The following is a 110,751-nucleotide window of genomic DNA, read 5'->3' as shown; positions in this document are numbered from 1 at the left end:
GATTCCAGATGTCGGGGGTTCGAGTCCCCTCAGCCACCCCAGTTTCGCTTTTGTGGTTGCGTGTTCCGCAAGAGCTGCTAAAATTGAAAACACGGGCCGTTAGCTCAGTTGGTAGAGCAGTTGACTCTTAATCAATAGGTCCAAGGTTCGAATCCTTGACGGCCCACCAAATCGAAGCACCCGGCGACCCCGGGTGCTTTTTCTTTGCGGCGGACGTGGTCACGATCGCGAAAGTGGCGGAACTGGTAGACGCACTGGATTTAGGTTCCAGCGCCGCAAGGCGTGCGGGTTCGAGTCCCGCCTTTCGCACCACGCAAGCTAGGCCCACACGCCGCCGCGTTGAAGATCGCGTGGCCAGGCGCTGCGACATCCGCTCGCGGGCTGTTCCATGACCGGTCATTTCGCATCAGACCGTCGTCGCGGGATCAGGCATGGGCCGCGGCGGTCCCGCGCCTGCATGGAGGCTTTTCGGTCACCTCCGTGGCACTAACCCCGCGGCGTCGCCCGATAGCCGCTTGGGCGTTTGCGATCCGGTGCGCCGCCACGGCAGGCCGCGGCCGAGGCGACCCCATGCTCGGCCGGCCGCTCTCGCCCGGGCCTCGGCCTCGGGCGGAGGCCGGCGATGGGGGGCAACTAGCGCCCCACCGGCACATCCGCCAAACTATCGCGTTCCTTAACACGACGCGTGGCCGCTGCGGCCGCCGTCGGAACCGTCAGACATAACGTGCCGTGGCGCCGCTGCGGTCGCAGGAGTGGATATGCAAGTTTCGGTCGAATCCGTCGGCAGCCTTGAGCGCCGCATGACCCTGAGCCTTCCGGCCGACCAGCTCGACTCGGCCGTCTCCGCGCGCCTGCGCGAGATGGCCCGCACCGCGAAGCTCAAGGGCTTCCGTCCGGGCAAGGTGCCGACGAAGGTGATCGAGCAGCGTTTCGGCCAGCAGGTCCGCAGCGAGATCCTCGACCAGATGCTTGGCGACAGCTTCCGCAATGCCGTGCGCGAGAACGAGTTGCAGATCGCGGGCGCGCCGCGCATCGAGCCGACGCCCGCGGACGACGGCAGCATCGCCTTCGTCGCCAACTTCGAGGTGGTGCCGGACTTCGGCGACATCGACGTGTCCAAGCTCAAGGTGGTGCGCCACACCGCCGAGGTGACCGATGCCGACATCGACACGATGATCGAGAACCTGCGCATGCAGCGCCGCACCTGGCAGGACGTCGAGCGCGGTGCGCTGGCCGGCGACCTCGTCGAGTTCGAGACCTGGTCGCAGGCGGGCGAGCAGCGCGTCCCGGCCGAGGGCGTCGAGCGCGGCGCCGACGTGATCGGCTCGGGCATGATGCTCGAGGCCATCGAGCAGAACCTGATCGGCCTGAAGGCCGGCGAGGCCAAGCAGTTCGACGTCGACTTCCCCGCCGAGTGGCGCGTGGCCGAGTTCGCCGGCAAGACGGTACAGGTGAACGTCGCGGTCAACCGCGTCGCCGAGCCGGTGATGCCGGAAGTCGATGCCGAGCTGATCCGTAGCTTCGGCGTGAAGAGCGGCGATCCGGAGCAGTTCCGCGCCGAGATCCGCGCCAACCTCGAGCGCGAGCTCAAGGGCGCACTGATGAACCGCCTGCGTCGCGAGGTCGGCGAGCAGCTGATCGCCGCGTACGAGCACGTCGAGCTGCCGCCGCGCCTGATCGAGAACGAGGTCCGTTCGATGGCCGCGCAGGCGCTGGACAACGCGCGTCGCCAGGGGCACCAGGGCGGTCTGCCGGAAGGCATGGAAGCCGAGTTCCAGGAGCCGGCGCGCAAGCGCGTGCTGGTGGGCCTGCTGGTCGGCGAGATCGCCCGCCGCAATGACCTGCGCCTCGACCCGCGCCGAGTCAACGAGACGATGCGCCTGATCGCCTCCACCTACGAGGAGCCGCAGCAGGTCATCGAGCTCTACCGCAACGACCAGAACCTCATGCAGGGCCTGCAGTCGCGCGTGATGGAGGAGCAGGTGATCGACTGGATCGCCGAGCGCGCCGAGCACACCGAACAGCCGATGAGCTTCGCCGAGGCGATCCGCCAGTAAGGCCTTGTGTCGCGGTCCGGCCGGCCCCACGCTAGGTCGGACCGCACACATCAGAGATCCAGCGACCCATGGACAACCGCCCCCACGCCCTCAACCTCGTGCCGATGGTGGTCGAGCAGACCAGCCGCGGCGAGCGCGCGTACGACATCTACTCGCGCCTTCTCAAGGAGCGGGTGATCTTCCTGGTCGGTCCGATCGACGACCACATGGCGAACGTGATCGTCGCGCAGATGCTCTTCCTCGAGGCGGAGAACCCCGAGAAGGACATCAACCTCTACATCAACTCGCCCGGCGGCGTGGTCACGGCCGGCATGGCGATCTACGACACCATGCAGTACATCAAGCCGGACGTGAGCACGATCTGCGTCGGCCAGGCCGCCTCGATGGGGGCGCTGCTGCTGGCGTCGGGCGCGGCCGGCAAGCGTTTCGCCCTGCCGAATTCGCGCGTCATGATCCACCAGCCGCTCGGCGGCTTCCAGGGCCAGGCCTCGGACATCGACATTCATGCCCGTGAGATCCTGACGCTGCGCCAGAAGCTGAACGAGATCCTCGCCAAGCACACCGGCCAGCCGATCGAGACGATCGCCCGCGATACCGAGCGCGACAACTTCAAGAGCGCCCAGGCATCCAAGGAATACGGTCTGGTCGACCAGGTCCTCGAGCGTCGCCCGGACGACACCGTCCAGCCGACCTGAGGCCATGTCCGCAGCCTCCGCGGACCGCCTTCACAAACTCCGATGACCCCGGCGTCCCGGGCCCGACAGGGCCTCGGGACGCCGTGCTATCCTCGGGCCGCCATTCAGCGGTGTGGCTCCACACTGCGTTTTCAGGTAAAGCCAGGCAGAACATGAGCGACGACCGACAGGGCCGAACGGGCGAAAGCAGCAAGATCCTCTACTGCTCGTTCTGCGGGAAGAGCCAGCACGAGGTGCGCAAGCTCATCGCCGGCCCGAGCGTATTCATCTGCGATGAATGCGTCGAACTCTGCAACGACATCATCCGCGAGGAGCTTCAGGAAAAGGCGCAGTCCACGCGCAGCCACCTTCCGAAGCCGAAGGAAATCCTCGAGGTTCTCGACCAGTATGTGATCGGCCAGCAGCGCGCCAAGCGCACGCTCGCAGTGGCCGTCTACAACCACTACAAGCGCATCGAGAGCCGTCAGCGCAACGACGACGTCGAGCTGGCGAAGTCGAACATCCTGCTGGTCGGCCCGACGGGCTCGGGCAAGACGCTGCTGGCCGAGACGCTCGCGCGCCTGCTCAACGTGCCGTTCACCATGGCCGATGCGACGACGCTCACCGAAGCCGGCTACGTCGGCGAGGACGTCGAGAACATCATCCAGAAGCTGCTGCAGAAGTGCGACTACGACGTCGAGAAGGCGCAGCAGGGCATCGTCTACATCGACGAGATCGACAAGATCTCGCGCAAGTCCGACAACCCCTCGATCACGCGCGACGTGTCGGGCGAGGGCGTGCAGCAGGCGCTGCTCAAGCTCATCGAGGGCACCATCGCCTCGGTGCCGCCGCAGGGCGGGCGCAAGCATCCGCAGCAGGAGTTCCTGCAGGTCGACACGCGCAACATCCTGTTCATCGTCGGCGGTGCATTCGCGGGCCTGGACAAGATCATCCAGCAGCGCAGCACCGACACCAGCGGCATCGGCTTCGGCGCGAAGGTGAAGAGCCAGGAGCGCAAGGCGGAGATCGGCAAGGTGCTGGCGGAGGTCGAGCCGGAGGATCTGATCAAGTTCGGTCTGATCCCCGAGTTCGTCGGTCGCCTGCCGGTGATCGCGACGCTCGAGGAGCTCGACGAGGCCGCGCTGGTGAAGATCCTCACCGAGCCGAAGAACGCCATCACCAAGCAGTTCAAGAAGCTGTTCGAGATGGAGGGCGTGGAACTCGAGTTCCGCCCCGACGCGCTGTCGGCGATCGCCAAGAAGGCGCTCAAGCGCAAGACGGGCGCGCGCGGCCTGCGAACGATCGTCGAGCAGGTGCTGCTGGACACCATGTACGACCTGCCGTCGGCCGAGAACGTCAGCAAGGTGGTGGTGGACGAGACGGTGATCGAGCACAAGGCCGAGCCGTACCTGATCTACGAGAACCCGCCGGCGCCGCAGCCGAAGGCCGCTTCGGGCGAGTGATCGCTCCGCGGCGCGTGAAGGCACGGGCGGCTTCGGCCGCCCGTTGTCGTTTCCGCAGCGGGCGAATGTGCGCACGGCTGCTTCGATTCGCGCGCGACGCCGATGATGACGGCTTGGACCTCGTCACCGAAGATGCGCCGGAATTCCGCGGCCGCTCGACCCGTAGCCTGTCTATTCAACGACTTGCGTCACGCAAATCGGCGGAACGAGGCTTGCAACGATCCTGTTGAACCCCATAGATGGGGCTTGGGCGTGGTTCTCCACGCATCTTTTTCGGCGCCGGCCCCATGCTGGCGGTCGCCATGAGTCCGGGAGCAATTCAATGACCGAATCCACCGCCCGCGAGAACCTGGACCTTGCGGTCCTGCCGCTCCGCGACGTCGTGGTTTTTCCCCACATGGTCATCCCGCTGTTCGTCGGCCGGGAGAAGTCGATCCGCGCCCTCGACCACGCCATGGAATCCGACAAGCGCATCCTGCTGGTCGCACAGAAATCCGCCGACGTGGACGACCCGACCGGAAGCGATCTCTACTCGGTCGGCACACTCGCGAACGTCCTGCAACTGCTGAAGCTGCCGGACGGCACCATCAAGGTGCTGGTGGAAGGCGTGACGCGCGCCCATGTCGACAAGGTCGTCGAGCGCGATGGCGCGCTGGTCGGGCGCGCGCGTGTCATCGATGCCGATGACGACCGCGACGAGCGCGAGCTCGAGGCCGTTACGCGCACCTTGCTGGGTCTGTTCGAGCAGTACGTGAAGTCCAACCGCAAGCTGCCGCCGGAGCTCATGCAGACCCTGCAGGGGATCGACGAGCCGGGCCGCCTGGCGGACACCATCGCCGCGCACCTGTCGGTGCGCATCTCCGAGAAGCAGCGGCTGCTGGAGGCCAGCGGCGTCGGTGCACGGCTGGAGATGCTGGTCGGCTTCGTCGACGGCGAGATCGACGTGCAGCAGCTGGAGAAGCGCATCCGCGGCCGCGTGAAGTCGCAGATGGAGCGCAGCCAGCGCGAGTACTACCTCAACGAGCAGATGAAGGCGATCCAGAAGGAACTGGGCGAGCTCGACGATGCGCCGAACGACATCGACGAGCTGACGCGGAAGATCGCAGAGGCCGGCATGCCGAAGGACGTCGAGGCGAAGGCCAAGGCCGAGCTCAACAAGCTCAAGCAGATGTCGCCGATGTCGGCCGAGAGCGCCGTGGTGCGCAACTATCTGGACTGGCTGCTGGGCGTGCCGTGGAACAAGAAGACCCGCGTGCGCAAGGACCTCAAGGCCGCGCAGGAAGTGCTCGACGCCGACCATTTCGGTCTCGAGAAGGTCAAGGAACGCATCCTCGAATACCTCGCGGTGCAGACGCGCGTGCAGAAGATGCGCGGCCCGATCCTGTGCCTCGTCGGTCCGCCGGGCGTGGGCAAGACCTCGCTCGGCCAGTCGATCGCGAAGGCGACCAACCGCAAGTTCGTGCGCATGTCGCTGGGCGGCGTGCGCGACGAGGCCGAGATCCGCGGCCATCGCCGCACGTACGTCGGCTCGATGCCGGGCCGGATCGTGCAGAACCTCAACAAGGTCGGCAGCAAGAACGCGCTGTTCGTGCTCGACGAGATCGACAAGATGGCGATGGACTTCCGCGGCGATCCGTCGTCGGCGCTGCTGGAAGTGCTCGACCCCGAGCAGAACAGCGCCTTCAACGACCATTACCTCGAAGTCGACCTCGACCTTTCGGAGGTGATGTTCATCGCGACGTCGAACTCGCTGAACATTCCGGGCCCGCTGCTCGACCGCATGGAAGTCATCCGCATTCCGGGCTACACGGAAGAGGAGAAGCTCAACATCGCCGAGCGCTACCTGCTGCCGAAGCAGATCAAGGCAAACGGCCTGCGCGAAGGCGAGCTCAAGGTCACCGATGACGCGCTGCGCGACACCATCCGCTACTACACGCGCGAATCGGGCGTGCGAAACCTCGAGCGCCAGGTCGCGAAGATCTGCCGCAAGGTGGTGAAGGAACTGGCGCTCGCGGGCCCCAAGGCGCGCAAGACGGCGGTCCTCGTCAATGCGAAAAACCTCGAGAAGTACCTCGGCGTGCAGCAGTACGACTTCGGTCGCGCCGAGGAACAGAACGAGATCGGCCTGGTGACCGGGCTTGCGTGGACGCAGGTGGGCGGCGACCTCATGCAGATCGAAGCGGCGCTCGCGCCCGGCAAGGGCTCGATGCTGCTTACCGGCCAGCTCGGCGACGTCATGAAGGAATCGGCGTCGGCCGCCTTGTCGGTGGTGCGCGGCCGTGCCGAGCGCCTCGGCATCGACATCGACTTCCTCAGCAAGCACGACCTGCACGTGCACGTGCCCGAAGGTGCGGTGCCGAAGGACGGCCCGAGCGCGGGCATCGCGATGGTAACGGCGCTCGTGTCGCTGCTCACGCGCAATCCGATCAAGGCCGACGTCGCGATGACGGGCGAGATCACGCTGCGCGGTCGCGTCCTGCCGATCGGCGGCCTGCGCGAGAAGCTGCTTGCCGCGCTGCGCGGCGGCATCAAGACGGTGATCATTCCCGACGAGAACAGGAAGGATCTCGTCGACATGCCGAAGTCGGTGACCAAGGGGCTCGACATCATCCCCGTGAAGTGGATCGAGGAAGTGCTCGACATCGCGCTGGAACAGCCGGTGACGCCGGCCGCGGCGCCGACGCCGGCGGCCGACGAGATGCCGGTGCACGAGGCGCCCGTATCGAACACGCCGGTCGAGATCACGCACTGACGCCAACGCGATCGGCGAATTTGCAAGCCGGAAAGCCGCGTCGTTGCTGGCTTTCCGGCTTGCGTCGTTTGTGAAGCCGCTGGTATAACGAGCGCCGTCCGCGTCACAGGCTCGCGAAGAGCGACGGGGAAGGTCGAACAGGGGATCTGCCGGTCAGGGGGTTTGTCCGGTTCTCAGCACATCTGCGGCCCACTGCCGCCCACGGAGTACAAGCAATGAACAAAGCCGATTTTGTCGCGGCCATCGCCGATGCCGCCGAACTGTCGCGCACGGAAGCCGCCAATGCCGTCGACGCGATGGTCAGCGTGATCACCAAGACCCTGAAGAAGGGCGAGAACGTCACGCTCGTCGGCTTCGGCACCTTCGAGGTCCGCGAGCGCGCCGCGCGCCAGGGCCGCAATCCGAAGACGGGCGAGACGATCGAGATCGCTGCTTCGAAGAATCCGTCGTTCAAGGCTGGCAAGGCCCTGAAGGACGCTGTAAACTAATCAACTCGCCCGCCAGCGCCGCTTGCTTGGGGCTGGTCGAGACGGGTGCTTAGCTCAGCGGTAGAGCGTCTCCTTTACACGGAGAGGGTCGGGGGTTCGAAACCCTCAGCACCCACCAGAGCATCCTGGCAGGCGAAAAGTTAAAGCGCGGAGTGGTAGTTCAGTCGGTTAGAATGCTGGCCTGTCACGCCGGAGGTCGCGGGTTCGAGTCCCGTCCACTCCGCCAGTTGTTCCGAGGGCGCCGAATGGCGCCTTCGTTTTCCGGATCGCACGTCCGGGCGGTTTTCCGCGAAGCGTGCGGGCAGCGTCCGCTGTCGCAACAAATGGAGCGGTAGTTCAGTCGGTTAGAATGCTGGCCTGTCACGCCGGAGGTCGCGGGTTCGAGTCCCGTCCGCTCCGCCATCTTCGAAAAGCGCCGGAAACGGCGCTTTTCTTTTGCCTGTCATCCGGCTGCCGCCGTCACGAGGCGTCCACGGGCCATTCCAGCGGCTACACTGTCCGGCTTCGCCCCGAGCCGTGCCGCAATGCTGCAGAACCTTCGCGAAAAGACTTCCGGCTGGATCGCCACCGTGGTACTCGGCCTGCTGATCGTGCCGTTCGCCTTCGTCGGCGTGTCGGACTACTTCCAGCAGACGCGCGAGCGTCCGGTCGCTTCGATCGGCGCGCCGCCGACCTGGTGGGCCGATGCGCCCACGTTCTGGCCTTTCTCCGCCCTGTGGGAGCACCAGGACGTCACGCAGCGCGACTTCCGCGACCGCTTCGAGCAGGCGCGGCAGACGGCACGGCAGGAGCAGGGCGTCGAGTTCGACGCGCGCGAGTTCGAGTCGGTCGATAACAAGCGCAAGGTGCTCGACGCGCTGATCGACGAGCGCGTGCAGGGCCTCTGGGCGCAGCGCCAGGGAATCGTTGTCAGTGATGCGATGGTGCGCCGCGAGATCGCGCAGATCCCGGCTTTCCAGCGCGACGGCAAGTTCGACCTGCAGCAGTACCGCCTCGCGGTGCGCACGCTGAGCCCGCCGCGTACCGAAGCCCAGTTCGAGCAGCTGGTGCGCGACGGCCTGGCGGATTCGATGCTTCGCACGAGCATCGGCAGCAGTTCCTTCGCCACGGCCAGCGAGACCTCGCGTCTCATCGCGCTGCTCGGCGAGCGCCGCGACGTGTCGGTCATCGCGCTTCCGGCGGCCCAGCCGGACACGGCGGCGGTGACGGCGGCGGAGATCGACGCCTGGTACCGCTCGCACATCGCCGACTACCGCGCGCCGGAGACGGTGACGCTCGAGTACGTCGAGCTCGACGCCTCGACGCTGCCGCTGCCCGTGGTCGACGAGGCCGCACTGCGTGCGCGCTACGAGCAGGAAAAGAAGCGTTTCGTGTCCGACGAGCAGCGCCAGGCCGCGCACATCCTGATCAGCGTGCCGGCCGGGGCGGCCGCGTCGGTCGACGCCGCCGCGCGCGAGAAGGCCACGCGCCTGGTCGCGCAGGCGCGCGCGCCCGGCGCCGACTTCGCCGCGCTCGCGCGTGCCAACAGCGACGACACCGGCTCCAAGGCCGCGGGCGGCGATCTCGGCCTCGTCGGCCGCGGTGCCCTCGCACCCGCCTTCGAGAAGGCACTGTTCGAGATGCAGCCGGGCCAGGTCAGCGACCCCGTCCGCACCGAGTTCGGCTGGCACGTGATCCGCCTCGGACAGGTCCAGCAGGGCAATCAGGAAACCTTCGAGCAGGCGCGCGCCACGCTCGAGAAGGAACTGGTCGAGAGCGGCCGCGAGCGTCGCTTCCAGGAGCTGTCGACCAAGCTGGTCGACGACGTGCTGAAGAACCCGTCGGTGCTGGCGCCGGCCGCGCAGGCCGCGGGCCTGCCGCTGAAGACGGTCGGGCCGATCGCGCGCGGGCAGGGCAGCGGCGTCATCGCGCACCCGCTGGTGCAGCGCACGGCATTTTCGGACACGGCGATCCAGCAACGCATGGTCACCGACCCGATCGACGTCGGTAACGACCACAGCGTGCTGATCCGTGTGAAGGATCACGCGCCTGCGCGCCAGCTCACGCTGGCCGAGGTCCGCGACCGCGTGATCGCGGCGATTCGTGCCGACCGGACGCTGAAGGCCGCGCAGAAGCGGGCCGATGCGGTCGTCGCGCAGGTGAAGGGCGGCCAGTCGCTGGCCGCGGTCGCCACCGCGCAGGGACTGGCCGCGCCGCAGGTGCTGACGGGCGTGCCGCGCGGTGCACCGGCGGTGGCCGAGGGCGTCGCGGAAGGCTTCTTCACCGCGCAGGCGCCGAAGGGCCAGAAACCCGTCGGCTCGAAGGTCCTGCCGGACGGCCGCGCGTTCGTGTTCGTGGTCGACGCGGTCAAGCCCGGCACGGCCGCGGACATGGGCGGCGACCCGGCCGTCCTGTCGCGCCAGATCGGCCAGCTGCACGGCTTCGTCGAGGTCGAGTCGATGGTGCGGACCCTGCGGCGTACCTACAAGGTCGAGGTCAACGAAGCGAACCTTTGACCTCTGCCGGTCGGTAATCGTGGACGGCCCGCTTCGGCGGGCCGTTCGCGTTTTCGGATGTGCGGATCGTGGGCGACGGCGATCGCCTGCGGATCGCGACGGGGGCGATGCATGCGATGCGTGCCCGTCGCACACACATATATATATGTGCCGCCTGCGACGCGCACGTGCGGTAAACGAAAAAGCCCGGCCTGAGCCGGGCTTTCTTCATGGTCGACGCGGCGGCGCGTCAGTCGTCGTCGCCGATGCCGGTCATGCCGAGGATGTTGTAGCCCGAATCGACATAGGTCACCTCGCCGGTGATGCCCAGCGCGAGGTCCGAGCACAGGAACGCGGCGGTATTGCCCACGTCCTCGATGGTGACGCTGCGACGCATCGGCGCGTACGTCTCGAAGTGGTGGAGCATCTTGCGGAAGTTGGCGATGCCGGCGGCAGCGAGCGTCTTGATCGGGCCGGCGGAGATGGCGTTGACGCGCGTGCCTTCCGGGCCGAGGTTCAACGCGAGGTAGCGCACCGTGGCTTCGAGGCTGGCCTTGGCCACGCCCATCACGTTGTAGTTCTGCAGCGCACGCTCGGCGCCGAGGTAGCTCAGCGTCAGGATCGAGCCGTTGCGGCCGGCCATCATCGGACGCGCGGCCTTGGCGAGCGCGGCCAGCGAGTACGCGGAGATGTCGTGGGCGATCGCGAAGTTCTCGCGGGTCAGGCCGTCGAGGAATTCGCCCTCGATCGCCTCGCGCGGCGCGTAGGCGATCGCGTGGACAACGATGTCGAGCCCGTCCCAGCGCTGGCCGAGCTGCTCGAAGCACTGCGCGATCTGCTCATCGGAGGTGACGTCGAGCGGGAGCACGATGTCGCTGCCGTATTCGGCCGCGGCGGCTTCCACTCGCGACTTCAGCTTGTCGTTCTGGTAGGTGAAGGCGAGTTCGGCGCCCTCGCGACGCATGGCCTCGGCGATGCCGGTGGCGATGGAGCGCTGGCTGGCGACCCCGGTGATCAGTGCGCGCTTGCCCTGCAGAAAACCCATGTGCTCTCCGTGACTGACGCCCGCCGGATGCGGACGGGCGCCGTAGTGTGCCCGGCGCGGGCGCGGGAGGCTACTTGGCCGCCAGTGCGTCGACCGCCAGCACCATGCCCGGGGCCAACAGCTTGCCGGCCTTGAGCCCGTTTGCGCTGACCAGCTGCGCGACCGAGACCTTGTAGCGGCGGGCGATCGTCCAGAGGTTCTCGCCGGCGGCGACGGTATGGCGACGCGGGGCGGTGGCATCCGCGGCGGCGACCGGCGACGCGGCGGAGCCGCCAAGTACGGTTGCGACAATGCCGTTGGCGTCGCCGGCGGGCGCGCCCAGCGACGCGGCCGCCGAGCCCGTGGCGACCAGAGCCGGCGCCGCGGCGGACGCGGCCGGTGCGCGTTTCGGGGTCTCCATGGCGATCATGGCCTCGGACGAGGCGACCGGCGCGAGCGTGCGGACCGGTCGGTCCAGCGCGGCGAGGAAGCTCGGCTGGTTGTCGGCCTTGGCGATCACGCAGGAGATCGCATGAAGCTTGTCGTCGTAAGCCTGGGTGATGCCGGACAGGCCGGTCAGCGACTCGGGCTTGGCGGTGCGCGGCGTCTGGCCGGCGCGCTTGAGGGCGCCGAACACGCGGTACTCGCCGGCGTTGTAGGCCATCACCGCGAGGCGCCAGTTGCCGCCGAACATGCCGTGCAGCGTCTTGAGGTAGCGCACGGCGGCCTTGGTCGAATCGACGGGCGACATGCGGCCGTCGTAACCCGGGCGCATCGGCACGTTGTGGTTGCGCGCGGTGGTGCCGATCATCTGCCAGAGGCCGGCCGGGCCCGCGCTACTGCGCGCGGTCGGGCTGTAGCCGCTTTCGACGAACGGGATCAGGGCGTACTCGGTCGGCAGGTGCGCGGCGCGCAGCGACTCGACGACGTGGCTGAACAGCACCAGCGTCTCGTCGCGGCCGGTCAGGCGGTCGGGAGCGTGCGAAAACTGGCGCGACCAGCGCGAGGCCTCGGTGGGACAGCTGGGCTCGGCGAGGCCGGCGCGGAACGCCTCGTAGACCTCGCGTCCGTTGCGCGGTTGGGCGGCATCGGCCGTACCGGCCGTCATCAGGCCGCACGCTGCCACGAGCGCCGCGGCGCCCGTCTTCAGAAGAGAGTTGTTCATGCCGAGAACCCGTCCTTCCACGCACGGAGCGTGGCGAAGGTCTCGGTATGGCCGGCGGGCGCGCGGCCCAGGCGGCGTGCGGCCGCGCCGACGACGGCGGGCTGGTCGCAACGCAGGAAGGGATTGCATTCAAGCTCGCTGCCGATGGTGCTGGGCAGCGTGGGACGACGAGCGTCTCGCATGGTCTTGGCCTCCTTCAGGCGGCGCTGGAGCGCCGCGTTGTCGGGTTCAACCACCGCCGCGAATGCGGCATTGGCCAGCGTGTACTCGTGCCCGCAACAGACCCGGGTCTCGGGTGGCAGTGCTGCGAGCCTCCCCAACGAGTTCTCCATCTGCGCCGCATCGCCTTCGAAAAGGCGCCCGCAGCCCAGGCTGAAGAGGGTGTCGCCGCAGAACAGCACGGGATCGTTCCCGGCGCTCCGGACGAAGAAAGCGATGTGCGTGCGCGTATGACCGGGCACGTGGAGCACCTGGACGGACCAGTCGTCGACGGCGAACGTGGCGCCATCGGCGGGCGCGTTCACCGGAAGGCCGACACGGTCGTCGTCCGGGCCGTAGACCGGCGTGCCGGTCCAGCGGTCGAGCAGCGGCGCGGCACCGGCCACGTGATCCGCATGGTGATGGGTCAGGAGGATCGCCGCAGGCGAGAAGTCCTCGCTGTTGGCGGCCTCGAACACCGGGGCGGCTTCGCTGGGATCGACCACCAGCGCTCGGCCCTGATCGTTGCGAAGCACCCAGATGTAGTTGTCGACGCGCGCAGGCAGGGGCTGCAATCGCATTGGCAATTACCTCCGTCGGTTAGTGCCACCTCAGCGCGTGAAACTGAATACGCTGAACGGCTAGGTGCTGGTCCCGAAGAAGGCGCGACCTTGCCGTCCGAGGTCCGCCCCGTCAACCCTGAGTGACCGTGATCGACGTCCCTCACCGGCCAGAGACCTTGAGCAATAGTTCCTAAATGACTGATTTGTCAGCACCGGGCGGCATTCGGGCGCCCCCCGTGGCAGTCCGACGAGCGGTTCAGCTCCCGGGCCGGGCACAATGGCGGATGCGCGAAATTCCGATGAAGGACCTCAAGGCGGTCGAAATCCATACCGATGGCGCCTGCCTCGGCAACCCCGGCCCGGGCGGCTGGGGCACCCTGCTGCGTTACAAGGGCCGCGAACGCGAGCTTTCCGGCGGCGAGCCCGACACCACCAACAACCGGATGGAGCTGATGGCGGCCATCCAGGGGCTGGAAACCCTCACCGAACCCTGCTCGATCGATCTATATACCGATTCGCAGTACGTGCGGCAGGGCATCACCGAGTGGATGCCGGGCTGGATCCGCCGCGGCTGGCGCACGGCCGGCGGCGATCCCGTCAAGAACCGTGACCTGTGGGAGCGCCTGCACGCGGCCACCTTGCGCCATCGCATCGCCTGGCACTGGGTGAAGGGCCACAACGGCGATCCCGACAACGAGCGCGTCGACGTGCTCGCGCGCAACGCGGCGACCGCGGTCAAGCAGGGCGCGCGCAGCGTCGTATAGATAAGACGCCTGCGCGCTATGGCCGTCGGCTGCCGCACACGACCGTGCGACAGCCTGCCGCTAGGCTAATGCGCAACGACGTACGGATTGCTCGATGCGCCAGGTAATTCTCGATACCGAAACCACCGGCCTCAGCTGGGAGCGCGGCTGCCGCGTGGTGGAGATCGGCTGCGTCGAATTCGTCGAGCGTCGTCCGACCGGGCGCACGTTCCACCGCTACCTCAACCCCGACTGCGATTTCGAGCCGGGCGCGGCGGAAGTCACCGGCCTCACGCTGGATTTCCTGTCGGACAAGCCACGCTTTTCCGAGGTGATCGACGAGTTCCTCGAGTTCATCGAGGGCGCCGAGCTGATCATCCACAATGCCGCCTTCGACATCGGCTTCCTCGACAACGAGCTGCGCCTGTGCGGCGCGCACTACGGCTGCATCTCCAACCGCTGCCGGATCGAGGACACCCTGCTGATGGCGCGCAAGCGCTATACCGGCCAGCGCAACTCGCTGGACGCGCTGTGCCGCCGGCTGGGTATCGACAATTCGCATCGCCAGCTGCACGGCGCGCTGCTCGACGCCCAGCTGCTGGCCGAGGTCTACATCGGCCTGACGTCCGGCCAGACCGATCTCGGCTTCGGCGATGTGGCGGCGGAGCTCGCGTCCGAGGCGCTGCCGTTCGAGATCGACCTCAGCCGCCCGCGCCCGCGCGTGCGGGTCGAGGCGGAAGAACTGCAGGCTCACGAGGCGCGCCTGGCCGTGCTGCGCAAGAAATCGGGTGCGGCCGTGTGGGACCGCTTCGCCGAGAACGCCGGCGGCGACGAGGCGCTCGCGCCGGCCTGAGGCTCAGCTCCGCCGGACCAGCACCACCGTGATGTTGTCCGAGCCGCCGCCGTCCAGCGCCGCGGGCACGAGTGTTTCCGCGCATTCCTGCGCGCTGCAGTCCTGGCGCGCGAGCACCTTGGCGATCGCGCGGTCGTCGACTTCCTCGGTCAGCCCGTCCGAGCACAGCAGCAACTGCATGCCGGTGCGCAGCTCGCCGGTCATGGTCTCCACGTTGAGGCTGCGCGGATCGGTCACGCCCAGCGCCTGGGTGACGACGTTGCGGTGCGGATGGCTGCGGGCCTGTTCCTGCGTGAGCGCTCCGGTGGCGATCAGCTCCTGCACGTAGCTGTGGTCCTGCGAGAGCTGCAGCAACTGGCCCTCGCGCCAGAGATAGACGCGGCTGTCGCCGACCCAGGCCACCTCGAAACGCTCGCCGCGGATGCGCGCGGCAACGACCGTCGTGCCCATCGGCAGGGCGTCGTTGCGGCGGCGCGAGGTGGAGATGATCTCCTCGTCGGCGATGCGGATGGCCTGCGCCAGCGGCGTGCCGTCGCGCACCTCGCGCACGATCGTGTCGCGTGCCAGCGCGCTCGCCACCTCGCCGTACTCGTGCCCGCCCATGCCGTCGGCGACGAGCCAGAGGCCGAGTTCGCCGTCGGCGTAGTAAGTGTCCTCGTTGAGCTCGCGACGCAGGCCCGCGTGGGTCAGGTGTCCGTATTCGATCATGGGCTCGCAGGCAGGCCGGTCGGCCACCGAATCATCGGTGCGCGACGGGGCGAGGGCAAGCGCGCTGCCGCGCGAGCAACTGGCCGGAAAGCACGGGAGGCGACGACTTGCCGGACAAAAAAGAAGGGCCCCCTTCCGGAGGCCCTTCCTTCTGTATATGGCGGAGAGGGAGGGATTCGAACCCTCGGTACGCTATAAACGTACGCCTGATTTCGAGTCAGGTACATTCAACCACTCTGCCACCTCTCCGTGGCTCCCCGCCGACAAGCAGCGGGGCCGCGAATCATACGGCGGAGGACGCGCTGCGACAAGGGCGGCCCGCTGACGGGTAAACTGGCGGGCCCCGATGTTTCGAGGCTGCCCATGTCCGAGATCCTGGTGCCGGTGTCGTTCGGCGAACTGCTGGACAAGATCGCGATCCTGCAGATCAAGTCCGAGCGCATGAAGGACGAGACGAAGCTGGCGAACGTCCGCAAGGAACTGGTCGCGCTCGAGAAGACCTGGATGGCCCATCCCGCCGCCGGCCACGACATCGTGCAGCTCCGCGCCCAGCTCAAGGCCGTCAACGAGCGGCTTTGGGAGATCGAGGACGACATCCGCGTGAAGGAGAAGCAGCAGGCCTTCGACGCCGAGTTCATCCGCCTTGCTCGCGCCGTCTACTTCGAGAACGACGAGCGAGCACGCATCAAGAAGGACATCAACCTCGCGCTGGGCTCGTCCTACGTCGAGGAGAAGTCCTACGAGGACTACCGGCAGCCCGCGGGCTGACCGGACCCACCGACGCTCAGCCGGCGTCGGCCACGAAGCGCTCGAACGCCGCGATGCCGTCCTCGACGGTGACGAGGTCCATGACCCCGTCGAATTCGATCTTCGTGCCCCATTTGAGTTCGGACGCCGGGCGCTTCAGGTAGCGACGCGCCGCGTCGTCGTAGCGGTCCGCGCAGTAGCGGCGGTCGCTGTACGGCCCGCTGCGCGCGGGATTGCTCGCCGCGTGCAGGCCCAGCACCTTCGTGCCCATCGCGTTGGCGATATGCATGGGCCCGGAATCGGGCGTCATCACGAGATCGGCGCGGGCGAGCAGCGCAGGCAGCTGCTTGAGCGTGTCCCTGCCGATCAGGTCGAGCGCCGGGTGCGCCATCGCCGCGAGGATCGCGTCGCCCGTGCTGCGCTCGAGCTCGCTGCGGCCGCCGCAGAGCACGACGCGCCAACCGCGAGACGCCGCGTGGTCGGCCACCGCCGCGTAACGCTCGGCACGCCAGTTGCGGCGCGCGTGGCTGGAGCAGGGCGAGATCATCAGCGTGCGACGGCCGTCCTCGGGCCACTGCGCCGCGGCCCAGTCGAACGACTCCGTCGGTACCGGCATGTTCCACTCGACCGGCAGCGGTGACAGGCCGAGCGGCTCGGCGAAGCTGCCGATCGCATCGAGCACGTGGATGCCGGGGCGGTCGGCGATGCGCTCGTTGATGAAGAGGCCGTGCAGGTCCTTCGAGCGCGAGCGGTCGTAGCCGATGCGCCGGGGCGCCGGCACGAAGGCCGACAGCAGGTTCGCGCGCGCGGCCACCTGCATCTGCAGCAGCGCGTCGAAGGGGCGATCGAAGCCGCGCCGCAGCTCGCGCATGCCCTTGATGCCGCTCTTCTTGTCGTATTCGACGAACTCGACGCCGGGCAGGCCCGCAAGCAGGCGATGCTCGCCGCGCCCGATGATCCAGGTGATGCGCACGTCCGGAATGCCTTCGCGCAGCGTGCGCACCAGCGGCAGCACGTGCGTGACGTCGCCGAGCGCGGACAGGCGCAGCAGCGCGATGCGCGCGCCAGGCGGTAGCGGAAGGGGGCGTGTCATGCGCTGCTAGACTCCGGTCATGGCGCCCGCGCATGCCGACGACGCACGGATCGAATTCGACGGCCCCGACGGCCGTGGCGCGATTGTGTTCGACCCCGAGCGCGCGCCACAAGCAGAGCCGCGCTGGTTCGACCCGATGTTCTGGGGCGATCGCGCGCGGCCGGTCGACACCGGCGGGCGCGGCGCGGCGTGGTTCGTCGATGCGCCGTTCGGCGCCTGCGTGCTGCGCCAGTACCGTCGTGGCGGCCTTGCCGCGCGCGTCAGCAGGTCCGGCTATTTCTGGAACGGCGAGCGTCGAGTGCGCAGCGTCGCCGAGTTCCATCTCGCGCGCGAAGCGCGGCGGCGCGGCATTCCGGTGCCGGCGCCCGTCGCGGCGATGTACGTCCGCGACGGCCTGCGTTATCGCGCCGCGATCCTGATCGAGCGCCTGCGCAACGTCGAGACGCTCGCGTCGCTGGCGATGGAAGGCGCGGCGCCCTGGGACGAGGCCGGCCGCCTGGTCGCACGCATGCATCGGGCGGGGCTCGACCATGCCGACCTCAACGCCGACAACCTGCTGTTCGACCGCGACGGCCGCGGCTGGGTGATCGATCTCGACCGCGGCCTGTTCCGAACGATCGGAGACGGCTGGCGCGAACGGAACCTGCGTCGCCTGCATCGCTCGCTGCTCAAGCGCCGCGGCGCGCGAGCGGTCGACGAGGTCGACGAGGATTTCGGCCGCCTGCGCGCGGCCTACGACGAGGCATGGCGATCGGCATGAGCGACTGGACCCTGCGGCTTCATGGCGTGGGCAATGCATCGGCCGTCGCGCTGGGATCGGCGATGGCGACGATCGAGCAGGGCGGTCGGCCGTGGCTCACCATCGATTGCGGCGCCGAAGGCCTGACCGCCTACCAGGCGGCCTACGGCGAATCGCCGCGTGCGCTTTTCGTCACGCATGCCCACCTCGACCACGTGGGCGGCTTCGAACGCCTGTTCGTCGATACGTATTTCGACGCCGCACGACGCGGCCGCGTGGTGGTGTACGTGCCCGCGCCATTGGTGCCGCTGGTGCACCAGCGCGTGGCGGCGTATCCGAACGTGCTGGCCGAGGGCGGCGCGAATTTCTGGGACGCGTTCCGCCTGGTGCCGGTGGGCGACGCGTTCTGGCACGACGGCGTGCGCCTGGAAGTCTTTCCGGTCCGCCACCACTGGCCGGACACCGCATTCGGCCTGCGCCTCCGCGGCAGCATGGTGTGGACCGGCGACACGCGGCCGATCCCCGAGATGCTGGCGCGCTATGCCGATGCCGACGAGCTGATCGCGCACGACTGCGGCCTGCACGGCAATCCGTCGCACACGGGCGTCGAGGACCTGGAACGCGAGTACCCGCCGGGCATCCTTTCGCGCTGCCTGCTGTACCACTACGCGAGCGTGGCCGACGGCGAAGCGCTCGCCGCGCGCGGGCATCGGGTGGGTCGCCCGGGCGAGGTGGTCGCGCTGGCCGCGCCGACGGCCGCCCGCGCCCAGCCCTGGAACGGCTGAGGCCGTCGCGCCGTGCCGACGACGGCGCGGCTAAGCTGCGCTGCCGATCCCGAGCGCCCGTCACCCATGTCGAAGCGTCGAAACCGAACCCGCGTTTTCCTGACCGAACCCGGCCGCGTCGAGCTGGCCACGCTGCTCACGCCGTGGCTGCGGGTGGGCGCGCCGTTCGGCGCCTATGTCGAATGCCGCAAGGTCGACCTCGAGAGCGCCTACGTCGAGCTGGTGCTCGACCTGCAGCCCGAGGACGACGAAAGCGTGGACGTGCGCCTGAACGTGCCGCATCACTACGTCGCCGCCGTGCTGGAGGCGGGCGACTTCGAGGCATTTTCGGCGCTGTATTCGGGTTGATCGGATCGCCGTTGAGCGTCGCGCCCGGACCCGGGCGTGGCGAGCTGCGAAACGTGCCGCCGCGCCAGGCGGGGGCGGGGCGTTTGCGAGGTCCGAAAAGGCGATGACCCCGCCGGCTGACCTCGGCGCCCGCATCAGTCGATACCGTTGCTGCCTTCCGGCCCTGGCGGGGTTTTCGACCTAGCGTCGCGAGGGGCCGACGGGGCCACCATAGAAACTTGCTGGTAGAGCGCGCCGCGGAACGCGGCGGTGATATGGCGGAGAGAGGGGGATTCGAACCCCCGAAGCGCGGTTTAGACGCTTACACACTTTCCAGGCGTGCTCCTTCAACCACTCGGACACCTCTCCGCACCTGGACCTGAATCCGGCATCCGGCCTCGCTCAGGGCCGCCGATTCTACGCCGTCGCGGCCCGCAGCCACAAGGCGCGCACGGCGTGCGACGGGGGTCTGGCACAATCCTCCGTCCTCGCCGGACGTGCCGGCGGCACCGCGTCGAGCCTGCATGTCCTATCTCGTTCTTGCCCGCAAATGGCGCCCGAAGCGCTTCGCCGAACTCGTCGGGCAGGAGCATGTCGTACGGGCGCTGACCAATGCCCTCGACAGCGGCCGCGTGCACCACGCCTTCCTGTTCACCGGCACGCGCGGCGTGGGCAAGACGACGATCGCCCGCATCTTCGCCAAGAGCCTGAACTGCGAGCGCGGCACCTCGGCCGACCCGTGCGGCGAGTGCAATTCCTGCCGCGATATCGACGCCGGCCGCTTCATCGACCTGCTCGAGATCGACGCCGCCAGCAACACCGGCGTGGACGACGTGCGCGAAGTGATCGACAACGCGCAGTACATGCCCTCGCGCGGCCGGGTGAAGGTCTACCTGATCGACGAAGTGCACATGCTTTCGAAGTCGGCCTTCAACGCGCTGCTCAAGACGCTGGAAGAGCCGCCCGGCCACGTGAAGTTCCTGCTCGCGACCACCGACCCGCAGAAGCTGCCGGTCACCGTGCTGTCGCGCTGCCTGCAGTTCAACCTCAAGCGCCTTGACGAGGAGCAGATCCGCGGCCAGATGCGCAAGATCCTCGGCGCCGAAGGCATTCCGGTGGAGGAGGGCGCGCTGAAGCAGCTCGCGCGCGCGGCCGATGGCTCGCTGCGCGACGGCCTGTCGCTGCTGGACCAGGCCATCGCCTACACCGGCTCGCAGCTCAGCGACGAGGGCGTGGCGACCATGCTCGGTACCGTCGACCGCGGCCGCGTGGGCGCACTGCTCGATGCGCTGTCGGCTGGCGACGGCGCTGCGCTCATCGCCGAGATCGAACGCCTGGGCGAGTTCTCGCCCGACTGGGACGACGTGCTCGAAGCGCTCGCCGAAGCGCTGCACCACGTGCAGCTGCGCCAGCTGGTGCCCGGCGCCGCGATCGAGGCCGACGGCGTCGACATCGATGCGCTGGCCGGTGCGCTGGCGCCGGAAGTCGTGCAGCTCTGGTACCAGATGGCGCTCAACGGGCGCCGCGACCTGCCGCTCGCGCCGGGCCCGCGCGCGGGCTTCGAGATGGTGGCGCTGCGCATGCTGGCGTTCCGCCCCGGTTCCGCGTCGACGGGCAATGGCGGTGGCGGAGCGCGTAACGATCGAGCCGCCGCGCCGCCCTCGCGCGGCAATGCCGCCGCGGCCGCCCGCGCCGCGCTGGAGGACGCACCGAAGCCGGCGGCTGCGCCGCGCCCGCAGCGGCCTGCGTCGCAGGCGGTGGACGCACCTGTTCCGCCGCGGGCGGAGCGCAAAGCTCCAGTGATGGTCGAAGCATCGATCGCGGCCGGTGCTGACGTCGCCGCGCTATCTGCGGCAGCCATGCCGCGTTTCGACTCGACGCCGGCGAGCGCCGAGCCTGATGCAGCGGCGCCTGTCGAAAGTGCTCCGCGCGCGGCATCGCGCGGCAGCAGTGACGGCGGCCTGTCCGATGCCGATGCATGGCGCGACTGGGTCGCCGCCTGCGAGCTGCGTGGACCGGCGCGGCTGCTCGCCGAGCACGTCGGTTTCATCGGTTGCGCCGACGGCGTGCTGCGCCTGTCGATCGAGCCGGACGACGAGCACCTCAAGGGCGCGACGATGCTGAAGATGCTGGGCGATGCGCTCGCGCCGCGCTTCGGGCAGGCGCCTCAGATCCGCTTCGAGACGCCGGCACGCCCGGTCGACTCTGTGCGCGTGCACATCGAGCGCGCGCGCGATGCACGGCAGGCGGAGGCCGAGCGCGCCTTCGAGCAGCATCCCGACGTGCGCCGGCTGGTTGCCGCGGGCGGCCGCATCGTCCCCGAATCCGTGCGTCCGCTCGACAGCTGACGCGACACCTTCCCGAATCCGTACGGAGCAAGACCCATGCGTGGAAACATCGGCAACCTGATGCAACAGGCCCAGAAGATGCAGGAGAACCTGGCCAAGGCGCAGGAGGACCTCGCGAAGATCGAAGTCACCGGCAACGCCGGCGCGGGGATGGTCAGCGTGACGCTGACCGGCCGCATGGAGTGCCGCAAGGTGCGCATCGACCCGAGCGTGGTCAGCGACCCGGAGATGGCCGAGGACCTGATCGCCGCTGCGTTCAACGACGCGGTCAACAAGGTCAACGCCGAATCGCAGCAGCGCATGTCCGCCGTCACCGCCGGCATGCCGATCCCGCCGGGCATGAAGCTGCCGGGCCTGTTCTGAGCCTGCACTCGACCTGCATGGCTATCGCGCTGAGCTTGCCGCCCCGTCGAATCGAGGCCGCGCGCCCATGAGCACGCTGCTCGAGCAGCTGATCGAAGCGTTCCGCGTGCTACCGGGCGTGGGCACGAAGTCGGCGCAGCGCATGGCCTACCACGTGCTCGAGCGCGAGCGCGCCGGCGGCCAGCACCTGGCGCAGGTGCTGGCCGACGCCGTCGACCGCATCGGGCATTGCGTGCGCTGCCGCGACTTCAGTGAGAACGAGGTCTGCGAGGTCTGCGCCAGCGCGTCGCGCGACGTCGACCAGCTCTGCGTGGTCGAAACGCCTGCCGACCGGCTCGCGATCGAGCAGGCCACCGGCTACCGCGGCCTGTACTACGTGCTTCAGGGCAGGCTCTCGCCGCTGGACGGCATCGGCCCGCGCGAACTGGGGCTCGACCGGCTGGGCCAGCGCCTCGCGGAGGGCGAAGTGCAGGAACTGATCATCGCCACCAACCCCACCGTCGAAGGCGAGGCCACCGCGCACTACCTCGCGCAGCTCGCGCGCCAGCACGGCGTGCGCCCGAGCCGCCTCGCGTACGGCGTGCCGCTGGGTGGGGAGCTCGAGTACGTCGACCGCGGCACGCTCTCGCATGCGTTCGGCACCCGCACCGAAATCCGGGAATGACGCCATGACCGATATCGATACCACCATCTTCGGGAAGATCGTCCGCCGCGAGATCCCGGCCGACATCGTCTTCGAGAACGACGACCTCATCGCCTTCCGCGACATCGCGCCGAGCGCACCCGTGCACGTGCTGTTCGTGCCGAAGACGCCGATCGCCTCGCTCGACGCCGCGCGTCCCGAGCACGCCGAGCTGCTCGGCAAGCTGATGCTGGCGGCGGCCGACTACGCGCGCGCACAGGGCTTCGCGCAGGACGGTTATCGCGTGGTGATGAACTGCGGTGCGCACGCCGGGCAGACGGTGTTCCAGGTCCACCTGCACCTGCTCGCCGGCACGGCGCTCGGCGGTTTCGGCGCGCCGCACTGAGCGAAAGCCCCGCACGAAAAAGCCCGGCATGCCCGGGCTTTTTTCATCCTGCAGCGTCGCTCACCACCAGCCCCACCACGGCCACGGCGCCGGGCGTTCGATGACATCGACGCGCTCGCGAACGGGCCAAAGGTAGACGACCTCGGCCTCGACGCGCGGCAGGCGGTAGTCGTACTGGCCGATGCGGCGCGAGTCGTAGCCCGCGACGCGACCGGTGAACGTGACCTCGCGATTGCGCTCGAACACGGCCGGATCGTAGAAGCCGTTGCGGCAGGCGATGAAGCGCCCGCCGACGTCGTCCGTCGCCCAGTAAGGGCGGCCCGACACGTCCAGACGCGTGGAGATCATGTGGAAACAGGTTCGATTCGGCTGCGGCTCAACGTCGACGATGCGGCCGCCCCAGCGCACCAGCGCGCCGGTGCTGTCGCGGTCGACCGCTTCGCGCGGCGTGATCGCGGTGAATTCGCCCTGCAGTGGCTGCGGCGCGGTGGCGCAGGCGGCGAGCGCGGCGGCCAGCGCGACGGGAACCAGCACGTTTCGTAGCTTCATTGCGGACTCCGGACGGGAGCGCGTCCAGCGCGGGAGGTCAGGACGGCCGATGCGCGCGAAGGTCGCGGGCCAGCCGTCGTGCGGACGACTCGTCCGCTACGGCCGCAGCGTAGCGTGCGCGCGTGAAGCGGGCGGTGAGATCCAGCAGCTCGCGGCCCTTTTCGCCGCGTGTCTTCGCGATCCGTTCAGCCCAGGCGGTCGAGGGCTCGTACGGCGCGCGGCCGAGTCCGAGCCGCTCGTAGCGCCGGCCGAGCCGGTGCCAGGCCCGCAGCAAGGGATCCTGCTCGCGCGGCGCGCGCAGGCTGAGCCAGACCATCAACCCCAGTGCGAGCGACGCAGCGACGCCGAACATCGCCGCGAGCTGCATGGGATCGAGGCGTTCGAAGCCGAGCGGGCCGAACATGCGCTGCTGGCGGTCGGCGTTGAAGCCGAGCACGAGATCGTTCCAGTTCTGGCGCAGCCAGTCGCCGACCTGGCCGATGCCGCGCGGCCCCTGCAGGGTCTCGAAGAGGCCGCCACCGGTGGGCAGGCGGTCGTCGAGGGTGTCATAGATGTTTTCCGGCGCGACCGCCGCGGTCGGATCGACGCGCACCCAGCCACGGCCGCGCAGCCAGATTTCCGTCCACGCATGCGCGTCCATGCGGCGGATCATCCAGTAGCCGCCGAGGCGGTTCCATTCGCCGCCGACGTAACCGGTGACCACGCGAGTGGGGACGCCGGCCGAGCGCATCAGCACGGTGAAGCCGCTGGCGAAGTGCTCGCAGTAGCCCACGCGCGTGCGGAACAGGAAGTCGTCGATGGAATCGCGGTCCAGCGGCGGCGCGGAGATGGAGTAGGCGAAGTCGCGGCGGATCCAGTCCAGCGCGTAACGCACGATGGCCTCGTCGTCCTCGAATCGCGCGCGCAGCTCGCGGCCGAGCGCGACGGTGCGACGGTCGTAGCCCGCTGGCACCGCCAGCGCGCGGCGGCGCATGGGTTCGGAGAGCGTGGTCTGGAACCGCACCGGCGGCGCGGAGGTCATGCGCCAGCGCGTGAGGCTCGCCAGCGGACGGCCGGTACGCAGGCTGTGGTCGCCGGTCATGTACGCGCCTTCGGGCGCTTCGAGGGGCAGATCGAGCGCGACCAGCTGGCGGCGGTCGGTCGGCTCGACCTCGATCGTGTAGGTCCAGCGCGTGTCGCCGGCGACGGCGCGATCGGCGGCGAAGGCATCGAGGCTGCGGCCGCGCGTCCACGTGCGGCCGTCGAAATCCCAGAGCACCGGGCCGCGCCAGTACATCGCCTGCTTGGGCGGCGTCGGGCCCTGGAAGCGGGCGCGGATCGCGACGCTGTCGTCGGCCAGCAGGTCGACCCAGTCGCCGGGCGACATGGTGTCGGAGAGGCCGACCTTCGCCGCGGCGCGCTCGGGCACGCCCCACAGCGGCGTGGCGATGCGCGGGAACAACCAGAAGATCGCGAGCGCGAGCGGCAGGCCGAACAGCACGAGCCGCATCGCCGAACGCATCGGCGGCAGCACGCCGGGCGCGTCGATCTCGCCTTCGAGCATCGCCAGTCGATGCAGCGCACCTAAACCCAGCAACGCGGCGGTCAGGCCGAGCGCGAGCGTCCACGGCCCCTGGTCGAGCAGGAAGGTGGAGAACGGCGCGAACAGCCCGAAGCCGATCAGGCTGCGCGCGTCGCGCAGGGTGGTGGTCTCCGCGGGCTTGATCGCGAGCATCGCGCCGAGCAGCGCGCAGCCCGTGTCGCGGCCGAACTGGAAGCCGAACTGCGCGATCACGGCGCCGACGATCGCGATCGCCAGTACGCCGCGCACCAGGTTAGACAGCGGGCGGCGCCAGGTGAGCGCGGCGATGACGATGGCGGTCGCGCCGATCGCGATCGCAGTCGCGCCCGGCAGCTGCAGCAGCAGCGGCGCGAGGCAGAGCGCCGCGAACAGCATCGTCCAGCGACGGCTGCCGGCGTCCAGCGGTGGCGTGGCGACGTCAGCCATGCGGCATCAGCGCGAGTGCGCGCAGGCAGGCGTGGCGATGCGCAGGGCCGCGATCCGGGCCGATCGCGGGCTGCGCGGGCAGTTGCAGGCGATAGCGACGACCGTCGCGCTCGGCGTCCTCCACCCAGCGTGCGAGCCGCGAGATCCGCGCCTCGTGCGCGAGGCCGTGCAGCTCGCGCCAGTCGAGGTCGATGTCGGTGCCGGCGGGCTGCTCGAACTCGCGCACCAGCAGCGTGCCGCGGCGCGCCGAGGGCTTCCAGGCGATCGCGCGCTGCGCGTCGCCCGCACGGTAGTTGCGCAGGTGATGCACGTCGTCGCCGGCCGCGTGCAGGCGGCGCGTGGCGGGATCGCCCGAACCGGTGGGCAGCGGCGGCGCGTCGCTCTCCGGCGCCGGATACACCAGTACCGGTGCTTCCGGCCATACGTAGGACCACGCGCGCGCGATGCCGAGCGGCCATGTCGTGGCGATCCGCAGGCGCGGCACCTCGAGCCAGCCGCGGCGCTGCGTGGGCAGGTCCAGGGCCGCTTCGCCGCTGCCATCGCGCAGTCGCAGCGGCACGGGCGCGCAGTCGGCGCAGGCGAGCATCAGGCCCGAACGCGGGCGTGGATCGGCGACGCGTGCATGCACGCGCAGGTGCAGCGTGCGGCCCGCGGGCACGGGTTCGGCGTCGACCGCGGCGATCGCCAGCCCGCTGAGCTGCAGCTGCGCCGAGACGAGGCTTGCGACCGCCGAGCCCGCCAGCAGGAAGGCCATCAGCAACGCGGGATTGTTGTTGTAGTTGAGCGCGCCGACCGACATCACGACGAGCAGCAGCGCGAAGAACAGGCCGAAGCGCGTCGGAAGCACGTAGATGCGACGGCGGTCCAGCCGCACGGGCAGCGCTTCGGGATCGCGCGGACGCGCCAGCGCGACGAGCCGCTGGCGGAGGCCGGGCGCGGCGGCCATCAGTCCACCGGCACCGCGTGGAGGATCTGCTTGGCGACGGCCGCATCGCTGCCGGCGTCGCTGTCGACCACGAGCCGGTGCGAGGCGACGTGGCAGAACAGCGCCTGCACGTCTTCCGGCACCACGTGGCCGCGGCCGAGCAGCAGCGCATGCGCGCGTGCGGCACGCAGCAGCGCAAGCCCCGCGCGCGGCGACAGGCCCACGCGCACGCCCGGGTGGCGGCGGCTGCGCGCGAGCAGCGCCTGCACGTAGGCGATGAGCGTATCGCTGGCATGCACCTGCACTACGGCCGCGCGCACTGCATCGAATTCGCCCTCGCCGAACTGGGGCAGCACTTCCTCGATCATGCGGCGACGGTCGCTGCCCGCCAGCAGTTCGCGCTCGGCGTCCTCACCGGGGTAGCCGAGCGAAAGCCGCAGCAGGAAGCGGTCGAGCTGCGAGTCCGGCAGCGGATACGTGCCCGACAGGTCGACCGGGTTCTGCGTCGCGATCACGAAGAACGGCGAGGGCAGCGGGCGCGTGACGCCGTCCACGGTGACCTGGTGCTCGGCCATCGCTTCGAGCAAGGCGCTCTGCGTGCGGGGCGGCGCGCGGTTGATCTCGTCGGCCAGCAGCACCTGCGTGAACACCGGGCCGGGATGGAACTCGAAGGCCTGCCGAGTGGTGTCGTAGACCGACACGCCGAGGATGTCGGCGGGCAGCAGGTCGGATGTGAACTGCACGCGCTGGAACTTCAGGCCGACGGTCGCGGCCAGCGCATGCGCGAGCGTGGTCTTGCCCAGCCCCGGCAGGTCCTCTATGAGGATGTGCCCATCGGACAGCAATGCGACGAACGCGAGGCGCACCTCGTGCGACTTGCCCAGTACCAGTGAATTGACCTGCGTCTGCGCCCGGTCAAGGGCGTCCGCGAGGGGTTGCGCTAGCATGCTCGCCGCCGTGCCTGAGGCCATGTCGTCTCCGCGCGTTGGACATCAACGCGGCATCCCGTGCCGCAGCCCGAGTGTAGCGAGGTCGGATGAGGATGCAGTCGGAGCCTGCAGCGACGCGTGCGCGTCGTCTGTTCTGGGCGCTGTTTATCGTCGTGCTGGGCATCAAGATCGCGGTCGCGATGCGGTTGCCGCTGTTCGTGGACGAGGCCTTCTACTGGCAGGAAGGGCAGCATCTCGCCGCCGCCTATTCCGACCTGCCGGGGCTCACGGCGTGGATGGCGCGCCTCGGCGTCGCGATCGGCGGACAGCACCTGATCGCCCTGCGCATGCCGTTCCTGCTGACCGCGGCCCTGGTGCCGCTGCTGATCGTGCGGATGACGCATCGCACGTTCGGCGAGGCCGATGCATGGACGGCCGGCAGCTTCGCGCTGCTGCTGCCTCTCGCGGGCAGCCTCGGCCTGCTCGCGGTGCCCGACGCGATGATGGCACTGGCCACGCTGCTGTGCATGGACGCGGGCGCCTGCCTGCTGCGCAAGGTCGATGCGGGCCATGCGCTCGAACTCGCCGCCGGCCTCGCGCTGGGTGCGCTGAGCCACTACCGCTTCATCGCGGTGATCGGCGTCGGCTTCCTCGCGTTGCTCGCGATGCCTGAAGGCCGTCGCGTGCTCAAGGATGCGCGCGTGCTGATCGCCATTGCGCTCGGTGCGGCCGCGTGGACGCCGCTGGTCTGGTGGAACTACGACAACGCCGACGCCGGCCTGCGCTTCCAGCTCGTCGACCGCCATCCCTGGGCCTTCCACGCGAGCGGCCTGTGGTTCATCGCGATCCAGGCGCTGCTGGTCACGCCGCTGCTGTTCGTCGGCCTGCTCGGCGCGGGGCGCGACGCGTTGCGCAGCCCGCTGATCGCCGCGCGCTATTTCGCCATGCTCGGCCTGATGGTGGTCGGCGGCTTCTTCGTGCTCGGCTTCTTCGCCGATACCGAGCGCGTGAGCTTCCACTGGCCGCTGCCGGGCTTCCTCGCCCTCATCCCGTTGCTGCCGCGCTTCATCGCGGCGTGGCCGCGCTGGGCGCAGCGCGCGACCGCCGCGCTCGCGCTGATCGGCCTCGCCGGCGTACTGGGCTATTACGTCGCGGTATCGCTGCCGGCCGTGCGCGCACGCGCGGCGGCGGAGAAGTGGTATCCGGCGAACTTCGCGGGCTGGGACGACGCCGCCGACGCGGTGCGCGACGAGCTGCGCGACATGCCGCCCGGCACCCGCGTGCTCGCCGACAACTTCAAGCTCGGCGCCGAGCTCGGCTTCGCGCTCCACGATCCGCGCATCGCCGTGCTCGACCATCCGCTCAACCGCAAGCACGGCCGCGCGCCGCAGTTGCACCTGTGGGGGCTCGACGAGGATCCGCGCGCGCTGCTCGCCAACGGGCCGGTGCTGCTCGTGGTGGGCGCGAGCGAGGTCGAGTTCAAGAACCTGCACCACCGCTACCTCGAGCTCTGCCGCATGGTCGGGCCGCTGCCCGCGCCGCGCGTGCTCAACGTCGACCACGGCCGCCAGCGCATCGCGCTGTTCCGGCTGATGGCGCCGGCGGACGGGCCGTGCACGGCGCCCGCGATGGCCTGGATCGATGCGCCCACGACCGGCGCGCGCGTCGGCGCCTCGTTCGAGGTGAAGGGCTGGGCGTTCCGCCAGGGCGTCGGGCTCGAACGCGTCGAGGCGACGATCGACGGCCGCGTCGTCGGCACGCTGCGCTATGGCGACGACTACGCGGGCCTCGAAGGCAACTGGCCCGGCCTCGTCGACCCGGGTGCGCCGAAGCTCGGCTTCTCGGGGCGCGTGGACACCGCGGGCATCGCGCCGGGCCGCCACTGGCTGGGCCTACGACTGCACGGCCGCGACGGTGCGGTCGAGGCCTGGCCCGAAGTGCCGATCGAAGTGGCGCGCTGAATCAGGGCAGGACGAACCCGGCGTCGCGCAGCAGGCGCGCCGTCGCGATCAGCGGCAGTCCGATCAGTGCGGTGGGGTCCACGGTCTCGATCGCGTCGAACAGCGTGATGCCGCGGCCCTCCGACTTGAAGCTGCCGGCGCAGTCGAGCGGTTGCTCCGCTTCGACGTATCGCTCCACCTCCGCCTGCGACAGGGTGCGGAAGCGCACGACGGTGCGGTCCACGGCGACGCCGACCTCGTGTTCGCCGCGCATCACGCAAAGCGCCGTCAGGAACGTCACCTCGCGGCCCGACATGGCGCGGAGCTGCTCGATCGCGCGCTCGGGCGTGCCGGGCTTGCCCAGCACGCGGCCGTCGAACTCGGCGAGCTGGTCGGAGCCGATCACGCAGGCGTCGGGATAGGCGCGCGCCACGGCGGCAGCCTTGGCGGCAGCGAGGCGCTGGACGAGGTGGAGCGGCGCCTCGCCGTCGAGGGGCGTTTCGTCCACGCCGGGCGCGACGGCGTCGAAGGGCAGGCCGAAGCGCGAAAGCATCTCGCGGCGATAGCGCGAGGTGGAGGCGAGGATCAGGCGCGGCTCAGTCACGCGGCAGCCTCGCTTCCTCGATGCGTTCGAGCTGGTGCTCGATGCGGCCGCGCGCGGCGTCGATCGCGTCGCGCACGTCGGCGAGCTGGGCCGGGGTGGCCGATTCGCCGTGGTCGCGCAGCCACAGGCGCTGGCGCAGCATTTCGCGCATCGCGTCGCCCACCGGGTTCGGCACCTGCTCGCCCGCGACCGCCTCGATCTCCGCGCGCGCCACGCGCAGGCGGTCCTCGAGGGCGTCGGCCGCATCCAGCACCTCGCGCACGGCGCGCTCGTGCGGGGACACGCGCCGCGAGCGGCGGAGCAGCAGAACCACGGTGGCCACCAGCAGGGCGGCGAGCAGCAGGGCGACGACGGTCACGGAGGCCTCCGGAAACGAGCGCCGCAGTCTGACCCGGCGCCTGTCAAAACGGCAACGCGGGCGGCCCGCGGCCGGCCCGCATTGACACTCCGGGCGCGGCTCTCTAACATTCCGCGGCTTATGTCCGCCGAAGCGTCCCGTCAGTCGGTACCCGAGACACTGGACGCCTGGCGCCAGGTCACGGCCCGTCGTGGTCTCGAGGGTCGCGTTCCGCTGGCCTCGCTCAAGCGACTGTCGAGCCTGTTGGCGGAGCCGGAAGGCGACGTCACCTTCTCTCTGGACTTCGACCGCGACAAGCTGGGCGTCGCCTACGTCGAGGTCCGTGCGCAGGCGCAGCTGCCGCTGGTCTGCCAGCGCACGCTTGAACGGTTCTTCCTGCCGGTCCAGATCGACCAGCGCATGGGCCTGATCCGTGACGAGGCCGAGGAAGCGGCGCTGCCGCCGGGTTACGAGGCGCTGCTGGTCGATCCGTCGGGCGAGCTGGTCACGCTCGACGTCGTTGAGGACGAACTGATCCTCACCGTGCCGGTGGTGCCCGTGGCGCCCGGCACGGACGCGGTCGAAAGCGGGTGGGGCGCGGGCGAGGCGCCGGAAGCGGCCGAACGGCCGAATCCGTTCGCGGCGCTCGCGGCCCTCAAGAACAAGCCGGAGTAACGCCCGGGCTTCATCCGCCGGCCAGTGGCACCCGCCACCGGGCTAAGCGATAATTTCCACCTTTCTTCGGCCAGGGCCCGATGCCCGACGCCGCCACACGTTTCACCGGAGCACCCCGATGGCCGTCCAGAAGTCCCGCGTTTCTCCCTCCCGCCGTGGCATGCGCCGCGCCCACGACGCGCTGAGCGCCAAGCAACTGGCGACCGACCCGACCACGGGCGAGACGCACCTGCGCCACCACGTCACGGCCGACGGCTACTACCGCGGCAAGAAGGTGATTAACACCCAGTCGAAGGTCGCCGACGAGGAGTGATCGCCGGGCGCGCCTGCGCCTGACGAGTCTCCGCGCCGCGGCCACGCTGGCGGCGCGGATCGCGGCCTGGATCCGCGAATCATCGATGCGACCTCCGGGTCGCATCGCCGTTTTACAGGCCACCGTACATACGGTGGCGTCCGCCGGGTCCCGATGCCCGGTCGGCCATCGGCGAGGCAGGGGATGACCCAGCAAGTTTTCGCGCGCATCGCGGGTACCGGCAGCTACCTGCCGGAGAAGGTCCTCACCAACGACGATCTGGCCAAGTTCGTCGAAACCAGCGACGAATGGATCGCCGCCCGCACGGGCATCCGCGAGCGCCACGTCGCCGCCGAGGGCGAGACGACCTGCGACCTCGCCTTCCACGCCGCCACGCGCGCGATGGAAGCCGCCGGCGTCACCGCCGCGGACATCGACCTGATCGTGCTCGGCACGACCACGCCGGACATCATCTTCCCGTCCACGGCCTGCCTGCTGCAGGCGCGCCTGGGCGCTATCGGCTGCCCCGCCTTCGACGTCAACGCGGCCTGCTCGGGCTTCGTCTACGCGCTGACGGTGGCCGACAAGTTCATCCGCACGGGCGCGGCGAAGACGGCGCTGGTCGTCGGCGCCGAGACGCTCACCCGCATGCTCGACTGGAACGACCGCTCGACCTGCGTGCTGTTCGGCGACGGCGCGGGCGCGGTAGTGCTCAAGGCGGATACCGAGACCGGCATCCTCAGCACGCACCTGCATGCCGACGGCACCAAACGCGACCTGCTCTACAACCCGGTGGGCGTGTCGGCCGGTTTCAAGCCGGAGGAGCACAACGCCGGCGTGCGCGTGATGATGACCGGCAACGACGTCTTCAAGTACGCGGTGAAGGCGCTGGACTCCGTGGTCGAGGAAACGCTCGAGGCCAACGGCCTGGACCGCCACGACATCGACTGGCTGATCCCCCACCAGGCCAACCTGCGCATCATCGAGGCCACCGCCAAGCGGCTGGACATGCCGATGGAGCGCGTGGTGGTCACCGTCGACAAGCACGGCAACACGTCGTCGGGTTCGGTGCCGCTGGCGCTCGACGAGGCGGTGCGATCGGGCCGCGTGCAGCGCGGCCAGCTGCTGCTGCTCGAGGCGTTCGGCGGCGGATTCACCTGGGGCTCGGCGCTGCTGCGCTACTGATCGCCGCCGTCCTGCTGCCTGCAACGCCCGCCGCTCGCACCGGCGGGCGTTCGCATTTTCGGCCAACGGCCGTGGCCTGCGCCGATCGGCGGCGTACGCCGCAGTACAGACAGCGCGGAGACTTCGTCCGTATCATGGCGCGTTCCCCATCGGGCCATCGCGCGTGACCTCAACGCAACTCGCATTTGTCTTCCCGGGCCAGGGCTCGCAGTCGGTCGGCATGCTGGCCGACCTCGCATCGGCCGATCCGGTCGTGCAGGCGACGTTCGCCGAGGCGAGCGAGGGCGCTGGCGTCGATCTTTGGCGCGTGAGCCAGGAAGGCCCCGACACCGAGCTCAACACCACCGAGTTCACCCAGCCCGCGCTGCTCGCCGCCGGCATCGCCGTGTGGCGCCTGTGGCTGGCGCGCGGCGGTGCGATGCCGGCGCAACTCGCCGGCCACAGCCTCGGCGAATACACCGCGCTCGTCGCCGCAGGCGCGCTCCCGCTGGCCGATGCCACTAGGCTCGTGCGCCTGCGCGGGCAGCTGATGCAGGCCGCCGCGCCTGCGGGCACGGGTGCCATGGCCGCGGTACTCGGCGCCGACGATGCGCTGGTGCTCGAGGTCTGCGAAGCCAGCAGCGGCCGCGAGGTCGTCGTCCCCGCCAATTTCAATTCGCCCGGCCAGATCGTCATCGGCGGCCATGCCGATGCGGTCGACCGCGCGCTGACCGCGCTCGCCGAGCGCGGCGTGCGCAAGGCGGTGAAGCTGGCCGTCAGCGTGCCTTCGCACACGCCGCTGATGCGCGAGGCCGCGAACCGCCTTGCCGAAGCGATGAACGGGCTCGCGTGGTCTGCGCCGCAGTTGCCGATCGTGCAGAACGTCGACGCCGAAGTGCGCACCGACATCGCCTCGATCCGCGACGCGCTGGTGCGGCAGCTCTACCTGCCCGTGCAGTGGACGCAGTGCGTCGAGACGCTGGTCGCCCGCGGCGCCACGCGCATCGCCGAATGCGGCCCGGGCAAAGTGCTGACCGGCCTGGTCAAGCGCATCGACAAGTCGGTGGACGCGCGTGCGCTCGGCGCGCCGTCCGACCTCGACGCCGCGCTCGCCGACTGGCAGGGCTGAGCGCGCGACGCAATCACGCGACCGGTGACGCCGGCAGCAGCAAACGGAGATACGTAATGACGGAAGCATTGAAGGGCGAGATCGCACTGGTGACCGGCGCGACGCGCGGCATCGGCGCGGCGATCGCCGACGAACTCGCGGCCCAGGGCGCGATCGTGATCGGCACCGCGACGAGCGAGTCGGGCGCCGCATCGATCGGCGGGCGCCTTGCCGCCAGCGGCGGGCAGGGGCGCGTGCTCAACGTGACCGAGCCCGGCGCGATCGAGGCGCTGGTCGATTCGATCGGCAAGGACGTCGGCCCGATCTCCATCCTCGTCAACAATGCCGGCATCACGCGCGACAACCTGCTGATGCGCATGAAGGACGAGGACTGGCAGGCCATCCTCGATACCAACCTCACCAGCGTGTATCGCTCCTGCAAGGCGGTGATGCGCGGCATGATGAAGGCGCGCCGCGGCCGCATCGTCAACATCGCCTCGGTGATCGGCGTGACGGGCAACGCGGGGCAGGCGAACTACGCCGCGGCGAAGGCCGGCATCATCGCGTTCTCGAAGTCGCTGGCGCGCGAGATCGGCTCGCGCGGCGTGACGGTCAACGTGGTCGCGCCGGGCTTCATCGATACCGACATGACGCGTGGCCTGCCCGCAGAGGCCAAGGCCGGCATGCTCGGCCAGATCGCGCTGGGCCGCCTCGGCGAGCCGGCAGACATCGCGCGTGCGGTGGCGTTCCTGGCGGGTCCGAACGCCGCGTACATCACGGGCGAGACGCTCCACGTCAACGGCGGCATGTACATGCCCTGAGGCGACCGGCGGCTGCGGCCGAACGGGTTTTTCACGCGGGGCCGGCCGCTATACTCCGGCCCGCATCGATTCATTTAGACTTGTCCATCTAGCATCCCGTCCCGGGAGGAGAGAGATCCAATGAGCAGCATCGAAGAGCGCGTCAAGAAGATCGTCGTCGAACAGCTCGGCGTGAAGGAAGAAGACGTCACCACCAACGCCTCGTTCGTCGACGACCTCGGCGCCGACTCGCTCGATACGGTCGAGCTCGTGATGGCGCTCGAGGAAGAGTTCGAGTGCGAGATCCCGGACGAAGAGGCCGAGAAGATCACCACCGTGCAGCAGGCCATCGACTACGTGAAGGCTCACGTCAAGTCGTAAGCCGCTGACGAGGAGGCGGAAGGCCGTGGCGCTTCCGTCCTCCACGCTACGAAACCGGGGCCGCATTGCGGCCCCGTGTTTTTGCAGCCACACCATGCGGCGACGTATCGCCGCCCAGACATCCGCAGTTCGAGGTCGAAGTCATGTCCAAGCGTCGCGTCGTGGTCACGGGTCTCGGAATCGTCTCGCCGCTCGGCAACGACCTTGCGACGACGTGGGACGGCATCGTCAACGGACGCTCGGGCATCGGCCCGATCACGCATTTCGATACCACCAACTTCACCACCAAGATCGCCGGTGAAGTACGCGACTTCGACGTTACGAACTGGGTGAACCCCAAGGACGCGAAGAAGATGGACCCGTTCATCCACTACGGCGTCGGCGCATCGCTGATGGCCATCGAGGATGCGGGGCTCACCATCGACGACAGCAACGCCGAGCGTGTCGGCGCGCTGATCGGCTCGGGCATCGGCGGCATCCTCGGCATCGAGGAAACCGCGATCAAGTACAACGAGGGCGGCCCGCGCAAGATCTCGCCTTTCTACGTGCCGAGCACGATCATCAACATGCTGCCGGGGCAGGTGTCGCTGCTCACGGGCATGAAGGGCCCGAACTTTTCCGCGGTATCGGCCTGCGCCACGTCGAACCATTCGATCGGCATGGCGATGCGCATGATCCAGTACGGCGACGCGGACGTGATGATCGCCGGCGGCGCCGAGCGCGGCTCCTCGCCGACGAGCGTCGGCGGCTTCTGCTCGATGAAGGCGATGAGCACGCGCAACGACGATCCGACGCGCGCCTCGCGCCCGTGGGACACCGAGCGCGACGGCTTCGTGCTCGGCGACGGCGCGGGCATCCTCGTGCTCGAGGAATACGAACATGCGAAGGCACGCGGCGCGCGCATTTACTGCGAACTCGCGGGCTTCGGCGCCACCTCCGACGCCTTCCACATGACCGCGCCCAGCGAGGACGGCGAGGGCGCCGCGCGCTGCATGATCGCGGCGCTGAGCGATGCCGGCGTATCGGCAGAGCGGGTCGGCTACGTCAATGCGCACGGGACCTCCACGCCGCTCGGCGACCTCGCCGAGACGATGGCGGTCAAGCGCGCGCTCGGCGACCACGCCTACCGCACCATGGTCAGCTCGACCAAGTCGATGACCGGCCACCTGCTCGGCGCAGCCGGCGGCATCGAGGCAATCTTCTCGGCCATGGCGATCCACACGGGGATCATTCCGCCGACGATCAACCTCGAGAACGCCTCCGAGGGCTGCGACCTCGACTACGTGCCGAACACCGCGCGCGAGGCCACGGTCGACGTGGTGGTGTCCAACGGCTTCGGCTTCGGCGGCACCAACGGCACGCTGGTACTGCGCCGGATCTGATCGGTATCGCGCGGCACTGCACGAAGCCCGCGCATGCCGCGGGCTTCTTTTTTGCGCGGTCGCGGCCGCCCGGGCCGCCTCGAGCGGCGATAATCGCGGCCCCGCCGCTCCGTGGTGCCCTATGCCGTCGACGCCTCCCGTCCTGCGCGCGCTAAGCGGCGCCGGCGACCTGCTCGACCTGCACCGCCTCGCGCCACACCGCTATCGCGTGCTGCTGGAATCCAGCGCGTCGGGCACGCGCATCGGCCGCCGCGACCTGCTGCTCGCCACCGGCGAGGAGGCGCGCGTGCTCGGCCGCGACGGACGCGTGCGCGACGCGCAGGGGCGCGAAGTCGGTGTCGACTTCTTCGGTTCGCTGGACGACATCGCGGGCGATGCGGGCAACGCCACCCCGGTCGGCGGCTGGGCGGTGCTGATCGCGTACGAGGCCGCTGCGCAGGTCGAGCCGATCCTGCGCCTGCCCGAGGCGCCGGGCGCGCTGCCCGTGGCGATCGCGCTGCGCATCGAGGCGGCCATCGAGCGCGATCGCGGGACCGGCGAGTGCCGCCTGCATGCGCTCGACGATGCCGTTGCCGATGCGGTCGAACACGACCTCCGGGCCGCCGCGGCGCTCGCGCCGTTGCCGGAGTGGACCGCGCCCGTCGCCGTCGATGAGGATGCGCCCGCGCGCTTCACCGACGGCGTGTGCCGCGTGCTCGACTACCTTGCCGCAGGCGACGTGTTCCAGGCCAACATCTCGCGGGGATGGACGGCGCGCTTCGCGGCGGACGTCGAGCCCGCCGCGCTGTTCGATCGCCTACGCCGCAACAATCCCGCGCCGTTCGCCGGCCTGTTCGCCTACGACGGTGTGGCGGTGGTCAGCGCATCGCCCGAACGCCTCGTCGCCGTGCAGGGCGATCTCGTCGAAACGCGCCCCATCGCCGGCACGCGCCCGCGCCTGCCGGGCGACGACGAGATGCAGCGCATCCGCGAGCTGGTCGGCCATCCGAAGGAACGCGCCGAGCACGTGATGCTGATCGACCTGGAGCGAAACGATCTCGGCCGCGTCTGCAGGCCCGGCACCGTCGAGGTCGACGAGCTGATGACCGTCGAGAGCTATGCGCACGTGCACCACATCGTGAGCAACGTGCGCGGCCGGCTGCGCGCGGGCGCGACGCCCGGCGAGGTGATCCGGGCGGTGTTTCCCGGCGGCACGATCACCGGCTGCCCGAAGGTACGCTGCATGCAGGTCATCGCCGAGCTGGAAGGCGTGGGCCGCGGTGCGTATACCGGTGCGATGGGCTGGCTCGCGCCGAATGGCGACATGGACCTCAACATCCTGATCCGCAGCGCCGAGGTCGAGCGCCGCGAGGTGCGCTTCCGCACCGGCGCCGGCATCGTCATCGACTCCGATCCGCAGCGCGAACTGGACGAGACCCGCGCGAAGGCGCGCGGCATGCTGCGCGCGCTGGGCGTGGCCGGCTGATGGACGTACGACTGTTCGACGGCGGTCGCCGCGTCGACGGGATATCGCCGTTGGATCGCGGCCTCGCTTACGGCGACGGCCTGTTCGAGACGATGCGCGCGCACCACGGCGACGTGCCCTGGTGGGATCGCCACTGGTCGCGCCTGCGCCAGGGCGCGACGGTGTTGGGGCTCGCGCTGCCCGACGAGGCGCGCGCGCGCGCGGAACTCGCCGGGCTGCTGGACGGGCGCGACGGCGTCACCAAGCTGCTGGTCACGCGCGGCGCCGGCGAGCGTGGCTACGCGCCGGGGCCGCATGAACCGTTCTGGATGTTGTCCGTGTCGCCCACGCCGCCTGCACGGTCTCCGATCACGCTGCGCTGGTGCGCCACGCGCCTCGCGCTGCAGCCCGCGCTGGCGGGCCTGAAGCACTGCAACCGCCTCGAGCAGGTGCTCGCCCGCGCCGAATGGACGCCGGGCGAGACAGCCGACGAAGGCCTGATGCTCGACGCCGAGGGCGCCGTGGTGTCGGCGGTCGCCGGCAACCTGTTCGTGCTGCGCGGCGACGCCTGGCTGACGCCGTCGCTCGACCGCTGCGGCGTGCGCGGCGTGATGCGCGGCTGGGCGCTGACCGCACTCGACGCGACGGAGGCCCGGCTGGCGACGGCCGACGTCGAAACCGCGGATGCACTGTTCGTCTGCAATGCCGTGCGCGGTATCCTCGAAGTCGCGCGGCTCGGCGATCGCACCTGGACGCCGCATCCGCAGGTCGCCGGGTTGCGCGCGCGCCTCGCCGCCGACCATCCCGCCTTCGCTTCACTTACGGAGATGCCGTGAGCCGTCCGCGCAAGCGCCGAACTGGTTGTTTCTCGCTGCTGTTGCTGCTCGCGCTCGCCGCCGGGCTGGCCGCCGCCTGGTACATGTACGCGGGCTTCGCCGATGCCCCCATGCAGGGCGTCAAGCCCGGGACCAGCGTCGTCGTGCGCCAGGGCGACTCGCTGCCCGTCGTGCTGCGCAAGCTCGAGGAGGCCGGCATCGGCGGCAGCACGCTGGAATGGACCGCGCTCGCCAGGCAGCTCGGCGCCGCCGGGCGTATCCAGGTCGGCGAGTACCGCATCGAGCCCGGCACCACGCCGCGCAAGCTGCTGATGGACATGCGCGACGGCCGCGTGGTGCAGCACAAGATCACGATCGTCGAAGGCTGGACGTTCCGCGACGTCCGCGCCGCGCTGGCGAAGGCCGAGCCGCTGGTGCACGACGCCGCCCAGCTCGATGACGCGTCGCTGATGGCGAAGCTCGGCAAGCCCGGCCAGCATCCGGAAGGCCGCTTCCTGCCCGAGACCTACGTCTACACCCGCGGCGACGGCGAGCTCCACGTGCTCAAACGCGCGCATTCGGCGATGGAGAAGGCGCTCGACGCCGCGTGGCGCTCGCGCCGGCCCGATTCGATCCTGAAGTCGCCCGACGAGATGCTCACGCTGGCGTCGATCGTCGAAAAGGAAACCGGTATCGCCGAGGAGCGCCCCGCGATCGCGGGCCTCTTCGAGCGCCGCCTCAAGCTCGGCATGCTGCTGCAGACCGACCCGACGGTCATCTACGGGATGGGCAGCGCCTACGCCGGCAACATCCGCAAGGTCGACCTGCAAACCGACACGCCCTACAACACCTACACCCGCGCGGGCCTGCCGCCCACGCCGATCGCGATGCCGGGCGTCGCCGCGCTGCAGGCGGTGGCGAACCCGGCGCCGGGCGAGGCGCTGTACTTCGTCGCGATGGGCGACGGCAGCGGTCGCCATCTCTTCGCGAACACACTCGCCGAGCACCAGCAGAACGTGCGCAAGTACCTCGCGAACTACCGCGCCGCGCAGGCGAAGGCGCGATGACGCAGTCGACGGGGCTGCGTCGCGAGCCCCGGCTCGTGACGATCGAAGGCGGCGAGGGCGCGGGCAAGTCCACCGTGCTCGCCGCGCTACGCGCCGAGCTCGAACGCGACGGCCGCGTGACCTGCACGCGCGAGCCCGGCGGCACGCCGCTGGCCGAGCGCGTTCGCGCGCTGCTGCTGGAGCGCGTCGACGATGCGCCCTGCGATCGCGCCGAGCTGCTGCTGATGTTCGCCGCACGCGCGCAGCTGGTCTGCACACTGATCGAGCCGGCACTGGCGCGCGGCGAGTGGGTCCTCAGCGACCGCTTCACCGACGCCAGCCACGCCTACCAGGGCGGCGGGCGCGGCGTGGATACGCGACTGATCGACGTGCTCGAGCGCGACTTCGTCGGCATCGAGCCGGGCCTCACGCTGCTGCTCGACGTACCGGTCGATGTCGGCCTCGCGCGCATGCGAGGCCGCGGCGAGGCCGACCGCATCGAGTCCGAGCGCGTCGAATTCTTCGAGCGCGTGCGCGCCGCCTACCTCGCGCGCGCCAAGGCGCAGACCGCGCGCTTCGTGGTCGTCGATGCGTCACGCAGCGCCGACGAAGTGAGCGCGCAGGCGGTCGACGCCCTGCGCCGATACAAGGCCTCGCTGGCATGAGCGCGATGGCGCCCTGGCAGCAGCGCATGTACGCGCAGGTGGTAGCCACGCTCGACGCCGGTCGCCTGGGCCATGCGCAGCTGTTCTGCGGCCCGGCGCAGCTGGGCAAGCGCGAGGTCGCGATGCGGCTGGCGCGGCGCGTGCTCTGCGAGACGCCCGCCGGCATCGACGCCTGCGGGAAGTGCCGCAGTTGCCGCCTGATCGAGGCGGGCACGCATCCCGACTATCGCTTCGTCAGCTTCATCCCGAACCGCGAAGGCACGAAGCTGCGAACGGAGATCGTCATCGACCAGATGCGCGAGCTCTCCACGCAGCTGTCGCTGACGCCGCAGTTCGGCCGCGCGCAGGTGGCGATCGTCGACCCTGCTGACGCGATCAACACCGCGGCGGCGAACGCGCTGCTGAAGACGCTGGAAGAGCCGGTGCCGAGCCGCTACCTGTGGCTCGTATCCGCGCATCCCGCGCGGCTGCCCGCGACGATCCGCAGCCGCTGCCAGCGCGTCGAGTTCCGCCTGCCGCCGGTCGACGAGGCGCGTGCCTGGCTCGCCGCGCAGGGCCATGCCGAGGCCGACGTCGACGAGGCGCTGCAGGCCGCGAAGGGCCATCCGGGCCTCGCGGACGACTGGCTGCGCAATGGCGGCCTCGACCTGCGCCGTCGCGTGACCGCCGACCTGCAGAAACTCGCCCGCGGTGAGCTGACCCCGCAGGAGGCCGCCCAGCAATGGATCGGCGACGACCAAGCCGACCTTCGCCTGCGCTTCGCCGCCGACATCGCGGTCGACCGCGCGCGCGGCTTGACCGACCCGCAGGGCGCGCGCAGTCTGGCGGCCTGGTTCGACAAGGCGAACCGCAGCCGCGACCTGCTGCGGACCACCGTCCGCGCGGACCTCGTACTGATGGAACTGTTGACGGCCTGGCGCGCGGCTTCGCGCGCGGGCCAGGAGATCCGCGACCGATGAGTGCAACCCCCGGCGGCGCGCGGCAGGGCATCCTGTCGCTGGTCCTCAAGGACAAGTCCCAGCTCTACCAGGCCTACATGCCGTTCCTGAAGGGCGGCGGCATCTTCGTGCCCACGCCCAAGCGCTACTCGCTGGGCGACGAGGTCTTCGTGCTGGTGACGCTGCCCGAATCCGGCGAGCGCCTGCCGGTCGCCGGCAAGGTGGTCTGGCTGACGCCGGTCGGTGCGCAGGGCGGGCATCCCGCCGGCATCGGCGTGCAATTCCCCGACACGCCGGAAGGCGACACGGTGAAGGGCAAGATCGAGACGCTGCTGGCCGGCCTGCTGACCGGCGACCGCGCCACGCACACGATGTGATGTCGTGCGTTAGCGTCGTCGTTTCGAGGCTCCGTGCCCGCCTGCTGATCGCCGTCGCAGCGCTGGCGATGGCCGCCTGCTCGCGCGAACAGGCACCACCCGCCGCGCCCGCGGCATCGCCCGATGCCTCCGCGCGCACGCCGCGCACGCCGCGTGGCGACTTCCGCACCGCCGAGGCACGACGCAGCGGCGCCGCGCTACCCGCGCACCTCGACGCGGTGGCGACCGCCGCCGACACCTTCGACAGCCTGCGTGCCCGCTACGGCGACGGCGCGGTCATGCGCGCGACGATCCCCGCGCCCGAAGGCGAGCAGTACGAAGGCTGGCTACTGTTTCCCGCCGATGCCGCGCGCCGCGTCGAGGTTTCGCTCGACGAGTCGAACACGCATCCCGCCGTGCTCGACGTCGAAACGCCGTCCGCCTGGCGGCGCTCGGACGGCGTGCGCATCGGCATGGACACGCGCGAGCTGCAGGCGCTCAACGGCCGCCCGTTCGCGTTCGCCGGTTTCGACTGGGACTACGGCGGCGTGGTGATGGACTGGAAGGGCGGCGCGCTCGACGCGACCGGCAACCGCAAGGGCCGCGTCGCCGGGCGGGTGCACCTGTGTGCGCCCGAGGGCGCACCGGAGAACTATCCGTCCGGCGATTCGGACTTCATGTCCGACCTGCCCGTGGTGCAGGCGCACCCGGCGTTGGTCTGCGGCTTCGGCGTCGCGCTGGGCGACTGACCCACGATCCGTTTTGCGCGGCAGGCCCGGCGTCGGTGAACGCCGGGCCTCGTCGCGTCATCAGGCGCGAAGCGCCGGATGGTCCCAGCCCGGGCGCGGCGCGAAGCGCGCACCGTGGCGCGCCTCGAGCTGGCGCAGGCGCTGCAGCAGCACGTCCACGCCGGTCTCGCGGATGTACTGGATCGGGCCGCCGCGGAACGGCGCGAAGCCGGTGCCGAAAATCACGCCCGCATCGAGCAGGTCGGCATCGGCGACGACGCCGTCGTGCAAGCAGGCCACGGCCTCGTTGAGCAGAGGCAGGATCAGTCGGTCCTCGAGGTCCGCCGGCGCCGTGTAGCCCTGCGGGATTTCCGGCTTGACCGCCTTACCGTTCTCCCACTTGTACAGCCCCTGGCCGTCCTTCTTGCCGCGACGCCCGGCTTCCGGCGGTGTCGCGAGCGCGGCCGGGATCGGCAGGCCGAGGAAGGGCGCGAGCTCCGCACCCACGCCCGCGGCGACATCGAGGCCAACGGTGTCGACCAGTTCGATCGGCCCCATCGGCATGCCGAAGTTCACCGCGGCTTTGTCAATGACCGGGCCCGGGATGCCCTCGGCATAGGCGCTCGCCGCTTCGAGCATGTACGGAAACAGCACGCGGTTGACGAGGAAACCCGGCGTGCCTGCGACGGGCACCGGGAACTTGTCGATCGCGCGGCAGAAACCGGCGAGGCGCTGCTCGGTTCGCGGGTCCATGCCGTCGTGGCGGATGATCTCCACCAGCGGCATCAGCGCGACCGGGTTGAAGTAGTGCAGGCCCGCGAACTGCGCGGGGCGCGCGAGGCCTTCGCGCAGCTCGTCGAGCGGGATCGACGAGGTGTTGGTGGTCAGCAGCGCATCGGCCTTCATGCGCGGCTCGACGTCGCCATAGAGCGCGCGCTTGGCGTCGGGACGCTCGACGATCGCCTCGATCAGCAGGTCGGCATCGGCCACGCCGTCGCCCGCCACGTCGCCGCGCAGGCGCGCGGCCACCGCCGGGCGCTTCGCTTCATCCTTGACGCGCTTGGCGAACAGTTCCTGCGCGCGCTGCAGCGCCGCGTCGACGAAGCGCTGCTCGCGATCGGCGAGCGTCACCTCGAAACCCTTGTAGGCGGACCATGCCGCGATGTCGCCGCCCATCACGCCGGCGCCGACGACGTGCACGCGCTGGATGCCGTGGTTCTTGTCGCCCTGCGACTTCAGGCGTTCCTGCAGGAAGAACACGCGGATGAGGTTGCGCGCGGTCGGCGTGGCCGAAAGCTTCACCACCGCGCGGCGCTCGTTGTCGAGCTGCGCCTTGGTGGTCGCTCCGCCGCGACGCCAGCTTTCGATCAGTGCATAGGGCGCGGGGTAGTGCGCCTTCTTCGCCTTGCGCGCGACCTGCTTGGCCAGCTGCGGCGCGAGCGCCTGGCGCGCGGCCCAGGTGTTGGTCGCCCAGGCGAGCGCGCGCTGCTTGAACGGGCGCTCCGCGCCTTTCAGCGCGAGACGCACGGCGGCCTCGATGAGCTGGTCGACCGGCACCACGCGATCCACCAGGCCCATCGCCTTCGCCGCCTTGCCGGTCACGCTGCGGCCGGTGAGCATCAGGTCGAACGCCGCGGGCGCGCCGATCAGGCGCGGCAGGCGCACGCTGCCGCCCCAGCCCGGGAAGATACCGAGCTTCACTTCCGGCAGGCCGATGCGCGTGGACGCGTCGTCGCTGGCTACGCGATAGCCGCAGGCGAGCGCGATCTCGGTGCCGCCGCCCATGCAGAAGCCGTGGATCGCAGCGACGGTGCGGAAGGGAAGTGTCGCGATGCGCTGGAACACGCGCTGGCCGCGGCCGATGGCGTCGCCCACCGTGCCGCGCTGGTCGAACACCTGGAACTCCTTGATGTCAGCGCCGGCGATGAAGCCGCTGGCCTTCGCCGAGCGGATCACCAGGCCCTTGGGCGGCTCGAGCTGCAGGCGCTCGACGATGCCGTCGAGTTCGATCAGCACGTCCTGCGAAAACGTGTTGACGGCGCTTTCCGCCTTGTCGAACGACAGCACGACGACGCCGTCGTCACGGATTTCGGCGCGCCAGTGAAGCATCGGCAGGCCGTCGAAGCGGGAAGAGGCGGGCATTTCCGACCATCCGATCACGTATGGAACATCCGGCTATCATCCGGAGGTTGTTTCCCGTGCGTCAAATCGCGCCTTCGTCGAGCTTCCTGCCGGGTGGCCGGAACGGTGAACTTTTCCGCGATCGCGCTGTCCCAATGCCTGGCGATGCCGGGCTGACACAGGAGTGCCGGCCGGCATGGCCGAAGAGGAAGGGTCTGCAATCGAATCCGGCCGGGCGCGCGATGCGCAACTGGACCGGGAGCTGGTCGAGCGCGTGCAGCGCGGCGACAGTGCGGCGTTCGATGTGCTGGTGCGCAGGTACCAGCACCGGACGGTCGGGCTGATCGGGCGCTACGTGCACGACTGGAGCGAATGCCAGGACGTGGCCCAGGAAGTGTTCATGCGCGCCTATCGCGCGCTGGGCAATTTCCGCGGCGACGCCCAGTTCTCCACGTGGCTGCACCGGATCGCCGTGAACACCGCCAAGAACCATCTCGTCGCGCAGAACAGAAGGCCGCCGACCGACGACATCGACGTCATGGACGCCGAACAGTTCGATACGTCGCTGCGTCTACGCGATACCGACACGCCGGAGCACGAGCTGCTGCGGCAGGAGATCGAGACGACCGTGATGGACGCGGTGAACCGGCTACCCGGCGAGCTGCGCGATGCGATCACGTTGCGCGAGGTCGAAGGCCTCAGTTACGACGAGATCGCCGAGCGCATGGGCTGCCCGATCGGCACGGTGCGTTCGCGGATATTCCGCGCACGCGAAGCCATCGATGCCCAGCTGCGGCCCCTCCTCGACACCCCGAACGATCCCAAAGGCAAACCGGAGCGGCAGCGATGAAGCCACTCGACTCCACCACCGATCGCGAAACCCTCAGCGCGCTGTTCGACGGCGAGCTGCAGGGCGAGGCGCGCCTGTTCGCGATGCGTCGCTTGTCGCACGACGCGGGCTGGCAGGAGGACTGCGGCCGCTGGCAGATGATCGGCGACGCGATGCGCCGGCAGGCGCCGATCGCGGCGCCGGCCGACCTGACCGAGCGCGTGCGCCGCAGCATCGAGGCGACGCCCGCCGAGCTCGCGCCCGCGCCCGTCGTGGCGACCGTGGCTCGGCCGTCCCGACGTCCCGTGCGGCTGTGGGTCGGCAGTGCGATGGCCGCGTCAGTCGCGCTCATGGCGGTGTTCACCACGCGTACGCCGCAGGACACGACGCCGGCGCCTGCATCGACGGTCGCCGTGACGCCGTCCGCTACGGCGCCCGTCATGAATGTCGCCGCGTCCACGCCGGCGACGGTCGTGCCGACGCCCGTACAGGCGCCCATCGCCGAGCGGGCCACGCCGACGCCGGCGGCGGTGCAGGTCGCGCGGGTCGAGCGCGCCGCCGTCGAGCGTCCCGCGACGCGGGTGCGCCGCGAGGCGCCGTCGATCGCTGCGCCCGCGGCGACGCAGGCGGTGGCCGCTGCCGCGTTCCTGCCGCCCGATGCCAACCCGTTCCACGTGCCGGAGGCCGATCCGCTCGCCGGTCGTCCATGGCCGCGTGCGGCGCTGCCGGGTACCGGCGGTGCGTTCACCGCCCGATACGGCGTGTCCGGCGACAGTCGCACGCCCGCTCCGTCGTTCTATCCGTTCGAGCCGCGCATGCCGAATGACGGCCGTGCGCAGGACGACGCGACGCCCTGATCCCCCGGGCCGGCACGCCGGCCCTCCCGCTTTCCGCTGAGGCCGATTCGATGAACCGACCGCTGAATACGCTCGCCCTTGTCACCGCCATCGCGCTCGCCCTGCCGGCTGCGTGCACCGCACAGCAACCGCAGGCCGCCACGCTGCCCGTGCCGTCCACCGCGCCGCCCGCGGTGCAGATGGTCTCGGGCCTGCCGGACTTCACCAACCTCGTACAGCAGGTCGGCCCGGCAGTGGTCAGCGTCAACGCCGAAATCCGCGGCGACGGCCGTCGCGCCGCCATGGCCGGCGAGGACGAGATCCCCGAGTTCTTCAAGCGCTTCTTCGGCGAGGACATGCCGTTCCCGGGCGGCCCGCGCCAGCCGCAGCGGCCGGACGAGCTGCAGGGCGTCTCGCTCGGCAGCGGCTTCCTGGTTTCCGATGACGGCTACGTGCTCACCAACCACCACGTCGTCGACGGCGCCAGCACGATCACCGTGCGCCTGTCCGACCGTCGCGAGTTCAAGGCCAAGCTGGTCGGCAGCGACCAGCAGTCCGACATCGCGGTGCTGAAGATCGAGGGCCGTGGCCTGCCGGCGCTGCGCATGGCGGCGGACCCGGTCAAGGCCGGGCAGTGGGTGGTCGCGATCGGCTCGCCGTTCGGACTCGACCATTCGGTCACCGCGGGCATCGTCAGCGCGGTCGGTCGCAGCAACCCGTACGCCAACCAGCAGTACGTGCCCTTCATCCAGACCGACGTCGCGATCAACCGCGGCAATTCCGGCGGCCCGCTGCTCAATACGCGCGGCGAGGTGGTGGGTATCAATTCGCAGATCTTCAGCAACTCCGGCGGCTACATGGGCGTGAGCTTCGCGATCCCGAGCGACCTGGCGGTCTCGGTGGTCAACCAGCTCAAGTCGACCGGCCGTGTGGCACGAGGCCAGCTCGGGGTGCAGGTGCAGGCACTCCAGCCGAGCATGGCGCAGTCGCTCCAGCTGCCGACCGCCACCGGCGCGCTGGTCAACGGGGTGATGGACGGCAGCGCGGCGGCCCGTGCCGGCCTGCGCGTGGGCGACGTCATCCGCGCGGTCAACGGCCGCCAAGTTAACGATTCCAGCGACCTGCCACCGCTGATCGGCGCGCTGCCGCCGAAGTCGCGGGCCGAGCTGACCATCGTGCGCGACGGCAAGACGCTGCAGGTGCCCGTGGTGCTCGACGAGCTGTCCGCCACGGCCGATGCGGGCGATCCGCAGCGGCCGGCGCCGTCGGCCGCGCCCGCGGCGCCGGCCAGCAACAGCAGCCTGGGCCTGTCGGTGCAGGACCTGACCGCCGCCGAGCGCCAGCGCCTGGGTCTAGGCAATGGCGAGGGCGTGCGCATCGCGAGCGTCGAAGGCACCTCGGCGCGTGACGCCGGACTGCGCCCGGGCGACGTGATCCTGCAGGTCGGCCGCAGCGCGGTCGGCAGCGCGGGCGATCTGTCGCGTGCAGTTTCGGCGGTACCGCGCGGCCAGGCGATCATGCTGCTGATCCGTCGTGGCAGCTCCACGCAGTTCGTCGCGGTGGAGCCCGCCGCAGGCTGACGTCGACCGGCGACCGCGGCCCGCCGCGGTCGCCCGGGGCGAGGGCAGGCGCTATGCGATAATCCCGGGTTATTTCGCCTCGGCCGTGCCCGCTTCATGCAGCAGATCCGCAACTTTTCCATCATCGCCCACGTCGACCACGGCAAGTCGACGCTGGCCGACCGCATCATCCAGCTCTGCGGCGGCCTCGAAGCGCGCGAGATGGAGGCGCAGGTGCTCGACTCGAATCCGATCGAGCGCGAGCGCGGCATCACCATCAAGGCGCAGTCAGTGTCGCTACCGTACACGGCGAAGGACGGGCAGACCTACTTCCTGAACTTCATCGACACGCCGGGCCACGTCGACTTCAGCTACGAGGTCTCGCGTTCGCTCGCCGCCTGCGAAGGCGCGCTGCTGGTCGTGGACGCCGCGCAGGGCGTGGAGGCGCAGTCCGTCGCCAACTGCTACACGGCGGTGGAGCAGGGCCTCGAGGTCGTGCCCGTGCTTAACAAGATCGACCTGCCCACCGCGGACATCGACCGCGCCAAGGGCGAGATCGAGGCAGTTATCGGCATCGACGCCTCCGACGCCGTCGCCATCAGCGCCAAGACCGGCCTCAATGTCGTCGACGTGCTCGAAGCCATCGTGCAGCGCATTCCGCCGCCGAAACCGCGCGATACCGACAGGCTGCAGGCGCTCATCATCGACTCGTGGTTCGACAACTACCTCGGCGTGGTGTCGCTAGTGCGCGTCATGCAGGGCGAGATCAAGAAGGGCGACAAGCTGCTCGTGATGTCGACCGGCCGTACGCACCAGGTCGACGACGTCGGCGTGTTCACTCCCAAGCGCAAGGTACTGCCGGCGCTGCGCGCGGGCGAGGTGGGCTGGGTCACCGCGTCGATCAAGGACGTTCACGGCGCGCCGGTGGGCGACACGCTGACGCACGCCGCGAACCCGGCGCCGGGCCCGCTGCCGGGCTTCCAGGAAATGCAACCGCGCGTGTTCGCGGGCCTGTTCCCGGTCGACGCCGAGGACTACCCGGACCTGCGCGAGGCGCTGGAGAAGCTGCGCCTCAACGATGCCGCGCTGCGCTTCGAGCCCGAGAGCTCCGAGGCGATGGGCTTCGGCTTCCGCTGCGGCTTCCTAGGCATGCTGCACATGGAGATCGTGCAGGAGCGCCTGGAGCGCGAGTACAACCTCAACCTCATCACCACCGCGCCGACGGTGATCTACGAGGTGCTCAAGACCGATGGCTCGATCGTGCCCATGGACAACCCGGCCAAGCTGCCGCCGGTGAACATGGTCGAGGAGATCCGCGAGCCGATCATCCGCGCCAACATCCTCACGCCGCCGGATTACGTCGGCAACGTGATCACGCTGTGCGAGGAGAAGCGCGGCGTGCAGATCGGCATCACCTACATGGGCCAACAGGTGCAGATCAGCTACGAGCTGCCGATGGCCGAGGTGGTGCTCGACTTCTTCGACAAGCTGAAGTCGGTGTCCCGCGGCTACGCCTCGCTGGACTACCACTTTTTGCGTTTCCAGGCCGGCCCGTTCGTGCGCGTGGACACGCTCATCAACGGCGACAAGGTCGATGCGCTGAGCATCATCACGCATCGCAGCCACGCAGACCGCCGCGGCCGCGACCTCACCGAGAAGATGAAGGACCTGATCCCGCGCCAGCAGTTCGACGTGGCGATCCAGGCCGCGATCGGCGCGCAGGTGATCGCCCGCACGACGGTAAAGGCGCTGCGCAAGAACGTCCTGGCCAAGTGCTACGGCGGCGACATCTCGCGAAAGAAGAAGCTTCTGGAGAAGCAGAAGGAAGGCAAGAAGCGCATGAAGCAGGTCGGGCGCGTGGAGATCCCGCAGGAGGCATTCCTCGCCGTGCTCAAGGTCGACCAGTAACGCAAGTGCCGTGAGGCGGGCCGGGTGTCGGGAACCCGGGCCGCCTGCCGCGATCCAAGCTCCCGTCACGCACACCGCTTCCAAGGACTGCCATGCGCTGGTTCGAAATCATCCTCGTCGCGCTGACGCTCGTCAGCGGCCTCGTCTGGCTGCTCGACAAGCTGTTCCTGGCGCGCCGCCGCGCCGCCCGCGAAGGCCTGCTCGACAGCGCCGACGAGCCGGTGCTGGTCGACTACGCCAAGTCGTTCTTCCCGGTGCTCGCGGCGGTGCTGCTGCTGCGCAGCTTCGTGGCCGAGCCGTTCCGCATCCCGTCGAACTCGATGATGCCGACGCTGCTGACCGGCGACTTCATCCTCGTCAACAAGTTCAGTTACGGCCTGCGCCTGCCGATCACCAACTCGAAGGTGGTGTCGATCGGCGAGCCCAAGCGCGGCGACGTGGTGGTGTTCAAGCCGCCCCATCATCCGGAGCAGGATTGGATCAAACGCATTGTCGGCCTGCCGGGCGACCGGATCGCGTACCACAACAACCAGCTGATCGTGAACGGGCAGGCCATGCGCTACGAGCCGCTCGGCATCTACCAGGGCGTCGGAAACGGCGCGGAGATGACGGGCGCCGAGGAGCTGATGGAAGCGCTTCCGGGACGCCCGCATCACGTGCTCGAGGCCACCGATCGCGTGATGGACCCGGGCGAGGGCGAGTGGGTGGTGCCCGCCGGCCACTATTTCGTGATGGGCGACAACCGCGACAACAGCGAGGACAGCCGGTACTGGGCCACGCACTTCCTCCCCGAGTCCAACCTGCGAGGCAAGGCCTTCCTGACCTGGCTGAACTGCGAGGGCTGGTTCTGCTCCGGCGCCTTCGACGCCTCGCGCATCGGCAATCGGATCCAGTGATATCGTCCGCCTCACGGACTTTGGGGAGAGAGTCATGAGACGTCGTCAGCAGGGCCTGACCCTGACCAGCTTCATCCTGGTGCTCGCCGTGGTCGGCGTGTTCCTCTACGTCGGCATGAAGGTGGTGCCGATGTATTCCGAGTACTACTCGGTCAAGCGTGCGCTGGAAGGCATGGCGGGCGAGGCCGGCATGTCGGACAACAACCCGGAGAAGATCAAGGATCTGTTCTTCCGGCGCATGGACATCAACTACAGCGAGAACGTGAAGCCCGAGAACGTCAAGCTCAAGCGCAAGGAAGGCGGCTGGGTGATGACGGTGGACTACGACGTGCAGCGTCCGCTGATCGCGAACCTCGACGTCGTGGGCCATTTCCACGCCGAGAAGGAATTCAGGCGCATCGCCGACTGACGCGTGGAGAAGGCGCTGGGTCATCGCTTCCGTCGACCGGAGCTTCTGGAGCAGGCGCTGCGGCATCGCAGCGCCGGCACGCCGCATAACGAGCGGCTGGAGTTCCTGGGCGACGCGCTGGTCAACCTGTTCATGGCCGAGGCGCTGTACACGCAGTGGCCGAAGGTCGACGAGGGCGCGCTGACGCGTGCCCGTGCCGAGCTGGTGCGTGAATCCTCGCTGGCCCGCATCGCGCGCGACCTCGAGCTGGGTGCCCGCCTCACGCTGGGCCCGGGCGAGATGAAGTCGGGCGGCCATCGCCGCGATTCGATTCTCGCCGACGCCGTCGAGGCGCTGGTGGCTGCGATCTACCTCGACAGCGATTTCGAGACCTGCCGCGCCGCCGTGCTGCCCTGGTTCGAGAAGGCGATGGCTGCGCTGCCGCCACCGAACAAGGTCGGCAAGGACGCCAAGACCCGCCTGCAGGAGTGGCTCCAGGGCCGGCAGAAGCCGCTGCCCGTCTACACGCTCATTTCCGAGGAGGGCGAGGAGCACGCCCGCACCTTCCGGGTGAGCTGTACGTTGGCCCAGCCCGAGATCGTGACGGAGGGCGAGGGCAGCTCGCGCCGGGCGGCCGAGCAGCTGGCCGCGGAAGCGGCGCTGGCGCGGATCGAAGCGACGCGCTGACGGCTCACGGCGCGTCGCGACGGCGCCCGTACAATGTCTCGGATGGATGCATCTCCTTTCCGCGCCGGCCACGTCGCCGTCATCGGCCGACCCAATGTCGGCAAGTCCACCCTGGTCAACGCGCTCGTCGGTGCCAAGATCAGCATCACCTCCAACCGCCCGCAGACCACGCGCCATCGCCTGCTCGGCATCGCGACCTTCCCGGCCGGCCAGCTGATCCTGCTCGACACGCCCGGCATCCATCGCGAACAGAAGCGTGCGATGAACCGGATGATGAACCGCGCGGCGCGTGGCGCCCTCGAAGGCGTCGATGCGGCACTGCTGGTCGTGCAGGCAGGGCGCTGGGACGACGAGGACGGCCTCGCCTACGACGCTCTGAAATCGGCCGGCGTCCCGGTGGTGCTGGTGGTCAACCAGGTCGACCGCCTGAAGGACAAGACCGCGCTGCTGCCCTACCTGGCGCGCGCTACCGAAGGCCGCGACTTCGCCTCCGTGCATCCGATCTCCGCGCTCAAGGAACTCGGCCTGCCGGATCTGGTGCGCGCGGTGCTGTCGCTGGTGCCCGAGCAGGAGGCGCTCTACGGCGAGGACGAGATCACCGACAAGAGCCAGCGCTTCCTCGCGGGCGAGATGGTGCGCGAGCAACTGATGCGCCAGCTTGGCGACGAGTTGCCGTACGCCACCACGGTCGAGATCGAGCGCTTCGAGGTCGATGGCGCGCTGCTGCGCATCGGCGCGGTGATCTGGGTCGAGCGCCAGGGCCAGAAGGGCATCGTGATCGGCAAGGGCGGCGAGCGGCTGCGCGAGATCGGTGCCCGTGCGCGCCAGCAGATGGAGAAGCTGTTCGACGCCAAGGTCTTCCTCGAGACGTGGGTGCGCGTGCGCGAGGGCTGGTCGGACGACGAGGCCGCGCTGAAGTCGCTCGGCTATCACGACTGACCGGACGCGTGCGGCGGCGCGCTGACGCCTGGGCGGATAGCGGGCCGCGAGCGCTGCCGCCGTAGCCTTCGTCGACACGGGGACGACGCCGTTTCCGTCATCCGCGGACAGCGCCGTTCCACCGTCTTTTTCGATGCGTTCGCCGCCTGCGCCGCAGACTGGCGCGGCCGACCAGGAACCGCCGCCATGCAGCGCTACATCGAGGAAAACGCCTTCGTCCTGCACGCGCGGCCGTATCGCGAGACGAGCCTGCTGCTCGAGGTGCTGACCGCGCAGCACGGCCGCATCGGCCTGCTCGCGCGCGGCGTCACCGGGCCGCGCCGGCAGATGCTGCGCGCGGCGCTGCAGCCGCTGCAGTGGATCCGCTTCGACGCGCTGCAGCGGGGCGAACTCGCGCGGCTCACCGGCGCCGAGGCCGTCGACGCGGCGCCGCGGCTGGTGGGCGACGCCGCTCTTGCCGCCTTCTACGTCAATGAACTCACGTTGCGGCTCGCCCCGCGTAATGATCCCCAGCCCGACCTCTTCGCGGCCTATGCGCGCATGCGCGAGCGACTGCGCGCCGGCGAGCCGCTCGCCTGGACGCTGCGTCGTTACGAGCGCGACCTGCTGCAATCGATCGGGCTCGGCTTCGACCTCGCGTGCGACGGCGACGGCCAGCCGATCGATCCCGCAGCGCGCTATCGCCTCGATCCGGAGCACGGCCCGCGCCGCCTGCTGATCGACCGTGGCGCGGCCGACCGCAGCGATGCGCCGAGCGGGCAGGCGCTGCTCGCGCTGGCCGAGGATCGGATGCCCGCGGGCGGCGACCAGGCCTCGCTGCGCCGCGCTATGCGCCGCGTACTCGAACACCACCTCGGCCCGCGCGGGCTGACGTCCTGGCAAATGCTGGGGGAACTGTCGCGCGCCGGGGTCGGCGGTCAGCCTTCCGGAAACTGATCGAGCGTTTCCTGCAGTGTCGCGGCGAAACCCGGCCAGCCGGCGTTCGCATCCGTCGCGGCGAGCGTCGCCGCCGCATCGCCCAGGCGCGCCGCGCCGACGAAGCCGCAGCTCGCGCGCAGGCGATGCAGCGTCGAGCGCAGGTCCGCGTGGTCGCCGTCGTCGATCGCGGCGCGCAGGGTCGCTTCCAGGGCTTCCAGCTCCGGACGGAACAGGCCGCGCAGGGCGAACAGATGACCGCGATCGCCGAGCAGCGCGCGCAGTGCGCTGGCGTCATCCCACAACGGGCGCGTGGTGTCGGGCACCGCTGCGGTCGGCGCCTCGGCGACCAGGCCCAGCGCCATGCGTGCGGCCGCCACGATCTCCGCGGTCGACAACGGCTTGACCAGCACTTCGAGAAAGCCGGCCGCGAGCAGCGACTCGTGCTCCTCCACCTCGCGCGCGGCGGTATGCGCGATCGCGGGCGTGGTCGACCCGGTCCGCAGGATGCGCAGCAACGCATCGCCGCGGCCGTCGGGCAGGTTGGCGTCGAAGACCCAGAGGTCGTAGCCGCGCCCGGCGGCGAGCGCGCGGGCCTGCGCGCAGTCGCGGGCGAGGTCCACCTGCAGGGGCACCCGCGCGAGTGCGGCTTCGAGAAAGGCGGCGCTCACTGCGTCGTCCTCGACGAGCAGGGCGCGGAAGGGGCGATGGTCCGTCATCGTTGGTTGGCGTCCGGTGGGTATGCTGCCGCGGATGCCCATCCTACGCGCGCTGCTCGCCGTGCTGTTCGCCACGCTGGTCGTGGCCATGCCCGCGCAGGCGCGTTCGGCGCATGCGCGCATCGCGCGCGTGGCCTCGCCCGTGGGCACGATGGCGGGCGTGCGGGTCGACCTCGACTGGCCCGCCGGCGCGACGCAGGGCGCACTGCGGCTGCGCGCGGAACGCGTGGACGCCCCCGACCTCGGCTTCCGCTTCGCATCGCTCGACTGGCGCTGCGTGCTGCGGCGCGACGGCTGGTCGCGGTGGCAGTGCGAAGGCCCGGCGCAGACGACGGCCGGCACGATGCGCCTCGCGGTCGACATCGACGAAAAGGGCCTCGACGCCGAACTCGTGCGCGGGCCGAGCCGGATATCCGTCGAGCGCCGCGGCGACGCGCGCGACCCGACGCGTGTCGACCTCACCGCGATTCCACTTGCATGGTTGCACGGCCTGCTCGCGAAGGCATGGCCGCAGGGCCAGCTGAAGGCGGGCGAAGGCGACGCGCGCCTGCGCATCACGACGCCTGCCGATGGCCTGCGCATCGCCGGGCCGCTGGCGCTGCGCGGCGTCGCGTTCGACACGCCGGATGGCACGATCGCGGCCGAGGGCATGTCGGCGCAGCTCGACCTCGACATGCTGCTCGGCGACACCGACCGCGTCGCGCTGCGCGGGCGCCTCGGCGGCGGCGAAGCCTTGTTCGGCAGCGCCTATCTGGCGATGTCGGGCCGCATGGCGGACGTCGCGATCGAGGCCGAGCAGCGCGGCGCCTGCTGCTGGCGCATCCCGCGCTTCGACTGGCGCGATGACGGCGTGCTGCAGGCCGGCGGCGCGGTCGAATTCGGGCCGGATACTGCATTGCGGTCGATGCAGGCGCAGCTGCGCAGCGACGATCTCTCGCGGCTGCGCGATCCCTATCTCTCCGGCTGGCTCGGCGCGGCCGGGCTCGGCGACCTCGCGCTGCGCGGTGCGCTGCACGCCCGCATCGCGCTGCGCAACGGCGAACTCGAGTCGCTCGACGGTACGTTGTCGGGCGTGGATGTCGACGACCCGCGCGGGCGCTTCGCGCTGCACGGGCTCGGCGGCGATATGCGCTTCTCTGCCGCCGGGCCGGTCGACAGCCGACTGTCGTGGGACTCGGGCCACGTCTATGAACTCGGCTTCGGCGAGGCGACGCTGCCGATGCGCAGCGAACAGGGCCGTCTGGCGTTCGCGTCGCCGGTGGACATTCCGATGCTCGGCGGTCGCCTTCACTTCGATCATCTCGCCGTGCAGCCGCCGGCGGGTGGCGTAGGCGCGAGTGCGCAATTCGGCCTGGACGTGCAGTCGCTCGACATCGGCGAGCTGTCGAAGGCGCTGGGCCTGCCGGCGTTCACCGGTGAGCTTTCCGGCCGCATCCCCAACGCACGCTATTCCGCGCAGCAGCTGGTGTTCGACGGCGGCCTGTCGATGGCGCTGTTCGGCGGGCGCCTCGACGTGTCCGCGCTGTCGATGGAGCGCCCGCTCGGCGTCGCGCCCACGCTCAGCGCCGACATCGCCTTCGACGACATCGACCTCGAATCGCTCACCGGCGTGCTGGGATTCGGCAGCATCACCGGCAAGCTGGACGGCCGCATCGGCGGGCTGCGGCTGGTCGACTGGGAACCGGTCACGTTCGACGCCAGCCTGCGCACCGAGCGCCATCGCGGCGTGCGCCAGCGCATCAGCCAGCGCGCGGTGCAGGACCTGTCCAGCGTCGGCGACGCCTCGTTCGTGAGCAGCCTGCAGTCGCAGCTGATCGGCCTGTTCGACGACTTCGCCTATTCCGCGCTCGGCATCGATTGCCGCCTCGCCGACGGCGTCTGCCAGATGGGCGGGCTCGACGCGCGAGGGCCCGACAGCTTCACCATCGTGCGCGGCGGCGGCATTCCGTGGCTCACGGTGGTGGGCATCAACCGACGTGTGGACTGGCCGACGCTGGTCGAGCGGCTCGTCGCGGTCGGCAAGGGCGACGCGAAGCCCGTCGTCGACTGACGGCCCTGTTCACGTTTCGCCACGCTTCACGCATGCTTCGTCACGATCCGCCTCAACCAACTGGAGAACCCCGATGCGCCGCTGGCTGATGCTCCCGCCCCTCGCCGTCGCGCTGACCGCCTGCGTGACGATCAACGTGTACTTCCCCGCCGCCGAGGCACGGGAGGCCGCCAAGCAGTTCGTCGAGAAGGTGATCAACGAAACCGATGCGCCCGCCGAGAACGTGAAGCCGGGCGGTGGCAGCGCGTCGATCCGCGTGCCGTGGGACGAACGCGTGGCCGCGGGCCTCGCGCGCGTCGACTTCGCGTCGCTGATCGGCATCGGCAGCGCCCACGCGCAGTCGCAGCCCGACATCACGATCAAGACGCCGGCCATCCAGGCGATCCAGTCGCGCATGGAGCAGCGCTTCAACTCGCAGCTGCGCGCGGCCTTCGACGCCGGCGCCCTCGGTTTCACCGGCGACGGCATGATCACCGTGCGCGACGCGGCGCAGCTCGCGCTCAAGGATCGCGTGGCGGTGAACCAGGCCGTGGCGGAAGACAATCGCGACCGCGCGGCGGTGTACCGCGAGATCGCGGTCGCCAACGGCCACCCGGAATGGGAGCCGCGCATCCGCGAGGTGTTCGCCAAGCAGTGGATCGCCAGCGCGCGCAGCGGCTGGTGGTACCAGTCGGGCGGCAGCTGGAAGCAGAAGTAACGGTTTCGCGAGGCGCCCCGGGGCGCCGAACGGCGGCCCGCTTCGGCGGGCCGTCGCCTTTTCGGGGGTCATGGTTCAGGGCGCGCCGGCGGTTTCTGGGACAATGCGCGGCCGTTTTCCCGATGCAGCGCCGTGGCCCGTCTCGATCTCACCCCGTTTCCCGTCGACATCACCGACCTCACCCACGACGGCCGCGGCGTCGCGCGCCTGCCCGACGGCAAGGCCGTGTTCGTCGCGGGCGCGCTGCCGGGCGAGAAGGTCGTCGCCGTGCGCACGGCGAAGCACCGCAATTTCGACGAGGCCCGGGCGGTCGAGGTGGTCGAGGCCGCGCCGGAGCGCGTCGACCCGCGTTGCGGCCATTTCGGCACCTGCGGTGGCTGCGCGCTGCAGCACTTCGACGAGTCCAAGCAGATCGTCGCCAAGCAGCGCGTGCTGATGGAGAACCTCGAGCGCATCGGCCACGTCACGCCCAATGCCGTCCTCGAACCGCTGGTCGACGCGGCCTGGGGCTATCGTCGCAAGGGCCGCTTGTCGGTGCGTCGCGTGGAGAAGAAGGGCAAGACGCTGGTGGGCTTCCGCGAGGCGGACCCGCGCTTCGTCGCCGACATTTCCGAATGCCACACGGTGATTCCGGCGATCGGCTCGCGTATCGCCGCGATCTCCGCGCTGGTCGACAGCATGGACACCCGCCGCGAGATCCCGCAGATCGAATTCATCGCCGGCGACGACGCGATCGCGCTGACGTTCCGCCACCTCGCGCCGCTCACCGACGGCGACCGCGCGAAGCTCTCGGCCTTCGGTCGCGAGCAGGGCTTCTCGATCTACCTGCAGCCGGGCGGCATCGACAGCGTGCACCCGCTGGAGCCCGACGAGCCCAAGCTCGCCTTCCGCCTCGAGGACTGGGACATCGAGCTCAAGTTCCGTCCGCTCGACTTCATCCAGGTGAACGCCGGCCTCAACCGCCACATGATCCGCCGCACGATCGAGCTGCTCGACCCGCAGCCCGACGAGCGCGTGCTCGACCTGTTCGCTGGCCTCGGCAACTTCACGCTGCCGCTGGTGCGGCATGCGCGCGAAGTTGTCGGCGTGGAGGGCGACGCCGGCCTGGTGTGCCGCGCGCGCGAGAACATCACGCACAACGGCGTGGCGAACGTCGAGTTCCACGCGGCCGACCTCGCCAAGGACCTCTCCGGCGAACCGTGGATGCGCGAGTCCTTCGACAAGCTGCTGCTCGACCCGCCGCGCTCGGGCGCCGACTTCGTGCTCGCGCACCTGCCGCTCAAGCAGTTCAAGCGCATCGTCTACGTCAGCTGCCATCCGGCCTCGCTCGCGCGCGACGCCGGCTTCCTCGTCAACGAGAAGGGCTGGACGCTGAAGGCGGCCGGCGTGATGGACATGTTCCCGCACACCGCGCACGTCGAGTCGATCGCGGTGTTCGAGCCGCGGTGAGGTTGCTTCGAGCGCAGCGTCTTGCTGTTGGCGTTGTCGTCACTGCAGCAGCCGACATGGATCGTGAGACCCGAAGGGCGGCGGCCGTGGATGGCCGCCGTTCGCACCCGAGCCAGGATGGCGAGTGTGCGAATCCCGGCGTCGTGTCCGGTCGCGAGCTGTAGATCTGATCGGGGAAGGTGCTTTCTTTTGGTTACTTTTCTTTGCACCAGCAAAGAAAAGTGACTCGGGCGCGTGAGCGTCCGAAAGCTTCTGCTCCATTCGGTCGATCAGCCGCTAGCGAGAGCAACAGCAACAGCAACAGCGTTTCGCGCGCTATCGCGCCCGAGGTACTTTCTTTGCTGGCACAAAGAAAGTAACCAAAGAAAGTGCCTTCCCCGAGGTGAAGCACAGCTCGTGATCGGATACTGCGCGGGCGGCGGTCAGACTCGGCATCCTGCCTCGGCTGACCGCGACGGCCATCCATGGCCGTCGCCCTCCGGGCCGGCAGTTCACATGGCTGTTGGAAGGCGCCAGCACAGCAACGGCAAAAACAAGCGAGCCACGACATGCCCCTCGAAATAGAACGCAAATTCCTCGTCACCTCCAACGCCTGGCGCCGCGAGGCGACGAAGTCCGTCGAGATGGCGCAGGCCTACCTCAACGACCTCGCCACCCTCGATGCCGGCGCGATGAACGTGTCGGTGCGCGTGCGCATCCAGGGCGAGGAGGCCTTCCTCAACATGAAGTCGCGCGAGCTGGGCACCACGCGGCAGGAATTCGACTATCCGATTCCCGTCGATGACGCACGTGCGCTGCTGAAGCTCGCCGTCGGCGGGAAGATCGAGAAGGTCCGCCACTACGTCGAGCACGGCGGCCGCACGTTCGAGGTTGACGAGTTCCTCGGTGACAACGCGGGCCTGGTCGTCGCCGAGCTTGAACTCGACGATGCGGCCGCCGCCTACGAGCGGCCGGACTGGCTGGGCGAGGAGGTCACCGACGAAGCGCGCTATTACAACCTCGCGTTGGCCAGCCGGCCGTATTCGACCTGGTGAGGCCGCCGCTGCGCGTGGACGCCGGGCGGGGCACAATGCCGGCCCGACCCGGAAACTGGAGTGTCCCGACATGCTCGTGATCGGCGTGGCCGGCACCGAACTCACCGCGCAGGAGCGCGACTGGCTGCAGCACGATGCGTGCGGCGGCGTGATCCTCTTCAGCCGAAACTTCGCTTCGAAGCAGCAGGTGGCCGAGCTGTCGCAGGCCATCCGCGAGGCCGCGCCGCGGCCGCAGCTGGTCTGTGTCGACCAGGAAGGCGGCCGTGTGCAGCGCTTCCGCGACGGCTACAGCGCGTTCCCGCCGCTGGAGAAGTTCGACGAGCTCTACCGTCGCGATCCGGACGGTGCCCTCAGGCTCGCCACCGAGCACGCCTGGCTGATGGCCAGCGAGGTGCGCGCGACGGGCGTCGACCTGTCGTTCGCGCCGGTCGTCGATCTCGGCCGGGGCAACCGCGCCATCGGCGACCGTGCGTTCTCCGCCGATCCGCAGGTGGTCGCCGCGTTCACGCGCGCCTATGTCGAAGGCATGCACGCGGCCGACATGGCCGCGACCCTCAAGCACTTCCCCGGCCACGGCTCGGTGCTGGAGGACACGCACTTCGACGATGCGGTGGACCCGCGCCCGCTCGACGAGATCCGCGCGCTCGACCTCGTGCCGTTCGTGGCGGGCATCGATGCCGGCGCCGACGCGGTGATGATGGCGCACGTGAAGTACCCCGCGGTCGACCCCGATCCGGCCGGCTACTCGAAGCGCTGGATCGAGGACATCCTGCGCAAGGAGATGGGCTTCCGCGGCGTGGTGTTCTCCGACGACATCGGCATGGCGGCGGCCTTCTCCGCCGGCGGCATCAAGGCGCGCATCGACGCGCACCTCGACGCCGGCTGCGACGTGGTGCTGGTCTGCCATCCGGAACTGGTGCCCGAATCGCTCGCGGCCGTCGAAGGCCGCGCGCTCAATACGGCGTCGATGGCCGGCCTGATCGGCCGCGGCCCGCTGGCCTGGAAGCAGCTCATCGCCGACGATCGCTACGACGCGACCAAGCGCCGCATCGAGGGGCTCGCCTGATGGCCCGCGACATCGCCTGGGCGCTGGCCAACAGCGACCTGATCCACGACCGCGACACGCTGGAATCGGCGATCGCACGCATGGCGCAGCCGATCGCCGCGGACTTCGCGGGCAGCGTGCCGGTATTCCTGACGATCATGCACGGCGGCCTGCCGTTCGCCGGGCGCCTAGCGATGGAGATCGGCGCGCTGGGCGTCGATCTGGCCTTCGATTACCTGCACGCCACGCGCTATCGCGGCGCGACCAGCGGTGGCGAGCTCACCTGGAAGCACCGTCCCGCGACGCCGCTCGCCGGCCGCCGCGTGCTGCTGGCCGACGACATCCTCGACGAGGGCCACACGCTGCGCGGCATCGTGCAGTGGTGCCGCGACGAGGGCGCCGCCGAGGTGCGCATCGCCGCGCTCGCGGTCAAGAAGCACGACCGCTGCGTGGACGGCGTCTGCGCCGATTACCACGGCGTCGAAGTGCCGGACCGTTACGTGTTCGGCTACGGCATGGATTTCCAGGAGCAGGGCCGCAACCTGCCGGCCATCTATGCGCTGACCGACGAAGCGCTGCGCAACCTCTGAGCCGCGCGTGTCGCGGCATCGATGCGGGCACGCGTCCGCACGGAGACACCATGAGCGACATCGAACTTGCCGTCATCGGCGGCACCGGCCTGTACAAGCTCGCCGAGCTGCAGGACGTCCAGACCCTCGAGCCCGACACGCGCTTCGGCCGCGCGTCGGGACCGATCCGCGTAGGCACGCTGGACGGCCATCGCGTGGCCTTCCTCGCGCGCCACGGCGAGGGCCACTCGGTGCCGCCGCACAAGGTGAACTACCGCGCGAACCTCGCGGCGCTGCAGGCCATCGGCGCGCGGCGCGTGCTCGCGCTCAACACCGTCGGCGGCATCACCGAGCGCTTCGGCCCGCGCGTGCTGGCCTGCCCGGACCAGATCATCGACTACACCTGGGGCCGCATCTCCACGCTGTGCGAGGAAGGCGGCGAGGTACTGCACGTCGACATGGGCGAGCCGTACACGCCCGCGCTGCGCAACGCCGTGCTGCGCGCAGCCGCAGCGGCCGGCGTCGCGATGGTCGACGGCGGTTGCTATGGCGCCACGCAGGGGCCGCGACTGGAAACGCGCGCCGAGATCGCGCGCATGCGCCGCGACGGCTGCGACCTCGTCGGCATGACCGGCATGCCCGAGGCCGGCCTCGCGCGCGAGCTTTCGCTGGACTACGCCTGCCTCGCGATCGTCGCCAACTGGGCGGCCGGCGCAGGCCCGCAGGTGGACGAGGTGATCACCCTGCAGGACGTGCTGGACAACGTCGCGGCGGCCACCGGACAGCTGCCGGCGCTGCTCGCGGCGCTGCTGGAAGCAGGGTTCGACGAGGCCCGCTGAGGCGATTGTCAAGCGGCTGCGGCGTTTGCATACTCGGCCGCGCGGCCGCGACCTGAACGGGGCACCGCGGCGCGCCAACGCTCCCAGCATGAGGTCATCAAGGATATGCAGTACGGCACCGTGAAATGGTTCAACGATGCGAAGGGATTCGGCTTCATTTCGCCTGAAGACGGCTCTGCGGATGTGTTCGTGCACTACTCGGCGATCAACTCGAAGGGCTTCCGCAGCCTGCAGGAAGGCCAGCGTGTCTCGTACGAAGTGACCCAGGGGCCGAAGGGCATGCAGGCCTCGGGCGTGGTTCCGGCCTGACGGCCGCGGGCCGATACTTACCGAAAGGCCCCGCATCGCGGGGCCTTTTTTCATTCCGGCGACGCCGCGGCGATGCGCCCATGCGGCTAGTCGATGAACTGCAGCCGCGCGAGTTCGGCGTACAGCCCGCCCTGCGCCATCAGCTCGGCATGGCTGCCCTCGGCGACGATGCGCCCGGCATCCATCACCACGATGCGGTCGGCCTTCAGCACGGTCGCGAGGCGGTGCGCGACGACCAGCGTCGTGCGGCCGTCCATCAGCTCGTCGAGCGCCTGCTGCACCGCTGCCTCGCTCTGCGCGTCGAGCGCGCTGGTCGCCTCGTCAAGCAGCAGCACCGGCGCGTCGCGCAGCACCGCGCGGGCGATCGCGATGCGCTGCTGCTGGCCGCCCGACAGCCGCGCGCCGCGCTCGCCGACCGTGGTGTCCAGACCCTGCGGCAGCGCCTGCACGAAGTCCGTGGCATGTGCGGCGCGGATCGCCTCGTCGATCGCGGTGTCGTCGGCGTCGAGCCGCCCGTAACGCACGTTCTCGCGCACGCTGGCGGCGAACAGCGTCGGATGCTGCGCGACCAGCGCGATCTCGCTGCGGAGCGCCGCCGGGTCGAGCTGATCGATCGGCACGTCGTCGAGCCGGATCGTGCCGGACGAGGGGTCGTGGAAGCGCAGCAGCAGCGAGAACACGGTGCTCTTGCCGGCGCCCGAGGGCCCGACCAGCGCGACCGTTTCGCCCGGCCGCACGACGAGGCTGAAATCGCGCAGTACCGGGCGCTCTGGCTCGGCCGGGTACGCGAAGCTCACGTGATCGAACTCGATCGCACCCTGCACCGGGCGCGGCAGTGCGCGCGGCGTGGCGGGCGCGGTGACGCGGGGTGATTCCTCCAGCAGTTCGGCGATGCGGCCCATGCCGCCGGTGGCGCGTTGCAGCTCGTTCCAGACTTCGGCCAGCGCGCCGACCGATCCGCCGCCGACCAGCGCGTACAGCACGAACTGCGCGAGGGTCCCGCCGCTCATGCGCCCGGCCACCACGTCGTGCGCGCCGAGCCACAGCACCAGCGTGATCGCGCCGAACACCAGCGAGATCGCGACCGCGGTGACGATGGCCTGCGCGCCGATGCGCTTGCGCGCGGTGGCGACGGCGGACGCCAGCGCCTCGCCGAAGCGTCCGCGCTCGTAGGGCTCGCGCGCATGCGCGCGCACCGTCGACACCGCGCCCAGCGTTTCCGCGGCGACGGCATTGGCGTCGGCGATGCGGTCCTGGCTGGCGCGCGCGATCTTCCGCAGGCGCCGCGCGCCGATGACGATGGGCGCGACCGCGAGCGGAATGCCCACCAGCGCGTACGACGCCAGCCGCGGGCTGGTCGCGAACAGCATCACGACGCCGCCGACCACGGTGACCGCGCTGCGCAGCGCCACCGACATCGTCGAGGCGACCAGCCCGCGCAGCAGCTCGGTGTCGGCCGACAGGCGCGAGACCAGCTCGCCCGAACGCGTGCGGTCATGGAAGGCGGCGTCGAGGCCCAGCAGGTGGGCGTACAGGCGATCGCGCAGGTCGGCGACGACGCGCTCGCCCAAGAGCGACACGAAGAAGAAGCGCGCGGCGGTCGCGACCGCGAGCAGCAACGCGACGCCGAGCAGGGGCAGAAACGCGCTGTCGATCGCGTCGGTGGTGCCGCTGGCGAAGCCGTGGTCGATGACGCGGCGGAACGCGAGCGGCAACGCCAGCGTGGCTGTCGACGAGACACCGAGCGCGACCAGCCACGAGGCGAACAGGCCGCGATGCCGCTGCACGAAGGGCCACAGCGTGCGCAACCCGGCAAGGCGCGAAACGGGCGGGGCGCCCCGGGCGGCGTCAGTCATCGGTATCGGTTTCCAGCAGTCGGACCCGGTCACGGGTGGCGTCGCGCAGGTGCGCTTTCAAGGCCGGCGCGCGATCGGCGGGCAGGCGCAGCAGGAGTTCGACGCCATCGCCATCGAAGCGCTCGTCGACACGCTCGGCGCCCATCGACGCGAGCGCGCCGTGCACCGCGCCGGTGTCGGCGAAGGCGTAGCGCACGCGCAGCGTCGCGGTCGGCACATGCTCGACCTTGTCGGCGAGCCGCAGGCATTCGGCCGCGCAGCCGCCGTAGGCGCGCACCAGGCCGCCGGCGCCGAGCTTGATGCCGCCGTACCAGCGCGTGACCACCACGACCACGCCGTCGACGCGCTGGCCGTCGATCGCCGCGAGGATCGGCCGCCCCGCAGTGCCTGAAGGTTCGCCGTCGTCGCTGGAGCGGTAGTCCTGCCCGATCCGGTAGGCCCAGCAGTTGTGCGTCGCATCGGGCTCGCGCACCTGCGCGAGGAAGGCGAGCGCGGCCTGCGGCGTGGCGACCGGCGCGGCCTGCGCCAGGAAACGGCTGTGCTTGATCTCCAGCGTCGCCGAGGCCGGCCCGGCGAGCGTCAGCATCGCGACGTCACGGTTGTTCGTCGCGCAGCAGCGGCTGCAGGTCGTCGGGCACCGGCACGCGCGGATGCGCGCTTCGGAAGCGCAGCAGGCTGGCGCGCGCGTCGGCGATGTCGCCGGCGTCGCGGCGCTCGCGGATGCGCGTCAGCCAGGCGCTCATGGTCAGGCGCGTGTCGGACTCGAGGTCCGGCAGGCCCGCGCGGCCGAGCCGGGAGCCGCTGACGGTGATGCGGTCGAGATCGACGGTGGGCTGCGCGGCGGCGCTCTCGTCGAACATGTAGCGGCTCTCCGCGACGTTCGCGGGTGGCGGCGGCGGGGCGGGAGGTGCGGGCGCCGGTGCCACGGCTGGCAGCGCCTGGCGCTCCGACGAGGCAGGCGCCGCCTCCGCGAGCGCGGTCGCGCGCGCCTCGGCCGCAGCGCGCGATGCCGCGGCCTGTGCAGGCGGAGCCGGGCGGGGTGCCGCCTTGCGGGCGCGTGGCGCCGGCGGAGGTGCGACGACGTCCGCGCGCTCGGCCGCAGGCGCGGCCGCCACCTCGACCTGCGCGGCCGCGGACGGTGCTGCCACCGCTGCCGGCGCCGGCTCCACGTCGACCACGATCTCGGTGCCGGCCCCCGGCAAACCGCCGCTGACGGGCGCCGGCCCCAGCGCGAACATGGGCTTGAGCTGCCAGGCCAGGCCGACCGCAGCGACCAGCACCGCGCAGGCGCCCACGGCGCGCGGCCAGCGGGGCTGGGGGCGACGCGGCGTGGCGGCGCTGCGGGCAGCCGCGAGGATGCGTGCGTCCAGGGCAGCCGAAGGCCCGGCTGCCGCGTCCAGCCTGGCGAGGCGCGCGGCAACCTCGCGCTCCTCGGCGGAGAGCGGATCGTCGTGCAGCGGCTCGAGCGGTCGGGCAGTCATGGGGCGAGTCTCGCGCGCAGTTTGTCCATCGCGTATCGAAGGCGCGATTTCACGGTTTCGCGGCCGGCACCGGTGATGTCGCCGATCTGTTCCAGCGTCAGTTCCTGTTCCAGCCGAAGCAGCAGCACCTCGCGCTGCTCCTCGGGCAGTTCGTCCAGCGCCATGCGCAGGCGACGACGCTGCTCGAAATCACTCAACGTCCGTTCGGGCGTATCGGGGTCGGCGACGGCCTCGATACGGGCTTCGGCGTCGGCGGGAGCGGCCGGGCGATGCTTCGCCGCGCGCCAATGGTCGTTCAGCCGATTGTGGGCGATGCGGTAGAGCCACGTGCTGAACGCGGCGTCCGGGCGCCAGCCGTCGCGGGCGGCGATCACACGCTGCCAGACGTCCTGGAAGATCTCGTCGGTGAGCGCGCCGTCGCGCAGCTGGCGCAGCAGAAAGCGGTACAGGGGGCCCTTGTGGCGGGCGTAGAGCTGTTCGAACGCGCGCACGTCGCCGGCGGCCCAGGCCCGCATGAGCACATCGTCGGTGGAAGCGGCCGGGCCGTTCATCGGCGGCAGGGTACGGGGCGGACCCGGCGGGGTACAGCCCCGGCCGCTCCGGGGCGATCTTTTGCCACTTCCGTCCTTGGGGCGATCACGTATTCTCGGGATCGCCCGCGAGACGGGCGAGTGCCGGCCGGTGGACTGCGGCGACCGGCGGGCTCCGGCCCGCCCAGTGACAGGGGGAAGTGGCGTTGCGGAAACCCGATCCAGCGGACAGTGCGATGCGCCGTGCCCGTCGGCACGACCTGCTCGCTGCGCTGGAAGCCGGCCTGCCCGCCGAGACGCGCCTGGCTGCCGGCTGGCGCGAGCGCGATGAGGTCACCGTGTGCGCCGGCGAGCCCGTCGACAGCGCGCTGACCGACGCGGTCCGCGCCGCGCTGGAGCCCGACGCGGCGTCGCCGCCTTCCGGCCTGTTCGTCGAACGCTGGCCGCTGCCCGGGGGGCGCTACGCCGCGGTTGCCGCCCGCGTGGCCGGCGAGTTCGATCCCGACCTGCGCATGAGCTGGTCGGAGATGGCGCGCTCGCTACTGGCGATCCACCTCGAATCCGAGCGCCTGCTGCGCCGCGCCGAGCTGCTCGAGAAATCCGAGCGCCTTCAGCAGGCGCTTTACGAGATCGCCGATCTCGCCGGCTCGGGCATCGAGCTCTCGGCGATGCTGCGCATGATCCACCACGTGATCGGCGGCCTGATGTACGCCGCCAATTTCTACATCGTGCTCTACGACGACGTGCGCGACACCGTGCGCTTCCTGTATTTCGCCGACGAGCGCGACGACTGGGTCGCCCAGCCGGACCGCGAGATCCCGGCGTCGGAGATGCCCAACAGCCTGACGCTCGCGCTGCTGCGACACGGCGATCCGGTACGCGGTTCGTCGGATGCCGTGCGGCGCCAGCTCGGCATCGTGCGCGATCCCTCGCACGGCCCCGACAGCGAGGATTGGCTGGGCGTGCCGATGCGCCGCGACGACCGCATCTGCGGCGCGATCGTCGTGCAGAGCTACGATCGTGGCGGCATGTACGGCGAAGAGGAGCGAGCGCTGCTGGCCTTCGTCGCGCAGCACATCCTCACTGCGCTGGAGCGCCACCTTGCGCGCGGCGAGCTGGAGGATCGCGTGCGCGAGCGAACGCACGCGCTGGAACGCCTGAACCAGGAACTGCAGGCCGAGATCGAGGAGCGCCAGCGCGCCGAGAAGCTGCAGAGCGCGCTGTTCCGCATCGCCGAGCTGTCGATCAGCGCGCCCTCGCTCGACGATTTCTATCGCGAGGTGCACGGCATCGTCGGCGAGCTGCTGTACGCGCGGAACTTCTATATCGCGATGATTTCCGAGGACGGCGAGCGGCTCGAATTCCCGTATTCGATCGACGAGCGCGACGGCCGCCGCCAGTCGCGCCCGCTGGGCTTCGGCCTGACCGAGTACGTGCTCACGCGCCGCCAGACGCTGCTGGTGCGCCGCGCCGACATCGAGCAGATGGCGGCCGAGGGCGAGCTGATCAGCCGCGGCTCGGCGGCCGCCTGCTGGCTGGGCGTGCCGCTGTGGCGCAACGACCAGGCCGTGGGCGTGATCGCCGTGCAGAGCTACACGCACGAGATCGAGTTCACCCGCCGCGACCAGGAGCTCCTGACCTTCGTCGCGCACCACATCGGAATCGGACTGGAGCGCAAGCGTTCGCAGGAGCAACTGCTGACCGCGCACGTCGAACTGGAACAGCGTGTCGAGGCCCGCACGCGCGAGCTGGCGCGCGCCAACCGCGAGCTGGTCGCGCAGATCGGCGAGCGCCTGCGGGCCGAGCAGCGGCTCACGCACCAGGCCCGCCACGACTCGCTGACCGGCCTGCCCAATCGTTCGCACCTGGTGGACTGCCTGACCGAGGCGATCGATACCACGCACAGCCATCCGCATTCGCTGTTCGCGGTGCTCTACCTCGACCTCGACCGCTTCAAGCTGGTCAACGACAGCGCGGGCCATTCGGCGGGCGACGAGCTGCTCATGGAGGCCTCGCGGCGCATCGCGTCCTGCATTCGCCCCGGCGACGTTGTCGCGCGCTTGGGCGGCGACGAGTTCGCGGTGCTGGTGCACGAGCTCGACAGTGTCGCGACGGTGGAGCGTCTGGCCGGCCGCATCCTCGAAGTGCTGGGCCAGCCGTGGTGGGTGGCCGGGCGCGAAGTGTTCCCGTCAGCGAGCGTGGGCATCGCGCTCTGGCATCCGCGCTACCGCAGCGGCAGCGAGCTGCTGCGCGACGCCGACGCCGCGATGTACCGCGCGAAGGCGGCGGGCCGCGGCCGCTGGGCCACCTTCGATGAAGCCATGCGCGAGGAGGCCATGCGCATCCTCGACCTCGAGGCCGACCTGCGGCGCGCGATCAACGGCGAGGGCTTCGTCGCGTTCTACCAGCCGATCGTGCGGCTGTCCGATCGACGCGTGGTGGGCCATGAGGCGCTGCTGCGCTGGCAGCAGGCGGGCGGCGAACTGCTGTCGCCGTCGTCGTTCATCGGCGTGGGCGAGAACAGCTCGTTGATCGAGGAAGTGGACTGGCTGGTGTACGCGCAGGTCGCCGACCGCATCGCGCATACGCAGGGCGGCTACATCTCGGTCAACGTGTCACCGCGGCATTTCCGAGACAGCGCGTTCGCCGACCGCCTGCTGCGCCTGCTCGACAAGGCGAAGGCGGATCCGCGCCGCCTGCGCATCGAGATCACCGAGGTCGCGCTGCTCGAGGAAGCGCCGCGCGTGCTCAACATGCTCAAGCACCTGCGCGGGCACGGCGTGCTGGCGCAGCTGGACGACTTCGGCACCGGCTTCTCGGCGCTCTCCTACCTGCATCGTTTCCCCATCGAATGCCTGAAGATCGACCAGAGCTTCATCGCCGGGCTCGGCAGCGAGACACGCGTCGAGAGCGAGGCCGTGGTGCGCGCGATCCAGGCACTGGCCGGGTCACTCGGCATCCACACCGTGGCCGAAGGCATCGAGAACGTGCACCAGCAGCGCGTGGTGCGCGAGCTCGGCTGCACGCTGGGGCAGGGCTACCTGTACGGCCGCCCGCTGCCGGAGCTGGTCAGCGTGATCGAGGAAGTGGAGACGCTGGCCGGCTGAGCAGCGTCGTCATTCCGACAGCGGGTCGCGCAGCACCAGCAGGCGCACTTCCGTCATCTCCTCGATGGTGGAGCGCACGCCCTCGCGGCCGATGCCCGAATCCTTGACCCCGCCGTAGGGCATCTTGTCGACGCGCACGCTCGGGACGTCGCCGACCACCACGCCGCCGACCTCCAGCCGGTCCCAAGCGCGCATCGCGTGATCGAGGCGCGCAGTGAAAACGCCGCACTGCAAGCCGTAGTGCGTGTCGTTGGCGCGCTCGATCGCCGCATCGAAGCTGTCGACCGTTTCGATCAGCGCGACCGGGCCGAAGACTTCTTCGCGATAGAGGCGGCAGTCGCGCGGCACGTCGGCCAGCAGCCCCGGTGTCACCATCGTGCCGTCGCGACGGCCCTCGACGAGCACGCGCGCACCGCCCGCGCGGGCTTCGTCGACCCATTCGGCGATTCGCTTCGCGGAGGCCTCGTCGATCACCGGGCCGATGTCGGTCGACTCGTCGTGCGGATCGCCGGCCTTCAACGCGCGCACCGCGCGAGCGAGCGCATCGGACAGCCGCGACGCGATCGACTCGTGCGCGATGATGCGCTGCACGCTGATGCAGCTCTGCCCGCTCTGGTAGTAGGCGCCGAAGACCAGCCGCTTCACCAGGTGATCGAGCGGCACGCCCGGATCGGCGTCGACGATGCAGGCCGCGTTGCCGCCGAGCTCCAGTGCGACCTTCTTGCGGCCCGCGCGTGCGCGCAGGTCCCAGCCGACCGGGCCGCCGGTAAAGCTCAGGAAGGCGATGCGCGGATCTTCCACCAGCGGGGCGGAGGTCTCGGTGTCGCAGACCACGACCGAGAACGCGCCGCGCGGCAGATCGGTTTCCGCGAGGACCTCGCCGATCACCAGCGCGCCGAGCGGCGTGCGCTCCGACGGCTTGAGCACGAACGGGCAGCCCGCGGCGATCGCCGGCGCGACCTTGTGCGCGACCAGGTTGAGCGGGAAGTTGAACGGCGTGATCAGGCTGCAGGCGCCAATCGGCATGCGGCGCGTCATTCCACGGAAGCCGCGTGCGCGCGGCGAGACCTGCAGCTCCAGCACTTCACCGCCGATGCGCGTGGCCTCGCCGGCCGCGATGCGGAAGGTGTCGATCAGCCGGTCGACCTCGCCGCGCGAATCGCGGATCGGCTTGCCGGCCTCGATGCACAGGAGCCCGGCCAGCTCCTCGCGCCTTTCCTCGAAGCGGCGCACGCAGTGTTCGAGCACGTCGCGGCGCGCGTCGGGCGGGAAGGCGGCCATCGCGCCGCGCGCCGCATGCGCCGATGCGATCGCGCGCTCGACTTCGTCGGCGCCCGCGCGCGCCACCCGCGCCGCAACATCACCGCGGTACTTGTCGGCCACGTCGAGCCATTCGCCGGTGGTTACGGTGTCGCCGGCGATATGCAGCGGGACGGTGCGGATGGTCATCGAAGCCTCCGTGGATTCCATTGGATCGCGACGCGGGCTCAATCGCGGGGCGTGCGGCCCTCGACGCGCAGCGCGAGGTCGCCGTCGCCCACGCGGGCGCTCAGGCCGTCGCCGGGCTGCACGTCGCCGACGTGGCGCACGATCGCGCCGTCCTCGCGGCGCAGGATGCTGTAGCCGCGTGCGACGGTCGCCAGCGGGCTCACCGCCTCGAGCGAACGCGCGAGGCCGCGCAGGCGCAGCGCCTCGTGCGCGAGCCGGCGCACGATGGCGGCCTGCGGCCGGTTGGCGATTGCCGCGACGCGTTCGCGCATGCGCGCCAGCCGGCGCTCGGGACGGCGCGCGCGCAACACGGCGTCGGCATGGCGCAGGCGTGCGCGCTCGCGGTCGATGCGGCGCTGCCAGGCGGCTTCCAGCCGGCGGTAGGCCTCGGCCTGGCGCCGGCAGAGCATCTGCACGTAGGCCTGGGGCCGCAGCGAATTGAGCTTCAGCGCGGCGCGGTCGGTTCGCTGCATGGCGTCGCGCAGGACCTGCATCTGGCGACCATGCAGGCGGCGGTGCACGGCCTCGACGCGGCGCGCGAGGTCGTCGCGGTTCGGAACCAGCAGCTCGGCGGCAACCGAGGGCGTCGGCGCGCGGCGGTCGGCGGCGAACTCTGCGAGGCAGAAATCGGTCTCGTGGCCGACCGCGCAGATCACGGGCACCGGGCTCGCGGCGACGGCACGGGCGACGATCTCCTCGTTGAACGACCAGAGGTCCTCGAGCGAGCCGCCGCCGCGGGTGAGCATCAGCACGTCGTAGCGCTCGCTGGCGCCCGCGCGCTGCAGCATGTCGACGATCTGCGGCGCGGCGCCCGTGCCCTGCACCTGCACCGGCAGCACGTCGACTTCCACTAGCGGGAAGCGGCGCGCGAGCACGCTCAGCACGTCGCGGATCGCGGCGCCGCTGGGCGAGGTGATCACGCCGATGCGCGCCGGAAAGGCGGGCAGGGGGCGCTTGCGCTCGGCGTCGAACAGGCCTTCGGCGGCCAGCCGCGCCTTCGTCTCATCGAATGCGCGGCGCAGCGCGCCTTCGCCGGCTTCCTCCATGTGGTCGAGCACCAGCTGGTACTCGCCGCGCGCCTCGTACAGCGTCAGCCGGCCGCGACCGAGCACGTGCAGGCCCTCGCGCGGCTGGAAGCGCAGCCAGGTGCTCTTGGGCTTGAACATCGCGCAGCGGATCTGGGCGCGCGCATCCTTGATCGTGAAGTACAGGTGCCCCGACGAGGGGCGCGAGACGTTGCCGAGCTCGCCCTCGATCCACACCGAGCCGAAGGTGCTCTCGAGCATGTCCCGCGCCAGCGTGTTGAGCTGGCTCGGGGTGAAGACGTCGCGGGCGGGGGTGGGGACGGTCGACATGGGGCGCGTACGGTAGCGCAGTCGGCGCGACGGCGGCGCCAGCGGGCCGCAACCCGCGGTTCAGTGGGAGCGCGGGGGCGCTGGCCTACAATTCACGCCATGAACGCAGCCGTCGTGAACCCGCTCCCCGAAGTCGATGCAGGCCGTTTCGGCCCGCTCGCGCGCCGCGTCACCCGCGAAGTGGTGATCGGCGGCGTACGCGTCGGCGGCGGCGCGCCGGTCGTCGTGCAGTCGATGACCAATACCGACACGTCCGACGTGCAGTCCACCGCCAAGCAGGTGGCCGAACTGTGGCGCGCCGGCTCGGAGATGGTGCGCATCACCGTCAACACGCCCGAGGCCGCGGCCGCCGTGCCACGCATCCGCGAGCGGCTGGCGATGATGGGGGTGGAAGTCCCGCTGATCGGCGACTTCCACTACAACGGCCACCAGCTGCTGGCCGGCGAGCCGGCCTGCGCCGAAGCGCTGGCGAAGTACCGCATCAACCCCGGCAACGTCGGCTTCGGCAAGAAGCGCGACACGCAGTTCGCGCAGCTGATCGAGTTCGCGATCCGCTATGGCAAGCCGGTGCGCATCGGCGCCAACTGGGGCTCGCTGGACCAGTCGCTCGCCGCCACGCTGATGGACGAGAACGCCCGGCGCGCGGCGCCGTGGGACGCCGGCCGCGTACTGCGCGAGGCGTTGATCCGCAGCGCGCTGGATTCGGCCGCGCGTGCGGAGGAACTGGGCCTCGCGCGCGAGCGCATCGTGCTGAGCGCGAAGGTCAGCGGCGTCCAGGAACTGATCACCGTGTATCGCGAGCTCGCCGCACGCGGCGACTACGCGCTGCACCTCGGCCTCACCGAGGCCGGCATCGGCAGCAAGGGCATCGTCGCGTCGAGCGCGGCGCTCGGCGTGCTGCTGCAGGAAGGCATCGGCGACACCATCCGCATCTCGCTAACGCCGGAGCCGGGCCAGCCGCGCACCAACGAGGTCGTCGTCGCGCAGGAGCTGCTGCAGACGATGGGCCTGCGTGCGTTCACGCCGATGGTCACCGCCTGCCCGGGCTGCGGGCGCACGACCAGCACGTTCTTCCAGGAACTCGCGCAGAAGGTGCAGTCGCACGTGCGCGAGAAGATGCCGGAATGGAAGATCACGCATCCGGGCGCCGAGAACCTCACCCTCGCGGTCATGGGCTGCGTGGTGAACGGGCCCGGCGAGTCGCGCCACGCCAACATCGGCATTTCGCTGCCGGGTATCGGCGAAGCGCCTTCCGCGCCGGTGTTCGAGGACGGCCAGAAGACCGTCACCCTGCGCGGTGAAGGCATCGCTGACGAGTTCCTCGGCATCATCGACCGCTATGTCGAGCGACGATACGGGGTTTCCCACGAGTGACGCACCGGCGCCTGCCGGGCTGGTCGCCACACAGGCACGCGTCGTCCGCGGGATACTCGAGCGCTACGGCAGGCGGCTGCTGGCGGCCTTTCTATGCGTCGTGCTTCCGCTCTGGGGGTTCGGCGAGCTGGCCGAGGACGTTGCCGAGGGCGAGCCTTTCGGCTTCGACGAGCCGATGCTGCACGCCATGCACGCGCTGGAAGGCGCGCAGCTCGACGCGCTGTTCCTGACGCTGTCGGCCGTCGGCTTTTCGCGCGGTGTGGTGCCGGCCGACATCCTGCTGGTGCTGGTCCTCGCACTGAGGCGCCATCCGCGCAGTGCGGTGTTCGCGGCGGTCGCGCTTGGCGGTTCCGCGTTGCTCAACCTCGGTGCCAAGCACGTGATGCAGCGTGACCGGCCTGCGCTGTGGGAGTCGATCGCGCCCGAGACCACCTACAGCTTCCCCAGCGGGCACGCGATGGGCTCGGCCACGCTCGCCTGCGTTCTGGCCTGCCTGGCGTGGCGGACGCGCTGGCGCTGGCCGGTCATCGCACTGGGCGCGCTGTTCACGGTCGGGGTGGGCCTGTCGCGCGTCTACCTCGGCGTGCATTACCCGTCCGACATACTCGCGGGCTGGGCCGCGGCGATCGCCTGGACCGTGGGCGTGCGCCTGATCGCGTTCCGGCGCGGGCTGGTGACGGGTTCGACGCAGCCCTAGCCGTCATTCCGCGGGGCGCGCGGCCTCCACGGGCGCCGCGGTCGCCGCGCGACGCGCAAGCTGCGCCTCACGATGCGCGATGTAGGCATTGGCGCCGAAGATCACCAGCGCGCCGGCGATGGTGTAGCGGTCCAGCGTTTCGTCGAACAGGAAATACGCGGCCACGCTCACGACCGGCAACTGCATGAAGCTGATCGGCGTCAGTGCGGACACGTCGCCGAGCTTGAGCGCACGCGTCCACAGCATGTGCCCGCCGGTGCCCATCAGCCCCGCAGCGGCGACCCACAGCCAGGTGATGCCGCGCGGCCACTCCCATACCGCCAGCGCCGGGATCAGCGACATCGGTACCCAGAGCATCGTGGTCCAGAGCACGATGCGGTCGGCCGGCTCGGTGGCGGAGAGCTGCTTGATATGGATCGACACGATGCCGCTCAGCACCGCGGCGACGATCGCCACCAGCGACGCGAAGCTGAAGCCCGAAGTACCCGGCCGCACGATCACAAGCACGCCGAGAAAGCCCACGATCACCGCAAGCCAGCGACGCAGGCGCACCTGCTCGCCGAGCAGCCAGACCGCGAGCACGGTGACGAACAAAGGCGTCGAATAGGTGAGCGCGATCGACTGCGCGAGCGGCAGGTGCGCGATCGCCCAGAAGCTCGCGAGCATCGAGCCGATGCCGATCACGCAGCGCAGCAGGTAGCGCGGCAGCTGGGTGGTGCGCAGAAGGCCGGGCCCATGCCGCACAAGCAGCGGCAATGCGGCCACGACGCCGAACAGGTTGCGGAAGAAGGCGATCTCGAAGGCGTGCAGCGATGTCGATGCCAGCCGGATCGCCACCGCCATCAGTCCGAAGAACAGCGTGCTCGCGAGCATCAGCAGCGCGGCGCGGATGACGGTCGAATGGGGCGTCGCGGTGGTCATCGCGGAAGCATCGTCGATGCGGGCGCCGTCGATGTGAGACGCAGGCGGCGGAGCGGAAAAGCCGTCGCCATTGACGGCACGACACGGGCCTGTGGGCGGGTCACGACGCCCATGCTGCTCCGATCAGTCGCGGCTCCGGCTCGAGCGCGACTCCGTGGCGCTCGAAGACGCGTGCGGCAACATGGCGTGCCACGCGCAGCAGGTCCGCACCAGTCGCGCGCCCGTGGTTCACCAGCACAAGCGCATGCGCGTCCGACACGCCGGCATCGCCGTCGCGATAGCCACGCAGGCCCGTGCTGTCGATCAGCCAGGCCGCCGACAGCTTGCGCAGGCCGTCGCCGGCGGCGAACACCGGCAGGCGCGGATGCAGCGCCGCAAGCGCATCGGCGATGGCCGCGGGGACGATCGGATTCTTGAAGAAGCTGCCCGCGTTGCCGACCACCGCCGGGTCCGGCAGCTTGCGGCGGCGGATCGCGATGACCGCATCGGCGACGTCGCGCGCCGCCGGCGCCGCGATACCGCGCGCGGCAAGTTCATCGGCGATACCCGCATAGCCGAGCTGCGGGGTGCCGCCGCGCCGCAGGCGGAAGTCCACGCCGGTGACCACGTAGCGGCCTGCCTGATGCTTGAAGATGCTGTCGCGGTAGGCGAACGCGCATTCCTCGCGTCGCAGGCGCACGTGGCGGCCGGTGGCCGGCTCGAACGCATGGACCGCGTCGATGCGCTCGCCGACCTCCACGCCGTAGGCGCCGATGTTCTGGATCGGCGACGCACCCACCGTGCCCGGAATCAGCGCGAGGTTCTCGAGCCCAGAAAGGCCCATGTCCAGCGTGCGCATGACCAGCGCATGCCATTCGACGCCGGCATCGGCGTACAGACGCACCTCGTCGCCATCGTCGGCCTCGATGCGCACCTCGCTGCCGGTCAGGCGCAGCACGGGCTCGGCCGGCGCATCGACGAACAGCATGTTGCTGCCGCCGCCCAGCACCAGCGGCGCACGGGCGCTGAGCGGCTCGATCGCGAAGGCCTCCGCGAGGCGCGTGGCATCGGCTACCTCCACCAGCCACGGCGCGCGCACGGCCACGCCGAAGGTGTTGAGGTCGCGGAGGTCGGCATCCCGGACGATCCGTACGCCCGGCGGCAGTGTGTCGCTCATGCGGGCGGCACGTGCCCGCGACTGGGCGCTTCCTTGCGACGGCGGATCGCCGCCACGCACTCGCGCACCAGGATCGGGCCGCGATAGACGAAGCCCGTATAGCACTGCACCAGGCTCGCGCCCGCGGCCATCTTGGTGACCGCGTCCGCGCCCGACAGGATGCCGCCGACGCCGATCAGCGGGATCGACTCCGGCAGGCGGGTGCGCAGGCGCCGCAGCACGTATGTGGACTGCGCCATCACGGGTGCGCCAGACAGGCCGCCCGGCTCGTCGGCATGCGGCGAGTCCTCGACGCCCTCGCGCGACACCGTGGTATTCGTCGCGACCACGCCGTCAACCTGCAGGTCGGCAAGCACGCGCGCGGCGGCCTCGACGTCGCTGTCGGAGAGGTCCGGAGCCACCTTCACCAGCATCGGCACGCGCTTGCCGTGCTGCGCCCCGAACCGCTCCTGCGCCTCGCGCAGCGTGCCGATCAGACGTCGCAGCGACTGCTCCTCCTGCAGCTCGCGCAGCCCCGCGGTGTTCGGCGAGGAGATGTTGACGGTGATGTAGTCGGCCAGCGGATACACGCGCTCGAGGCAGTGCAGGTAGTCGTCCTGCGCCGACTCGTTCGGCGTGTCCTTGTTCTTGCCGATGTTGATGCCGAGGATCCCGCGGCGGTGGCGCACTGCGTCGACGTTGCGCACCAGTGCGTCGACGCCGAGGTTGTTGAAGCCGAGCCGGTTGATGATGGCGCGGTGCTTCGGCAGCCGGAACATGCGCGGCTTCGGATTGCCGGCCTGCGGCCGCGGCGTCACCGTGCCGACCTCGACGAAACCGAAACCCAGCCCGAACAGCGCCTCGATATGCGCGCCGTTCTTGTCGAGCCCTGCCGCGAGGCCCACCGGGTTGGGGAAATCGAGCCCGAACACGTTGACCGGGAAGGGCGATTCCGCCGGGCGTCGCGCGACGAGGCCGAGCAGGCCCGCGCGTTGCAGGGCATCGAGGTTGCGCAGGCCGATCCCGTGCGCGGTCTCGGCGTCGAGCGCGAACAGCAGCGGCCTGAGCAGTCCGTACATCAGTGCGCGGCGAACGCGATCAGGGCCGCGAGGCCGCCGAAGAACAGGATCGCGAGGATCACGCCCAGCACGAGCACCACGAGGTGCGCGTAGCCGAGCACGAGCCCGCCGATTGCGAGGCCGTCGCCGCCCAACGTGCCGCGGGCCGCACGGATGTCACGCCGCGCGAGATGCCCGCAGACGACCGCGCCCAACGCGCCGAGTACCGGCAATGCCACCCACGCGAGTACGCCCAGCACCAGGCTCGCGACCGCGAGCGGGCTGGTGGGCGCGACGGGTTGGACCGGCTGGCTCGACATCGCGTGGCCTCAGAGATCGAACTTGATGCCCTGCGCCAGCGGCAGTGCGTCGGAGTAGTTGATCGTATTGGTCTGGCGGCGCATGTAGGCCTTCCACGCATCCGAGCCCGACTCGCGGCCGCCGCCGGTCTCCTTCTCGCCGCCGAACGCGCCGCCGATCTCCGCGCCCGAGGTGCCGATGTTGACGTTGGCGATGCCGCAGTCCGAACCCGCGGCCGACAGGAACTGCTCGGCGGCCTTGAGGTTGGTGGTGAAGATCGAAGACGACAGTCCCTGCGGCACGGCGTTCTGAAGCTCGATCGCCTCGTCGAGCGACGAGTACTTCATGACGTAGAGGATCGGCGCGAAGGTCTCGGTCTGCACGACCTCGGCATCGTTGGTCAGGCCGGTGACGATCGCCGGCAGCACGAAGTTGCCGGGGCGGTCCAGTGCGGCGCCGCCGGTCTCGACCTTGCCGCCCTGCGCCTTGGCGCGCTCGATGGCGTCGAGGTAGGCCTGCACCGCGTCTCGGCTGTTGAGCGGGCCCATCAGGTTCGCCGGGTCGATCGGATCGCCGATCTTGCCCTCGACCTGCTTGTATGCCGTGACCAGCTTGCCCAGCACGTCGTCGTAGATGGACTCGTGCACGAACAGGCGCCGCGTGGTGGTGCAGCGCTGGCCGGCGGTGCCGACCGCGCCGAATACGATCGCCGGGATCGCCAGCTTCAGGTCCGCCGAGGGGTCGACGATGATCGCGTTGTTGCCGCCGAGCTCCAGCAGCGAACGGCCCATGCGGCGCGCGACGCGCTCGCCGACCATGCGCCCGACCTTGGTCGAGCCGGTGAAGCTGATCAGCGGGATGCGGCGATCGTCGACGAACGCCTGGGCGAGATCGCTGCCGGCGTCGTTGAACAGGAAGAAGATGTCCGGGAAGCCGCCGGCTTTCAGGGCCTCGTTGCAGATCTTCATTGACGCGATCGCCGACAGCGGCGTCTTCGGCGAGGGCTTCCAGATCGAGATGTCGCCGCAGACGGCCGCGACGAACGAGTTCCAGGCCCACACCGCGACCGGGAAGTTGAACGCCGAGATGATCCCGACCAGGCCGATCGGATGCCACTGCTCGTACATGCGGTGGCCGGGGCGCTCCGAATGCATCGTCAGGCCGTAGAGCTGGCGCGAGAGGCCGACGGCGAAGTCGCCGATGTCGATCATCTCCTGCACCTCGCCGTCGCCCTCCGGCTTCGACTTGCCCATCTCCAGCGCGACCAGCGAGCCGAGCGCGTCCTTGTGCTGGCGCAGCGCTTCGGCGCAGAGGCGGATCGCTTCGCCGCGGCGCGGGGCCGGCGTCGTGCGCCACACCTTGTAGGCGGCCTGCGCGCGCTCGACGATGGTTTCGTAGTCCTCCTGCGACGAGGCCTGGACGCGGGCGAGCAGGCTGCCGTCGGTCGGGCTGATCGACTCGAGAACGCCGGCGTCGCGCGTGGTCGACCACTGGCTGCTGCCGAGGTAGGTGCCGGATTCGAGCTCGGTCAGGCCGAGGGCGGTGAGGACGGGGTGGGTCATGGGGCGCTCCGTGGAAGGCCGCCGCCGGCCGGCGACGCCGGGGCGTCGATCCGTGCTGGAGATCGGCAAGGTTTCGATGGCGGCCCCGACACGATTCGAACGTGCGACCTTCCCCTTAGGAGGGGGACGCTCTATCCAGCTGAGCTACGGGGCCCCAAGCGGGCGATTTTCGCACGGACGCGGACCGTGCCGGTAATCACGTTCACGCCAGCCGCGGACCCGCTTGGCAGGGCGCGCGGCTGCGATTAAACTGCGCGTCCCAACCGTGGGGCCATAGCTCAGCTGGGAGAGCGCGTCGTTCGCAATGACGAGGTCGGGAGTTCGATCCTCCCTGGCTCCACCACGATTCCAGACGGCGCCTCCGGGCGCCGTTTTTTTTCGCCCCGCTCAGCGCCGCAGCAGCGGCGCCAGCGCGGCCTCGAGCTGCTCGCGACGCCAGCCCTGCAGGGCGTCCGGCCATTCGCCCGTATCCAGCAGCGGTTCCAGCGTGCGGCGCGAGGCCAGCACGGCGTCAGCCACGCCCAGTTCCGCCGCGCGGCGCGAGACGGCGTCCTGCAGCGCCTTGATGCGGCTCTTGTCGCGACGCTCGGCGATGGTGGCGTCCGGCGCATCGGCCTCGTCGTCCAGCGGCGTGCCCAGCGCGGTCCAGATCGCGTCGACGAGCTTGCGCGGGCCCTTGGGGTGGGCGCGGATGGCGTCGGCCACCGCGTCGCGCGAGGTCGGCACGGTGCGCGCGAGCGTCGCGGCCAGCTCGTTGTCCAGCACCCAGCTGCGCGGAAGATCGGCTTCGCGCGCATGCGAATCGCGCCAGCGCAGCAGTCGCAGCAGGCGGGCCTGCGCGTTGCGGTCGATGAACTGCGCGCTGCGCATGCCCAGGTGCGGCCAGCGATCGATCGGATCCTCGACGGCGAGCTCGACCGTGCGCGCCATGTCGGCCTGCAGCCACGCGGTACGACCGAGCGCGTCGAGCTTCGCGGTCAGTGCGTCATGCAGTTCGAACAGGTGCAGCACGTCGTCCGCGGCGTATTCGAGCTGCGAGGGCGACAGCGGGCGGCGCATCCAGTCCGAGCGCGTCTCGCCCTTCGCCAGCGCGACGCCGGTGATCTCGGCGACGAGCTTCTGGTAGCCGAGGCCCGCGCCGACGCCGGCCAGCGCTGCGGCGGCCTGCGTGTCGAAAAGCGGGCGCGGCACCTCGCCGCAGGCCTGTCGCAGCGCGATCAGGTCCTCGCTCGGGCTATGCATGATCTTCAGCACCGACGTATCGGCGAGCACGGGCGCGAGCGCCTCGTTCATGCCGGGCACGAGCGGGTCGACGAGCAGGATGTCGATGCCGCCGTCGGCCTGCGGCAGCGCGATCTGCACCAGCGCGAGCTTCGGCCAGTAGGTGCGCTCGCGGATGAACTCGGTATCCAGCCCGATGCGCGCGGGCGGCGATGCAAGGCGCGCGCGCAGCGCGTCGGGACTGTCGATCCAGTGGGCCAAGGCGGGTGCCGGGTTTGCGGGAGCGGGCGACAATAGCCTACTTTCCGTGGACCCGGCGGCACCGACCGGAGCAGGAGGAGGCTTGCGCGCGAAGGCCAGTGCGACGCTCGCAATCGTGGTCGCGACCCTCGTCGCGATTGCGGCTGTCGGCTGCCGCGACGAACGCGTGGGCGAGGCCGAGGCACGACGCGCGCCCACGGTCACCGTCGCCGGCGAGGAACGCCTGCCGAGCTGGACGCCGCCGCGCATCGAGGTCACCCGCGAGAACGCGCAGGCGCTGGCCGAGCAGGCCGACGAGGCGCTGATGGGCGGCCGCTTCGCCGACGACGATGCTGCATCGCTGCCTCTGTTCATGGCGCTGCGCGACTACGCGCCGATGCGGGCGCGTGCCGATGCCGGCGTGCGCAACTCCATCGACGGCCTGCTGCTGCAGGCACGGCAGCAGCTCGGGCAGATCGACGAGGAACCCGATGCGCTGGCGCGCGTGCGCCATGCGGCGGCGGTGCTGCGCGTGGTGGCGCTCGAGCGCGACGACGTGCAGCGTTTCCTGCAGCAGGTCGACCGCGTCGAGGACGGGCAGCGCTTCAGCGAACTGGGCGAGGCCGCGCTCGCGCGCGGCGAGGTCGGCGAGACGGGTGGCGAGGGTGCACTCGCGTGGTTCCGGCGCGCACTCGCGCTGCGCGGCAGCGACACCCGTGCCCGCCAGGGCCTCGCGGCGGCCGAAAGTGCGCTGATCCGGCGCGCGGAGGACGCAGCCGACCGCGAGGACTACGCCGACGCCGAGCGCTGGCTTTCGCTGGCCGCGCGCGTGCGTCCCGAAGCCGGCGCCGTCGCCGAAGCGCGCGGGCGCATCGCCTTCGCGCGCGCCACCCGCATCGGCGAGTTGCGCGATGCCGGTATCGCCGCACTCGTACAGCCGCGCGACGGCATCGAACAGGCGCGTGGGCACCTGGCGCACATCCTGCGCATCGCGCCGCCGGCCGATCCCACCGCCACCGAGTTGCGCCGCCGCATCGAGTTCGCCGTGCACTACGGCCTGTTCGTGCCGCGCCAGCGCTTCACCGACGCGCTGAAAGGCGGCGGACGGACGCCGACGATGGTGGTCATCCCGTACGGCGACTTCACCATGGGCGCGCCGCGCGGGGAGCACGGCGCCAGCGACGCGGAACGGCCGACGCGGGCGATCCATTTCGAGCGCGGCCTCGCGTTCTCGATGACCGAAGTCACTGTCGGACAGTTCCGGCGCTTCGTCGACGCCACGAAGTACCGCGCGCGCTCGTCGCGTCGCGGCTACTCGATGGTCTACGACCTGCGCAGCGGCAACTTCGTGCGGCGCGGAAACGTCGACTGGCGGCACGACTACCTCGGCCGTCCCGCCGCCGACGACCTGCCCGTGGTGCACGTCAGCGCGAAGGACGCGAGCGCGTACGCCGAGTGGCTCGCCGATGAGACCGGCCATCGCTACCGCCTGCCGAGCGAGGCGGAGTTCGAGTACGCGCTGCGGGCCGGGAGCCGCGCGCCGTATCCCTGGGGCACGGGCACGCCGCCGCCGGGCACGGGCAACCTGACGGGCAGCGGCGACCGCTCGCCGACGGGCCGCCGCTGGCAGAACGCGTTCCGTGGCTACATCGACGGCGCATGGGGGCCGGCACCGGTCGGGCGCTACACGCCCGGTCGATTCGGCCTTCACGACATGGCCGGCAATGTCAGCGAGTGGGTCGCGGACTGTTGGCATACCAACTACCGCCGCGCGCCACGCGACCAGCGTGCCTGGGTCAATCCGGGCTGCCGGCAGCGCGTGGTCCGGGGCGGCTCGTGGGCGAGCGCACCGGAGCAGACGCGGTCGGCCTGGCGCAGCGGACTGGACGCCGATACCACCAACGCGCGCATCGGCTTCCGTGTCGTGCGCGACCTCTGATTCGTCGCAGCACGGGAGTCGTTCGATGCGCATTGATCCGTTGGGCCAGCGTGGCGGCCGCCGCGGCTTCGGGCTGGGAGGCATCCGCTGGATCATCCTGATCGGCTTCGCGATCTACGCGGCCGTGTCGTGGATGGGCAGCGCGAAGAAGGACCCCTACACCGGCGAGACCGCGCATTACGGCGCGACCGCGGACGAGGAGGTGCAGCTCGGCGCGCAGGCCTTCAGCGAGGTGTTGGGCGACGCGCAGGCGCAGAACGCGCTGCTGCCCGCGGACGCGCAGGTCAGCCAGCAGATACGCGGCATCGCGCAGCGGCTGATCGAGCGCGTGCCCGACGTCACGCAGGCGCTGGCGGAGCAGAATGGCACCGAGGCGCCGCAGGACTACCGGAACTTCCAGTGGGACGTCGCCGTGATCCAGTCGGACGATGCCAATGCGTTCTGCCTGCCGGGCGGAAAGATGGCGGTCTACACCGGCCTGATCCCCGTCGCGCAGAACCAGGACGCGATGGCCGTGGTGATGGGCCACGAGATCGCGCATGCGCTGCTGCGCCACGGCTCGCAGCGCATGGCGCAGCAGAAGCTGGTGCAGATGGGCCAGCTCGCGACCGGCGTGGCGCTGGGCGGGATGGACCCCGGCCAGCAGCGGGCGATCATGGGCGCGCTCGGCGCCGGCGCGCAGTACGGGCTGATCCTGCCTTACGGGCGTAACCACGAATCGCAGGCAGACCAGGTCGGGCTGATGCTCGCCGCCGCCGCCTGCTTCAATCCGCGCGAAGCGATCCCGCTGTGGCAGCGCATGGGGCAGCTCGGCGGCGGCCAGCGCCAGCCCGAGTTCGCGTCCACGCATCCGGACCCCGAGAACCGCATGGCGCATCTGCAGCAGCTGATGCCGCAGGCGGAGGCCTTCTATCAGAAGTACTGCACGACGGGCGCGGCCCGCTAGGCCACACGCGGCCTACTTCTGCGTCTCGCTACGACGGCCCGTGGGCGTGCCCATGGTGCCGGAGAGGTTCTGCTGGAAGTCCTTCCACATCTGTAGATTGCGCTCGGTCAGCTGGTTCATCAGCGTCCAAGGCGTCTGGCCGAGAAGGCCGCCCATCTGCGTACGGAACTGTTGCTGCTGGTCGAGGAAGAGCTGCATCGACTTCTCGAGATAGCTGGCCATGAAGCCCTGCATCGAGTCGCCGTAGAAACGGATGATCTGGCTGAGCAACTGCGTGGACAGCATCGGCTCGCCGTCCTGCTCGTGCTCCGCGATGATCTGCAGCAGCACCTGTCGCGTGAGGTCGTCGCCGGAACGCGCGTCGCGCACCTCGAACTCCTCGCCGTCGATGATGAGCTGGCGCACATCCTCGATGGTTATGTAGCTCGAGATTTCCGTGTCGTAGAGCCGGCGGTTCGGATACTTCTTGATGACGCGCGGAGTAGCCATCGCAGGTGACCGGAAGCGGAATGATCCGAGAATGACGCAGTGCGCAACAGCACGCAACTGCATGCTGGAAGCGGCCAGCGGGGCGGCTGACCGCTTCAGCGAGCATCACCAGCCCATGTACTGGCCGCCGTTGACCGCGAGGTTCGCGCCGGTGATCCAGCCCGCCTCGTCGGGGATGAAGAAGCTCACCGCGTAGGCGATCTCCTCGGGATTGCCGAGACGCCCCGTGGGAATCTGCTGGATGATCTTGTTGCGCACGTCCTCGGGCACGGCCATCACCATGTCGGTGCCGATGTAGCCCGGCGAGACGGTGTTGACGGTGATGCCGAACCTCGCGTTTTCCTGCGCGAGCGAGATCGTGAAGCCGTGCATGCCGGCCTTCGACGCCGCGTAGTTCGCCTGGCCGTACTGGCCCTTCTGCCCGTTGATCGAGCTGATCTGGATGATGCGGCCCCACTTGCGCGCGCGCATGCCGTCGATCACCGGGCGGGTGACGTTGAACACCGAGCCGAGGTTGGTGGCGATGACCTCGTTCCACTGCTGCGCGGTCATGCGGTGGAAGGTGGTGTCGCGGGTGATGCCGGCGTTGTTGACCAGGATGTCGACCGGCCCGAGCGCCTGCTCGACGTCGCGCACCATCGCTTCGCATTGCTCCGGATCCGCGACGTCGGCGCGCGAAAGGTGCACCTCCAAGCCGCGCTCGCGCATGCGCGCCTGCCAGGCCCGCGCCTTGGCCTCGTCGCGGTAATTGGTGGCGACGCGATGGCCCATCGACGCCAGGCGTTCGATGATCGAGGTGCCGATGCCACCGGTGCCGCCGGTGACCAGTGCTACGCGGCTCTGCATGCGATGTCCCAATGGCGCGACAGGCGCCGTCGCCGGATTCTAGGCGCGCCGGATCAAGGTTGTGCGTCGATCGCCGGAATTTTCGATGGATCGAATGCGGCGACTGCGCGCTCGAGCCATTCGCAGGAGTATTGCACGCCGGGCTCGTCGAAGGGCGACTGCCCGAGCGCGGCCCACGCACGGCGCAGGGCGGGCAGGGGATCGGCCGGGTCCACCGGCATGGCGGCCAGCGATTTCGACAGCTTGCGGCCTGCTTCGTCCACTACCAGGGGCAGGTGCGCGTACCCCGGCGTTGGCAGCCCCAACGCGTGCTGCAGCAGGATCTGCCGCGGCGTGGAATCGAGCAGGTCGGCGCCACGCACGACGTGGGTCACGCCCTGTGCGGCGTCGTCGACCACCACCGCCAACTGGTACGCCCATAGCCCGTCGGCGCGGAACAGCACGAAATCGCCGACCTCGACGTCGACCTCCTGCACCTGCGGCCCACGCACGTCGTCGACGAAGCGCAGGCGCGTTCCGTCGGCGACGCGCAGTCGGATAGCGGGCGGACGCGACGGATCGGGGGCGCGCACGCAGGCGCGGTGGATGCCGCCCGCAGGCGCCAGGTCGGCACGGCTGCACCAGCACGGAAACGCCTGCCCGCGGTCGACGAGGTCCTCCAGCGCATCGCGATAGAGCGCGTCGCGCTCGCTCTGCCGCACGACGGCCTCGTCGGCACGCAGGCCGAAGGCATGCAGTGCGGCGAGCTGGCGATCGGCCGCGCCGGCGAGCTCGCGCGGCGTGTCCACGTCCTCGACGCGCACCAGCCAGCGGCCGCCTGCGCGCCGCGCGTACAGCCAGCTGCCGAGCGCGGCCAGCAGCGAGCCCGCGTGCAGGTCGCCGGTGGGCGAGGGTGCGAAGCGGCCGCGGTAACCGCTGCTCATGCGGCTGAAGCCACGCTGGCCGCGATGCCGTGCATGCCTTGAAAAGCGGCCGTGGCGTTGCCAAGTTCCCCGCTGCGTTTCCAAAGTGCCCGGAAGTCGGATCCCATGTTCAAGCGCGTCGTCCTGTTCCTGTCCACCAATCTCGCGGTCCTGCTGCTGCTCAGCGTCGTCATGCGGCTGTTCGGTATCGATCCGCAGACCTCCGGCGGCCTGCTCGTCATGGCCACGCTGTTCGGCTTCGGCGGCTCGTTCATCTCGCTGATGATGTCGAAATGGCTTGCCAAGCGCAGCACCCGCGCCTACGTGATCGAGCAGCCCCGCAACGAGAGCGAGCGCTGGCTCGTCGAGACCGTGCGTCGGCAGGCGCAGGCGTCGGGCATCGCGATGCCGGAAGTCGCGATCTACGACGCGCCCGAGATCAACGCCTTCGCCACCGGCCCGAGCCGCAACAACGCCCTGGTCGCCGTGTCGACGGCCCTTCTGCGCGCGATGGATCGCGACGAGGCCGAGGCCGTGCTCGGCCACGAGGTGGCGCACGTCGCCAATGGCGACATGGTCACCATGATGCTGCTGCAGGGCGTACTCAACACCTTCGTGATCGTGCTGGCGCGCGTGGTGGGCCGGGTGGTCGACGGCTTCCTGAGCGGTAACCGCGACGGCGAGGGCGAAGGCGGCGGTGGCATCGGCTACTTCGTCACGGTGATGGCGCTGGAACTGGTGTTCGGCCTGTTCGCGAGCGTCATCGTGATGTGGTTCTCGCGCTATCGCGAGTTCCGTGCGGACGTGGGTGGCGCCAGCCTGGCGGGGCGCGACCGCATGATCGCCGCGCTCACCAAGCTCTCGCGCACCTACGGCGAGAACACACTGCCGAAGCAGGTCCAGGCCTTCGGCATCAGCGGTGGCGTCGGCGTCGGTCTGCGCCGGTTGTTCATGTCGCATCCGCCGCTGGAGGAGCGCATCGAGGCGCTGCGCCGGATGCCGGCCAACGCCCCGTCCACCCGCGTCGTGGCCTGATCGACGACGCCCGGAAACGAAAAAGCCCGCCGCAAGGCGGGCTTCTTCTTGCGCGCACCCGCGCCGACGGCGGTCAGCCGAAGTCGTAATCCATAGTGGTGCTGACGCCCGCCAGGAAAAAGCCCTGCGCGTAGTCCACGCCCGCGCCGAACAGCACGGTCATGCTCTGCGCGTCGCGCACGTGCTCGGCGATGGTGTGCTTGCCCAGCGCGCGCGCCTTGTCAGTGATCTCGCGCAGGCGCTGCTGGTATTCCGCGCTGCTGCCGAGGTTCTCCATGAAGGTGCGATCGATCTTCAGGAAGTCGGCATCGAAGTGCGCGAGCAGCTGGAACGAGTTCAGGCCCGCGCCGAAGTGCTCGAGGCCCACGCGCACGCCGGAACGGGCCGCGCGCGCCTGGAACTCCTGCGCGGCGCGAAGGTTGGTGAACACCTTGGACTCGGGCAGCTGCACCACCAGCAGGCTGCCGTCCGCGCCGTGGCGAGTGATCTGCTCCTCGATGTGCTTGAGCAGGCTGTCGTCCTGCAGCGAGTTCTCGGTGATCTTGACCAGCAGCGTCGTGCGCTTGCCCGCGCGCAAGCGCTCACCGATGACCTCGAGCGCGCGGCCGACGACCCAGCGGTCGATCTCCCACAGCAGCCCGTTCTCCTCGGCGATCTGCAGGAAGGCCAGTGGCGCGACGAGCTCGCCCTGGTCGCCCTTCATGCGCAGGTAGGCCTCGTAGATCTCGCCGGGCTCGCCGTGCAGGCTCACCAGCGGCTGGTAGGCCATGGTGAAGCGGTCGGAATCCAGCGCGTCGCGGATGCGGTCGACCCAGGCCTGCACACGCTCTTCCTCGGCGCGGTCGGCCGCGCCCGGGTCGAAGATCTCCGCACGGTTTCCGCCCATGCCGCTGCAGGACTGCACGCCCTGCGTGGCGCGCGCGAGCACCGCCGTGACGCTGGCGATCTTCTCGCCGATCTGCACGCCGCCGATGCTGAGCGTGGCGTTGAGCGAGCGGTTGCCCACCTCAACCACGTGCTCGGCGAAGGCATTGCGGACCTGCTCGGCGAGCATCTGCGTGACTTCGTGGTTCGCGCCGCGCTTGAGCGCCGCGAACTGGTGCTCGCCGAAGCGGGCGAGGATCACGTCCTCGGACACGCTGTCGCGCAGGCGGCGCGCGCAGGCGGCGACGAGGTCGTCCGCGGCGTCGAGGCCGATGTCCTGCAGCAGCTTCGCGTAGTAGTCCGGCTCGATCAGCAGGAAGCCGTGGTGCGTCGAATTCTGTGCGGCGTCGGCGACGGCATCCTCGAGCGCGCGCAGGAAGGTCGGGCGGTTGAGCAGGCCGGTGACCTGGTCGCGCTGGCGCAGTTCCTCCACCTCGCGCGCGAGATCGGGATCGAGCTCCTGACGGCGCAGCACCAGCTGCAGGCAGTGCTCGCCTTCGTACATCGCCGGGGTGAACTCCATGACGGCGGGGAACTGGTTGCCGTCCAGCGTGCGCGCCTCGACCTCGACGCGCGGCGGCGGCTGCTCGCCCTTGGAGAGCTTCTTGAGCAGCGCCTTGAAGGCCTCGACGTGCGACGGCGCGATCATGTCCAGCAGCGACATGCCCTCGACCTCGTCGAAGGACTCGTAGCCGAACATCTCGAGGTAGGCCGAGTTGGCCCGGATGTGCATACCCTCGTGGATGTAGGCGATCGGGTCGCGCGAGGACTCGATCAGCGCGTCGCAGCGGCGCTCGGTCTCGCGGACCTGGAATTCGAGCTTGCGCAGCGCGCGGCGCGCCTCGAGGTCCGACCACTCGGCTTGCACCACGCTCACGATGTGGTCGTTCCGACGGCGCAGCACCACGCCGCGCGCGCCGACGGTCATCGCCTCGAGCACGCCGGCCTCGTCGATCTCGTCGACGAGCAGGAGCACCGGGAGGTCCTTGCCGCTGGTGGCGACCTGCTGCAGCACGTTGGCGGCGGGCACCAGCGTGGCCTTGCGGTCGAGCAGGACGATATCCGGGGACTGCTGGCCGACCTGATGGGCCAGCTCGTCGGCGTTCTCGGGTCGGGTCGGGCGCACCGCGATGCCCGCGTTCCGGAGCGTGCTGACGACGGCCTCGGCCGCCTCCACGCTGTCGTCGACGATCACCAGCCGCAGGGCCGCGTCTTTGCCGAACTGCATCCTTACCTCCTCGCGTTCCGGCGTTTATGACACGAGCCGCGCCGCCGCGTCATCTCCCCGGTGCCCGACGGACGGGCGAGCGCGGGGGACGTACGGGCGGCGGACACGGTCGAATGGCGCCTCAGAGCGGGCGCTTGCCGGGGTCGCCGGCGACCTCGCGGACCAGCTTCGGCACCAGGTAGCCCGACAGCCGCGCGGCGAGCATCCGGTGCAGCGCGCGCGCCTGCTCGTCGGCCACTTCGAAGTGCGCCGCGCCCTGCACCCGGTCGAGCTGGTGCAGGTAGTAGGGCAGCACGCCGGCGCGGAAGCCGCGCTCAGACAGGGCGGCGAGCGCATCGACCGAGTCGTTTACCCCTCGCAGCAGCACGGCCTGGTTGAGCAGCGTGGCGCCGGCAGCGCGCAGGCGGGCCAGGGCGTCGTCGACGCTCGCGTCGAACTCGTTGGCGTGGTTGGCGTGCAGCACCACCGTGACCGGCCAGGGCAGGGCGCGCATCCAACCAACGAGGGCCTCGTCGACACGTTCGGGCAACACCACGGGCAGGCGGGTGTGCACGCGCAGGCGCCGAAGGTGCGGGATCGCGGCGAGCGCGTCGGTGAGCTCGGCGAGCTTCGCGGTCGAGAGCGAGAGCGGGTCGCCGCCGGAGAGGATCACCTCGTCGATCGAGGCATCCGCGGCGATCAGGTCGATCGCGCCACGCCAGTTCGACGCCGCGGCGGTCTCCTCCCCGTAGGGGAAATGCCGGCGGAAGCAGTAGCGGCAATTGACCGCGCAGCTCCCAGTCGCGACCAGCAACGCGCGGCCGCGGTACTTGCGGATCACACCCTGGCCGGCCTTGGCGAGCGAATCGCCGACGGCGTCGAGCGCGAAGCCCGGCGCGGCGCGCAGTTCCGCGTCCAAAGGGAGCACCTGCCGCAGCAGGGGGTCGTGCGGGTCGCCGGCGCGCATGCGGGCGACGAAGCCGCGCGGGACGCGCAGCGCGAACTGCGCGCAGGCCTCGTCGGACATGCCCGTCGCGATGGGGTCGAGCCCCAGCATCGCCAGCAGCTCGCGGGGGTCGCGCACGGCCTCGCGCCAGAGCTGTTGCCAGCGCACGGCGGGCGCCGCGTGCGGCGGGACGAGGGCTGCGGGTATCATTGCGGGCTGATCCGATCCGGTAGGCCGGCCCGAACGCGGCCCGGCAGCCACCCATTCTAGCCGGCGCCGCAAGGGCCCGGCCCGCATATCCGCAGGAGTAAATGCATGGCCACCCTCGGCATGAACGACGTCAAGACCGGGCAGAAGATCCTGGTCAACAACGACCCGTGCGTCATCACGGAGACCGAGTACGTCAAGCCGGGCAAGGGCCAGGCCTTCACCCGCGTGAAGTACCGCAGCATCAAGTCCGGCCGCGTCGTCGAAATGACGATGAAGGCCACCGACTCGGTCGAGCAGGCCGACGTCGTCGATACCGACATGCAGTACCTCTACTCCGATGGCGAGTACTGGCACTTCATGAACCCGGAGTCGTTCGAGCAGGTCCAGTCGGACAAGAACGGCATGGGCGGCGCCGAGAAGTGGCTGAAGGGCGAGGAAGAGTGCGTGGTCACGCTGTGGAACGGCACGCCGATCATGGTGCAGCCGCCGAACTTCGTGGAACTCAAGATCGTCGAGACCGATCCGGGCGTCCGTGGCGACACCTCCGGCGGTGGCGGCAAGCCGGCGACGCTGGAAACGGGGGCGGTGGTGCGCGTGCCGCTGTTCGTGAACCAGGACGAGATGATCAAGGTCGACACGCGCTCGGGCGAGTACGTCAGCCGCGTGAAGTAAGACATCGCCGGCCGGGCGACCGGCCGGTGCGCAGTCGAAGCCCGCGGCCCTCCGCGGGCTTCGCCGTATCGGGGGCCGGTGTCGCGCCGGCAACGCGGCGGGGTCTACCCTGCCGCATCGAACGACGAGGTGGTGGATGGACGGGATCGAACGCTGCGACGTGCTGATCGAGGCCGGCTGGGTGGTACCGGTCGTGCCGCATGGCGTCGTACTGGAGGACCATTCGGTTGCGCTGCGCGGCGATGCGATCGTCGCGATCGGCCCGCGCGACGCGATGCGTGCGCGCTTCCAGGCGGGCGATACCGTGTCGCGCCCGTGCTCGGTGCTGATCCCGGGGCTCGTCAATTCGCATACGCACAACCCGATGACGCTGCTGCGCGGCATCGCCGACGACCTGCCGCTGATGGAGTGGCTGCAGGGCCACATCTGGCCGGTCGAGGGCGCGGTGATCGGGCCCGAGTTCGTGCGTGACGGCGTGACGCTCGCCATCGCCGAGATGCTGCGCGGCGGCACCACCTGCGCCAACGAGAACTACTTCTTCCCCGACGTGCAGGCGGAGACTTACAGGCGCTTCGGCTTCCGCGCGCTGGTCGGCCTGCCGGTGATCGATTTCCCCACTGCGTGGGCGAAGACCTCGGACGAATACTTCGCCAAGGCCGCCGACGTGCACGACGCCTGGAAGGCGGATGCGCTGGTCGGTGCGACTATCGCACCGCATGCGCCGTACACCGTGAGCGACGCGAACTTCGAGCGCGTGCGCGACTTCGCCCGCGAGCGCGACGTCCGCGTGCACCTTCACACCCACGAGACCGCGCAGGAAGTGCGCGACTCGATCGCGCAGCACGGCGTGCGCCCGCTCGCACGGCTCGATCGCCTCGGGTTGGTCGACGACCGCCTGATCGCCGTGCACATGACGCAGCTCACCGACGAGGAGATCGCGCTCTGCGCCGAGCGCGGCGTCTGCGTCGCGCACTGCCCTGAGTCGAACCTCAAGCTCGCCTCAGGCTTCTGCCCCGTTTGCCGGCTCCAGCGTGCGGGCGTCACCTTCGGCATCGGTACCGACGGCTGCGCGAGCAACAACGACCTCGACATGGTCGGCGAGACGCGCACCGCCGCGCTGCTGGCCAAGGCCGTTGCCGACGATGCCTCGGCCCTCGACGCCGCCAGCGCGTTGCGCGCGGCGACGCTCGGCGGTGCCGTCACGTTGGGCCTCGGCGACCGCATCGGCTCGATCGAGCCGGGCAAGCAGGCCGATCTCGCGCTGATCGATCTCGACGACATCGAGAGCCAGCCGCTGTACCACGTGATCTCGCAGCTGGTGTACGCCTCCGGCCGCCACCAGGTCTCCGACGTGTGGATCGCCGGGCGCCGCAAGCTGCGCGCCCGCGAGCTCGTCGACATGGACCTTCCCGCCATCCGCGCGAACGCCCGCCAGTGGCGCGACCGCATCCGCCAGATCCGGACCGCCCGATGACCACGCAGACCGCCGGCAATTTCCGCCAGTCCGAACTCGACCGTTTCGGCGCGCTCGCCGCGCGCTGGTGGGATCCGGACGGCCCGCAGAAGCCGCTGCACGCGCTCAATCCGGTACGCCTGCAGTACGTCGCCGATCGCGTGCCGCTCGCGCAGTCGAACGTGCTCGACGTCGGCTGCGGCGCGGGCCTGCTGAGCGAGGCGATGGCGCTGGCCGGCGCGCAGGTCACCGCGCTCGATCTCGCGCCCGAACTGGTCAAGGTCGCGCGCCTGCATGCGATGGAGAGCGGCGCGACCGTGGACTACCGCGTGCAGCCGGTGGAAGAAGTCGCCGCGGCAGCGCCCGGCGAATTCGACGCCGTGACCTGCATGGAGATGATCGAGCACGTACCCGATCCGCTCGCGGTGATCCGCGCCTGCGCGCAGGCACTGAAGCCGGGCGGGCGCCTGTTCGTCTCGACGATCAACCGCACGCCCGCCGCGTTCGCGCTGGCGATCGTGGGCGCCGAGTACGTCGCGCGTCTGCTGCCCAAGGGCACGCACCAGTACCGCGACTTCGTGCGCCCGTCCGAGCTCGCTGGATGGCTGCGCGCGGCCGGGCTGGAGCTGGAGGACGTCAGCGGCCTGATGTACATGCCGCTGCTGAATTCCGCGCGCCTGGGCCGCCGCACCGACGTCAACTACATCGTCAGCGCGCGCAAGCCCGCATGAGCGACGCGCGCTTTCCGAAGGCGGTGCTGTTCGACCTCGACGGCACGCTGCTCGACAGCGCGCCGGACATGCTCGCCGCGGTGAACGCGATGCGTGCCTCGCGCGGCGAGCCCGGGATGTTGCTCGATGCGTTGCGCCCGCACGTGTCCAAGGGTGGGCGCGCGATGATCGCGGCGGCATTTCCGCAGGTCGACGCCGCCATGCGCGAAACGTGGATCCCGGAGTTCCTCGATCACTACCGCCGCGAGCTCGGCCGCCACGGTGCGCCGTTCGAAGGCGTTGAGGCGCTGCTGGCGGCGATCGAAGCGGCGGGCAGCCGCTGGGGCATCGTCACCAACAAGCCGGAAGCGCTCGCTGTCGCGCTGATGCCGCTGCTCGGCTGGGAATCGCGCTGTGCCGTGCTGATCGGCGGCGACTCGCTGCCCGCGCGCAAGCCCGACCCGCTGCCGCTGCGTGTCGCGGCCGACCGTATGGGCCTCGCGTCGCAGGACTGCGTCTATGTCGGCGACGACGAGCGCGACATTGCCGCCGCGCGCGCGGCCGGCATGCGCTCGGTGGTCGCGCTCTGGGGCTATCGCCTCGACGGGGACGATCCGGTGGCGTGGCAGGGCGACGTCATGCTCGACACGCCCCGGGCCATGCTCGATCCGTCGAACTGGATGCCGCGATGAACACGCCCGACGATGCGTCGTCCGCGGGCGATCCCGCCGCGTTCGTCGCCAAATGGCGCGGTGCCTGGCCCGAATGGTCGCTGGTCGAAGGCTTCCTGCCGGCCGCGCAGCGCCCGCTCATCGAGGCGTGGCAGGCACTGCAGTTCGAATGGCAGGAAGCCGCCTGGCGCGGCGAGGAAGCGCGACCGGGCGAAGCCAAGCTGCGCTGGTGGGTCGAGGAACTCGACGGTTGGTCCAGGGGCCTGCGACGCCATCCGCTGGGCGCGCTGCTGCAGAAGCAGCCGGCGCCGTGGCGCGAGGTCGCGCTTGCGCTGCCGTCGCTGGCGGCCACGCGCGAGCGGCCGCTCGACGCTGACGCGGCATGGGCCTCGCTCGAGCCGATCGCGCGCGCGGTCGCGGCGGTGGACGAGGCGCTGCTGCAGCGTCGTGCCGACGCGCACGTGGTGGCCGCGACCTGGCTGCATGCGCGGCTGGCGCGCCACCCCGAAAGCGCGGTGCCGCAGTCGCTCGGCACCGGCGATGCGGGCATCCGCGCCTGGTCGCATGCCCTGCGCGCGGGCTGGCCGCGGGCGAGCGGACTCGCGCCTTCCCGTGGCATCGAGGCCGCGCTCGCCGCAAGTCGCCTGAAGCGCGGCGATGCGTCCGCAGCGCTGCCGCCTCTCGCCGCGCTGTGGGCCGGCTGGCGCGGCGCACGGGGCTGACACGCGCCACGGATCGTTCCGTCTGCATCGGCCGGGCGCCTTCGGGGCGGCCGGTACAATGCGCATTCCTTTCCTTACGGTGCCCGTGATGAAGCCGATCCGTGTCATGCCCGACGTCGCGCTCGATCGCGCCTCCTCGGCGCGCGCGCTCGACCGGGTCGGCATGGCGGGCATCGCGCTGCCGGTGCGCACGCGGTCGGCGACCGGCGAAACCCTGCAGGTTCCGGCGCGCGTCGACGTCTACGTCGACCTCCGTGATCCGGACGTGCGCGGCATCCATATGTCGCGCCTGTACCTGCGGCTGCAGCATGCGTTCGCCGCCGAGGAGATGACGCCGGACGGCCTCGGCCGCGTGCTCGCCGCGCTGGTCGAGACGCAGGGCGCGCTGTCGCGCGGCGCATGGCTGACGATCCGCTTCGACCATCTCGTGCTGCGTCCCGCGCTTGCGAGCGCGAATGCCGGCTGGAAGGCGTATCCGGTGGAAGTGCTCGCCTCGATCGTCGACGGCCGCGTGGCCATCGACCTCGACGTGTCGGTGGATTACTCCTCGACCTGTCCCGCGTCCGCCGCGCTTTCGCGGCAGATGAGCGCCGAAGCGTTCGCGCGGCAGTTCGGCGCGGAAGGCACGGTCGACGCCGCCGCCGTGCACGACTGGCTGCGCTCCGAGCCCGGCCTTGTCGCCACGCCGCATGCGCAGCGAAGCCGCGCGCACGTGCGCGTGCGCCTCGTCGAGGGGCTGGCGTCGCTGCCGATCGTCGAGCTGATCGACCGTATCGAGGATGCGCTCGGTACGCCGGTGCAGACCGCGGTCAAGCGCGAGGACGAGCAGGCCTTCGCCGCACTGAATGCACGGAACCTGATGTTCTGCGAGGACGCCGCGCGACGCGTCGCGCATGGCCTCGCGAGCGACGCGAACGTCGTGCGTTTCGAGCTCGATGTCGCGCATTTCGAGAGCCTGCACGCGCATGACGCCTGCGCGGCGGTCAGCGGCGAGGGCGGCGCGGCCTGAGCCGTGCTCAGCGCGAATCGAGCATCAGCAGCGGATCTATCCGCACGTCGAACCAGTTCATGCCCCAGTGCAGGTGCGGGCCGGTCGCCCGCCCCGTGGCGCCGACCGCTGCGATCACCTGACCCTGTTCCACGCGCTGGCCGACGCTGACGTCGATGCGCGAGAGATGCAGGAAATTCGAGCTGACGCCGTGGCCGTGGTCGAGCACCAGCGTGCCGCCGGTCAGGTAGAGGTCGCGATCCGCGAACGTCACCACGCCGGCCGCGGGCGCGCGCACCGGCGTGCCGCGTGGCGCGGCGATGTCCATGCCCGAATGCGCGGCGCCGGGGCTGCCGTTGTAGACGCGCTGGTTGCCGAACCGTCCGCTGATGCGGCCCCGCACCGGCCACTGGAAGCGCTGCGTCCAGTCCAGGCGTGCATCGTCGCGGGTGCGTACCGCGGACACGCGCGCCTGCTCGCGACGGATGCGTTCGGCAATGGCCGGCGGCGGATTCACCGTCGCCGGCGGCACGCCGCGTACCTGCTCGATCGGCCAGTCGCGCGGGAGCACGCGGATCGAGGCCGCCGCCCGCCCGCCACCGGTGCCCGATGCTTCGATGTCGATCGTCTCCGACGCATCGCGCGCGATGCCGAATACGAAGCGACCGTCGTCGGCGACACGCAGCGCGCGCCCGGCATGGCGAACCGTCGCACCCGGTCGCGTGCGACCGGCCACGAGCGCGCCCTGGGAGGCCCTGGTGGGTAGTTCGAGCATCAGCGGGGCGGGCGTTGCCGTCGTCGCCCGCAGCGGCGTGGCCAGCGACGGTGTGCTGCAGCCCGGCAGGGCGGCGAGCATCGCCGCGGCCAGCATCGGAAAAAGTCGTACGCGCATCACGACATCATCGTCGCTCGCGATGCGGCCGTGCGTGATCAGCGCGGCGGTACCGGATCGTGGCCACCGGGATGGAACGGATGGCAGCGCAGCAGGCGGCGCGCGGCCAGCCAGGAACCGCGAAGCGCACCGAAGCGTGCGACCGCCCCCATCGCATACACCGAGCAGGTGGGATGGAAACGGCAGCGCGGCCCGAGAAGCGGGCTGATCCAGCGTTTGTAGCCGCGCAGGAGCGCGATGAGCAGTCGTGCGATCACGGAATCTTGATGCTCCGGCTCACCATGATGGCGGCCTCGCGCCGCGGTTGCCCGCTATATCGGGGCGGCCGCGAATTATTGCAATCAGCGTCGAAGCACGCCTGAAGGCCTCGCCGAAACACGCGATCCGCGCGGTTGCCGCCGCTGTCGTGGGCAGGGTATAACAGCGCGCTTTCCCGACCTCAAGGGAAGAAGGACAGGCGCTCGTGGCGACAAAGAAAACCGCGAAGAAGGCCGCCTCGCCGGCCAAGAAGTCCGCAGTCAAGCCGGCCGCCAAGAAGGCCGCCCCGAAGACCGTGGCTAAGAAGGCCGTCGCCAAGAAGGCGCCCGCCAAGAAGGCTGCGCCGACGAAGAAGGTCGTCGCCAAGAAGGCCGCGCCGGCCAGGAAGGCGGCACCGGTCAAGAAGACGGTCGCCAAAAAGGCGCCTGCCAAGAAGGCTGCGCCGGCGAAGAAGGTCGCGCCTGCCAAGGTGCCCGCGAAGAAGGCCGCGGCGAAGTCGCCGGCCGCGTCCCGCGCCATCGAGGCGGCGGCCGCGCACAAGCCGACGGTCGCGACGAAGTCCGCCTCCAAGGCAGCGAGCAAGCCCGCAAGCAAGCCCGCGCCCCGCGTCGCCAACGCGACGCCGGCGAGCGAGGGCACGAATGAACGTCCGATGCGGACCGGCGCTGCCGGCCCCGCGGCGGACGCGTTGAAGACCGGGGCGTCGACGACCGCGAAAACCGCGGCGCGTTCGTCCCTGCAGGTGGAGTCGATGAGCAAGAGCATCAACAAGAAGAGCGCCGCGGCCCCCGCCGCAGCGGGCAGCGGCGCCAGCGCCGCGTCGTCCGCCGAGCGCCCGGCAGCAGGTAAGGTCGCCGTCGCCGTGACGGCCAACCGCGGGAACGGCGCGAACGCGCAGCGCCCGCGCCACATGCCGGAGTACGCGGTCGACGATGCGACCGGCCGACCGGTCGTGCCGGACGGCTACAAGCCCTCGCCCGACGAGGAGTACATGAACCCGCTGCACCTCGAGTATTTCCGTCGGCGCCTGATGCAGTGGCGCGCGGATCTGGTCGAGGAGTCGAAGCAGACGATCGAGAACCTCCGCGAGGAAGTGCGCGACGTCGGCGACGAGGCCGAGCGCGCCACGCGCGAAACGGAGAACTCGCTCGAACTTCGCACGCGCGATCGCTACCGCAAGCTGATCAGCAAGATCGACAGCACGCTCAAACGCATCGATTCGGGCGACTACGGCTTCTGCGTCGACACCGGCGAGGAAATCGGCCTGGATCGCCTCGAGGCGCGCCTCACCGCCGAGCGCACGATCGACGCGCAGGAGCGCTGGGAGCACCTGCAGAAGCAGATGGGCGACTGATCTCGCATCGGCGCCAAAGAAAAAGCCCCGCCTCGGCGGGGCTTTTTCGTTCCGGGCTGACGTCAGCGCAGCCAGCCGTCGCGCACGCCGCGCCGCGCGAGTGACGCGAGCGCAATGGCGACCAGCAGCACCACGGCCTGCAACGCCAGCACGGCCGCGCCCGGCCAGGTCCCGAAGGCCTGCGCCATGCCGACGTCCTGCACGACGACGCCGGCCAGCGACAGCGCCAGCAACGGATACGCCCAGCGGCGAGAGAGCAGCAGGCCCAGGGAGCCCAGCGCGCCGCCGATAACGGCGGCCGCGGTGCCGATCACCGACCACGCAGGTCGCGCCTCATACATCGCGCGCTGTACCACGTCCATCCTCGCCACGTCGTCGGGCGTCAGCATCATGTCGGCGGCGAAGGCCGCGCAGCCCAGCAGGTTCCACAGCAGCGCCACGGCCGCGAGCGGTCGCAGCCATTTCGGCGTATCGGTCATATCGTTTCCCCTGACTTGCGGCATTGGCCGAACTGGGAGGCTAACGCAGGTCGCGCAGGTCCAGCTTCCTCAGGCGCGGCGCCTTGCGGGCGGTCGTCGCGACGACGGCGAGGGTGAGGCAGCCGCCGACGACCACGGCCGGTACGAGCCCGAGGAGGCGCGCCATCGAACCCGCCCAGAATGCGCCGAGCTCGTTCGAAGAGCCCACGAAGATACCGTTGATGGAGGACACGCGGCCGCGCATGTCGTCCGGCGTGGAGAGCTGCATGATCGTGGAGCGCAGCACGACGGATATCCCGTCGCACATGCCGGACACCATGAGGATCGCTGCCGACAGCCAGAACGACTTCGACAGGCCGAAGCCGATCATGCAGAGGCCGAAACCGGCCACGGCACCGAGCAGGACGCGGCCGGCATGGCGTTCCAGAGGGCGACGCGCCAGCCAGATGCCCATCAGCACCGCACCCAGCGCCGGCGCGCCGCGCAGGATGCCGAGTGCTTCGGGACCGCGATCGAGCACGTCGTGGATGAAGGCGGGTGCCAGCGAGATCGCGCCGCCCAGCAGCACGGCGAACATGTCGAGCGCGAGCGCGCCCAGCAGAATCTGGTGCCCGAACACGAAGCGGATGCCCTCGCCGATGCTGCTGAGGATCGGCCCACGCTGCATCTGCGGCGCCGGCTCGGTCACCTTCAGCGAAACCACAGCGAGCCCCGCGCCGATGCCGAACACGGCCGCTGCCGCGTAGGCGAACGCGGTGCTGCCCGCCGCGATCAGTGCGCCGCCTATCGCCGGGCCGACGACGAGGCCCGACTGGAACACGATGCTGCCGAAGCTCGCGCCGCGCGTGTACTGCTCGCGCACCAGCACGCGACCGAACAGCGCGTTGTAGACGGGGCCGAGGAAGGAGCGCACCAGCCCGGTCAGCGCGACCGCGCCGTACATCAGCGGCAGCGGCGAGCGCGTGGGATGTAGAGACACGGCAAGCAGGATCAGCGCGGTGACCGCGAGCCCGCCGCAGGCGACCATGCCCAGCTTTCGGCGCGGCAGGTGATCGACCAGATAGCCGGCGAACGGCGCCGCGCAGAAGTAGGGGATGACTTCGGCCAAGCCGATCAGGCCCAGCTTCAGCGGATCGCGGGTGAGCTGGTAGACCTGCCAGCCCACCGCGACCGCGACGATCTGGTACGACAGGATCGTCAGGATGCGGTAACCCATCAGCGCGACGAACGCGCGCACGCGCAGCGGATTGGCCGCGGCGCCGTCGCTCACGCGACGGCCTGTGCGGTCTCGCGGATGCGGGCCAGCAGCGCGCTCAGGCCGTTGCTGCGGGTGGGCGACAGGTGCCGCGCAAGGCCGATGTCGGCGACGAACGTGGGCTCGGTGGCGAGGATCTCCGCCGCGCTGCGCCCGGCGTACACACGCAGGGCGAGGAAGACGAGGCCGGAGACGATGGCCGAATCGCTGGCGGCGATGAAATCCAGCCGCGATGCATCGCCCGCGCTGACGATCCAGACTTTCGACTGGCAGCCGAGCAGGCGGTTTTCCTCCGTGCGCAGCGACTCATCCATCGGCGGCAACTTGCGGCCGAGGTCGATGAGGTACTGGTAGCGCTCGGACCAGTCGCCGAAGAAGGCGAACTCGTCGCGGATGGCGGACTGGGCCTCGGCGGCGGTCGGCTCGAGCGGAACGAACGGGTTGAAGTCAGGCGAATCGGCCACGGATCGTCCTCAGGCGCGGCGCCAACGTACGCCGGCGGGCGTGTCCTCAAGGAGAACGCCCTCGGCCGCCAGCTGCTCGCGGATCGCATCGGCGCGCGCGAAATCCCGGGCCTTCTTGGCGGCATTGCGTTCCTCGACCAGCGCCGAGATGCGCGCGTCGTCGTCGGCGTCCGCACCGCGCGCGAACCAGTCGGGGGGTGACTGCTGCAGCAGGCCGAGCGCGAGGCCCGCGCCCAGCAACTGCGACTTCAGCTCCGCGAGGCGCGCCGGGTCGGCATCGCCCGCCGCCAGCAGGGCACGCGCGTCGCGCGCGTACTCGTTGACCAGCGCGAGCACCTGCGGCGTGTTGAGATCCTCGTCCAGCGCCTGTTCCACGGCGTCCGGGATAACGGCCGACGCCTCGACGGCGGCGAGATCGCGCAACGTACCGTACAGGCGGTCCAGCGTGCGCACGCACTGCTCGATCACGCCGTCCGACCACTCCAGCGGTTGCCGGTAGTGCGCCGACAGCAGCGCGTAGCGCAGCGCTTCCGGCGGATGCTTCGCGACGAGGTCGTGGATCTTCTCGATGTTGCCGATCGACTTGCTCATCTTCGCGCCGCCGAAGTTGAGCATGCCGTTGTGCAGCCAGTAGCGCGCGAACATGCGTCCGCCGTGCGCGCACTCGCTCTGTGCGATCTCGTTCTCATGGTGAGGGAACTGCAGGTCGACGCCGCCGGCGTGGATGTCGACGGTCTCGCCGAAATGCGCCTCGGCCATCGCCGAGCATTCGATGTGCCAGCCCGGACGGCCTCGGCCCCAGGGCGAATCCCAGCCGGGCAGGTCGTCGGTGGACGGCTTCCACAGCACGAAGTCGCCCGGGTCGCGCTTGTAGGGCGCCACGTCCACCCGCGCGCCGGCGATCATCTCGTCGCGGTCGCGGCGCGAGAGCTTGCCGTAGCCCTCGAACGAGGCCACGGAGAACAGCACGTGGTTCTCCGCGGCATAGGCATGGCCCGCGTCGATCAGCCGCTCGATCATCGCGACGATCTGAGGGATGTGCCCGGTCACGGTGGGCTCAGCATCCGGCGCCACCGCGCCGAGGGCAGCCATGTCCTCGCGGAACGCGGCGGCGAAGCGGTCGGTGATGGCCGAGATCGGCACGCCCTGCTCGCGCGCGGCGTTGTTGATCTTGTCGTCGACGTCGGTGAGGTTGCGAACGTAGTGCACGGCGCCGTAGCGGCGGCGCAACAGCTGGGCCAGCACGCCGAACACGACGTAGGGCCGCGCATTTCCGATGTGCACGTAGTTGTAGACCGTCGGCCCGCAGACGTACATCGTCGGGCGCGCGGGATCGAGCGGCTCGAAGGCTTCCAGCCGGCGGGTCAGGCTGTTGTAGAGATGCAGGCTCATGGGCGCTCGTGCGGGGCGCGTGGCGGCGAGCCCGCCATTGTAGCGGCCGCCGGGCGTTGGCCCGCCCGACCGGTGGAGGACAGGGGGCATTCATCGCAACGGCCGCTGCGACGAATACACTCTGCGTCCAGTCCCCGCGGAGAGCCCGCCTTGCGACGTCGAACGCTGCACCTGCTCGCGCTGCTGTTGTCGATGATCGCGGGGGTTGCGGCGGCGGAGACCGTGGTCCAGCGCGAGAACGTGCGCTACGAGTACGCCCGGGTGCTGCGCGTCACCCCCGTCTACCAGACGCTGACGGCGACCAGCATGGAGCAGCAGTGCGACGACGGCTCTAAGATCTCGCGGGTGGTCGGCGCGGTGCGCAACGCGATCAAGCGCGAGCGTGGGGTCAATTGCCGCGTAGTGCCCGTGGAGCACCAGTTCCGCCGGCCCATCGCCTACGACGTCGACTACACCTACCGCGGCGCTAAGTACCGCTCGCGGCTGGCCGACGATCCGGGCCACCTGCTGCGTATCCGCATTTCCGTGATGCCCGCCCCCTGACCTTGCATCGCCTGCCCGGAGGCCGCAGAATCGCCGCCCTCATGTCCGCCCACTACGCCGACGCCGACATCCTGACCTCCGCCTACATGGCGGCGGGCATGACCTCGCGCGCGCGCCGACGCACCCGCCAACCGGCTGGGTAACGCGTCCTTTCCGCTTTTCGGCGGCAGACTACGAACCCAGCCTCGCGCTGGGTTCTTGTGTTTCGGGGCCCGGCGATCCTTCCCGGAGACTCCATGAAGCATTTCCTCAATACCCAGGACTGGTCCCGCGCCGAACTCGACGCGGTGCTCGCCGACGCCGCGGCCTTTAAGGAGTCAAAGCTCGGCGACCAGCTCAAGGGCAGGTCCATCGCGCTGGTGTTCTTCAACCCGTCGATGCGCACGCGTACCAGCTTCGAGCTGGGGGCGTTCCAGCTGGGCGGCCACGCCGTGGTGCTGCAGCCGGGCAAGGACGCGTGGCCGATCGAGTTCGACCTCGGGACCGTGATGGACGGCGACACGGAGGAGCACATCGCGGAAGTCGCCCGCGTACTGGCGCGCTACGTCGACCTGATCGGCGTGCGCGCGTTCCCGAAGTTCGTCGACTGGTCGCTGGATCGCCAGGACCGCGTGCTCAAGGCCTTCGCGCAGTACTCGACGGTGCCGGTGATCAACATGGAGACGATCACGCATCCCTGCCAGGAGCTCGCCCACGCGCTGGCGCTGCAGGAGCACTTCGGCACCACGGACCTGCGCGGCAGGAAGTACGTGCTGACGTGGACGTACCACCCGAAGCCGCTCAACACGGCCGTCGCGAATTCGGCGCTCACCATCGCGACGCGGATGGGCATGGACGTAACGCTGCTGTGCCCGACGCCGGACTATGTGCTCGACGAGCGCTACATGGGCTGGGCCGCGCAGAACGTCGCCGAGAGCGGCGGCTCGCTGACCGTCAGCCACGACATCGACAGCGCCTACGCGGGCGCCGACGTCGTCTACGCCAAGAGCTGGGGCGCAATCCCGTTCTTCGGCCGCTGGCAGGACGAAAAGCCGATTCGCGACGCACACAAGCACTTCATCGTCGACGAGCGGAAGATGGCGCTGACCAACAACGGCGTCTTCAGCCACTGCCTGCCGCTGCGCCGCAACGTCAAGGCCACCGACGCGGTGATGGACTCGCCCGCCTGCATCGCGATCGACGAGGCGGAGAACCGCCTGCACGTGCAGAAGGCCGTGATGGCCGCCCTGATCGGCCAGCGCTGATCGCCCGACTTCCTCCCCGAGCAGACCCATGACCACCGAAACGACCGCACCGTCGGCCTCGCGCGACATCGTCCTCGCCTTCTCCGGCGGCCTCGACACCAGCTTCTGCGTTCCGTACCTCAAGGAGCGCGGCTGGAACGTGCACACCGTGTTCGCCGATACCGGCGGCGTCGATGCCGAGGAGCGCGCCTTCATCGAGGCGCGCGCGAAGGAACTGGGTGTGGCGAGCCACGTCACGGTCGATGGCGGTCCGGCGATCTGGAACGGCTTCGTGAAGCCGTTCGTGCAGGCGGGCGAGGGCTACCAGGGGCAGTACCCGCTGCTGGTCTCCGACCGCTATCTGATCGTCGACGCCGCGCTGCAGCGCTGCAAGGAACTCGGCACCGACGCGATCGCGCACGGCTGCACCGGCATGGGCAACGACCAGGTGCGCTTCGACCTGGCGGTGAAGGCGCAGGGCACGTACCGCATCGTGGCGCCGATCCGAGAGATCCAGAAGGAGCACACGCAGACGCGTGCCTACGAGCAGAAGTTCCTCGAGGAGCGCGGCTTCGGCGTGCGGGCCAAGCAGCAGAGCTACACGATCAACGAGAACCTGCTCGGCGTGACGCTGTCGGGCGGCGAGATCGACAAGTGGGAGGCGCCGGGCGAGGGCGCGCGCGGCTGGTGTGCACCGCGGGAGGCGTGGCCCTCGCTGCCGCTGCGCGTTGCGATCGGCTTCCGAAACGGCGAGGCGGTGACGCTCGACGGCGCGCCGATGGCTGGCCACAAGCTGCTGGCGACGCTCAACACGCTGTTTGCCGCGTACGGCGTCGGCCGCGGCATGTACACGGGCGACACCACGATCGGCCTCAAGGGGCGCATCGTGTACGAAGCGCCGGGCATCACCGCGCTTCTCGCCGCGCACCGTGCGCTGGAGGAGGCGGTGCTGACCAAGCAACAGAACCGCTTCAAGCCCGACGTCGCGCGCAAATGGGTTGAGCTCGTGTACGAGGGCTTCTTCCACGATCCGCTCAAGGCCGACCTCGAAGCCTTTCTCGCCAGTTCGCAGCGCACCGTCAACGGCGAAGTCGTGCTTGAGACGCGCGGTGCGCGCGTGGATGCCGTCGCGGTGAGGTCGCCGCACATCCTCAACGCCAAGGGCGCGACCTACGCGCAGTCGGCCGACTGGGGCGTCGAGGAGGCCGAGGGCTTCATCAAGCTATTCGGCATGAGCAGCACGCTCTGGGCCGAGGTGAACGGGACGCCCTCCGATGCGTGAGGCGGTGCTCCGTCATCTCGAAGCGCTGGTCGGGTTCGACACCCGCAACCCGCCGCGCGCGATCGGCACCGACGGCATCTTCGACTACCTGCGCGCGCACCTGCCGGGCTTCGACATCCGCGTGACCGACCACGGCGCCGGCGCGGTGTCGATGCTCGCTGTGCGTGGTCGGCCGACGCGGCTGTTCAACGTGCATCTGGACACGGTGCCCTCGTCGGCCGCGTGGTCGGCCGATCCGCTGCGCCTGCGCATCGAGGGCGCGCGCGCGATCGGGCTCGGTGCCTGCGACATCAAGGGCGCGGCGGCGGGCCTGCTGGCCGCGGCCGCCACCACCACCGGTGACGCCGCGTTCCTGTTCTCGACGGACGAGGAAGCCAACGATCCGCGCTGCATCGCCGCGTTCCTCGCCAGCGACCACGGCTTCAGCGACGCGCTGATCGCCGAGCCGACGAACTGCGAGGCGGTGCTCGCGCATCGCGGGCTCAGCTCGGCCCGCATCGCCTTCCGTGGCGAAGCGGGCCATGCCTCGTCGCCGAACGCGATGCAGCTCAGTGCCGTGCATCGCGCGATGCGCTGGGGCGTGCGTGCGCTCGACCACGCGCAGTCGCTCGCGCACGAGCGCTTCGGCGGGCTGACCGGGCTTCGCTTCAACATCGGCACGATGACGGGCGGCATCAAGGGCAACGTGATCGCCCCCAGCGGCGAGTTGCGCTTCAACTTCCGCCCGCTGCCGTCGATGGACATCGACGCGATGCACGCCACGCTGCGTGGCTTCGCGGGCGACGGCGAGCTCGACGCCTACGAGGAAACCTTCCGCGGCCCTCCGCTGCCTGCAGGCGTGCTGCACGAGGCCGAACGCCAGCGCCTGGCCGCGCGCGACCTCGCCGACGAACTGGGTTTGCCGATCGGCAGTGCGGTCGACTTCTGGACGGAAGCCTCTCTGTTCTCGCAGGCCGGCCTCACCGCGTTCGTGTTCGGCCCCGGCGACATCGCCCAGGCGCATACCGCGGACGAGTGGGTCGCCCTCGACCAGCTCGATACCTACGCCGCGCACGCGGCCCGCATCATCGGAAACACGCCGGCATGACGCCGATCGAAGACATCCAGACCCGCCAGACCATCGTGCGCCTGCTTTCGAGCATGGGCAGCGCCAAGGAGATCGACCAGTACCTGCGCCGCTTCGCGCAGCTCGACGCCGAGCGCTTCGCGGTGGTGAAGGTCGGTGGCGCCGTGCTGCGCGACGACCTCGACGCGCTCGCGTCCTCGCTTGCGTTCCTGCAGGACGTCGGGCTGACGCCGATCGTCGTGCACGGCGCGGGGCCGCAGCTCGACGAGGAGATGGCGGCCGCGGGGATCGTCAAGCAGACCGTCGACGGCCTGCGCGTGACCACGCCGGAAGGCCTCGCCATCGTGCGCCGCGTCATGCAGGCGCAGAACCTGCGTCTTGCAGAAGCGCTGCAGGAAGCGGGTGCGCGCTCGACGTCGATCGTGTCCGGGGTGTTCGAGTCGGAGGTCATCGATCGCGAGCGCCTCGGCCTCGTCGGTCGCGTGCAGCGCGTCGAGCTGGCGCCGATCAAGGCGGCGCTGCGCGTCGGGTCGATCCCGGTGATCGCCAGCCTCGGCGAAACCGTCGACGGCCAGATCGTCAACGTCAACGCGGACTACGCCGCCAACGAGCTCGTGCGCGAGCTCCAGCCCTACAAGATCGTGTTCCTGACCGGCACCGGCGGCCTGCTCGACGGCGACGGCAATGTCATCGACTCGATCAACCTGTCGACCGAGTACGAGCACCTGCTCGCGCAGCCGTGGCTCACGGGTGGCATGCGGCTCAAGATCGAGCAGATCCGCGAACTGCTGGAAGTGCTGCCGCCGGCATCGTCGGTATCGATCACGCGGCCCGCCGAGTTGGCGAAAGAGCTCTTCACGCATCGCGGCTCGGGCACGCTGGTGCGCCGCGGCGAGCGCGTGCTGCGCGCGACATCCTGGGACGAGCTCGATACCGACCGGCTGCGCGGTCTCGTCGAATCGGCCTTCGGGCGTCGCCTGCTGCCGGATTACTTCGGAAAGAAGACATTGCACCGCGCCTACGTCAGCGAGAACTACCGCGCCGCGGTGATCCTCACCTTCGAGAACGGGCTGCCGTACCTCGACAAGTTCGCCGTGCTCGACGAAGCGCAGGGCGAGGGCCTCGGTCGCGCCGTCTGGCAGGTGATGCGCGAGGAGACGCCGACGCTGTACTGGCGCTCGCGGCGCGAGAATCCGGTCAACGGCTTCTACATGGCCGAGTCGGACGGCTGCGTACGACGCGGCCCATGGCAGGTGTTCTGGTACGGGATCGAGGATCTCGCCACCGTCGCGCAGTGCATCGAGTACTGCGGCTCGCATCCGCCGTCGCTGGAGAATCCGCGGTGACTGACGTCGATGGCTGGCGCATCCCACTGCTGTCGGGACGCCACGTGACGTTGCTGCCCCTGCAGGCGCAGCACGCCGCGGCGCTCGCCTGCGCCGCGGCCGACGGCGAGCTGTGGACGCTCGCGTACACCAGCGTTCCCGCGCCGGGCGAGGAGGCGGACTACATTCGCGGTGCGCTGGCCTCGCGCGACCGCGGCGAATCGATGCCGTTCGTGGTCCTCGACGCCCAGGGCGAGGTGATCGGCTCGACGCGCTTCTACGCCATCGATCGCGGCGTGCCGACGCTGAGCCTCGGCTATACCTGGTACGCCGCGCGTGCGCAGCGCACCGCGGTGAACACCGAGGCCAAGCGGCTGCTGCTCGGCCATGCCTTCGACGTGCTGGGCTGCGAATCCGTGGCGCTGGAAACCAGTCACCTCAATACACGCTCGCAAGCGGCGATCGAGCGGCTCGGAGCGAAGCGCGACGGCGTCCTGCGCGCGCACATGCGCCACCGCGACGGAAGCCTGCGCGACAGCTACCGTTATTCCATCCTGCGCGCGGAATGGCCCGCCGTCGCCGCGCGCCTCGACGGCCTGCTGGAGGCCCGTCCATGAACACCATTCCCGTTGCACTGGTCGGCGCACGTGGCTACGTCGGCATCGAGCTGATGCGGCTGCTGGTCGCGCACCCGCGGTTCCGACTCGTCTACGCGGCCTCGCGCGAGCAGGCCGGGCAGGTAGTCGCCGATCGCATCGCCGGCGCGCCGTCCGACCTGCGCTACAGCGCGCCGTCGCCCGAAAGCCTGCCGGCACTGGCCGACGGGGCCTACGTGCTCGCGCTGCCGAACGGCAAGGCGGCGCCGTATGTCGAGGCCATCGAGCGCATCGCGCCGAACGCCGTGATCATCGACCTGTCGGCCGATTACCGCTTCGATGCGGGCTGGCACTACGGCCTTCCGGAGCTGGTGTGGGACCAGCCCGGCCGCCGCATCGCCAACCCGGGCTGCTACGCGACCGCGATGCAGCTGGCCATCGCGCCGCTGCTGCATCGCGTGCGCGGGCCGGTGCAGTGCTTCGGCGTGTCGGGCTATTCGGGCGCCGGCACGACGCCGTCACCGCGCAACGACCCCGCGCTGCTGCACGACAACCTCATGCCTTACGCGCTCACCGGCCACGTGCACGAGCGCGAGGTCAGCCGGCATCTGGGTCATGCGGTGGAGTTCATGCCGCACGTGGCGGCGCATTTCCGCGGCTTGACGGTCACCTGCAACATGCACCTCGATCGCGCCGTGAACGTCGCGGAGGTGCGCGATGCCTACCGCCTGCACTACACCGGCTCGCCGCTGGTGCAGGTGCAGGAGGACGCACCGTGGGTCAGCGAGATCGCGGGTCGTCCGGGCGCTGTGGTCGGGGGCTTCACGCCGAGCGAGGACGGGCGACGGCTGGTGGTGGTCGCGGTGCTCGACAACCTGCTCAAGGGTGCGGCAACGCAGGCCGTGCAGAACCTCAACCTCGCGTTCGAGCTGGACGCACTGGCCGGCATCGACCCGGCCGCCCGCACGCTGGAGACCTCGGCATGAGCCTGTTGTGGCAGAAGAGCGGCGTCGAAGTGGACGCGTGCATCCAGTCCTTCCTCGCGGGCGACGACGTGCAGCTCGACCGTGAGTTCTTCCTGCACGACATCGAGGCCTCGCACGCACATGCGCAGGGGCTGGCGTCGATCGGCATCCTGTCGCAGGACGAGTACACGGCGCTCGCGGCTGGCCTCGACGCGCTCGCCGCCGACTGGCGCGCGGGTGCGTTCGTGCTCGACGAGCGTTTCGAGGACGGCCACTCGGCGATCGAGGCGGTGCTGACGGAGCGCCTCGGCGACGCGGGCCGTCGCATCCACACGGGCCGCAGCCGCAACGACCAGGTGCTGGTCGCCACGCGGCTGTGGCTGCGGGAGCGGCTCGACGAACTCGCGTCCACCTGCGGCGAAGTGGCCACGATTGCGCTGGACCGCGCGGAAGCCGAGGCCAAGCTGCCGATGCCGGGCTACACGCACCTGCAGCGTGCGGTGGTCTCGTCGGCCGGACACTGGTGGGCGGCGTGGGCCGAAGCCTTCATCGACAACGCCTCGCGCGCACGCGCGACGCGCGACTGGATCGATGCCAATCCGCTGGGCACGGCGGCCGGCTATGGCGTCAACCTGCCGCTGGAGCGCGACGCCGCCACGCAGGCATTGGGTTTCGCGCGCCTGCAGGTCAATCCGGGCTATGCGCAGCTCTCGCGCGGCAAGTTCGAGATGGCGGCATTGGAAGCGCTATCGTCGGCCACGCTGGACCTGCGTCGCTTCGCCTGGGACGTCAGCCTGTTCACCACGGCGGAGTTCGGCTTCGTGCAGTTGCCGGCGCGCTACACGACCGGCAGTTCGATCATGCCGAACAAGCGCAACCCCGACGTGGTCGAGCTGCTGCGCGCGAGCCATGCCGTCGTGGCCGCGGCGCGTGCCGAGATCGAGCAGGTCGTCGCCCTGCCGTCGGGCTACCACCGCGACCTGCAGTTCACCAAGGGGCCGCTGGTGCGCGGCCTCGGCCACGGCCTGCGCGCGCTCGCGCTGCTGCCCGACCTGATGCGCAGCCTGCAGTGGCGCCGCGAAGCGATGGCGGCCGCGCTGGATCCATCGATGTATGCCACCGACCTCGCGATCGAGCTCGCGCGCGACGGCATCCCGTTCCGCGAGGCCTACCGGCAGGCGGCCGATCCGGCGCGTTGGGCCGAGCGCGATCCGATGGACAGTATCGATGCGCGCGTGTCGCCGGGCGCACCGGGTGCGCTTCGACTCGAGACGCTGCGCCAACGGCTCGCGGCGTTCGACGAAGGCAAGGCCTAGGGTTCGACCGGCTCGGCCGCCCGCGTCGCCGGCTCGCTGCACGCCGGGGCGAGCAGGGCGACGGGATGCGCCGCGTCGTCCATGTCGAGGGTCGCGACCTTCTCGCGTGCCATCCGCTCGGCGATGTCGAACGGCACGCCGAGCGTATGGGCCAGTTCGTCGCGCGGCACGTCGGGCGTACGCAGGCGGCGCTCGTGGCCGCTGAAGCACAGCCGGTTGTGTTCCGCCCAAGCGATGAGGATGCAGGCGCTGACGATCGCGATCGGCGGCAGCGCGGCCACCGCGAACGGGTCGAGGTCCTCGCTGCGTTCGTACAGCTCGCCGTACATCATTCCGACGCCAAGCGTCCATGCGACCAGCGTGCTGCCCGGCAGCCACAGGTAGACGTAGAACAGCCAGAACGCCGCGGCGACGGCGCGCCAGGCGGTGCGCTGCAGCGGCGGTTGCGCGCGCCTGATGCGGACGAGGCGGGGATCGTGCTTCATGGCGGCCTCAATGGAATCCGCGATCGGGGCTGGTCCAGACCGCGCGCGCCCGCGGGCGACCGCGCAACAGCGTGCGCGGCACGGCGACCAGCGTCGTCGACAGGCACAGCAGCCAGTAGGCCAGCGGGTACCAGATGACCCACAGGTAGGTGCGCCCGACGCCCGCTTCGTAGCGCCGGTCGATGAGGATGCTGGTCGCGAACTGCAGCAGGCACACGAGCGCGAGGATCATCCCGTGCCAGGACGGCACCAGCGATTCGACACGGAAGCCACCGTGCAGATCGATCGCTGCGCCGACCGCCCACAGCACGAACATCGTCGCCATCGCATAGGCCCAGGCGACGCTGACCAGGTACTCGCCCACCACCGGCCACATGCGTCGGCGCCGCCAGGAGAACAGACTGGTGAAATGTCGGCGCGTGACCTCGACGCCGCCCTGCGCCCAACGCAGCCGCTGCTTCCACAGGCCTCGTAGCGTCTCGGGCATCAGGATGAAGCAGAGTGCGTTGGGCTCGTAGCGGATGTCCCAGTGGTCCAGCTGCAGTCGCCAGCTGATGTCGATGTCTTCGGTGATCATCGTCTCGGACCAGTAGCCGATCCGGTGCAGCGCGCTGCGACGGAAACCCGCGATCACGCCGGAGATGGTGAACAGCCGGCCATAGGTGCGCTGCGCACGCTTGATCATGCCGATGATGGCGGAGAACTCGCCCACCTGCAGTCGCCCGAGCAGCGTCGAGCGGTTGCGGATGCGCGGGTTGCCGGTGACTGCGCCCACGCGCGGGCCATCGGTCAGGTGCCAGACCATCCAGTGCGTGGCGTACTCGTCCAGCAGTGCATCGCCGTCGACGCAGACGAGGTATTCGCTGCGCGCCGCCAGCGCGCCCATGCGCAGCGCGTTGGCCTTGCCGAGGTTCCGACCCAGGTGCAGCACGCGTAGCCGCGAATGCATGGCGGCGAGTGCATCGAGCTGGACCGCGGTGTCGTCGCTGCTGCCGTCGTCGATGGCGATGATTTCGAACGCGGGATAGCGCTGCGCGAGTGCGGCACGGATGGTCTCGCGGACGGTGGCGCCTTCGTTGTGGCAGGGGATCAGGATGGACGCCAGCGGATACGCCGATAGCGTCGGCGGACGGTCGCGCGGCGGCGCGCGCCACTCGCGGCGGAAGAAGTAGTAGACCGCGCCGGTCACCCATAGGAACGACATCACGATCGGATAGAAGAAGGTGAAGTCGAGCAGCGCGCGATTCATGGCTGCCCCCTCGCGGCGCCTGACGGCGACGTCTGCCGCTTCCGGCCCAGCCCCGCGCCGTAGGGAACTGCGGGCGCGCGGGCGGCGGGACGCGGATTGTGCACGGCGGGAGTCCGGTCGATCGCGGCCAGTCTGGACAGCGATCTATTACGCCGGGGTCAAGGCACGCCCCGACG

The 110,751-nt window shown here is 70.1% G+C and carries 107 protein-coding genes, 10 tRNA genes and 1 other RNA gene (1 of these 118 running past the window's edge); 76 read left to right on the top strand and 42 right to left on the bottom strand.

The genetic code is table 11. The features are described 5' to 3' along the window. The 12 genes from IE066_RS07580 to IE066_RS07525 form a co-directional block, all read left to right on the top strand. Positions 1-41, top strand: a tRNA-His gene (locus tag IE066_RS07580) (it extends 36 nt beyond the left edge of the window). Positions 42-93: 52 nt separating this feature from the next. Further along, positions 94-169 (top strand) — tRNA-Lys (locus tag IE066_RS07575). A gap of 58 nt (positions 170-227) precedes the next feature. After that, positions 228-312: transfer RNA gene (locus IE066_RS07570), tRNA-Leu, on the top strand. A gap of 446 nt (positions 313-758) precedes the next feature. Continuing rightward, positions 759-2,057, top strand: coding sequence for a trigger factor (gene tig, locus IE066_RS07565; protein WP_189448310.1), 1,299 nt, complete (start codon positions 759-761; stop codon positions 2,055-2,057). A gap of 68 nt (positions 2,058-2,125) precedes the next feature. Continuing rightward, positions 2,126-2,752 (top strand): ATP-dependent Clp endopeptidase proteolytic subunit ClpP, encoded by a 627-nt coding sequence (gene clpP / locus IE066_RS07560; protein WP_189448309.1) that lies wholly within the window; start codon positions 2,126-2,128, stop codon positions 2,750-2,752. A 152-nt stretch (positions 2,753-2,904) separates the two neighbouring features. Next, on the top strand, positions 2,905-4,194 hold the full coding sequence (clpX, locus tag IE066_RS07555) for an ATP-dependent Clp protease ATP-binding subunit ClpX (RefSeq protein ID WP_189448308.1): 1,290 nt from the start codon (positions 2,905-2,907) through the stop codon (positions 4,192-4,194). Positions 4,195-4,516: 322 nt separating this feature from the next. Beyond that, positions 4,517-6,946, top strand: a complete 2,430-nt coding sequence (lon, locus tag IE066_RS07550) for an endopeptidase La (RefSeq protein ID WP_189448307.1) — start codon at positions 4,517-4,519, stop codon at positions 6,944-6,946. A 215-nt stretch (positions 6,947-7,161) separates the two neighbouring features. Beyond that, positions 7,162-7,434: an HU family DNA-binding protein gene (locus tag IE066_RS07545; protein ID WP_189448306.1), complete on the top strand. Its 273-nt coding sequence runs from the start codon at positions 7,162-7,164 to the stop codon at positions 7,432-7,434. A gap of 43 nt (positions 7,435-7,477) precedes the next feature. Further along, positions 7,478-7,552, top strand: a tRNA-Val gene (locus IE066_RS07540). Positions 7,553-7,583: 31 nt separating this feature from the next. After that, positions 7,584-7,660 (top strand) — tRNA-Asp (locus IE066_RS07535). A gap of 99 nt (positions 7,661-7,759) precedes the next feature. Beyond that, positions 7,760-7,836 (top strand) — tRNA-Asp (locus IE066_RS07530). A gap of 122 nt (positions 7,837-7,958) precedes the next feature. After that, a complete protein-coding gene (locus IE066_RS07525) occupies positions 7,959-9,929 on the top strand; it encodes a SurA N-terminal domain-containing protein (protein WP_189448305.1) in 1,971 nt (656 codons plus the stop codon). 229 nt (positions 9,930-10,158) lie between these two features. Here the strand turns inward: IE066_RS07525 and IE066_RS07520 are convergent, their stop codons facing one another. The 3 genes from IE066_RS07520 to gloB all read right to left on the bottom strand — a co-directional run bounded on the left by IE066_RS07520 (position 10,159) and on the right by gloB (position 12,876). Continuing rightward, complete coding sequence (locus IE066_RS07520) at positions 10,159-10,953, bottom strand: enoyl-ACP reductase FabI (RefSeq protein WP_189448304.1); 795 nt, start codon at positions 10,951-10,953, stop codon at positions 10,159-10,161. 70 nt (positions 10,954-11,023) lie between these two features. Further along, positions 11,024-12,097, bottom strand: coding sequence for a lytic transglycosylase domain-containing protein (locus tag IE066_RS07515; RefSeq protein WP_189448303.1), 1,074 nt, complete (start codon positions 12,095-12,097; stop codon positions 11,024-11,026). Further along, complete coding sequence (gloB, locus tag IE066_RS07510; RefSeq protein WP_189448302.1) at positions 12,094-12,876, bottom strand: hydroxyacylglutathione hydrolase; 783 nt, start codon at positions 12,874-12,876, stop codon at positions 12,094-12,096. The genes IE066_RS07515 and gloB overlap by 4 nt, the downstream gene beginning before the upstream one ends. Positions 12,877-13,157: 281 nt before the next feature. Here gloB and rnhA point away from each other — a divergent pair, with 281 nt between their 5' ends. Continuing rightward, on the top strand, positions 13,158-13,622 hold the full coding sequence (gene rnhA / locus IE066_RS07505) for a ribonuclease HI (RefSeq protein ID WP_189448882.1): 465 nt from the start codon (positions 13,158-13,160) through the stop codon (positions 13,620-13,622). 94 nt (positions 13,623-13,716) lie between these two features. Next, positions 13,717-14,454, top strand: coding sequence for a DNA polymerase III subunit epsilon (dnaQ, locus tag IE066_RS07500; RefSeq protein ID WP_189448301.1), 738 nt, complete (start codon positions 13,717-13,719; stop codon positions 14,452-14,454). A gap of 3 nt (positions 14,455-14,457) precedes the next feature. On the opposite strand, the gene IE066_RS07495 is transcribed toward dnaQ, so the two are convergent. Continuing rightward, the gene (locus IE066_RS07495; RefSeq protein ID WP_189448299.1) at positions 14,458-15,162 is read right to left on the bottom strand and encodes a PP2C family protein-serine/threonine phosphatase; all 705 of its coding nucleotides are present in this window, start codon (positions 15,160-15,162) and stop codon (positions 14,458-14,460) included. A 158-nt stretch (positions 15,163-15,320) separates the two neighbouring features. After that, a tRNA-Ser gene (locus tag IE066_RS07490) sits at positions 15,321-15,411 on the bottom strand. A gap of 114 nt (positions 15,412-15,525) precedes the next feature. Between IE066_RS07490 and IE066_RS07485 the strand changes: the two genes are divergently transcribed. Further along, positions 15,526-15,930, top strand: coding sequence for a DUF6165 family protein (locus tag IE066_RS07485; RefSeq protein ID WP_189448297.1), 405 nt, complete (start codon positions 15,526-15,528; stop codon positions 15,928-15,930). Positions 15,931-15,946: 16 nt separating this feature from the next. Here the strand turns inward: IE066_RS07485 and IE066_RS07480 are convergent, their stop codons facing one another. Next, positions 15,947-17,002 (bottom strand): glycosyltransferase family 9 protein, encoded by a 1,056-nt coding sequence (locus tag IE066_RS07480; protein WP_189448295.1) that lies wholly within the window; start codon positions 17,000-17,002, stop codon positions 15,947-15,949. Positions 17,003-17,021: 19 nt separating this feature from the next. On the opposite strand from IE066_RS07480, the gene IE066_RS07475 reads away from it, so the two are divergent. From IE066_RS07475 to IE066_RS07465, 3 genes are all read left to right on the top strand, one after another. Next, positions 17,022-17,762, top strand: a complete 741-nt coding sequence (locus IE066_RS07475; protein WP_189448293.1) for a 3-deoxy-D-manno-octulosonic acid kinase — start codon at positions 17,022-17,024, stop codon at positions 17,760-17,762. Further along, positions 17,759-18,526, top strand: coding sequence for an MBL fold metallo-hydrolase (locus IE066_RS07470; RefSeq protein WP_189448291.1), 768 nt, complete (start codon positions 17,759-17,761; stop codon positions 18,524-18,526). The genes IE066_RS07475 and IE066_RS07470 overlap by 4 nt, the downstream gene beginning before the upstream one ends. Before the next feature lie 66 nt (positions 18,527-18,592). Then, positions 18,593-18,874 (top strand): hypothetical protein, encoded by a 282-nt coding sequence (locus IE066_RS07465; protein WP_189448289.1) that lies wholly within the window; start codon positions 18,593-18,595, stop codon positions 18,872-18,874. Positions 18,875-18,980: 106 nt separating this feature from the next. On the opposite strand, the gene ffs is transcribed toward IE066_RS07465, so the two are convergent. Both ffs and IE066_RS07455 read right to left on the bottom strand, forming a co-directional pair. After that, positions 18,981-19,077: signal recognition particle sRNA small type (gene ffs, locus IE066_RS07460), an RNA gene on the bottom strand. A 52-nt stretch (positions 19,078-19,129) separates the two neighbouring features. Then, positions 19,130-19,222: transfer RNA gene (locus IE066_RS07455), tRNA-Ser, on the bottom strand. Positions 19,223-19,377: 155 nt separating this feature from the next. On the opposite strand from IE066_RS07455, the gene dnaX reads away from it, so the two are divergent. The 4 genes from dnaX (at position 19,378) to IE066_RS07435 (ending at position 22,592) form a co-directional block, all read left to right on the top strand. Next, positions 19,378-21,201, top strand: coding sequence for a DNA polymerase III subunit gamma/tau (dnaX, locus tag IE066_RS07450; protein ID WP_189448287.1), 1,824 nt, complete (start codon positions 19,378-19,380; stop codon positions 21,199-21,201). 36 nt (positions 21,202-21,237) lie between these two features. Next, positions 21,238-21,564 (top strand): YbaB/EbfC family nucleoid-associated protein, encoded by a 327-nt coding sequence (locus IE066_RS07445; RefSeq protein ID WP_189448285.1) that lies wholly within the window; start codon positions 21,238-21,240, stop codon positions 21,562-21,564. Positions 21,565-21,631: 67 nt separating this feature from the next. Further along, a complete protein-coding gene (gene recR / locus IE066_RS07440) occupies positions 21,632-22,228 on the top strand; it encodes a recombination mediator RecR (protein ID WP_189448283.1) in 597 nt (198 codons plus the stop codon). 4 nt (positions 22,229-22,232) lie between these two features. Further along, positions 22,233-22,592 (top strand): histidine triad nucleotide-binding protein, encoded by a 360-nt coding sequence (locus IE066_RS07435; RefSeq protein ID WP_189448282.1) that lies wholly within the window; start codon positions 22,233-22,235, stop codon positions 22,590-22,592. Between the two features lie 60 nt (positions 22,593-22,652). Here IE066_RS07435 and IE066_RS07430 read toward each other — a convergent pair whose 3' ends face one another. Genes IE066_RS07430 through IE066_RS07415 form a run of 4 tightly spaced genes read right to left on the bottom strand, consistent with a single transcriptional unit; the run spans position 22,653 to position 27,000 of the window. Beyond that, positions 22,653-23,141: a Slp family lipoprotein gene (locus tag IE066_RS07430; RefSeq protein ID WP_189448280.1), complete on the bottom strand. Its 489-nt coding sequence runs from the start codon at positions 23,139-23,141 to the stop codon at positions 22,653-22,655. A gap of 37 nt (positions 23,142-23,178) precedes the next feature. Next, entirely contained in the window at positions 23,179-25,128 is a 1,950-nt protein-coding gene (locus IE066_RS07425) for a transglutaminase TgpA family protein (protein ID WP_189448278.1), read from the bottom strand. Then, positions 25,121-26,077 carry a DUF58 domain-containing protein gene (locus IE066_RS07420; protein ID WP_425488922.1) on the bottom strand — a complete coding sequence of 319 codons (957 nt, stop codon included), beginning with the start codon at positions 26,075-26,077 and terminating at the stop codon, positions 25,121-25,123. The genes IE066_RS07425 and IE066_RS07420 overlap by 8 nt, the downstream gene beginning before the upstream one ends. After that, the gene (locus IE066_RS07415) at positions 26,074-27,000 is read right to left on the bottom strand and encodes an AAA family ATPase (protein WP_229790701.1); all 927 of its coding nucleotides are present in this window, start codon (positions 26,998-27,000) and stop codon (positions 26,074-26,076) included. The genes IE066_RS07420 and IE066_RS07415 overlap by 4 nt, the downstream gene beginning before the upstream one ends. Before the next feature lie 95 nt (positions 27,001-27,095). Here IE066_RS07415 and IE066_RS07410 point away from each other — a divergent pair, with 95 nt between their 5' ends. After that, the gene (locus tag IE066_RS07410) at positions 27,096-28,943 is read left to right on the top strand and encodes an ArnT family glycosyltransferase (protein ID WP_189448881.1); all 1,848 of its coding nucleotides are present in this window, start codon (positions 27,096-27,098) and stop codon (positions 28,941-28,943) included. Position 28,944: 1 nt separating this feature from the next. Here IE066_RS07410 and IE066_RS14770 read toward each other — a convergent pair whose 3' ends face one another. Then, the gene (locus tag IE066_RS14770; protein ID WP_268244864.1) at positions 28,945-29,526 is read right to left on the bottom strand and encodes a Maf family protein; all 582 of its coding nucleotides are present in this window, start codon (positions 29,524-29,526) and stop codon (positions 28,945-28,947) included. Then, complete coding sequence (locus tag IE066_RS14765; protein WP_229790700.1) at positions 29,519-29,884, bottom strand: hypothetical protein; 366 nt, start codon at positions 29,882-29,884, stop codon at positions 29,519-29,521. Before IE066_RS14765 ends, IE066_RS14770 begins: the two co-directional genes overlap by 8 nt. Positions 29,885-30,004: 120 nt before the next feature. Here IE066_RS14765 and IE066_RS07400 point away from each other — a divergent pair, with 120 nt between their 5' ends. The 14 genes from IE066_RS07400 to IE066_RS07335 all read left to right on the top strand — a co-directional run bounded on the left by IE066_RS07400 (position 30,005) and on the right by IE066_RS07335 (position 41,678). Then, entirely contained in the window at positions 30,005-30,538 is a 534-nt protein-coding gene (locus tag IE066_RS07400; RefSeq protein ID WP_189448270.1) for a YceD family protein, read from the top strand. A gap of 118 nt (positions 30,539-30,656) precedes the next feature. Then, a complete protein-coding gene (gene rpmF, locus IE066_RS07395; protein WP_189448269.1) occupies positions 30,657-30,851 on the top strand; it encodes a 50S ribosomal protein L32 in 195 nt (64 codons plus the stop codon). Positions 30,852-31,034: 183 nt separating this feature from the next. After that, complete coding sequence (locus tag IE066_RS07390; RefSeq protein ID WP_189448268.1) at positions 31,035-32,015, top strand: beta-ketoacyl-ACP synthase III; 981 nt, start codon at positions 31,035-31,037, stop codon at positions 32,013-32,015. A gap of 163 nt (positions 32,016-32,178) precedes the next feature. After that, entirely contained in the window at positions 32,179-33,123 is a 945-nt protein-coding gene (gene fabD, locus IE066_RS07385) for an ACP S-malonyltransferase (RefSeq protein WP_189448267.1), read from the top strand. A 56-nt stretch (positions 33,124-33,179) separates the two neighbouring features. Continuing rightward, on the top strand, positions 33,180-33,923 hold the full coding sequence (gene fabG, locus IE066_RS07380; protein WP_189448266.1) for a 3-oxoacyl-ACP reductase FabG: 744 nt from the start codon (positions 33,180-33,182) through the stop codon (positions 33,921-33,923). Positions 33,924-34,043: 120 nt separating this feature from the next. Beyond that, a complete protein-coding gene (acpP, locus tag IE066_RS07375; RefSeq protein ID WP_132331029.1) occupies positions 34,044-34,283 on the top strand; it encodes an acyl carrier protein in 240 nt (79 codons plus the stop codon). Between the two features lie 143 nt (positions 34,284-34,426). After that, complete coding sequence (gene fabF, locus IE066_RS07370; RefSeq protein WP_189448264.1) at positions 34,427-35,665, top strand: beta-ketoacyl-ACP synthase II; 1,239 nt, start codon at positions 34,427-34,429, stop codon at positions 35,663-35,665. A gap of 121 nt (positions 35,666-35,786) precedes the next feature. Beyond that, a complete protein-coding gene (locus tag IE066_RS07365) occupies positions 35,787-37,130 on the top strand; it encodes an aminodeoxychorismate synthase component I (protein WP_189448262.1) in 1,344 nt (447 codons plus the stop codon). After that, a complete protein-coding gene (pabC, locus tag IE066_RS07360) occupies positions 37,130-37,945 on the top strand; it encodes an aminodeoxychorismate lyase (RefSeq protein ID WP_189448260.1) in 816 nt (271 codons plus the stop codon). The genes IE066_RS07365 and pabC overlap by 1 nt, the downstream gene beginning before the upstream one ends. Next, a complete protein-coding gene (mltG, locus tag IE066_RS07355) occupies positions 37,942-38,991 on the top strand; it encodes an endolytic transglycosylase MltG (protein ID WP_268244863.1) in 1,050 nt (349 codons plus the stop codon). Before pabC ends, mltG begins: the two co-directional genes overlap by 4 nt. After that, a complete protein-coding gene (gene tmk / locus IE066_RS07350) occupies positions 38,988-39,635 on the top strand; it encodes a dTMP kinase (protein WP_189448258.1) in 648 nt (215 codons plus the stop codon). The genes mltG and tmk overlap by 4 nt, the downstream gene beginning before the upstream one ends. Continuing rightward, a complete protein-coding gene (locus tag IE066_RS07345; protein WP_189448256.1) occupies positions 39,632-40,594 on the top strand; it encodes a DNA polymerase III subunit delta' in 963 nt (320 codons plus the stop codon). The genes tmk and IE066_RS07345 overlap by 4 nt, the downstream gene beginning before the upstream one ends. Continuing rightward, on the top strand, positions 40,591-40,950 hold the full coding sequence (locus tag IE066_RS07340; RefSeq protein WP_189448254.1) for a PilZ domain-containing protein: 360 nt from the start codon (positions 40,591-40,593) through the stop codon (positions 40,948-40,950). Before IE066_RS07345 ends, IE066_RS07340 begins: the two co-directional genes overlap by 4 nt. Beyond that, positions 40,950-41,678, top strand: a complete 729-nt coding sequence (locus tag IE066_RS07335; RefSeq protein ID WP_189448252.1) for a hypothetical protein — start codon at positions 40,950-40,952, stop codon at positions 41,676-41,678. The genes IE066_RS07340 and IE066_RS07335 overlap by 1 nt, the downstream gene beginning before the upstream one ends. A 60-nt stretch (positions 41,679-41,738) precedes the next feature. Here the strand turns inward: IE066_RS07335 and IE066_RS07330 are convergent, their stop codons facing one another. Beyond that, positions 41,739-43,799, bottom strand: a complete 2,061-nt coding sequence (locus tag IE066_RS07330; protein WP_189448250.1) for a 3-hydroxyacyl-CoA dehydrogenase NAD-binding domain-containing protein — start codon at positions 43,797-43,799, stop codon at positions 41,739-41,741. Positions 43,800-43,974: 175 nt separating this feature from the next. Between IE066_RS07330 and rpoE the strand changes: the two genes are divergently transcribed. The 9 genes from rpoE (at position 43,975) to recO (ending at position 52,756) form a co-directional block, all read left to right on the top strand. Further along, positions 43,975-44,628, top strand: a complete 654-nt coding sequence (gene rpoE, locus IE066_RS07325) for an RNA polymerase sigma factor RpoE (protein WP_189448248.1) — start codon at positions 43,975-43,977, stop codon at positions 44,626-44,628. Beyond that, the gene (locus IE066_RS07320; RefSeq protein ID WP_189448246.1) at positions 44,625-45,464 is read left to right on the top strand and encodes a sigma-E factor negative regulatory protein; all 840 of its coding nucleotides are present in this window, start codon (positions 44,625-44,627) and stop codon (positions 45,462-45,464) included. The genes rpoE and IE066_RS07320 overlap by 4 nt, the downstream gene beginning before the upstream one ends. A 50-nt stretch (positions 45,465-45,514) precedes the next feature. Continuing rightward, complete coding sequence (locus IE066_RS07315; protein WP_189448244.1) at positions 45,515-47,023, top strand: DegQ family serine endoprotease; 1,509 nt, start codon at positions 45,515-45,517, stop codon at positions 47,021-47,023. Between the two features lie 96 nt (positions 47,024-47,119). Continuing rightward, the gene (gene lepA, locus IE066_RS07310; protein WP_189448243.1) at positions 47,120-48,910 is read left to right on the top strand and encodes a translation elongation factor 4; all 1,791 of its coding nucleotides are present in this window, start codon (positions 47,120-47,122) and stop codon (positions 48,908-48,910) included. A gap of 92 nt (positions 48,911-49,002) precedes the next feature. After that, the gene (lepB, locus tag IE066_RS07305; RefSeq protein WP_189448241.1) at positions 49,003-49,806 is read left to right on the top strand and encodes a signal peptidase I; all 804 of its coding nucleotides are present in this window, start codon (positions 49,003-49,005) and stop codon (positions 49,804-49,806) included. 34 nt (positions 49,807-49,840) lie between these two features. Next, positions 49,841-50,215 (top strand): DUF4845 domain-containing protein, encoded by a 375-nt coding sequence (locus IE066_RS07300; RefSeq protein WP_189448239.1) that lies wholly within the window; start codon positions 49,841-49,843, stop codon positions 50,213-50,215. 3 nt (positions 50,216-50,218) lie between these two features. Beyond that, a complete protein-coding gene (gene rnc / locus IE066_RS07295; protein WP_189448237.1) occupies positions 50,219-50,881 on the top strand; it encodes a ribonuclease III in 663 nt (220 codons plus the stop codon). A 42-nt stretch (positions 50,882-50,923) separates the two neighbouring features. Further along, complete coding sequence (era, locus tag IE066_RS07290; RefSeq protein WP_425488908.1) at positions 50,924-51,820, top strand: GTPase Era; 897 nt, start codon at positions 50,924-50,926, stop codon at positions 51,818-51,820. A 186-nt stretch (positions 51,821-52,006) separates the two neighbouring features. Then, the gene (recO, locus tag IE066_RS07285) at positions 52,007-52,756 is read left to right on the top strand and encodes a DNA repair protein RecO (protein ID WP_189448232.1); all 750 of its coding nucleotides are present in this window, start codon (positions 52,007-52,009) and stop codon (positions 52,754-52,756) included. Here the strand turns inward: recO and IE066_RS07280 are convergent. Then, complete coding sequence (locus tag IE066_RS07280; protein WP_189448230.1) at positions 52,738-53,454, bottom strand: response regulator; 717 nt, start codon at positions 53,452-53,454, stop codon at positions 52,738-52,740. The two genes, recO and IE066_RS07280, sit on opposite strands and share 19 nt — an antisense overlap. Before the next feature lie 34 nt (positions 53,455-53,488). Between IE066_RS07280 and IE066_RS07275 the strand changes: the two genes are divergently transcribed. From IE066_RS07275 to IE066_RS07240, 8 genes are all read left to right on the top strand, one after another. Beyond that, positions 53,489-55,504, top strand: coding sequence for a translocation/assembly module TamB domain-containing protein (locus IE066_RS07275; protein WP_189448228.1), 2,016 nt, complete (start codon positions 53,489-53,491; stop codon positions 55,502-55,504). 73 nt (positions 55,505-55,577) lie between these two features. Beyond that, a complete protein-coding gene (locus IE066_RS07270) occupies positions 55,578-56,201 on the top strand; it encodes a YdbL family probable chaperone protein (RefSeq protein ID WP_189448226.1) in 624 nt (207 codons plus the stop codon). 132 nt (positions 56,202-56,333) lie between these two features. Further along, positions 56,334-57,650, top strand: coding sequence for a 23S rRNA (uracil(1939)-C(5))-methyltransferase RlmD (rlmD, locus tag IE066_RS07265; RefSeq protein WP_189448224.1), 1,317 nt, complete (start codon positions 56,334-56,336; stop codon positions 57,648-57,650). A gap of 548 nt (positions 57,651-58,198) precedes the next feature. Continuing rightward, positions 58,199-58,684: a CYTH domain-containing protein gene (locus tag IE066_RS07260; RefSeq protein ID WP_189448222.1), complete on the top strand. Its 486-nt coding sequence runs from the start codon at positions 58,199-58,201 to the stop codon at positions 58,682-58,684. 70 nt (positions 58,685-58,754) lie between these two features. Then, positions 58,755-59,750, top strand: a complete 996-nt coding sequence (gene nagZ, locus IE066_RS07255) for a beta-N-acetylhexosaminidase (RefSeq protein WP_189448221.1) — start codon at positions 58,755-58,757, stop codon at positions 59,748-59,750. Then, positions 59,750-60,319, top strand: a complete 570-nt coding sequence (locus IE066_RS07250; RefSeq protein WP_189448219.1) for a hypoxanthine-guanine phosphoribosyltransferase — start codon at positions 59,750-59,752, stop codon at positions 60,317-60,319. The genes nagZ and IE066_RS07250 overlap by 1 nt, the downstream gene beginning before the upstream one ends. A 50-nt stretch (positions 60,320-60,369) precedes the next feature. Next, positions 60,370-61,137, top strand: coding sequence for an S-methyl-5'-thioinosine phosphorylase (locus IE066_RS07245; protein WP_189448217.1), 768 nt, complete (start codon positions 60,370-60,372; stop codon positions 61,135-61,137). Between the two features lie 105 nt (positions 61,138-61,242). Continuing rightward, positions 61,243-61,446: a cold-shock protein gene (locus IE066_RS07240; RefSeq protein WP_189448215.1), complete on the top strand. Its 204-nt coding sequence runs from the start codon at positions 61,243-61,245 to the stop codon at positions 61,444-61,446. A gap of 86 nt (positions 61,447-61,532) precedes the next feature. Here the strand turns inward: IE066_RS07240 and IE066_RS07235 are convergent, their stop codons facing one another. Genes IE066_RS07235 through IE066_RS07220 form a run of 4 tightly spaced genes read right to left on the bottom strand, consistent with a single transcriptional unit; the run spans position 61,533 to position 65,334 of the window. Beyond that, positions 61,533-63,302 (bottom strand): ABC transporter transmembrane domain-containing protein, encoded by a 1,770-nt coding sequence (locus IE066_RS07235; RefSeq protein ID WP_189448213.1) that lies wholly within the window; start codon positions 63,300-63,302, stop codon positions 61,533-61,535. After that, the gene (locus tag IE066_RS07230) at positions 63,295-63,888 is read right to left on the bottom strand and encodes an IMPACT family protein (protein ID WP_189448210.1); all 594 of its coding nucleotides are present in this window, start codon (positions 63,886-63,888) and stop codon (positions 63,295-63,297) included. Before IE066_RS07230 ends, IE066_RS07235 begins: the two co-directional genes overlap by 8 nt. Before the next feature lie 7 nt (positions 63,889-63,895). After that, a complete protein-coding gene (locus IE066_RS07225) occupies positions 63,896-64,783 on the bottom strand; it encodes a hypothetical protein (protein ID WP_189448208.1) in 888 nt (295 codons plus the stop codon). Further along, positions 64,780-65,334, bottom strand: coding sequence for an RNA polymerase sigma factor (locus IE066_RS07220; RefSeq protein WP_189448206.1), 555 nt, complete (start codon positions 65,332-65,334; stop codon positions 64,780-64,782). Before IE066_RS07220 ends, IE066_RS07225 begins: the two co-directional genes overlap by 4 nt. Before the next feature lie 215 nt (positions 65,335-65,549). Here IE066_RS07220 and IE066_RS07215 point away from each other — a divergent pair, with 215 nt between their 5' ends. After that, positions 65,550-68,420, top strand: a complete 2,871-nt coding sequence (locus IE066_RS07215; protein ID WP_189448204.1) for a bifunctional diguanylate cyclase/phosphodiesterase — start codon at positions 65,550-65,552, stop codon at positions 68,418-68,420. 9 nt (positions 68,421-68,429) lie between these two features. On the opposite strand, the gene IE066_RS07210 is transcribed toward IE066_RS07215, so the two are convergent. Both IE066_RS07210 and xseA read right to left on the bottom strand, forming a co-directional pair. Beyond that, positions 68,430-69,869: an aldehyde dehydrogenase family protein gene (locus IE066_RS07210; protein WP_189448202.1), complete on the bottom strand. Its 1,440-nt coding sequence runs from the start codon at positions 69,867-69,869 to the stop codon at positions 68,430-68,432. A 38-nt stretch (positions 69,870-69,907) separates the two neighbouring features. Then, positions 69,908-71,263 (bottom strand): exodeoxyribonuclease VII large subunit, encoded by a 1,356-nt coding sequence (xseA, locus tag IE066_RS07205; RefSeq protein ID WP_189448200.1) that lies wholly within the window; start codon positions 71,261-71,263, stop codon positions 69,908-69,910. Between the two features lie 99 nt (positions 71,264-71,362). On the opposite strand from xseA, the gene ispG reads away from it, so the two are divergent. Together ispG and IE066_RS07195 are read left to right on the top strand one after the other, a co-directional pair. Continuing rightward, on the top strand, positions 71,363-72,637 hold the full coding sequence (gene ispG, locus IE066_RS07200; RefSeq protein WP_189448198.1) for a flavodoxin-dependent (E)-4-hydroxy-3-methylbut-2-enyl-diphosphate synthase: 1,275 nt from the start codon (positions 71,363-71,365) through the stop codon (positions 72,635-72,637). After that, positions 72,603-73,334, top strand: a complete 732-nt coding sequence (locus IE066_RS07195) for a phosphatase PAP2 family protein (RefSeq protein WP_189448196.1) — start codon at positions 72,603-72,605, stop codon at positions 73,332-73,334. Before ispG ends, IE066_RS07195 begins: the two co-directional genes overlap by 35 nt. A gap of 3 nt (positions 73,335-73,337) precedes the next feature. Here IE066_RS07195 and IE066_RS07190 read toward each other — a convergent pair whose 3' ends face one another. The 6 genes from IE066_RS07190 to IE066_RS07165 all read right to left on the bottom strand — a co-directional run bounded on the left by IE066_RS07190 (position 73,338) and on the right by IE066_RS07165 (position 78,464). After that, complete coding sequence (locus IE066_RS07190; protein WP_189448193.1) at positions 73,338-74,255, bottom strand: DMT family transporter; 918 nt, start codon at positions 74,253-74,255, stop codon at positions 73,338-73,340. Positions 74,256-74,355: 100 nt separating this feature from the next. Then, the gene (gene murB, locus IE066_RS07185; RefSeq protein ID WP_189448191.1) at positions 74,356-75,411 is read right to left on the bottom strand and encodes a UDP-N-acetylmuramate dehydrogenase; all 1,056 of its coding nucleotides are present in this window, start codon (positions 75,409-75,411) and stop codon (positions 74,356-74,358) included. Beyond that, a complete protein-coding gene (locus IE066_RS07180; protein WP_189448188.1) occupies positions 75,408-76,469 on the bottom strand; it encodes a quinone-dependent dihydroorotate dehydrogenase in 1,062 nt (353 codons plus the stop codon). The genes murB and IE066_RS07180 overlap by 4 nt, the downstream gene beginning before the upstream one ends. After that, a complete protein-coding gene (locus IE066_RS07175) occupies positions 76,469-76,768 on the bottom strand; it encodes a DUF4190 domain-containing protein (RefSeq protein WP_189448186.1) in 300 nt (99 codons plus the stop codon). The genes IE066_RS07180 and IE066_RS07175 overlap by 1 nt, the downstream gene beginning before the upstream one ends. A gap of 9 nt (positions 76,769-76,777) precedes the next feature. After that, the gene (amaB, locus tag IE066_RS07170; RefSeq protein WP_189448184.1) at positions 76,778-78,310 is read right to left on the bottom strand and encodes an L-piperidine-6-carboxylate dehydrogenase; all 1,533 of its coding nucleotides are present in this window, start codon (positions 78,308-78,310) and stop codon (positions 76,778-76,780) included. Positions 78,311-78,387: 77 nt separating this feature from the next. Continuing rightward, positions 78,388-78,464, bottom strand: a tRNA-Arg gene (locus tag IE066_RS07165). Positions 78,465-78,577: 113 nt separating this feature from the next. Here IE066_RS07165 and IE066_RS07160 point away from each other — a divergent pair. Further along, a tRNA-Ala gene (locus tag IE066_RS07160) sits at positions 78,578-78,653 on the top strand. 44 nt (positions 78,654-78,697) lie between these two features. Here the strand turns inward: IE066_RS07160 and rnd are convergent. Beyond that, positions 78,698-79,792 (bottom strand): ribonuclease D, encoded by a 1,095-nt coding sequence (gene rnd / locus IE066_RS07155; RefSeq protein WP_229790699.1) that lies wholly within the window; start codon positions 79,790-79,792, stop codon positions 78,698-78,700. An 82-nt stretch (positions 79,793-79,874) separates the two neighbouring features. Here rnd and IE066_RS07150 point away from each other — a divergent pair, with 82 nt between their 5' ends. After that, a complete protein-coding gene (locus IE066_RS07150) occupies positions 79,875-81,710 on the top strand; it encodes a formylglycine-generating enzyme family protein (RefSeq protein ID WP_229790698.1) in 1,836 nt (611 codons plus the stop codon). A 25-nt stretch (positions 81,711-81,735) separates the two neighbouring features. Then, complete coding sequence (locus tag IE066_RS07145) at positions 81,736-82,656, top strand: M48 family metallopeptidase (RefSeq protein ID WP_189448178.1); 921 nt, start codon at positions 81,736-81,738, stop codon at positions 82,654-82,656. 12 nt (positions 82,657-82,668) lie between these two features. On the opposite strand, the gene phaR is transcribed toward IE066_RS07145, so the two are convergent. From phaR to gluQRS, 3 genes are all read right to left on the bottom strand, one after another. After that, positions 82,669-83,145: a polyhydroxyalkanoate synthesis repressor PhaR gene (gene phaR, locus IE066_RS07140; RefSeq protein ID WP_189448175.1), complete on the bottom strand. Its 477-nt coding sequence runs from the start codon at positions 83,143-83,145 to the stop codon at positions 82,669-82,671. 105 nt (positions 83,146-83,250) lie between these two features. Continuing rightward, positions 83,251-83,991 carry an acetoacetyl-CoA reductase gene (phbB, locus tag IE066_RS07135; RefSeq protein WP_189448173.1) on the bottom strand — a complete coding sequence of 247 codons (741 nt, stop codon included), beginning with the start codon at positions 83,989-83,991 and terminating at the stop codon, positions 83,251-83,253. A 53-nt stretch (positions 83,992-84,044) separates the two neighbouring features. Then, positions 84,045-84,914 carry a tRNA glutamyl-Q(34) synthetase GluQRS gene (gene gluQRS, locus IE066_RS07130; RefSeq protein WP_189448172.1) on the bottom strand — a complete coding sequence of 290 codons (870 nt, stop codon included), beginning with the start codon at positions 84,912-84,914 and terminating at the stop codon, positions 84,045-84,047. Positions 84,915-85,019: 105 nt separating this feature from the next. Here gluQRS and htpX point away from each other — a divergent pair, with 105 nt between their 5' ends. Beyond that, positions 85,020-85,928 carry a protease HtpX gene (htpX, locus tag IE066_RS07125; RefSeq protein WP_189448170.1) on the top strand — a complete coding sequence of 303 codons (909 nt, stop codon included), beginning with the start codon at positions 85,020-85,022 and terminating at the stop codon, positions 85,926-85,928. A gap of 73 nt (positions 85,929-86,001) precedes the next feature. Here htpX and IE066_RS07120 read toward each other — a convergent pair whose 3' ends face one another. Then, positions 86,002-88,080, bottom strand: a complete 2,079-nt coding sequence (locus tag IE066_RS07120) for a GGDEF/EAL domain-containing response regulator (RefSeq protein WP_189448168.1) — start codon at positions 88,078-88,080, stop codon at positions 86,002-86,004. Between the two features lie 121 nt (positions 88,081-88,201). Further along, complete coding sequence (epmB, locus tag IE066_RS07115) at positions 88,202-89,215, bottom strand: EF-P beta-lysylation protein EpmB (RefSeq protein ID WP_189448167.1); 1,014 nt, start codon at positions 89,213-89,215, stop codon at positions 88,202-88,204. A 105-nt stretch (positions 89,216-89,320) separates the two neighbouring features. On the opposite strand from epmB, the gene efp reads away from it, so the two are divergent. From efp to folE2, 6 genes are all read left to right on the top strand, one after another. After that, entirely contained in the window at positions 89,321-89,887 is a 567-nt protein-coding gene (gene efp, locus IE066_RS07110) for an elongation factor P (protein ID WP_189448165.1), read from the top strand. A gap of 136 nt (positions 89,888-90,023) precedes the next feature. Next, the gene (locus IE066_RS07105; RefSeq protein WP_189448163.1) at positions 90,024-91,361 is read left to right on the top strand and encodes a TRZ/ATZ family hydrolase; all 1,338 of its coding nucleotides are present in this window, start codon (positions 90,024-90,026) and stop codon (positions 91,359-91,361) included. Continuing rightward, positions 91,358-92,071 (top strand): bifunctional 2-polyprenyl-6-hydroxyphenol methylase/3-demethylubiquinol 3-O-methyltransferase UbiG, encoded by a 714-nt coding sequence (ubiG, locus tag IE066_RS07100; protein WP_189448161.1) that lies wholly within the window; start codon positions 91,358-91,360, stop codon positions 92,069-92,071. Before IE066_RS07105 ends, ubiG begins: the two co-directional genes overlap by 4 nt. Next, positions 92,068-92,742, top strand: a complete 675-nt coding sequence (gene gph / locus IE066_RS07095; protein WP_189448159.1) for a phosphoglycolate phosphatase — start codon at positions 92,068-92,070, stop codon at positions 92,740-92,742. The genes ubiG and gph overlap by 4 nt, the downstream gene beginning before the upstream one ends. Further along, entirely contained in the window at positions 92,739-93,443 is a 705-nt protein-coding gene (locus IE066_RS07090; protein WP_189448157.1) for a phytoene/squalene synthase family protein, read from the top strand. Before gph ends, IE066_RS07090 begins: the two co-directional genes overlap by 4 nt. Positions 93,444-93,531: 88 nt before the next feature. Then, a complete protein-coding gene (folE2, locus tag IE066_RS07085; RefSeq protein ID WP_189448154.1) occupies positions 93,532-94,452 on the top strand; it encodes a GTP cyclohydrolase FolE2 in 921 nt (306 codons plus the stop codon). Positions 94,453-94,459: 7 nt separating this feature from the next. On the opposite strand, the gene IE066_RS07080 is transcribed toward folE2, so the two are convergent. Continuing rightward, the gene (locus IE066_RS07080) at positions 94,460-95,323 is read right to left on the bottom strand and encodes a M23 family metallopeptidase (RefSeq protein ID WP_189448152.1); all 864 of its coding nucleotides are present in this window, start codon (positions 95,321-95,323) and stop codon (positions 94,460-94,462) included. A gap of 38 nt (positions 95,324-95,361) precedes the next feature. After that, positions 95,362-95,580, bottom strand: coding sequence for a membrane protein insertion efficiency factor YidD (gene yidD, locus IE066_RS07075; protein ID WP_189448150.1), 219 nt, complete (start codon positions 95,578-95,580; stop codon positions 95,362-95,364). Positions 95,581-95,786: 206 nt separating this feature from the next. Between yidD and dksA the strand changes: the two genes are divergently transcribed. Beyond that, positions 95,787-96,935 (top strand): RNA polymerase-binding protein DksA, encoded by a 1,149-nt coding sequence (gene dksA / locus IE066_RS07070; RefSeq protein ID WP_189448148.1) that lies wholly within the window; start codon positions 95,787-95,789, stop codon positions 96,933-96,935. A gap of 62 nt (positions 96,936-96,997) precedes the next feature. Here the strand turns inward: dksA and IE066_RS07065 are convergent, their stop codons facing one another. The 4 genes from IE066_RS07065 to cysS are packed head-to-tail and all read right to left on the bottom strand — an operon-like array spanning position 96,998 to position 100,525. After that, positions 96,998-97,414 carry a hypothetical protein gene (locus tag IE066_RS07065; RefSeq protein WP_189448147.1) on the bottom strand — a complete coding sequence of 139 codons (417 nt, stop codon included), beginning with the start codon at positions 97,412-97,414 and terminating at the stop codon, positions 96,998-97,000. 40 nt (positions 97,415-97,454) lie between these two features. Beyond that, positions 97,455-98,684 carry an MFS transporter gene (locus IE066_RS07060; protein ID WP_268244861.1) on the bottom strand — a complete coding sequence of 410 codons (1,230 nt, stop codon included), beginning with the start codon at positions 98,682-98,684 and terminating at the stop codon, positions 97,455-97,457. Further along, entirely contained in the window at positions 98,681-99,133 is a 453-nt protein-coding gene (locus tag IE066_RS07055) for a SufE family protein (protein WP_189448143.1), read from the bottom strand. The genes IE066_RS07060 and IE066_RS07055 overlap by 4 nt, the downstream gene beginning before the upstream one ends. A 9-nt stretch (positions 99,134-99,142) precedes the next feature. After that, entirely contained in the window at positions 99,143-100,525 is a 1,383-nt protein-coding gene (cysS, locus tag IE066_RS07050; protein WP_189448141.1) for a cysteine--tRNA ligase, read from the bottom strand. 192 nt (positions 100,526-100,717) lie between these two features. Between cysS and IE066_RS07045 the strand changes: the two genes are divergently transcribed. The 8 genes from IE066_RS07045 (at position 100,718) to argH (ending at position 108,841) form a co-directional block, all read left to right on the top strand. Further along, complete coding sequence (locus tag IE066_RS07045; RefSeq protein ID WP_189448875.1) at positions 100,718-101,068, top strand: hypothetical protein; 351 nt, start codon at positions 100,718-100,720, stop codon at positions 101,066-101,068. Positions 101,069-101,304: 236 nt separating this feature from the next. Further along, a complete protein-coding gene (locus tag IE066_RS07040) occupies positions 101,305-102,312 on the top strand; it encodes an N-acetylornithine carbamoyltransferase (RefSeq protein ID WP_189448139.1) in 1,008 nt (335 codons plus the stop codon). Positions 102,313-102,340: 28 nt separating this feature from the next. Further along, the gene (locus tag IE066_RS07035) at positions 102,341-103,573 is read left to right on the top strand and encodes an argininosuccinate synthase (protein ID WP_189448137.1); all 1,233 of its coding nucleotides are present in this window, start codon (positions 102,341-102,343) and stop codon (positions 103,571-103,573) included. Further along, positions 103,566-104,660 carry an acetylornithine deacetylase gene (locus IE066_RS07030; RefSeq protein ID WP_189448135.1) on the top strand — a complete coding sequence of 365 codons (1,095 nt, stop codon included), beginning with the start codon at positions 103,566-103,568 and terminating at the stop codon, positions 104,658-104,660. Before IE066_RS07035 ends, IE066_RS07030 begins: the two co-directional genes overlap by 8 nt. Next, on the top strand, positions 104,657-105,985 hold the full coding sequence (locus IE066_RS07025; protein ID WP_189448133.1) for an acetylglutamate kinase: 1,329 nt from the start codon (positions 104,657-104,659) through the stop codon (positions 105,983-105,985). The genes IE066_RS07030 and IE066_RS07025 overlap by 4 nt, the downstream gene beginning before the upstream one ends. Further along, positions 105,982-106,581: a GNAT family N-acetyltransferase gene (locus tag IE066_RS07020; RefSeq protein ID WP_229790697.1), complete on the top strand. Its 600-nt coding sequence runs from the start codon at positions 105,982-105,984 to the stop codon at positions 106,579-106,581. The genes IE066_RS07025 and IE066_RS07020 overlap by 4 nt, the downstream gene beginning before the upstream one ends. After that, entirely contained in the window at positions 106,578-107,546 is a 969-nt protein-coding gene (argC, locus tag IE066_RS07015; RefSeq protein WP_189448129.1) for an N-acetyl-gamma-glutamyl-phosphate reductase, read from the top strand. Before IE066_RS07020 ends, argC begins: the two co-directional genes overlap by 4 nt. Then, complete coding sequence (gene argH, locus IE066_RS07010; RefSeq protein ID WP_189448127.1) at positions 107,543-108,841, top strand: argininosuccinate lyase; 1,299 nt, start codon at positions 107,543-107,545, stop codon at positions 108,839-108,841. Before argC ends, argH begins: the two co-directional genes overlap by 4 nt. On the opposite strand, the gene pgaD is transcribed toward argH, so the two are convergent. After that, complete coding sequence (gene pgaD / locus IE066_RS07005) at positions 108,838-109,326, bottom strand: poly-beta-1,6-N-acetyl-D-glucosamine biosynthesis protein PgaD (RefSeq protein WP_189448125.1); 489 nt, start codon at positions 109,324-109,326, stop codon at positions 108,838-108,840. The two genes, argH and pgaD, sit on opposite strands and share 4 nt — an antisense overlap. Before the next feature lie 7 nt (positions 109,327-109,333). Further along, positions 109,334-110,575, bottom strand: coding sequence for a poly-beta-1,6-N-acetyl-D-glucosamine synthase (gene pgaC / locus IE066_RS07000; RefSeq protein WP_189448123.1), 1,242 nt, complete (start codon positions 110,573-110,575; stop codon positions 109,334-109,336). Positions 110,576-110,751: the final 176 nt, after the last annotated feature.

This window comes from Cognatilysobacter xinjiangensis, from assembly GCF_014651995.1.
In the GTDB taxonomy this organism is placed as follows: domain Bacteria; phylum Pseudomonadota; class Gammaproteobacteria; order Xanthomonadales; family Xanthomonadaceae; genus Cognatilysobacter; species Cognatilysobacter xinjiangensis.
The sequence above is the reverse complement of the archived record's forward strand: the minus strand, read 5'-3'. Positions and strand labels throughout refer to the sequence as shown.

Coding starts and splice junctions, on each gene's coding strand:
- rpoE (WP_189448248.1), top strand. CDS start 43,975: ATGGCCGAAGAGGAAGGGTCTGCAATCGAATCCGGCCGGGCGCGCGAT.
- IE066_RS07445 (WP_189448285.1), top strand. CDS start 21,238: ATGCGTGGAAACATCGGCAACCTGATGCAACAGGCCCAGAAGATGCAG.
- IE066_RS07040 (WP_189448139.1), top strand. CDS start 101,305: ATGAAGCATTTCCTCAATACCCAGGACTGGTCCCGCGCCGAACTCGAC.
- nagZ (WP_189448221.1), top strand. CDS start 58,755: ATGCTCGTGATCGGCGTGGCCGGCACCGAACTCACCGCGCAGGAGCGC.
- IE066_RS07195 (WP_189448196.1), top strand. CDS start 72,603: ATGTCGAGCGACGATACGGGGTTTCCCACGAGTGACGCACCGGCGCCT.
- IE066_RS07175 (WP_189448186.1), bottom strand. CDS start 76,768: ATGTCGAGCCAGCCGGTCCAACCCGTCGCGCCCACCAGCCCGCTCGCG.
- IE066_RS07470 (WP_189448291.1), top strand. CDS start 17,759: ATGAGCGACTGGACCCTGCGGCTTCATGGCGTGGGCAATGCATCGGCC.
- IE066_RS07105 (WP_189448163.1), top strand. CDS start 90,024: ATGGACGGGATCGAACGCTGCGACGTGCTGATCGAGGCCGGCTGGGTG.
- IE066_RS07475 (WP_189448293.1), top strand. CDS start 17,022: ATGGCGCCCGCGCATGCCGACGACGCACGGATCGAATTCGACGGCCCC.
- clpX (WP_189448308.1), top strand. CDS start 2,905: ATGAGCGACGACCGACAGGGCCGAACGGGCGAAAGCAGCAAGATCCTC.
- IE066_RS07030 (WP_189448135.1), top strand. CDS start 103,566: ATGCGTGAGGCGGTGCTCCGTCATCTCGAAGCGCTGGTCGGGTTCGAC.
- lepA (WP_189448243.1), top strand. CDS start 47,120: ATGCAGCAGATCCGCAACTTTTCCATCATCGCCCACGTCGACCACGGC.
- tig (WP_189448310.1), top strand. CDS start 759: ATGCAAGTTTCGGTCGAATCCGTCGGCAGCCTTGAGCGCCGCATGACC.
- IE066_RS07220 (WP_189448206.1), bottom strand. CDS start 65,334: ATGAACGGCCCGGCCGCTTCCACCGACGATGTGCTCATGCGGGCCTGG.
- tmk (WP_189448258.1), top strand. CDS start 38,988: ATGACGCAGTCGACGGGGCTGCGTCGCGAGCCCCGGCTCGTGACGATC.
- acpP (WP_132331029.1), top strand. CDS start 34,044: ATGAGCAGCATCGAAGAGCGCGTCAAGAAGATCGTCGTCGAACAGCTC.
- gloB (WP_189448302.1), bottom strand. CDS start 12,876: ATGCGATTGCAGCCCCTGCCTGCGCGCGTCGACAACTACATCTGGGTG.
- pgaD (WP_189448125.1), bottom strand. CDS start 109,326: ATGAAGCACGATCCCCGCCTCGTCCGCATCAGGCGCGCGCAACCGCCG.
- xseA (WP_189448200.1), bottom strand. CDS start 71,263: ATGTCGACCGTCCCCACCCCCGCCCGCGACGTCTTCACCCCGAGCCAG.
- IE066_RS07270 (WP_189448226.1), top strand. CDS start 55,578: ATGCGCCGCTGGCTGATGCTCCCGCCCCTCGCCGTCGCGCTGACCGCC.
- IE066_RS07215 (WP_189448204.1), top strand. CDS start 65,550: ATGCGCCGTGCCCGTCGGCACGACCTGCTCGCTGCGCTGGAAGCCGGC.
- IE066_RS07230 (WP_189448210.1), bottom strand. CDS start 63,888: ATGCTGACGCTCGCCGGGCCGGCCTCGGCGACGCTGGAGATCAAGCAC.
- fabF (WP_189448264.1), top strand. CDS start 34,427: ATGTCCAAGCGTCGCGTCGTGGTCACGGGTCTCGGAATCGTCTCGCCG.
- pgaC (WP_189448123.1), bottom strand. CDS start 110,575: ATGAATCGCGCGCTGCTCGACTTCACCTTCTTCTATCCGATCGTGATG.
- gluQRS (WP_189448172.1), bottom strand. CDS start 84,914: ATGAGCAGCGGTTACCGCGGCCGCTTCGCACCCTCGCCCACCGGCGAC.
- phbB (WP_189448173.1), bottom strand. CDS start 83,991: ATGCAGAGCCGCGTAGCACTGGTCACCGGCGGCACCGGTGGCATCGGC.
- era (WP_425488908.1), top strand. CDS start 50,924: ATGGATGCATCTCCTTTCCGCGCCGGCCACGTCGCCGTCATCGGCCGA.
- IE066_RS07260 (WP_189448222.1), top strand. CDS start 58,199: ATGCCCCTCGAAATAGAACGCAAATTCCTCGTCACCTCCAACGCCTGG.
- IE066_RS07210 (WP_189448202.1), bottom strand. CDS start 69,869: ATGACCATCCGCACCGTCCCGCTGCATATCGCCGGCGACACCGTAACC.
- IE066_RS07080 (WP_189448152.1), bottom strand. CDS start 95,323: ATGCGCGTACGACTTTTTCCGATGCTGGCCGCGGCGATGCTCGCCGCC.
- IE066_RS07180 (WP_189448188.1), bottom strand. CDS start 76,469: ATGTACGGACTGCTCAGGCCGCTGCTGTTCGCGCTCGACGCCGAGACC.
- IE066_RS07330 (WP_189448250.1), bottom strand. CDS start 43,799: ATGCCCGCCTCTTCCCGCTTCGACGGCCTGCCGATGCTTCACTGGCGC.
- IE066_RS07240 (WP_189448215.1), top strand. CDS start 61,243: ATGCAGTACGGCACCGTGAAATGGTTCAACGATGCGAAGGGATTCGGC.
- IE066_RS07425 (WP_189448278.1), bottom strand. CDS start 25,128: ATGGCTGACGTCGCCACGCCACCGCTGGACGCCGGCAGCCGTCGCTGG.
- dnaQ (WP_189448301.1), top strand. CDS start 13,717: ATGCGCCAGGTAATTCTCGATACCGAAACCACCGGCCTCAGCTGGGAG.
- phaR (WP_189448175.1), bottom strand. CDS start 83,145: ATGGCTACTCCGCGCGTCATCAAGAAGTATCCGAACCGCCGGCTCTAC.
- recO (WP_189448232.1), top strand. CDS start 52,007: ATGCAGCGCTACATCGAGGAAAACGCCTTCGTCCTGCACGCGCGGCCG.
- IE066_RS07430 (WP_189448280.1), bottom strand. CDS start 23,141: ATGAAGCTACGAAACGTGCTGGTTCCCGTCGCGCTGGCCGCCGCGCTC.
- IE066_RS07250 (WP_189448219.1), top strand. CDS start 59,750: ATGGCCCGCGACATCGCCTGGGCGCTGGCCAACAGCGACCTGATCCAC.
- IE066_RS07280 (WP_189448230.1), bottom strand. CDS start 53,454: ATGACGGACCATCGCCCCTTCCGCGCCCTGCTCGTCGAGGACGACGCA.
- IE066_RS07275 (WP_189448228.1), top strand. CDS start 53,489: ATGCCCATCCTACGCGCGCTGCTCGCCGTGCTGTTCGCCACGCTGGTC.
- IE066_RS07485 (WP_189448297.1), top strand. CDS start 15,526: ATGTCCGAGATCCTGGTGCCGGTGTCGTTCGGCGAACTGCTGGACAAG.
- IE066_RS07400 (WP_189448270.1), top strand. CDS start 30,005: ATGTCCGCCGAAGCGTCCCGTCAGTCGGTACCCGAGACACTGGACGCC.
- dnaX (WP_189448287.1), top strand. CDS start 19,378: ATGTCCTATCTCGTTCTTGCCCGCAAATGGCGCCCGAAGCGCTTCGCC.
- argH (WP_189448127.1), top strand. CDS start 107,543: ATGAGCCTGTTGTGGCAGAAGAGCGGCGTCGAAGTGGACGCGTGCATC.
- epmB (WP_189448167.1), bottom strand. CDS start 89,215: ATGATACCCGCAGCCCTCGTCCCGCCGCACGCGGCGCCCGCCGTGCGC.
- clpP (WP_189448309.1), top strand. CDS start 2,126: ATGGACAACCGCCCCCACGCCCTCAACCTCGTGCCGATGGTGGTCGAG.
- IE066_RS07465 (WP_189448289.1), top strand. CDS start 18,593: ATGTCGAAGCGTCGAAACCGAACCCGCGTTTTCCTGACCGAACCCGGC.
- IE066_RS07225 (WP_189448208.1), bottom strand. CDS start 64,783: ATGACTGCCCGACCGCTCGAGCCGCTGCACGACGATCCGCTCTCCGCC.
- fabG (WP_189448266.1), top strand. CDS start 33,180: ATGACGGAAGCATTGAAGGGCGAGATCGCACTGGTGACCGGCGCGACG.
- cysS (WP_189448141.1), bottom strand. CDS start 100,525: ATGAGCCTGCATCTCTACAACAGCCTGACCCGCCGGCTGGAAGCCTTC.
- IE066_RS07320 (WP_189448246.1), top strand. CDS start 44,625: ATGAAGCCACTCGACTCCACCACCGATCGCGAAACCCTCAGCGCGCTG.
- pabC (WP_189448260.1), top strand. CDS start 37,130: ATGGACGTACGACTGTTCGACGGCGGTCGCCGCGTCGACGGGATATCG.
- IE066_RS07190 (WP_189448193.1), bottom strand. CDS start 74,255: ATGACCACCGCGACGCCCCATTCGACCGTCATCCGCGCCGCGCTGCTG.
- IE066_RS07145 (WP_189448178.1), top strand. CDS start 81,736: ATGCGCATTGATCCGTTGGGCCAGCGTGGCGGCCGCCGCGGCTTCGGG.
- IE066_RS07545 (WP_189448306.1), top strand. CDS start 7,162: ATGAACAAAGCCGATTTTGTCGCGGCCATCGCCGATGCCGCCGAACTG.
- IE066_RS07035 (WP_189448137.1), top strand. CDS start 102,341: ATGACCACCGAAACGACCGCACCGTCGGCCTCGCGCGACATCGTCCTC.
- ispG (WP_189448198.1), top strand. CDS start 71,363: ATGAACGCAGCCGTCGTGAACCCGCTCCCCGAAGTCGATGCAGGCCGT.
- IE066_RS07300 (WP_189448239.1), top strand. CDS start 49,841: ATGAGACGTCGTCAGCAGGGCCTGACCCTGACCAGCTTCATCCTGGTG.
- murB (WP_189448191.1), bottom strand. CDS start 75,411: ATGAGCGACACACTGCCGCCGGGCGTACGGATCGTCCGGGATGCCGAC.
- argC (WP_189448129.1), top strand. CDS start 106,578: ATGAACACCATTCCCGTTGCACTGGTCGGCGCACGTGGCTACGTCGGC.
- IE066_RS07520 (WP_189448304.1), bottom strand. CDS start 10,953: ATGGGTTTTCTGCAGGGCAAGCGCGCACTGATCACCGGGGTCGCCAGC.
- IE066_RS07340 (WP_189448254.1), top strand. CDS start 40,591: ATGAGTGCAACCCCCGGCGGCGCGCGGCAGGGCATCCTGTCGCTGGTC.
- IE066_RS07345 (WP_189448256.1), top strand. CDS start 39,632: ATGAGCGCGATGGCGCCCTGGCAGCAGCGCATGTACGCGCAGGTGGTA.
- IE066_RS07480 (WP_189448295.1), bottom strand. CDS start 17,002: ATGACACGCCCCCTTCCGCTACCGCCTGGCGCGCGCATCGCGCTGCTG.
- IE066_RS07090 (WP_189448157.1), top strand. CDS start 92,739: ATGAACACGCCCGACGATGCGTCGTCCGCGGGCGATCCCGCCGCGTTC.
- IE066_RS07390 (WP_189448268.1), top strand. CDS start 31,035: ATGACCCAGCAAGTTTTCGCGCGCATCGCGGGTACCGGCAGCTACCTG.
- recR (WP_189448283.1), top strand. CDS start 21,632: ATGAGCACGCTGCTCGAGCAGCTGATCGAAGCGTTCCGCGTGCTACCG.
- IE066_RS07410 (WP_189448881.1), top strand. CDS start 27,096: ATGCAGTCGGAGCCTGCAGCGACGCGTGCGCGTCGTCTGTTCTGGGCG.
- IE066_RS07045 (WP_189448875.1), top strand. CDS start 100,718: ATGATCGCGGGGGTTGCGGCGGCGGAGACCGTGGTCCAGCGCGAGAAC.
- rpmF (WP_189448269.1), top strand. CDS start 30,657: ATGGCCGTCCAGAAGTCCCGCGTTTCTCCCTCCCGCCGTGGCATGCGC.
- htpX (WP_189448170.1), top strand. CDS start 85,020: ATGTTCAAGCGCGTCGTCCTGTTCCTGTCCACCAATCTCGCGGTCCTG.
- IE066_RS07025 (WP_189448133.1), top strand. CDS start 104,657: ATGACGCCGATCGAAGACATCCAGACCCGCCAGACCATCGTGCGCCTG.
- lepB (WP_189448241.1), top strand. CDS start 49,003: ATGCGCTGGTTCGAAATCATCCTCGTCGCGCTGACGCTCGTCAGCGGC.
- gph (WP_189448159.1), top strand. CDS start 92,068: ATGAGCGACGCGCGCTTTCCGAAGGCGGTGCTGTTCGACCTCGACGGC.
- IE066_RS07515 (WP_189448303.1), bottom strand. CDS start 12,097: ATGAACAACTCTCTTCTGAAGACGGGCGCCGCGGCGCTCGTGGCAGCG.
- IE066_RS07335 (WP_189448252.1), top strand. CDS start 40,950: ATGTCGTGCGTTAGCGTCGTCGTTTCGAGGCTCCGTGCCCGCCTGCTG.
- IE066_RS07065 (WP_189448147.1), bottom strand. CDS start 97,414: ATGACCGATACGCCGAAATGGCTGCGACCGCTCGCGGCCGTGGCGCTG.
- IE066_RS07235 (WP_189448213.1), bottom strand. CDS start 63,302: ATGACTGACGCCGCCCGGGGCGCCCCGCCCGTTTCGCGCCTTGCCGGG.
- IE066_RS07415 (WP_229790701.1), bottom strand. CDS start 27,000: ATGCTAGCGCAACCCCTCGCGGACGCCCTTGACCGGGCGCAGACGCAG.
- IE066_RS07525 (WP_189448305.1), top strand. CDS start 7,959: ATGCTGCAGAACCTTCGCGAAAAGACTTCCGGCTGGATCGCCACCGTG.
- amaB (WP_189448184.1), bottom strand. CDS start 78,310: ATGACCCACCCCGTCCTCACCGCCCTCGGCCTGACCGAGCTCGAATCC.
- IE066_RS07365 (WP_189448262.1), top strand. CDS start 35,787: ATGCCGTCGACGCCTCCCGTCCTGCGCGCGCTAAGCGGCGCCGGCGAC.
- ubiG (WP_189448161.1), top strand. CDS start 91,358: ATGACCACGCAGACCGCCGGCAATTTCCGCCAGTCCGAACTCGACCGT.
- IE066_RS07245 (WP_189448217.1), top strand. CDS start 60,370: ATGAGCGACATCGAACTTGCCGTCATCGGCGGCACCGGCCTGTACAAG.
- IE066_RS07435 (WP_189448282.1), top strand. CDS start 22,233: ATGACCGATATCGATACCACCATCTTCGGGAAGATCGTCCGCCGCGAG.
- IE066_RS07315 (WP_189448244.1), top strand. CDS start 45,515: ATGAACCGACCGCTGAATACGCTCGCCCTTGTCACCGCCATCGCGCTC.
- folE2 (WP_189448154.1), top strand. CDS start 93,532: ATGAAGCCGATCCGTGTCATGCCCGACGTCGCGCTCGATCGCGCCTCC.
- rnhA (WP_189448882.1), top strand. CDS start 13,158: ATGAAGGACCTCAAGGCGGTCGAAATCCATACCGATGGCGCCTGCCTC.
- efp (WP_189448165.1), top strand. CDS start 89,321: ATGGCCACCCTCGGCATGAACGACGTCAAGACCGGGCAGAAGATCCTG.
- IE066_RS07495 (WP_189448299.1), bottom strand. CDS start 15,162: ATGATCGAATACGGACACCTGACCCACGCGGGCCTGCGTCGCGAGCTC.
- IE066_RS07120 (WP_189448168.1), bottom strand. CDS start 88,080: ATGCAGTTCGGCAAAGACGCGGCCCTGCGGCTGGTGATCGTCGACGAC.
- lon (WP_189448307.1), top strand. CDS start 4,517: ATGACCGAATCCACCGCCCGCGAGAACCTGGACCTTGCGGTCCTGCCG.